Origin of the sequence: Streptomyces sp. SudanB52_2052, assembly GCF_964272415.1 — a bacterium.
In the GTDB taxonomy this organism is placed as follows: domain Bacteria; phylum Actinomycetota; class Actinomycetes; order Streptomycetales; family Streptomycetaceae; genus Streptomyces; species Streptomyces olindensis.
The window spans coordinates 6,369,936-6,481,271 of sequence record NZ_OZ186796.1; the positions used below are offsets into that span (position 1 = coordinate 6,369,936).

The 111,336-nt window shown below is 72.5% G+C and carries 105 protein-coding genes, 1 tRNA gene, 1 other RNA gene and 2 pseudogenes (2 of these 109 running past the window's edge); 49 read left to right on the top strand and 60 right to left on the bottom strand.

The genetic code is table 11. The features are described 5' to 3' along the window. The 5 genes from fabF to fasR all read right to left on the bottom strand — a co-directional run. A protein-coding gene (fabF, locus tag ACSUPV_RS28475; protein WP_031111977.1) for a beta-ketoacyl-ACP synthase II crosses the window boundary here: on the bottom strand, positions 1–912 show its 5' portion. 360 nt of this gene lie to the left of the window's left edge; only the first 912 of its 1,272 coding nucleotides appear in the window; it begins with the start codon at positions 910–912; its stop codon lies beyond the left edge, outside the window. Between the two features lie 86 nt (positions 913–998). Then, complete coding sequence (locus tag ACSUPV_RS28480; protein ID WP_003989952.1) at positions 999–1,247, bottom strand: acyl carrier protein; 249 nt, start codon at positions 1,245–1,247, stop codon at positions 999–1,001. 81 nt (positions 1,248–1,328) lie between these two features. Next, positions 1,329–2,330, bottom strand: coding sequence for a ketoacyl-ACP synthase III (locus tag ACSUPV_RS28485; protein ID WP_031111978.1), 1,002 nt, complete (start codon positions 2,328–2,330; stop codon positions 1,329–1,331). 16 nt (positions 2,331–2,346) lie between these two features. Then, positions 2,347–3,282: an ACP S-malonyltransferase gene (locus ACSUPV_RS28490; RefSeq protein WP_031111979.1), complete on the bottom strand. Its 936-nt coding sequence runs from the start codon at positions 3,280–3,282 to the stop codon at positions 2,347–2,349. An 89-nt stretch (positions 3,283–3,371) separates the two neighbouring features. Further along, positions 3,372–4,577 (bottom strand): fatty acid biosynthesis transcriptional regulator FasR, encoded by a 1,206-nt coding sequence (fasR, locus tag ACSUPV_RS28495; protein WP_037762946.1) that lies wholly within the window; start codon positions 4,575–4,577, stop codon positions 3,372–3,374. 62 nt (positions 4,578–4,639) lie between these two features. Here fasR and ACSUPV_RS28500 point away from each other — a divergent pair, with 62 nt between their 5' ends. Further along, positions 4,640–5,290, top strand: a complete 651-nt coding sequence (locus ACSUPV_RS28500; RefSeq protein ID WP_031111983.1) for a pirin family protein — start codon at positions 4,640–4,642, stop codon at positions 5,288–5,290. A 34-nt stretch (positions 5,291–5,324) separates the two neighbouring features. Here the strand turns inward: ACSUPV_RS28500 and ACSUPV_RS28505 are convergent, their stop codons facing one another. Beyond that, the gene (locus ACSUPV_RS28505) at positions 5,325–6,140 is read right to left on the bottom strand and encodes a serine hydrolase domain-containing protein (RefSeq protein ID WP_037762949.1); all 816 of its coding nucleotides are present in this window, start codon (positions 6,138–6,140) and stop codon (positions 5,325–5,327) included. 18 nt (positions 6,141–6,158) lie between these two features. After that, positions 6,159–6,629 carry a GNAT family N-acetyltransferase gene (locus tag ACSUPV_RS28510; protein WP_436948823.1) on the bottom strand — a complete coding sequence of 157 codons (471 nt, stop codon included), beginning with the start codon at positions 6,627–6,629 and terminating at the stop codon, positions 6,159–6,161. 98 nt (positions 6,630–6,727) lie between these two features. Between ACSUPV_RS28510 and ACSUPV_RS28515 the strand changes: the two genes are divergently transcribed. Together ACSUPV_RS28515 and ACSUPV_RS28520 are read left to right on the top strand one after the other, a co-directional pair. After that, positions 6,728–7,192, top strand: coding sequence for a MerR family transcriptional regulator (locus ACSUPV_RS28515; RefSeq protein ID WP_020271715.1), 465 nt, complete (start codon positions 6,728–6,730; stop codon positions 7,190–7,192). Continuing rightward, the gene (locus ACSUPV_RS28520) at positions 7,189–8,202 is read left to right on the top strand and encodes an aldo/keto reductase (protein ID WP_031111989.1); all 1,014 of its coding nucleotides are present in this window, start codon (positions 7,189–7,191) and stop codon (positions 8,200–8,202) included. Before ACSUPV_RS28515 ends, ACSUPV_RS28520 begins: the two co-directional genes overlap by 4 nt. A 104-nt stretch (positions 8,203–8,306) precedes the next feature. Here ACSUPV_RS28520 and ACSUPV_RS28525 read toward each other — a convergent pair whose 3' ends face one another. The 3 genes from ACSUPV_RS28525 to ACSUPV_RS28535 all read right to left on the bottom strand — a co-directional run bounded on the left by ACSUPV_RS28525 (position 8,307) and on the right by ACSUPV_RS28535 (position 11,199). After that, positions 8,307–9,164 carry a DUF4429 domain-containing protein gene (locus tag ACSUPV_RS28525; protein WP_037762960.1) on the bottom strand — a complete coding sequence of 286 codons (858 nt, stop codon included), beginning with the start codon at positions 9,162–9,164 and terminating at the stop codon, positions 8,307–8,309. A 66-nt stretch (positions 9,165–9,230) separates the two neighbouring features. Beyond that, positions 9,231–10,439 (bottom strand): alpha/beta hydrolase, encoded by a 1,209-nt coding sequence (locus tag ACSUPV_RS28530; RefSeq protein ID WP_436948824.1) that lies wholly within the window; start codon positions 10,437–10,439, stop codon positions 9,231–9,233. A gap of 73 nt (positions 10,440–10,512) precedes the next feature. After that, positions 10,513–11,199 carry a TetR family transcriptional regulator gene (locus ACSUPV_RS28535; protein WP_051648881.1) on the bottom strand — a complete coding sequence of 229 codons (687 nt, stop codon included), beginning with the start codon at positions 11,197–11,199 and terminating at the stop codon, positions 10,513–10,515. 62 nt (positions 11,200–11,261) lie between these two features. Here ACSUPV_RS28535 and ACSUPV_RS28540 point away from each other — a divergent pair, with 62 nt between their 5' ends. Then, complete coding sequence (locus ACSUPV_RS28540) at positions 11,262–12,884, top strand: MFS transporter (protein WP_031111995.1); 1,623 nt, start codon at positions 11,262–11,264, stop codon at positions 12,882–12,884. A gap of 223 nt (positions 12,885–13,107) precedes the next feature. Further along, on the top strand, positions 13,108–13,416 hold the full coding sequence (locus ACSUPV_RS28545) for a hypothetical protein (protein WP_031111997.1): 309 nt from the start codon (positions 13,108–13,110) through the stop codon (positions 13,414–13,416). A gap of 93 nt (positions 13,417–13,509) precedes the next feature. Here the strand turns inward: ACSUPV_RS28545 and ACSUPV_RS28550 are convergent, their stop codons facing one another. Together ACSUPV_RS28550 and aceE are read right to left on the bottom strand one after the other, a co-directional pair. Further along, on the bottom strand, positions 13,510–14,256 hold the full coding sequence (locus tag ACSUPV_RS28550) for a potassium channel family protein (RefSeq protein WP_382615981.1): 747 nt from the start codon (positions 14,254–14,256) through the stop codon (positions 13,510–13,512). Between the two features lie 62 nt (positions 14,257–14,318). Beyond that, the gene (gene aceE / locus ACSUPV_RS28555; RefSeq protein WP_037762969.1) at positions 14,319–17,066 is read right to left on the bottom strand and encodes a pyruvate dehydrogenase (acetyl-transferring), homodimeric type; all 2,748 of its coding nucleotides are present in this window, start codon (positions 17,064–17,066) and stop codon (positions 14,319–14,321) included. A gap of 428 nt (positions 17,067–17,494) precedes the next feature. On the opposite strand from aceE, the gene ACSUPV_RS28560 reads away from it, so the two are divergent. The 6 genes from ACSUPV_RS28560 to ACSUPV_RS28585 all read left to right on the top strand — a co-directional run bounded on the left by ACSUPV_RS28560 (position 17,495) and on the right by ACSUPV_RS28585 (position 22,069). Then, on the top strand, positions 17,495–17,932 hold the full coding sequence (locus tag ACSUPV_RS28560) for a DUF3052 domain-containing protein (RefSeq protein WP_031112004.1): 438 nt from the start codon (positions 17,495–17,497) through the stop codon (positions 17,930–17,932). Between the two features lie 131 nt (positions 17,933–18,063). Further along, positions 18,064–18,522, top strand: coding sequence for a peroxiredoxin (locus tag ACSUPV_RS28565; RefSeq protein WP_031112006.1), 459 nt, complete (start codon positions 18,064–18,066; stop codon positions 18,520–18,522). Positions 18,523–18,669: 147 nt separating this feature from the next. Next, the gene (locus ACSUPV_RS28570) at positions 18,670–19,245 is read left to right on the top strand and encodes a calcium homeostasis/redox stress adaptation protein (RefSeq protein ID WP_031112007.1); all 576 of its coding nucleotides are present in this window, start codon (positions 18,670–18,672) and stop codon (positions 19,243–19,245) included. A 121-nt stretch (positions 19,246–19,366) separates the two neighbouring features. Continuing rightward, positions 19,367–19,942, top strand: coding sequence for a TerD family protein (locus ACSUPV_RS28575; protein WP_031112009.1), 576 nt, complete (start codon positions 19,367–19,369; stop codon positions 19,940–19,942). A 125-nt stretch (positions 19,943–20,067) separates the two neighbouring features. Beyond that, on the top strand, positions 20,068–21,213 hold the full coding sequence (locus tag ACSUPV_RS28580; RefSeq protein ID WP_031112011.1) for a DUF475 domain-containing protein: 1,146 nt from the start codon (positions 20,068–20,070) through the stop codon (positions 21,211–21,213). A gap of 127 nt (positions 21,214–21,340) precedes the next feature. After that, the gene (locus ACSUPV_RS28585; RefSeq protein WP_037762973.1) at positions 21,341–22,069 is read left to right on the top strand and encodes a TerD family protein; all 729 of its coding nucleotides are present in this window, start codon (positions 21,341–21,343) and stop codon (positions 22,067–22,069) included. A gap of 91 nt (positions 22,070–22,160) precedes the next feature. On the opposite strand, the gene ACSUPV_RS28590 is transcribed toward ACSUPV_RS28585, so the two are convergent. After that, the gene (locus tag ACSUPV_RS28590; RefSeq protein WP_031112018.1) at positions 22,161–23,099 is read right to left on the bottom strand and encodes a TerD family protein; all 939 of its coding nucleotides are present in this window, start codon (positions 23,097–23,099) and stop codon (positions 22,161–22,163) included. Between the two features lie 230 nt (positions 23,100–23,329). Between ACSUPV_RS28590 and ACSUPV_RS28595 the strand changes: the two genes are divergently transcribed. The 3 genes from ACSUPV_RS28595 to ACSUPV_RS28605 are packed head-to-tail and all read left to right on the top strand — an operon-like array spanning position 23,330 to position 27,871. Next, the gene (locus ACSUPV_RS28595; RefSeq protein WP_031112019.1) at positions 23,330–24,496 is read left to right on the top strand and encodes an HpcH/HpaI aldolase/citrate lyase family protein; all 1,167 of its coding nucleotides are present in this window, start codon (positions 23,330–23,332) and stop codon (positions 24,494–24,496) included. 43 nt (positions 24,497–24,539) lie between these two features. After that, positions 24,540–27,062, top strand: coding sequence for a phosphoribosyltransferase (locus tag ACSUPV_RS28600; protein WP_436948825.1), 2,523 nt, complete (start codon positions 24,540–24,542; stop codon positions 27,060–27,062). After that, positions 27,062–27,871 (top strand): hypothetical protein, encoded by an 810-nt coding sequence (locus tag ACSUPV_RS28605; RefSeq protein ID WP_031112021.1) that lies wholly within the window; start codon positions 27,062–27,064, stop codon positions 27,869–27,871. The genes ACSUPV_RS28600 and ACSUPV_RS28605 overlap by 1 nt, the downstream gene beginning before the upstream one ends. Here ACSUPV_RS28605 and ACSUPV_RS28610 read toward each other — a convergent pair. The 4 genes from ACSUPV_RS28610 to ACSUPV_RS28625 all read right to left on the bottom strand — a co-directional run bounded on the left by ACSUPV_RS28610 (position 27,792) and on the right by ACSUPV_RS28625 (position 31,325). Continuing rightward, complete coding sequence (locus tag ACSUPV_RS28610; protein WP_037762977.1) at positions 27,792–28,586, bottom strand: DedA family protein; 795 nt, start codon at positions 28,584–28,586, stop codon at positions 27,792–27,794. The two genes, ACSUPV_RS28605 and ACSUPV_RS28610, sit on opposite strands and share 80 nt — an antisense overlap. Positions 28,587–28,667: 81 nt before the next feature. After that, on the bottom strand, positions 28,668–28,889 hold the full coding sequence (locus ACSUPV_RS28615) for an FmdB family zinc ribbon protein (RefSeq protein WP_031112023.1): 222 nt from the start codon (positions 28,887–28,889) through the stop codon (positions 28,668–28,670). 22 nt (positions 28,890–28,911) lie between these two features. Next, positions 28,912–30,315, bottom strand: a complete 1,404-nt coding sequence (locus tag ACSUPV_RS28620; RefSeq protein WP_037762978.1) for a hypothetical protein — start codon at positions 30,313–30,315, stop codon at positions 28,912–28,914. Between the two features lie 74 nt (positions 30,316–30,389). Further along, the gene (locus ACSUPV_RS28625; RefSeq protein ID WP_037762980.1) at positions 30,390–31,325 is read right to left on the bottom strand and encodes a DUF4097 family beta strand repeat-containing protein; all 936 of its coding nucleotides are present in this window, start codon (positions 31,323–31,325) and stop codon (positions 30,390–30,392) included. A gap of 200 nt (positions 31,326–31,525) precedes the next feature. On the opposite strand from ACSUPV_RS28625, the gene ACSUPV_RS28630 reads away from it, so the two are divergent. The 4 genes from ACSUPV_RS28630 to ACSUPV_RS28645 all read left to right on the top strand — a co-directional run bounded on the left by ACSUPV_RS28630 (position 31,526) and on the right by ACSUPV_RS28645 (position 33,614). Beyond that, positions 31,526–31,597 (top strand) — tRNA-Val (locus ACSUPV_RS28630). Positions 31,598–31,712: 115 nt separating this feature from the next. Continuing rightward, entirely contained in the window at positions 31,713–32,282 is a 570-nt protein-coding gene (locus tag ACSUPV_RS28635) for a hypothetical protein (protein ID WP_037762982.1), read from the top strand. Positions 32,283–32,359: 77 nt separating this feature from the next. Beyond that, complete coding sequence (locus tag ACSUPV_RS28640; RefSeq protein WP_436948826.1) at positions 32,360–32,842, top strand: DUF6153 family protein; 483 nt, start codon at positions 32,360–32,362, stop codon at positions 32,840–32,842. A gap of 100 nt (positions 32,843–32,942) precedes the next feature. Continuing rightward, complete coding sequence (locus ACSUPV_RS28645; protein WP_436948827.1) at positions 32,943–33,614, top strand: DUF305 domain-containing protein; 672 nt, start codon at positions 32,943–32,945, stop codon at positions 33,612–33,614. Between the two features lie 19 nt (positions 33,615–33,633). Here ACSUPV_RS28645 and ACSUPV_RS28650 read toward each other — a convergent pair whose 3' ends face one another. The 4 genes and pseudogenes from ACSUPV_RS28650 to ACSUPV_RS28665 form a co-directional block, all read right to left on the bottom strand. After that, positions 33,634–33,987, bottom strand: coding sequence for a hypothetical protein (locus ACSUPV_RS28650; RefSeq protein WP_359788911.1), 354 nt, complete (start codon positions 33,985–33,987; stop codon positions 33,634–33,636). A gap of 96 nt (positions 33,988–34,083) precedes the next feature. After that, positions 34,084–34,602: a hypothetical protein gene (locus ACSUPV_RS28655; protein ID WP_037762988.1), complete on the bottom strand. Its 519-nt coding sequence runs from the start codon at positions 34,600–34,602 to the stop codon at positions 34,084–34,086. Continuing rightward, positions 34,599–36,773: pseudogene (locus ACSUPV_RS28660) on the bottom strand (putative bifunctional diguanylate cyclase/phosphodiesterase); the annotation flags it as partial. The gene ACSUPV_RS28655 and the pseudogene ACSUPV_RS28660, both read right to left, overlap by 4 nt. A 94-nt stretch (positions 36,774–36,867) precedes the next feature. Continuing rightward, entirely contained in the window at positions 36,868–37,791 is a 924-nt protein-coding gene (locus ACSUPV_RS28665) for a ketopantoate reductase family protein (RefSeq protein WP_436948828.1), read from the bottom strand. 102 nt (positions 37,792–37,893) lie between these two features. Here ACSUPV_RS28665 and ACSUPV_RS28670 point away from each other — a divergent pair, with 102 nt between their 5' ends. Beyond that, a complete protein-coding gene (locus tag ACSUPV_RS28670; RefSeq protein ID WP_031112046.1) occupies positions 37,894–38,124 on the top strand; it encodes a DUF2277 domain-containing protein in 231 nt (76 codons plus the stop codon). Positions 38,125–38,133: 9 nt separating this feature from the next. Here the strand turns inward: ACSUPV_RS28670 and ACSUPV_RS28675 are convergent, their stop codons facing one another. Further along, positions 38,134–38,730, bottom strand: a complete 597-nt coding sequence (locus ACSUPV_RS28675; protein WP_037762992.1) for a DedA family protein — start codon at positions 38,728–38,730, stop codon at positions 38,134–38,136. Positions 38,731–38,991: 261 nt separating this feature from the next. Between ACSUPV_RS28675 and ACSUPV_RS28680 the strand changes: the two genes are divergently transcribed. Then, the gene (locus ACSUPV_RS28680) at positions 38,992–39,222 is read left to right on the top strand and encodes a hypothetical protein (RefSeq protein WP_436948829.1); all 231 of its coding nucleotides are present in this window, start codon (positions 38,992–38,994) and stop codon (positions 39,220–39,222) included. Positions 39,223–39,288: 66 nt separating this feature from the next. On the opposite strand, the gene ACSUPV_RS28685 is transcribed toward ACSUPV_RS28680, so the two are convergent. The 4 genes from ACSUPV_RS28685 to ACSUPV_RS28700 all read right to left on the bottom strand — a co-directional run bounded on the left by ACSUPV_RS28685 (position 39,289) and on the right by ACSUPV_RS28700 (position 44,396). Then, on the bottom strand, positions 39,289–39,738 hold the full coding sequence (locus ACSUPV_RS28685; protein ID WP_031112050.1) for a DoxX family protein: 450 nt from the start codon (positions 39,736–39,738) through the stop codon (positions 39,289–39,291). A 77-nt stretch (positions 39,739–39,815) separates the two neighbouring features. Further along, positions 39,816–41,831 (bottom strand): FAD/NAD(P)-binding protein, encoded by a 2,016-nt coding sequence (locus tag ACSUPV_RS28690; protein ID WP_436948830.1) that lies wholly within the window; start codon positions 41,829–41,831, stop codon positions 39,816–39,818. A 202-nt stretch (positions 41,832–42,033) separates the two neighbouring features. Next, positions 42,034–43,671, bottom strand: a complete 1,638-nt coding sequence (locus ACSUPV_RS28695; protein WP_436948831.1) for an alkaline phosphatase D family protein — start codon at positions 43,669–43,671, stop codon at positions 42,034–42,036. Positions 43,672–43,751: 80 nt separating this feature from the next. After that, positions 43,752–44,396 carry an HNH endonuclease family protein gene (locus ACSUPV_RS28700; protein WP_382615997.1) on the bottom strand — a complete coding sequence of 215 codons (645 nt, stop codon included), beginning with the start codon at positions 44,394–44,396 and terminating at the stop codon, positions 43,752–43,754. A gap of 400 nt (positions 44,397–44,796) precedes the next feature. Between ACSUPV_RS28700 and ACSUPV_RS28705 the strand changes: the two genes are divergently transcribed. After that, a complete protein-coding gene (locus tag ACSUPV_RS28705; protein ID WP_031112059.1) occupies positions 44,797–45,378 on the top strand; it encodes a TMEM165/GDT1 family protein in 582 nt (193 codons plus the stop codon). Between the two features lie 175 nt (positions 45,379–45,553). Next, the gene (locus tag ACSUPV_RS28710) at positions 45,554–46,213 is read left to right on the top strand and encodes an HAD-IA family hydrolase (RefSeq protein ID WP_436948832.1); all 660 of its coding nucleotides are present in this window, start codon (positions 45,554–45,556) and stop codon (positions 46,211–46,213) included. A 34-nt stretch (positions 46,214–46,247) separates the two neighbouring features. Here the strand turns inward: ACSUPV_RS28710 and cpt are convergent, their stop codons facing one another. Together cpt and ACSUPV_RS28720 are read right to left on the bottom strand one after the other, a co-directional pair. Then, positions 46,248–46,781 (bottom strand): chloramphenicol phosphotransferase CPT, encoded by a 534-nt coding sequence (cpt, locus tag ACSUPV_RS28715; RefSeq protein WP_037762997.1) that lies wholly within the window; start codon positions 46,779–46,781, stop codon positions 46,248–46,250. Between the two features lie 27 nt (positions 46,782–46,808). After that, positions 46,809–48,017: a peptidoglycan-binding protein gene (locus ACSUPV_RS28720; protein WP_436948833.1), complete on the bottom strand. Its 1,209-nt coding sequence runs from the start codon at positions 48,015–48,017 to the stop codon at positions 46,809–46,811. A gap of 175 nt (positions 48,018–48,192) precedes the next feature. Between ACSUPV_RS28720 and ACSUPV_RS28725 the strand changes: the two genes are divergently transcribed. Beyond that, complete coding sequence (locus tag ACSUPV_RS28725; RefSeq protein ID WP_037763000.1) at positions 48,193–50,244, top strand: MDR family MFS transporter; 2,052 nt, start codon at positions 48,193–48,195, stop codon at positions 50,242–50,244. A 48-nt stretch (positions 50,245–50,292) separates the two neighbouring features. Here the strand turns inward: ACSUPV_RS28725 and ACSUPV_RS28730 are convergent, their stop codons facing one another. Further along, positions 50,293–50,784 (bottom strand): GNAT family N-acetyltransferase, encoded by a 492-nt coding sequence (locus tag ACSUPV_RS28730; RefSeq protein WP_436948834.1) that lies wholly within the window; start codon positions 50,782–50,784, stop codon positions 50,293–50,295. Positions 50,785–50,952: 168 nt separating this feature from the next. Here ACSUPV_RS28730 and ACSUPV_RS28735 point away from each other — a divergent pair, with 168 nt between their 5' ends. Further along, complete coding sequence (locus ACSUPV_RS28735; RefSeq protein WP_031112072.1) at positions 50,953–51,669, top strand: hypothetical protein; 717 nt, start codon at positions 50,953–50,955, stop codon at positions 51,667–51,669. Positions 51,670–51,673: 4 nt separating this feature from the next. Beyond that, entirely contained in the window at positions 51,674–52,177 is a 504-nt protein-coding gene (locus ACSUPV_RS28740; protein ID WP_031112073.1) for a hypothetical protein, read from the top strand. On the opposite strand, the gene ACSUPV_RS28745 is transcribed toward ACSUPV_RS28740, so the two are convergent. Then, positions 52,166–52,603 (bottom strand): DUF1992 domain-containing protein, encoded by a 438-nt coding sequence (locus ACSUPV_RS28745; RefSeq protein ID WP_436948835.1) that lies wholly within the window; start codon positions 52,601–52,603, stop codon positions 52,166–52,168. The two genes, ACSUPV_RS28740 and ACSUPV_RS28745, sit on opposite strands and share 12 nt — an antisense overlap. A 90-nt stretch (positions 52,604–52,693) precedes the next feature. On the opposite strand from ACSUPV_RS28745, the gene ACSUPV_RS28750 reads away from it, so the two are divergent. Continuing rightward, positions 52,694–53,086 (top strand): FHA domain-containing protein, encoded by a 393-nt coding sequence (locus tag ACSUPV_RS28750; protein WP_031112076.1) that lies wholly within the window; start codon positions 52,694–52,696, stop codon positions 53,084–53,086. 24 nt (positions 53,087–53,110) lie between these two features. Here ACSUPV_RS28750 and ACSUPV_RS28755 read toward each other — a convergent pair whose 3' ends face one another. Both ACSUPV_RS28755 and proP read right to left on the bottom strand, forming a co-directional pair. After that, positions 53,111–53,782 carry an O-methyltransferase gene (locus ACSUPV_RS28755; protein ID WP_031112078.1) on the bottom strand — a complete coding sequence of 224 codons (672 nt, stop codon included), beginning with the start codon at positions 53,780–53,782 and terminating at the stop codon, positions 53,111–53,113. An 812-nt stretch (positions 53,783–54,594) separates the two neighbouring features. Then, the gene (proP, locus tag ACSUPV_RS28760) at positions 54,595–55,977 is read right to left on the bottom strand and encodes a glycine betaine/L-proline transporter ProP (RefSeq protein ID WP_382616004.1); all 1,383 of its coding nucleotides are present in this window, start codon (positions 55,975–55,977) and stop codon (positions 54,595–54,597) included. A 341-nt stretch (positions 55,978–56,318) separates the two neighbouring features. On the opposite strand from proP, the gene ACSUPV_RS28765 reads away from it, so the two are divergent. From ACSUPV_RS28765 to ACSUPV_RS28775, 3 genes are all read left to right on the top strand, one after another. Continuing rightward, entirely contained in the window at positions 56,319–58,367 is a 2,049-nt protein-coding gene (locus ACSUPV_RS28765) for a bifunctional glycosyltransferase 87/phosphatase PAP2 family protein (protein WP_436948836.1), read from the top strand. Between the two features lie 227 nt (positions 58,368–58,594). Further along, complete coding sequence (locus tag ACSUPV_RS28770; protein ID WP_436948837.1) at positions 58,595–60,019, top strand: glycosyltransferase family 39 protein; 1,425 nt, start codon at positions 58,595–58,597, stop codon at positions 60,017–60,019. A gap of 203 nt (positions 60,020–60,222) precedes the next feature. Further along, positions 60,223–62,901 carry an MFS transporter gene (locus ACSUPV_RS28775; RefSeq protein ID WP_436949951.1) on the top strand — a complete coding sequence of 893 codons (2,679 nt, stop codon included), beginning with the start codon at positions 60,223–60,225 and terminating at the stop codon, positions 62,899–62,901. 15 nt (positions 62,902–62,916) lie between these two features. Here the strand turns inward: ACSUPV_RS28775 and ACSUPV_RS28780 are convergent, their stop codons facing one another. After that, positions 62,917–64,086, bottom strand: a complete 1,170-nt coding sequence (locus tag ACSUPV_RS28780) for a steroid 3-ketoacyl-CoA thiolase (RefSeq protein ID WP_037763014.1) — start codon at positions 64,084–64,086, stop codon at positions 62,917–62,919. A gap of 217 nt (positions 64,087–64,303) precedes the next feature. Between ACSUPV_RS28780 and ACSUPV_RS28785 the strand changes: the two genes are divergently transcribed. Continuing rightward, complete coding sequence (locus ACSUPV_RS28785; RefSeq protein ID WP_037763016.1) at positions 64,304–65,539, top strand: cytochrome P450; 1,236 nt, start codon at positions 64,304–64,306, stop codon at positions 65,537–65,539. 89 nt (positions 65,540–65,628) lie between these two features. Here ACSUPV_RS28785 and ACSUPV_RS28790 read toward each other — a convergent pair whose 3' ends face one another. The 6 genes from ACSUPV_RS28790 to ACSUPV_RS28815 form a co-directional block, all read right to left on the bottom strand. Continuing rightward, complete coding sequence (locus ACSUPV_RS28790) at positions 65,629–66,045, bottom strand: transglycosylase SLT domain-containing protein (protein ID WP_359788878.1); 417 nt, start codon at positions 66,043–66,045, stop codon at positions 65,629–65,631. Positions 66,046–66,175: 130 nt separating this feature from the next. Continuing rightward, positions 66,176–67,054: an ECF transporter S component gene (locus ACSUPV_RS28795; protein WP_436948838.1), complete on the bottom strand. Its 879-nt coding sequence runs from the start codon at positions 67,052–67,054 to the stop codon at positions 66,176–66,178. Further along, on the bottom strand, positions 67,051–68,706 hold the full coding sequence (locus ACSUPV_RS28800; RefSeq protein ID WP_436948839.1) for an ABC transporter ATP-binding protein: 1,656 nt from the start codon (positions 68,704–68,706) through the stop codon (positions 67,051–67,053). The genes ACSUPV_RS28795 and ACSUPV_RS28800 overlap by 4 nt, the downstream gene beginning before the upstream one ends. Continuing rightward, entirely contained in the window at positions 68,703–69,770 is a 1,068-nt protein-coding gene (locus tag ACSUPV_RS28805; protein WP_436948840.1) for a CbiQ family ECF transporter T component, read from the bottom strand. The genes ACSUPV_RS28800 and ACSUPV_RS28805 overlap by 4 nt, the downstream gene beginning before the upstream one ends. Beyond that, entirely contained in the window at positions 69,763–70,392 is a 630-nt protein-coding gene (locus tag ACSUPV_RS28810; RefSeq protein ID WP_436948841.1) for an SCO2322 family protein, read from the bottom strand. The genes ACSUPV_RS28805 and ACSUPV_RS28810 overlap by 8 nt, the downstream gene beginning before the upstream one ends. Next, positions 70,389–71,603, bottom strand: a complete 1,215-nt coding sequence (locus ACSUPV_RS28815; RefSeq protein ID WP_436948842.1) for a prenyltransferase/squalene oxidase repeat-containing protein — start codon at positions 71,601–71,603, stop codon at positions 70,389–70,391. The genes ACSUPV_RS28810 and ACSUPV_RS28815 overlap by 4 nt, the downstream gene beginning before the upstream one ends. A 337-nt stretch (positions 71,604–71,940) precedes the next feature. On the opposite strand from ACSUPV_RS28815, the gene ACSUPV_RS28820 reads away from it, so the two are divergent. Further along, on the top strand, positions 71,941–72,618 hold the full coding sequence (locus ACSUPV_RS28820; RefSeq protein ID WP_436948843.1) for a phosphotransferase: 678 nt from the start codon (positions 71,941–71,943) through the stop codon (positions 72,616–72,618). Positions 72,619–72,651: 33 nt separating this feature from the next. Further along, complete coding sequence (locus ACSUPV_RS28825; RefSeq protein WP_031112104.1) at positions 72,652–73,467, top strand: SAM-dependent methyltransferase; 816 nt, start codon at positions 72,652–72,654, stop codon at positions 73,465–73,467. 30 nt (positions 73,468–73,497) lie between these two features. Here ACSUPV_RS28825 and ACSUPV_RS28830 read toward each other — a convergent pair whose 3' ends face one another. Together ACSUPV_RS28830 and ACSUPV_RS28835 are read right to left on the bottom strand one after the other, a co-directional pair. Next, positions 73,498–74,334 carry a helix-turn-helix domain-containing protein gene (locus ACSUPV_RS28830; RefSeq protein ID WP_436949952.1) on the bottom strand — a complete coding sequence of 279 codons (837 nt, stop codon included), beginning with the start codon at positions 74,332–74,334 and terminating at the stop codon, positions 73,498–73,500. A gap of 170 nt (positions 74,335–74,504) precedes the next feature. Next, complete coding sequence (locus ACSUPV_RS28835) at positions 74,505–75,533, bottom strand: MBL fold metallo-hydrolase (protein ID WP_359788858.1); 1,029 nt, start codon at positions 75,531–75,533, stop codon at positions 74,505–74,507. A gap of 157 nt (positions 75,534–75,690) precedes the next feature. Here ACSUPV_RS28835 and ACSUPV_RS28840 point away from each other — a divergent pair, with 157 nt between their 5' ends. After that, a complete protein-coding gene (locus tag ACSUPV_RS28840) occupies positions 75,691–77,142 on the top strand; it encodes an aldehyde dehydrogenase (protein ID WP_436948844.1) in 1,452 nt (483 codons plus the stop codon). Positions 77,143–77,144: 2 nt separating this feature from the next. Then, positions 77,145–77,378, top strand: a complete 234-nt coding sequence (locus ACSUPV_RS28845; RefSeq protein ID WP_031112110.1) for a ferredoxin — start codon at positions 77,145–77,147, stop codon at positions 77,376–77,378. A gap of 341 nt (positions 77,379–77,719) precedes the next feature. Here the strand turns inward: ACSUPV_RS28845 and ACSUPV_RS28850 are convergent, their stop codons facing one another. Beyond that, positions 77,720–78,055, bottom strand: coding sequence for a GYD domain-containing protein (locus tag ACSUPV_RS28850; RefSeq protein WP_436948845.1), 336 nt, complete (start codon positions 78,053–78,055; stop codon positions 77,720–77,722). A 396-nt stretch (positions 78,056–78,451) separates the two neighbouring features. Further along, positions 78,452–79,114: a TetR family transcriptional regulator gene (locus tag ACSUPV_RS28855; protein WP_031112112.1), complete on the bottom strand. Its 663-nt coding sequence runs from the start codon at positions 79,112–79,114 to the stop codon at positions 78,452–78,454. 210 nt (positions 79,115–79,324) lie between these two features. On the opposite strand from ACSUPV_RS28855, the gene ACSUPV_RS28860 reads away from it, so the two are divergent. From ACSUPV_RS28860 to ACSUPV_RS28870, 3 genes are read left to right on the top strand one after another with little or no spacing between them, the layout of a single operon-like run. Beyond that, positions 79,325–80,932: a glycosyltransferase family 4 protein gene (locus ACSUPV_RS28860; protein WP_436948846.1), complete on the top strand. Its 1,608-nt coding sequence runs from the start codon at positions 79,325–79,327 to the stop codon at positions 80,930–80,932. Next, the gene (locus ACSUPV_RS28865) at positions 80,926–81,675 is read left to right on the top strand and encodes a class I SAM-dependent methyltransferase (protein ID WP_037763048.1); all 750 of its coding nucleotides are present in this window, start codon (positions 80,926–80,928) and stop codon (positions 81,673–81,675) included. Before ACSUPV_RS28860 ends, ACSUPV_RS28865 begins: the two co-directional genes overlap by 7 nt. Next, positions 81,672–82,742 carry a prenyltransferase/squalene oxidase repeat-containing protein gene (locus ACSUPV_RS28870; RefSeq protein ID WP_436948847.1) on the top strand — a complete coding sequence of 357 codons (1,071 nt, stop codon included), beginning with the start codon at positions 81,672–81,674 and terminating at the stop codon, positions 82,740–82,742. The genes ACSUPV_RS28865 and ACSUPV_RS28870 overlap by 4 nt, the downstream gene beginning before the upstream one ends. 96 nt (positions 82,743–82,838) lie before the next feature. Here the strand turns inward: ACSUPV_RS28870 and ACSUPV_RS28875 are convergent, their stop codons facing one another. The 7 genes from ACSUPV_RS28875 to ACSUPV_RS28905 all read right to left on the bottom strand — a co-directional run bounded on the left by ACSUPV_RS28875 (position 82,839) and on the right by ACSUPV_RS28905 (position 89,312). After that, positions 82,839–83,132 carry a hypothetical protein gene (locus tag ACSUPV_RS28875; RefSeq protein ID WP_031112118.1) on the bottom strand — a complete coding sequence of 98 codons (294 nt, stop codon included), beginning with the start codon at positions 83,130–83,132 and terminating at the stop codon, positions 82,839–82,841. Positions 83,133–83,178: 46 nt separating this feature from the next. Then, a complete protein-coding gene (locus tag ACSUPV_RS28880; RefSeq protein WP_359788848.1) occupies positions 83,179–84,189 on the bottom strand; it encodes an LLM class F420-dependent oxidoreductase in 1,011 nt (336 codons plus the stop codon). 98 nt (positions 84,190–84,287) lie between these two features. Beyond that, positions 84,288–85,103: a DUF5336 domain-containing protein gene (locus ACSUPV_RS28885; protein WP_031112121.1), complete on the bottom strand. Its 816-nt coding sequence runs from the start codon at positions 85,101–85,103 to the stop codon at positions 84,288–84,290. A 158-nt stretch (positions 85,104–85,261) separates the two neighbouring features. Beyond that, positions 85,262–86,212 carry an N-acetylmuramoyl-L-alanine amidase gene (locus tag ACSUPV_RS28890; RefSeq protein WP_436948848.1) on the bottom strand — a complete coding sequence of 317 codons (951 nt, stop codon included), beginning with the start codon at positions 86,210–86,212 and terminating at the stop codon, positions 85,262–85,264. A gap of 225 nt (positions 86,213–86,437) precedes the next feature. Next, positions 86,438–86,725: a hypothetical protein gene (locus ACSUPV_RS28895; RefSeq protein ID WP_037763057.1), complete on the bottom strand. Its 288-nt coding sequence runs from the start codon at positions 86,723–86,725 to the stop codon at positions 86,438–86,440. A 107-nt stretch (positions 86,726–86,832) separates the two neighbouring features. Continuing rightward, positions 86,833–87,483 (bottom strand): class I SAM-dependent methyltransferase, encoded by a 651-nt coding sequence (locus tag ACSUPV_RS28900; RefSeq protein WP_436948849.1) that lies wholly within the window; start codon positions 87,481–87,483, stop codon positions 86,833–86,835. An 89-nt stretch (positions 87,484–87,572) separates the two neighbouring features. Then, entirely contained in the window at positions 87,573–89,312 is a 1,740-nt protein-coding gene (locus ACSUPV_RS28905; protein WP_436948850.1) for an MFS transporter, read from the bottom strand. A 153-nt stretch (positions 89,313–89,465) separates the two neighbouring features. Here ACSUPV_RS28905 and ACSUPV_RS28910 point away from each other — a divergent pair, with 153 nt between their 5' ends. Both ACSUPV_RS28910 and ACSUPV_RS28915 read left to right on the top strand, forming a co-directional pair. Then, the gene (locus ACSUPV_RS28910; protein ID WP_359788837.1) at positions 89,466–90,893 is read left to right on the top strand and encodes an MFS transporter; all 1,428 of its coding nucleotides are present in this window, start codon (positions 89,466–89,468) and stop codon (positions 90,891–90,893) included. A gap of 224 nt (positions 90,894–91,117) precedes the next feature. Further along, entirely contained in the window at positions 91,118–91,867 is a 750-nt protein-coding gene (locus tag ACSUPV_RS28915; protein ID WP_037763061.1) for a class I SAM-dependent methyltransferase, read from the top strand. 3 nt (positions 91,868–91,870) lie between these two features. Here the strand turns inward: ACSUPV_RS28915 and ACSUPV_RS28920 are convergent, their stop codons facing one another. Genes ACSUPV_RS28920 through ACSUPV_RS28930 form a run of 3 tightly spaced genes read right to left on the bottom strand, consistent with a single transcriptional unit; the run spans position 91,871 to position 95,326 of the window. Next, positions 91,871–92,488 carry a response regulator gene (locus tag ACSUPV_RS28920; RefSeq protein ID WP_436948851.1) on the bottom strand — a complete coding sequence of 206 codons (618 nt, stop codon included), beginning with the start codon at positions 92,486–92,488 and terminating at the stop codon, positions 91,871–91,873. Beyond that, on the bottom strand, positions 92,485–93,699 hold the full coding sequence (locus tag ACSUPV_RS28925; protein ID WP_436948852.1) for a hypothetical protein: 1,215 nt from the start codon (positions 93,697–93,699) through the stop codon (positions 92,485–92,487). The genes ACSUPV_RS28920 and ACSUPV_RS28925 overlap by 4 nt, the downstream gene beginning before the upstream one ends. A 34-nt stretch (positions 93,700–93,733) precedes the next feature. After that, the gene (locus ACSUPV_RS28930) at positions 93,734–95,326 is read right to left on the bottom strand and encodes a sensor histidine kinase (protein ID WP_436948853.1); all 1,593 of its coding nucleotides are present in this window, start codon (positions 95,324–95,326) and stop codon (positions 93,734–93,736) included. A gap of 312 nt (positions 95,327–95,638) precedes the next feature. Here ACSUPV_RS28930 and ACSUPV_RS28935 point away from each other — a divergent pair, with 312 nt between their 5' ends. The 3 genes from ACSUPV_RS28935 to ACSUPV_RS28945 are packed head-to-tail and all read left to right on the top strand — an operon-like array spanning position 95,639 to position 98,557. After that, a complete protein-coding gene (locus ACSUPV_RS28935) occupies positions 95,639–96,496 on the top strand; it encodes a MaoC/PaaZ C-terminal domain-containing protein (protein WP_359794591.1) in 858 nt (285 codons plus the stop codon). A gap of 31 nt (positions 96,497–96,527) precedes the next feature. Next, positions 96,528–97,604: a Zn-dependent alcohol dehydrogenase gene (locus tag ACSUPV_RS28940; RefSeq protein WP_037763069.1), complete on the top strand. Its 1,077-nt coding sequence runs from the start codon at positions 96,528–96,530 to the stop codon at positions 97,602–97,604. 11 nt (positions 97,605–97,615) lie between these two features. Further along, positions 97,616–98,557: a 3-oxoacyl-ACP reductase gene (locus ACSUPV_RS28945; RefSeq protein WP_031112138.1), complete on the top strand. Its 942-nt coding sequence runs from the start codon at positions 97,616–97,618 to the stop codon at positions 98,555–98,557. Between the two features lie 94 nt (positions 98,558–98,651). Here ACSUPV_RS28945 and ACSUPV_RS28950 read toward each other — a convergent pair whose 3' ends face one another. Continuing rightward, positions 98,652–98,816, bottom strand: a complete 165-nt coding sequence (locus tag ACSUPV_RS28950; RefSeq protein ID WP_356519550.1) for a hypothetical protein — start codon at positions 98,814–98,816, stop codon at positions 98,652–98,654. Positions 98,817–98,913: 97 nt separating this feature from the next. Then, a complete protein-coding gene (locus ACSUPV_RS28955; RefSeq protein ID WP_037763072.1) occupies positions 98,914–100,149 on the bottom strand; it encodes a hypothetical protein in 1,236 nt (411 codons plus the stop codon). A 199-nt stretch (positions 100,150–100,348) separates the two neighbouring features. Here ACSUPV_RS28955 and ACSUPV_RS28960 point away from each other — a divergent pair, with 199 nt between their 5' ends. The 3 genes from ACSUPV_RS28960 to ACSUPV_RS28970 are packed head-to-tail and all read left to right on the top strand — an operon-like array spanning position 100,349 to position 103,325. Then, positions 100,349–101,188 carry a Nif3-like dinuclear metal center hexameric protein gene (locus ACSUPV_RS28960; RefSeq protein ID WP_037763075.1) on the top strand — a complete coding sequence of 280 codons (840 nt, stop codon included), beginning with the start codon at positions 100,349–100,351 and terminating at the stop codon, positions 101,186–101,188. Further along, positions 101,185–101,928, top strand: coding sequence for a CT398-like coiled coil hairpin domain-containing protein (locus tag ACSUPV_RS28965; RefSeq protein WP_078650870.1), 744 nt, complete (start codon positions 101,185–101,187; stop codon positions 101,926–101,928). The genes ACSUPV_RS28960 and ACSUPV_RS28965 overlap by 4 nt, the downstream gene beginning before the upstream one ends. 20 nt (positions 101,929–101,948) lie before the next feature. Continuing rightward, the gene (locus ACSUPV_RS28970; RefSeq protein ID WP_436948854.1) at positions 101,949–103,325 is read left to right on the top strand and encodes a bifunctional RNase H/acid phosphatase; all 1,377 of its coding nucleotides are present in this window, start codon (positions 101,949–101,951) and stop codon (positions 103,323–103,325) included. Here ACSUPV_RS28970 and eda read toward each other — a convergent pair. From eda to ACSUPV_RS28990, 4 genes are all read right to left on the bottom strand, one after another. Further along, positions 103,300–103,950, bottom strand: coding sequence for a bifunctional 4-hydroxy-2-oxoglutarate aldolase/2-dehydro-3-deoxy-phosphogluconate aldolase (gene eda, locus ACSUPV_RS28975; RefSeq protein WP_436948855.1), 651 nt, complete (start codon positions 103,948–103,950; stop codon positions 103,300–103,302). The two genes, ACSUPV_RS28970 and eda, sit on opposite strands and share 26 nt — an antisense overlap. Before the next feature lie 73 nt (positions 103,951–104,023). Then, positions 104,024–104,806, bottom strand: a complete 783-nt coding sequence (yaaA, locus tag ACSUPV_RS28980; protein WP_436948856.1) for a peroxide stress protein YaaA — start codon at positions 104,804–104,806, stop codon at positions 104,024–104,026. A gap of 42 nt (positions 104,807–104,848) precedes the next feature. Continuing rightward, a complete protein-coding gene (locus tag ACSUPV_RS28985; RefSeq protein WP_436948857.1) occupies positions 104,849–105,421 on the bottom strand; it encodes a hypothetical protein in 573 nt (190 codons plus the stop codon). Further along, complete coding sequence (locus ACSUPV_RS28990; RefSeq protein WP_436948858.1) at positions 105,418–106,173, bottom strand: MerR family transcriptional regulator; 756 nt, start codon at positions 106,171–106,173, stop codon at positions 105,418–105,420. The genes ACSUPV_RS28985 and ACSUPV_RS28990 overlap by 4 nt, the downstream gene beginning before the upstream one ends. Before the next feature lie 163 nt (positions 106,174–106,336). Here ACSUPV_RS28990 and ACSUPV_RS28995 point away from each other — a divergent pair, with 163 nt between their 5' ends. The 4 genes and pseudogenes from ACSUPV_RS28995 to rnpB all read left to right on the top strand — a co-directional run bounded on the left by ACSUPV_RS28995 (position 106,337) and on the right by rnpB (position 109,086). Next, positions 106,337–106,915 (top strand): Uma2 family endonuclease, encoded by a 579-nt coding sequence (locus tag ACSUPV_RS28995; protein ID WP_436948859.1) that lies wholly within the window; start codon positions 106,337–106,339, stop codon positions 106,913–106,915. A 23-nt stretch (positions 106,916–106,938) separates the two neighbouring features. Beyond that, the gene (locus ACSUPV_RS29000) at positions 106,939–107,766 is read left to right on the top strand and encodes an AraC family transcriptional regulator (RefSeq protein ID WP_436948860.1); all 828 of its coding nucleotides are present in this window, start codon (positions 106,939–106,941) and stop codon (positions 107,764–107,766) included. 52 nt (positions 107,767–107,818) lie between these two features. Further along, positions 107,819–108,565: pseudogene (locus ACSUPV_RS29005) on the top strand (DMT family transporter); the annotation flags it as partial. 115 nt (positions 108,566–108,680) lie between these two features. After that, positions 108,681–109,086: RNase P RNA component class A (rnpB, locus tag ACSUPV_RS29010), an RNA gene on the top strand. 20 nt (positions 109,087–109,106) lie between these two features. Here the strand turns inward: rnpB and ACSUPV_RS29015 are convergent. Continuing rightward, positions 109,107–111,336: the 3' portion of a SpoIIE family protein phosphatase gene (locus ACSUPV_RS29015; protein ID WP_436949953.1), read on the bottom strand. 224 nt of this gene lie beyond the right edge of the window; the window shows 2,230 of its 2,454 coding nt (coding positions 225–2,454); its start codon lies beyond the right edge, outside the window; the stop codon is at positions 109,107–109,109.

A 111,336-nucleotide genomic window follows, 5' to 3' on the forward strand; every position in this document is an offset into this window, starting at 1 on the left:
GATCTCCGCAGGGTCGAGGTCGGTGCGCTCCAGCAGGTTCTGCAGGGCGTGCGAGATGCCCCGCCCCTCCGGCTCCGGCTGCACGATGTCGTGGCTGTCGGCGGAGATGCCCTGCCCGACCGCCTCCGCGTACACCCGGGCCCCGCGCTTCGCGGCGTGCTCGGCGGACTCCAGGACGACGACACCGGCGCCCTCACCGAGGACGAAGCCGTCGCGGGCGACGTCGTAGGGACGCGACGCGCCCTGCGGGTCGTCGTTGTTCTTGGACATCGCCATCATGTTGCCGAACGCGGCGATGGGCAGCGGGTGGATCGCCGCCTCCGTGCCACCCGCGACGACGACGTCGGCGCGGCCGGTGCGGATCATCTCGATGGCGTAGCCGATGGCCTCGGCGCCCGACGCGCAGGCGGAGACCGGCGTGTGCACGCCCGCCCGGGCGCCCACGGCCAACCCCACGTTGGCCGAGGGGCCGTTGGGCATCAGCATGGGAACGGTGTGCGGGGAGACGCGGCGGACGCCCTTCTCCTTCAGCACGTCGTACTGGTCGAGCAGCGTCGTCACGCCGCCGATGCCGGAGGCGATGACCGCGCCCAGCCGGTCGGGGTCGACGTTCGGGTCCTCGCCGGCCTTCGCCTCGAAACCGGCGTCGGCCCAGGCCTCCTTGGCCGCGACCAGCGCGAACTGGGCCGAGCGGTCCAGTCGGCGGGCCTGCGGCCGCGGGATGACCTCGGTCGGCTCCACGGCGACCGGGGCCGCGATCTTGACGGCCTGCTCGGCCGCCCAGTCCTGCTCCAGGGGCTTGACGCCGGAACGTCCGGCGACCAGGCCCTCCCAGGTAGAGGCTGCGTCGCCACCCAGCGGTGTGGTTGCGCCGATACCGGTGACGACCACGGTGCGATTGGTCGAGCTCACGGGAATTCTTTCTCCAACGGATCCGAGGATTAAGCGGCGCCACCGCCGGGTGGCGGGGCAGTCAGCCCAGGGGCCTGATCGGTCGATCAGCCCTGGTGCTTCAGGATGTAGTCGGTCGCGTCGCCGACGGTCTTGAGGTTCTTGACGTCCTCGTCCGGGATCTTGACGTCGAAGCGCTCTTCGGCGGCGACGACGACCTCGACCATGGACAGCGAGTCGACGTCCAGGTCGTCGGTGAAGGACTTGTCCAGCTGGACGTCCTCAACCGGGATGCCGGCGATCTCGTTCACGATCTCGGCGAGACCGGCGACGATCTCTTCCTGAGTGGCGGCCATGTCGGCGCTCCTTCGTAGATATTCAGAGGGTGTGGCAGGTGGTTCTTCCCGTCCCGGACCGCATGATCCGGCACGGAGTGCCTAGGGGAGGGTAACGACAGTCGCGGCGTAGACGAGACCCGCCCCGAAGCCGATGACGAGCGCGGTGTCGCCGCTCTTCGCCTCGCCGGTCGCCAGGAGCCGCTCCATCGCGAGCGGGATCGAGGCGGCCGAGGTGTTGCCGGTGGTGCGGATGTCACGCGCGACCGTGACGTGCTCCGGCAGTTTCAGCGTCTTCACCATCGAGTCGATGATCCGCACGTTGGCCTGGTGCGGGATGAAGACGTCCAGGTCGTCCGCGGTGATCCCGGCCGCGTCCAGCGCCTGCTGGGCGACCTTCGCCATCTCGAACACGGCCCAGCGGAACACCGCCTGGCCTTCCTGGGTGATCGCGGGGAACTTCTCGACCGTCCCGTCGCGGTAGTCCGTCCACGGCACGGTCTGCTTGATGGTGTCGGACTTGTCGCCCTCGGAGCCCCACACGGTCGGGCCGATCGCGGGCTCCTGGGACGGGCCGACCACGACCGCGCCGGCGCCGTCGCCGAACAGGAAGGCCGTCGCCCGGTCCTCCAGGTCGGTCAGGTCGCTCAGCCGCTCGACGCCGATGACCAGGACGTACTCCGCGGAGCCCTCGACGATCATGCCCTTGGCGAGGGTCAGTCCGTAGCCGAAGCCCGCGCAGCCCGCCGAGATGTCGAAGGCGGCGGCCTTGTCGGTGCCCAGCTTGTCGGCGATCTCGGTGGCGACGGCCGGCGTCTGCTTGAAGTGCGAGACGGTGGAGACGATCACGCCGCCGATCTGCTCGACGGAGATGCCCGCGTCCGCGATGGCCTTGCCGGAGGCCTCCAGCGACATCGCGGCGACGGTCTCCTCGTCGGAGGCCCAGTGCCGCGTCTCGATGCCGGAGCGCGAGCGGATCCACTCGTCGGAGGAGTCGATCGTCTCCAGGATCACCTCGTTCGGCACGACCCGGGTCGGCCGGTAACCGCCGACACCGAGGATCCGCGCGTACGGGGCGCCCTTGCCGGGCTTGATCTTCGCCATGCTCTCGGGCTCCTTGTCAGGCACTGTGCTCGGCGATGAGCTCGCGAGCCGCGTCGAGGTCGGCGGGGGACTTCAGGGCCAGCGTCTTCACCCCGGGCAGGGCCCGCTTGGCGAGACCGGTGAGGGTGCCGCCGGGGCACACCTCGATCAGGGCCGTGACCCCGAGCTCCTTGAAGGTCTCCATGCACAGGTCCCAGCGGACCGGGTTGGCGACCTGGCCGACCAGGCGCTCCAGCACCTCGCCGCCGGCGGCGACGGCCTGCCCGTCCTTGTTGGAGACGTAGGTGACCTTCGGGTCACTCGTTCCCCGGGCGTCGGCGGCGGCCTTCGCCAGCGTCTCGACCGCGGGGGCCATATGGTGCGTGTGGAACGCGCCGGCGACCTTCAGCGCGACGACCTTGCGCACGCCCTCGGGCTTGTCCGCCTCCAGCGCGGCGAGCTGCTCCTTGGTGCCGGCCGCGACGATCTGGCCCGCGCCGTTGATGTTCGCCGGGGTCAGGCCCAGCTTCTCCAGGTGAGGAACCGTCACGGCGGGGTCGCCGCCCAGCAGCGCCGCCATCCCCGTCTCGGTGACGGCGGCGGCCTCGGCCATGGCGCGCCCACGGGCGCGGACCAGCCGCAGGGCCTCCTCGTGCGGGAGTACCCCGGCGAGCGAGGCGGCGGTGAACTCGCCGACGCTGTGACCGGCGATGGCGCCGACCTTCCGCGGGAGGTCGGCCGGGTCCTCGAACAGCAGGGCCGCGGACGCCAGTCCGGCCGCGACGAGCAGCGGCTGCGCCACCGCGGTGTCGCGGATCTCCTCCGCGTCGGCCTCGGTGCCGTAACGGATCAGGTCGATGCCCGCGGCGTCGGACCATGCCTCGAGGGCACCGCGAACACCGGGGAAGTCGAGCCATTCAGTCAGGAAGCCGGGCGTCTGGGCGCCCTGGCCGGGAGCGACGAGTACGAGCACTCTCACACTCTCTCTTGGGGACGGGCACGGCCGCCCGTGGGGACAGGGACGAAGAACACGAGGGGGTTTTGTCGAGCCCCGACAAAACCTTAGGGCTGGAGATCTCCATCGACCAGACGCCCCAGGATCAGCGCGATCCGCAGCGTGAAGGCAGAGCGTACATCGGAGGGTGACCATCCGGTGACGTCAGTCACACGTCGAAGCCGGTAGCGGACGGTGTTGGGATGCACGAACAGCATCCGGGCGGCGCCCTCGAGACTGCTCGCCTGTTCGAGGTAGACGCTGAGGGTCTCCAGGAGCGCGGCCCCGGCCTCCTCCAGCGGTCTGTAGATCTCCTCCACCAGCTGCTCACGGGCCGAGGGGTCACCGGCGATCGCCCGCTCCGGAAGCAGGTCGTCCGCCAGGACCGGGCGCGGGGCGTCCTGCCAGGCGGAACACGCCTTCAGCCCCGCCGCGGCGGCCTGCGCGGACCGGGTCGCGGCCTGCAGGTCGGGCACCACCGGGCCCGCCACGACCGGCCCGGCGGCGAACGGGCCGATCAGCGACTTGGCGACGGCCAGCGGGTTGTCGCTGCCGCCGGCGATCACCACCAGCCGGTCGCCGAGCACCCCGGTCAGCACCTGGAGCTTGGCGTGTCGGGCGGCGCGCCTTATGGCCTCGACGGTCAGCTCGCTGTCCCCGTCGGGCGCCGTCCCGAGCACCACGCACACGTGCTCGGGCGAGTTCCAGCCGAGGGCGGCGGCCCGGGACACGGCGCCCTCGTCGGCTTCACCGCTGAGCACGGCGTTCACCACCAGGGACTCCAGCCGGGCGTCCCAGGCACCGCGTGCCTCGGCGGCCTGCGCGTACACCTGGGCGGTGGCGAAGGCGATCTCCCGGGCGTACACCAGCAGCGCCTCGCGCAGCACGCTCTCGTCGCCGGGGGCCGCGACCTCGTCGATCGCGGACTCCATCACCTCGATGGTGGTGCGCACCATCTCCACGGTCTGCCGCAGCGTGATCGCCCGGGTCAGCTCGCGCGGCGCGGTGCCGAACACGTCGGTGGAGATGGCCTGCGGGGCGTCCGGATGCCGGAACCACTCGGTGAACGCGGCGATGCCCGCCTGTGCGACCAGACCGATCCAGGAACGGTTCTCCGGGGGCATGGCCCGGTACCAGGGCAGCGTCTCGTCCATCCGCGCGATGGCCTGCGCGGCGAGCGAGCCGGACGACTTCTCCAGTCGCTTCAGCGTCGCGGCATGCGGGTGGACGGCACGGGCTGCGGCTGCGTTCTTACCGGTTTCGGGTTCGGGCACGGGGACAAGACTGCCTTATCCGGACGGGAAGGTGCGTCGCCGGGTCTACGGTGGACCTCGTGATGGACATTCGGCGCGCTGACGAGCGCTACCAGGGCGGGGACCCGGCGGCCGGAATCGAGAGCCGGCACGCCTTCTCCTTCGGGTCCCACTACGACCCGGACAACCTCCGCTTCGGCGCGGTGCTCGCGTGCAACGAGGAGCGGCTGGCCCCGGGGGCCGGGTTCGACGAGCATCCGCACAGCCACACCGAGATCGTGACGTGGGTGGTGGAGGGCGAGCTGACGCACCGGGACTCCACCGGGCACGAGTCGGTCGTCCGCCACGGCGACGTGCAGCGCCTCAGCTCGGCGGGCGGGGTGCGGCACGTGGAGCGCAACGACGGCCCGGAGCCCCTGACGTTCATCCAGATGTGGCTGGCCCCGCTGCGGCCCGGCGGCGACCCGTTCTACGAGGTGGTCCACGGCATCGCCGACTCGACGCCGTACGCCGTCCCGGAGGCCGGCGCGATGCTGCACGTGCGGCGGCTGGGCGCGGGGGAGCGGACGGCGGTGCCGGACGCGGCGTACGCGTATGTGCACGTCGTACGCGGTGGCGTACGCCTGGACGGCGAGGAGTTGGGCGCCGGTGACGCGGCCCGGATCGCCGATGCCAAGGGCCTGGAGGCGGAGGCCGTGACGGAGGCCGAGCTCCTCGTCTGGGAGATGGCCTAGAGCGCCGCGCCATCTCCAGAGCCCCGCGCGGCCTCTAGAGCTCCGCGAGCACCGCGTCCGTGAACGGCGGCCACGCCTCGATCGCCCACGGCCCGAACGCCCGGTCCGTCAGCGCCACGCACGCCGCCCCCGCGTCGGGGTCGACCCACAGGAACGTACCGGACTGCCCGAAATGCCCGAACGTGCGCGGGGAGGACGAAGCGCCCGTCCAGTGCGGGGACTTGGAGTCGCGGATCTCGAAGCCGAGCCCCCAGTCGTTGGGGTTCTGGTGGCCGTACCCCGGCAGGACGCCCTTCGTACCCGGGTAGTGCACGCTCATCGCCTCGGCGACCGTACGGGGATCCAGCAGCCGCGGCGCCTGCACCTCGGCCGCGAAGCGCAGCAGGTCCTCGACCGTGGACACCCCGTCCTTGGCCGGGGAGCCCTCCAGCGCCGTCGAGGTCATGCCCAGCGGCTCCAGCACGGCCTGCCGCAGGTACTCGGCGAACGGGATGTCGGTCGCCTTCTCGACGTGGTCGCCGAGCTGCTCGAAGCCCGCGTTGGAGTACAGCCGCCGCTCCCCGGGCGGGGCCGTGACCTTGTGCTCGTCGAAGGCGAGGCCCGAGGTGTGCGCGAGCAGGTGCCGGACGGTCGACCCGGCCGGACCGGCGGGCTCGTCGAACTCGATCGCCCCCTCCTCGTACGCGACGAGCACCGCGTACGCGGCCAGCGGCTTGGTCACCGACGCGAGCGGGAACCGCTGCCCGGCCGGACCGTGGGTGCCCAGGACGGTGCCGTCCGCCCGTACGACACCCGCCGCGGCGGTGGGAACCGGCCAGTTCTCGATCAACGCGAGGCTCTTCAACGACATGCGTTCGAGCCTATGCGTTCAGAGCGTGAGCTCCAGCAAGGGGTCGGGCTTGGGCCGGAACCCGAGGGAGACGTACAGCGGCTCGGCCTCCGCCGAGGCGGTGAGCTGCACCCGCCGGGCGTCGCGCTCCCGGAACCACTCCAGCAGCCTGGTCATGCACGCGCGCGCGTACCCGCGGCGCCGCGCGTCCGGGTCGGTGGCCACGCTGAAGACGAAGCCCACCCGGCCCTGCGGATCGCCCGCCTTGCCGATGCGGTAGTCGATCGTCCCGGCCACCAGCGAGGCCAGCGCACCCGGCCGCTCCGGGTGGTCGACGACGAACGCCACGAAGTCCCCGGCGGGTTCGCCGAGTTTGTGTCTCAGCGTGGGGAGGGACTCCCCGTGCCAGTCGACGGTGGGGTCGGTGGCGAACATCGCGTCGATCATGACTTGGCGCAGGCGCAGGACTTCCTCGGCGTCCTCGGGCACGGCACGGCGTACAGCACTCATGACTCCGTACGCTAACCAGCCGGATCAAGGAGCGTCCTGCCGATTTCTTACCTCCCGCGCTTGCTTGGAGTGCACTCCAAGGTTCTAGCGTGGGGGCCATGACGGTGATGGAGACCACGGGGACCAGGACCGACACCTGCGCCGGACCGCCGCAGCAGAACCGGCGCCCGGACGGCGAGGACCGCTACACGATCAGCGAGGTCGTCGCCCTGACCGGCCTGACGGCACACACCCTGCGCTGGTACGAGCGCATCGGCCTGATGCCGCACATCGACCGGTCCCACACCGGCCAGCGCCGCTACACCAACCGCGACCTCGACTGGCTCGACCTCGTCGGCAAGCTCCGCCTGACGGGCATGCCGGTCGCCGACATGGTGCGGTACGCGGAACTGGTGCGCGAGGGCGACCACACCTACGGCGAGCGCTTCGAGCTGCTGAAGACGACCCGCGAGGACGTCCTGGCCAGGATCGACGAACTCCGGGGCACGCTCGCCGTGCTCGACCGGAAGATCAGTTTCTACGCGGACGCCGGGCGTGCCCTGGCGTCGGAGAGGTCCCGATGACGGACGGCAGGATCACGACGGCCAGGCTCGGCGACAACGGCCCCGAGGTGGGCGTCCAGGGCCTCGGCTGCATGGGCATGAGCTTCGCCTACGGCCCTGCGGACGCGGACGCGTCCCGGGCCACCCTGGAAAGGGCCCTCGAACTGGGCGTCACCCTCTACGACACGGCCGACGCCTACGGTGCCGGCGAGAACGAGCGGTTCCTGTCACCGTTCTTCAAGGCCCACCGCGACGAGGTCGTCATCGCGACCAAGTTCGCCCTGTCGATCCCCGCGGACGACCCGACGCGCCGTGTCATCCGCAACGACCCGCCCTACATCCGCCAGGCCGTCGAGGCGAGCCTGAAGCGCCTGGACGTCGACGCCATCGACCTCTACTACATGCACCGGCGCGATGTGAACGTGCCGATCGAGGAGAGCGTCGGCACCATGGCCGACCTGGTCCGCGAGGGCAAGGTCAAGCACCTCGGCCTGAGCGAGGTCACGGCCGACGAACTGCGCGCCGCGCACGCCGTGCACCCCATCGCCGCGGTGCAGTCGGAGTGGTCGCTGTTCAGCCGCGACATCGAGACGCACGTCGTCCCCGCGGCCCGCGACCTCGGTGTGGCCCTCGTCCCGTACTCCCCGCTCGGCCGGGGCTTCCTCACCGGCTCGTTCGCCCGTGCGGAGGAGTTGTCGTCGGACGACTTCCGCCGCCAGCAGCCCCGCTTCACGGGCGACAACGCGACGGCCAACGCGACCCTGCTGGAACTGATCCGCACGGTGGCCAAGGCCCACGACGCCTCCCTCGGCCAGATCGCCCTGGCCTGGGTCCAGCAGCAGGCCACGATCCGCGACCTCCCGGTCATCCCGATCCCCGGCACCCGCAAGCCCTCCAGGGCGGAGGAGAACACGGCGGCGACCAGGATCATCCTGACGGACGAGCAACTGGACCTGCTGGACGGCATAGCGGCCCAGGTGGCGGGCAACCGCTACGCGGACATGACCTTTACTTCTGCCGGACGGGAGTAAAAGGTATTCAGGGGCGCGGGGCTGTGCCGATGTGCGGCTCCGCCGCGTGTGCGCGACCGGCCACACTCGACCCGAACTGGCCGGCGCGCAGCACCCCGCAGACGCTAGAGCTCAGCCAACAACTCGGCCTTCTTGACCGAGAATTCCTCATCGGTCACCAGCCCGGCCTGATGCAACTCCCCAAGATGCCGAATCCGCTCGGCGATGTCCGCAGGATCACGGCGCGGCGCAGCCGCGGGAACGGCGGCCACCGGACTGGACGTCCGCACCGCGGCCAGCACCGCCGCCGCGAACGGCAGTGACTCGTGCACGGGCCCGTACCCCAACCCGAACACCACCGCCGCGGGATCCTGGTCGGCCTGCACGGCAGCCGTCCCCACATCCCGCCGCAGCAACCGCAGATGCCCCTCGAAGACCTCCGGCGACCGCCACTCCACCCCGTTGAGTTCCCCGACGGAGAAGTTCTGGTCGCCGGCCTTCCACTTCGCCGACGACGCCCCCGTCCAGAACCACCGGAAGCTCACGGTCCGCCCGTCGAAGGTGGCCTTCCCGTCGTACGCCTTGAACGACAGCGGCCCCTTCGGCGGCTCCACGAGGAAACGGTCCGCCGGCCCGGACTCCGTCAGCAGCCCGCGCAGCTCGTCGGCGTAGTACTCCGCGAGCACCTCCCGCTCGGCGGGCAGCACCAGCCGGTAGGGGTCGCCGCTCTCCTTCAGCTGCCCGGCGGCCGCCTCCATCAGCGGATCCGCACCGGGCCGTGGTTCGACGCGCAGCACGACCGTGCCGCGCTTCCCGCGCGTCAGGGTCACACCGGCGATCGCCTCCAGGGGCACACGGCGTTCCCCGAGCGCCTGGAAGAGCTTGGGTGTTCGAATCCCCCGTTCGTAACGGATGAGCACGGAGTCGGACTCGAACTCCCAGGCGGCATGAAATCCGGCCAGTACGTCACCCATGCGGCTCATCGTATGCGGCACGCGCCCCTCCGTCCCCCTCCCGAGCAGACCGCAGTTTCTTCGTCTCTACGCGCGTCAGGCCGCCGCCGTGCCGGACAAACCGGTACGGCAGACGCCGTCTTCGTGCGCGCAGTGCACCGAGCGGTATGCGCCAACGCCGATCTCTGCGAAATTCATCAGACTTGCCGTGCCGGGCTCGAAGTAGCCGGCGTGTCCCTTCGCGCCCTGCGCCGACAGCACCCGCGCCCCGAACCCGGCGGACACCGGATCCGCTCCGTGGCCCAGTCCGCCGACCTCCAGGTACGGCACGTCCTGGATCCAGTCGTCGGCGTCCCGCATCGCCCACACCCGGGCGCTGGTGTGCAGCTGGGCGGCCTTCTCCACACGCATGCCGGGGCTGCCGGCCACCGCGATGTCGGAGACCCGGCCGGGCAGCGAGTGCGCGGCGACCCCGCACACCACCGAGCCGTAGCTGTGGCAGAACAGCGACACCGGCGCGCCGCCGGGCAGCGCCCGCACCAGTGCGTTCAGCCGCATGGCGCCCTCCTCGGCGCGCATCGCCGTCGCCGAGTCGATGCCGAGGCCGCTGGGTGCCGTGTAGTCGGCCCAGGCGATCACGGCCGTCCGGGTCGAGGGGCTCGCCTGCCGCTCTGCCGCGTACAGCGACTCGGCCATGCCCGCAGGCGCCGAGTACTTGCGGTGGGTGCGCTGGAAGGTGAGCAGATCCGTGTCCACACCCGGGACGACGACCGAGACGCGGTCCGCCGCGCCCAGGTCGCCGAAGACCTCCGCCACCCGGCCCGAGCCCTCGGGATCGAAGGCGAGGATGTGGCGCCCCTTCTCCATCAGGTCCTCGAAGCGGTGCAGCCTGCGACCGGCCTCGTGCTGTCCGGCCGGGGTGAGGCGCTGGTCGTGCATCCGCTCCCGCTCGACCTCACGCGCCTTGGCGAGCGCGATGCGGTTGGCGCGGTAGCGCAGCTCGACGGGGGCGCCGTTCATGTTTCCGACGGCGAGCGGATACGTGCGGACCAGGCTCGCGCGGTCCCGCTCGGTGAGCGAGGCGAAGAAGCGGGCCAGCTTCGTCGGCTCCGACTGCGGGTCCGGCAGCCGGTGCCCGGCGATCCGGCCGTCCTCCCAGGCGGAGAGCGAGGCCTGGAGCGGCGAGGCGCCCCGCTGGTTGCGCAGCGCCGTCCAGCCGGTCGTCGCCAGCATCACGAAGACGACGGCCAGAGCGAGCAGTGCGCGCCAGACGTTCAGTTGCGGGGTGGTGTCGAAGGAAGTCACTGAAAGGACACACTAGGAGAACGAGAGGGTCTCGCGTTAACCAAGTGACCGGGATCACGTTTCGGTGAAGGTGCTAGGGGGACTGCCCCGCACGCCAGTTCCCCGCCAGCGCGGGACCCACCTGATCGAGGTAGGTGGCGGTGAGTTCGCGCATGCCCTCGATGGTGAGGTCGTCCCCCGCGGACCACAGCCGCTCGGTGACGCGGATCACCCCTCCGAAGAGGGCGACGACGATCCTCGGCCGGGGATCCGCGTCCACGTCGAGCCCCTCGCGCTCGGCGATGATGCCCGCGAGCTGTTCCTCCAGCTCCGCCGCCCGCCGCAGATGGGCGGCGAGCAGCGCGGGCGTCGACTCGATCACCCGGTAGACGCGCAGGTGCAGCTCGATCGGCACGTGCTCCTCGACGGCCTCGTTGATCGTGTCCCAGCTCTCCAGGACGGCCCGGCGCAGTGCCTCCAACGGGGCCTCGTGGGGCGGGCGGGCCCGTACGGCGTCGACGACGAGCGCCTCCGCGAGCCGCGGCACGAAGAACGCCGTCTCCTCCTTGCCGGCGAAGTAGCGGAAGAAGGTGCGCTGCGAGACGTCGACGGCGGCGGCGATGTCGTCGACCGTCGTCTCCTCGTACCCGCGCGTGGCGAACAGCTCCAGGGCGGCCCGCAGCAGCGCGTCCCGGGTGCGCCGCTTCTTGCGCTCGCGCAGGTTCACATCGTGCCTCTCGTCGGAACTGTTCTCCCAGTTCAGGCTATAGGGGGATGTCATGTCAGTTACCGACTAGTGAATTGGTTTGTCAATTGTCAGTGGCTGTCATTAGCCTCGAACGCATGACTAGTCAGACCACCATCGACACGACGGGGTCGGGGGGCATACCGGCGTCGCCGTCGGACGCGACGCCGGGCAAGGGGCTGCGAGGGCACCCCTGGCTCACCCTCATCACCGTCGCTGTGGGGGTCATGATGGTGGCCCTCGACGGCACCATCGTGGCCATTGCCAACCCGGCCATCCAGAAGGACCTCGGCGCCACGTTCGCCGAAGTCCAGTGGATCACCAACGGATACTTCCTCGCCCTCGCGGTCTCCCTGATCACCGCGGGCAAGCTCGGCGACCGCTTCGGTCACCGGCAGACCTTCCTCATCGGCGTCGTCGGCTTCGCGGCGGCCTCGGGCGCCATCGGGCTGTCCGACAGCATCGCGTTCGTCGTCGTCTTCCGCGTCCTGCAGGGCCTGTTCGGCGCGCTGCTGATGCCGGCCGCGCTCGGCCTGCTGCGGGCCACCTTCCCGGCCGAGAAGCTGAACATGGCGATCGGCATCTGGGGCATGGTCATCGGCGCCTCCACCGCCGGCGGCCCGATCCTCGGCGGCGTGCTCGTCGAGCACGTCAACTGGCAGTCGGTGTTCTTCATCAACGTGCCGGTCGGTGTCCTCGCCGTCGTCCTCGGCGTCTGGATCCTGCTCGACCACCGCGCCGAGAACGCCCCGCGCTCCTTCGACATCCTGGGCATCGCCCTGCTGTCGACCTCCGTGTTCTGCCTGGTGTGGGCGCTCATCAAGGCCCCGCCGTCCGAGTGGGGCTGGGGCGACGCGAAGACGCTCGGCTTCCTCGGCGCCTCCGTGCTGGGCTTCGCGCTCTTCGCCTTCTGGGAGACGAAGGTCAAGGAACCGCTGATCCCGCTCGCGCTGTTCCGCTCCGTGGCGCTGTCCGCGGGTGTCGTGCTGATGGTCCTGATGGCCATCGCGTTCATGGGCGGCCTGTTCTTCGTGACGTTCTACCTGCAGAACGTGCACGGCATGAGCCCGATCGACGCGGGCCTGCACCTGCTGCCGCTCACCGGCATGATGATCGTCGGCTCGCCGCTCGCCGGCGCGATGATCACCAAGTTCGGTCCCCGGGTCCCGCTCGCGGGCGGTATGGGGCTGACCGCGATCGCCATGTACGGGATGTCGACGCTGGAGACGGACACCGGCAGCGGCGTCATGTCGCTCTGGTTCGCCCTGCTCGGTCTCGGCCTCGCGCCGGTCATGGTCGGCGCGACCGAGGTCATCGTCGGCAACGCGCCGATGGAGCTGTCGGGTGTCGCGGGTGGCCTCCAGCAGGCCGCCATGCAGATCGGCGGCAGCCTCGGCACGGCCGTGCTGGGCGCGGTGATGGCGTCCAAGGTCAACAGCGACCTCGCGGGCAACTGGGCGAAGGCCGGGCTGCCGCCGCTGACGCCGGAGCAGGAGCACCAGGCGTCCGAGGCGGTCCAGGTCGGCGTCCCGCCGGTGGCGCCGGGCACGCCGGACGCCATCGCCGCGAAGATCACGGGTGTCGCGCACGACACGTTCATCTCCGGCATGAGCGCGGCGTCGCTCGTCGCCGCGGGTGTCGCCGTGGTGGCGGTGCTGGTGGCGTTCCTGACGAAGCGCGGCGAGAACGCGGGCGCGGGCGCGGGCGCCGCGCACATCTGACGGGCATTCGCCTATCAGGGTGAACAGCCCCGTCGAACTCTCCCCTCCGGCGGCCGCGCAGGTCACAGTGGGTCAAGTCCTCCGCAGGGCATGGAGGAAGGACGCTGCGGCGCGCTGCTGGAGGGGGGCAGCGCGCAGGCAGTGGGATTGAAGTGCGTCAGGGGGGTACTCGCCGTCACGTACCCGAACCGAACCCCAACCGACTGAGGGTTTACGGGAGTTGATGATGGCGAGCTTCGGACACGGTACGCGCAGGCACCCCCGCTCACGTGGCCGGACGTGGTCACGGACCGGGCCGGATCGCGCGACGCTCGGAATCATCGGAGTCATCTGCGCGGTTGCCGGATTCTTCGTGCTGGGGATCATCCTCGGCCCCGTGGCGATCGTCTGCGGCTGGCTCGCCATGGGCCGCACGTGGGCGGGCTCCCGCCCCGTCACGGCCGTGGTCGCCCTGGTCCTGGGTGCCATCGACACGCTCCTGGCGGTCATCTGGCTGTCCGGAGCGGCCACGCCGGGCATGGGCATGTTCTGATCCGGGTGGTGCGAGGGAAGGGCCCCGGCGACCGCGCCGAGGCCCTCCTTCCCGTCATTTCACCGACGCCCCGTCATCTCACCGACGTCCCCGTCATTTCGCCGACGTCCCCTTCAGCGCCGCCAGTTCGTCCCGCAGCGCCCGCACCTCCTCCGTCAGTTCCCGTATCGCCTCCGTCTGGCGCCGCTCCTCCACGTCGTCCTTGTCGAACCGCGCGATGAACCACGCCGCGATGTTCGCCGTCACCACACCGAGCAGGGCGATCCCGGACAGCATCAGCCCGACCGCGAGTATCCGTCCGAGCCCCGTGGTCGGTGCCATATCCCCGTACCCCACGGTGGTCATCGTGGTGAACGCCCACCAGACCGCGTCCCCGAGCGTCTGGATGGAAGCTCCGGGCTTGCCCCTTTCCACCTCCAGCACGGCCAGCGCACCGAAGACGAGCAGTCCCAGGCACGACCCCGCGACATACGTGGTGACCCGTACCTGTGATGCCATCCGTGCGCGCTGGCCGGCGAGGAACAGCATCGACACCAGCTTCAGTAGCCGCAGCGGCTGCGCCAGGGGCAGCACCACGGCCAGCAGCGCCAGTGGATTGCCGCGTACGAACCGCAGCCGGTCCTCGGCCAGCCACAGGCGGACCAGGTAGTCGACGGCGAAAGCGGCCCACACCGCCCAGTTGGTGACGTGGCACGCGGTGAGCACGTCTTCCGAAGCATCCGGAGCCACGATCGGAAAAGCGTAGGCGATCGCGAAGAGCACGGCCAGCGCCAGCAGCGGACCTTGCGTGCGCTGCTCCCAACGGGCCAGAGCGGTCGGTGCGGTCATCGGGAGCGTCATGGAGAGCATGCTAGGAAACGCGGGGGCGGCACCGGCCGGGCTGCCGCCCCCCGACACACGTCCTACGCGTCGCCGCCCGCGGCCCCCGGGTCCGCCGCCGACACGTCGAGCAGCTGGTACCGGTCGATGGCCTGCTTGAGCACCGACCGGTCGACCTTGCCCTCACGGGCCAGCTCGGTGAGGACCGCGACCACGATCGACTGGGCGTCGATGTGGAAGAAGCGGCGCGCCGCACCCCGGGTGTCGGCGAAGCCGAAGCCGTCCGCGCCGAGCGACTGGTACGTCTGCGGCACCCAGCGCGCGATCTGGTCCGGAACCGAGCGCATCCAGTCGGACACGGCCACGACCGGCCCCTGCGCGTCCGCCAGCTTCCGCGTCACGTACGGCACCCGCTGCTCCTCCTCCGGGTGCAGCAGGTTGTGCTCCTCGCAGTCCACGGCCTCGCGCCGCAGCTCGTTCCAGGAGGTCGCCGACCAGACGTCCGCCTTGACGTTCCAGTCGTCGGCCAGGATCTTCTGCGCCTCGATCGCCCAGGGGAGCGCGACTCCGGAGGCCAGGATCTGCGCCGGGGTCTGCCCGGCCGTGCCCTCGCTGAAGCGGTACAGGCCCTTGAGGATGCCCTCGACGTCCACGTTCTCCGGCTCGGCCGGGTGCTGGATGGGCTCGTTGTAGACGGTCAGGTAGTAGAAGACGTCCTCGCCGTGCGGGTGCTCGGGCGAGCTGCCGTACATCCTCCGGAGCCCGTCCTTGACGATGTGCGCGATCTCGAAGCCGAACGCCGGGTCGTACGCCACGCAGCCCGGGTTCGTCGAGGCCAGCAGCTGCGAGTGGCCGTCCGCGTGCTGCAGGCCCTCACCGGTCAGGGTCGTGCGGCCGGCGGTCGCGCCCAGGACGAAACCGCGCGCCAGCTGGTCGGCCATCTGCCAGAACTGGTCGCCGGTGCGCTGGAAGCCGAACATCGAGTAGAAGACGTAGACCGGGATCAGCGGCTCGCCGTGCGTGGCGTAGGCCGAGCCGGCGGCGATGAGCGAGGCCGTGCAGCCCGCCTCCGAGATGCCGTCGTGCAGCATCTGGCCGTTCGGCGCCTCCTTGTAGGCGAGCAGCAGATCACGGTCGACCGACTCGTACTGCTGGCCGAGCGGGTTGTAGATCTTCGCGCTCGGGAAGAAGGAGTCCATGCCGAACGTGCGGTACTCGTCCGGCGCGATCAGCACGAACCGCTTGCCGATCTCCTTGTCCCGCATGAGGTCCTTGAGGAGCCGGACGAACGCCATCGTCGTCGCGATGGACTGCTGTCCCGAGCCCTTCTTCACGGTCGCGTACGTCTTGTCCTCGGGCTGCGGCAGCGGCTCGGAGCGGACGACGCGCGTGGGTACGTAACCGCCGAGGCCCTTGCGGCGGTCGTGCATGTACTGGATCTCCTCCGAGTCCCGGCCCGGGTGGTAGTACGGCGGCACGCCGGACTCCAGCTCCTTGTCCGGGATCGGCAGGTGCAGCCGGTCGCGGAAGCGCTTGAGGTCGTCGACCGTCAGCTTCTTCATCTGGTGCGTGGCGTTGCGGCCCTCGAAGTTCGGGCCCAGCGTCCAGCCCTTGATCGTCTTCGCCAGGATGACCGTCGGCTGGCCCTTGTGCTCCACGGCGGCCTTGTACGCCGCGAAGATCTTCCGGTGGTCGTGGCCGCCGCGGCCCAGGTGCAGGATCTGGTCGTCGGTCATGTTCTCGACCATGGCGCGCAGCCGGTGGTCGTCGCCGAAGAAGTGGTCGCGGATGTACGCGCCGGTCTCCGTGGCGTACGTCTGGAACTGCCCGTCCGGCGTGGTGTTCATCTTGTTGACCAGCACGCCGTCGCGGTCCTGGGCGAGCAGCGGGTCCCAGGTGCGGTCCCAGACCAGCTTGATCACGTTCCAGCCGGCGCCGCGGAAGATCGACTCCAGCTCCTGGATGATCTTCCCGTTGCCGCGCACCGGGCCGTCGAGGCGCTGCAGGTTGCAGTTGACGACGAACGTGAGGTTGTCCAGGCCCTCGCGGGCGGCGATGGACAGCTGGCCCAGCGACTCCGGCTCGTCCATCTCGCCGTCACCCAGGAACGCCCAGACGTGCGACTTGGAGGTGTCGGCGATCCCGCGCGCCTCCATGTAGCGGTTCATGCGCGCCTGGTAGATCGCGCCGATCGGGCCGAGGCCCATCGACACCGTCGGGAACTCCCAGAAGTCCGGCATCGACCGCGGGTGCGGGTACGACGACAGCGCGTACGGCGCCTTGGACTTCTCCTGGCGGAAGCCGTCCAGGTGCTGCTCGCTGAGCCGGTCCAGCAGGAACGCGCGGGCGTAGATGCCGGGGGAGGCGTGGCCCTGGAAGAAGACCTGGTCGCCGCCGTCGCCCTCGTCCTTGCCGCGGAAGAAGTGGTTGAAGCCCACGTCATAGAGCGAGGCGGAGGAGGCGAACGTGGCGATGTGGCCGCCGACGCCGATGCCGGGGCGCTGGGCGCGGGAGACCATCACGGCCGCGTTCCAGCGGGTCGCGTTGAGGATCTTGCGCTCGATCTCCTCGTTGCCCGGGAAGAACGGCTCGCTCTTGGTGGGGATGGTGTTCACGTAGTCCGTGCTGCGCATCTCCGGCACGGCCACGCGCTTCTCGCGGGCCCGCTCGATCAGCCGCAGCATCAGGTAGCGGGCGCGTTCCCGGCCGCGCTCGTCGACGGCGGCGTCGAGGGAGTCGAGCCACTCCTGCGTCTCTTCGGGATCGAAGTCAGGAACCTGACTCGGAAGGCCGCCAATGATGATCGGGTTGCGATCGGATGCGGAAGCCACGCTGTTCCTTACCTGTCAGAGGGCCGTGCGAGGGCCGCTGTTTCGCTGTCGTCGCTGGGCGTCGTCGCTGGGGCTGCGCCGTTCCCCATGGTCCACCTCGGGGCCGTGAAACGTCATCTCTACCGAGCGGTAACCCGGGGATGAGATCGACTCCGTGCCGGCTCCGTGACGTATGGGGCGAATACCTTCGAGTCTCGTACCCGCAGACGATTCCCAAACGCGCAAACAGGGCAGAAAGGTGTGGTGTACGTCACCTCGGGCCATGATGGTGTGCCTGGAGTTGCGGTGACACGGCCAGGATCGTCACCGTTTCGGCGGTCTGAACGGCCGGGTACTTGCGCGATCCGTCCCGCCCGTGTGGACTACGGCCAATGCTTCGCGCACGCGCGTGGCTGAGTTATTCCCAAGACATGATCAGGAGGCAACCCGTGAGCGCGACCGCGGACCACGCGGAGGAGCGGACGAACCCTGCCGCCAGGCTGGGGTTCCAGCCCGGGCAGGTGGTCCAGGAGCTCGGCTACGACGACGACGTGGATCAGGAACTCCGCGAAGCCATCGAGGGCGTCATCGAGGGCGACCTGGTGGACGAGGACTACGACGACGTGGCCGACGCCGTTGTGCTGTGGTTCCGTGACGACGACGGCGACCTGACGGATGCGCTGGTGGATGCCACCACGTACATCGAAGAGGGCGGCCCCATCCTGCTCCTGACGCCGAAGACCGGCCGTTCGGGGTACGTGGAGCCGAGCGACATCTCGGAAGCCGCCACCACGGCGGGTCTGACGGCGTCCAAGAGCGTCAGCGTCGGCAAGGACTGGAGCGGCAGCCGGCTGGCGACGCCGAAGGCGGCGAAGTCCAAGCGGTAGTCATACGTGAAGTCCCAGCGTTAGTCGTACGTACGGGGCGGGCCGGCACCGTCGGCCCGCCCACCGGTCCGCGCCGGTCGCTGCGTAGGGTGGTCCCACCCCAGAAGCCTCAGGAAGGGACACCCACGACGATGGCGATCCAGGTCGGCGAGAAGGCCCCCGACTTCGAGCTCAAGGACAACCACGGCCGGTCCGTCCGGCTGTCCGACTTCCGCGGTTCCAAGAACGTCGTCCTGCTCTTCTACCCCTTCGCCTTCACCGGCGTGTGCACCGGCGAGCTGTGCGAGCTGCGCGACAACCTGCCGCAGTTCTCCGACCGCGACACCCAGCTGCTCGCCGTCTCCAACGACTCCATCCACACCCTGCGCGTCTTCGCCGAGCAGGAGGGCCTCGAATACCCCCTGCTGTCGGACTTCTGGCCGCACGGCAACGTCTCGCGGGCCTACGGCGTCTTCGACGAGGACAAGGGCTGCGCCGTGCGCGGCACCTTCGTCATCGACAAGGAGGGCGTCGTGCGGTGGACCGTCGTCAACGGCCTGCCGGACGCCCGCGACCTCAACGACTACGTGAAGGCGCTCGACTCCCTGTGACGCCGGTCGGGCGGCATGCGCTCGACACCCGCTGAAATGTCGGCTTCAGGGCCTGCGAGGGGCGGGAACCCGTCACTAGGATCGACTCGTTGATCCGACATCCGAGCACAACGGGGCATCCCGCCCCTGGACACCAATGGAGGACTCGTGGGAGTCAGCCTCAGCAAGGGCGGCAACGTATCGCTGACCAAGGAGGCGCCGGGCCTGACCGCGGTCATCGTCGGTCTGGGGTGGGACGTCCGCACCACGACCGGCACCGACTTCGACCTGGACGCCAGCGCGCTGCTGCTGAACAACTCCGGCAAGGTCGCCAGCGACCAGCACTTCATCTTCTTCAACAACCTCAAGAGCCCGGACGGCTCCGTCGAGCACACCGGCGACAACCTCACCGGTGAGGGCGAGGGCGACGACGAGCAGATCAAGGTCGACCTCGCCGGCGTCCCGGCCGACGTCGAGAAGATCGTCTTCCCGGTCTCGATCTACGACGCCGAGACTCGCCAGCAGTCCTTCGGCCAGGTGCGCAACGCGTTCATCCGCGTCGTGAACCAGGCCGGCGGCGCCGAGATCGCCCGGTACGACCTGAGCGAGGACGCCTCCACCGAGACCGCCATGGTCTTCGGTGAGCTCTACCGGCACGGCGCGGAGTGGAAGTTCCGCGCCATCGGCCAGGGCTACGCCTCGGGCCTGCGCGGCATCGCGCAGGACTTCGGCGTGAACGTCTGAGCCACCCGCAGGGCCCTGGCGACGGGGCCCGAAGGCCTTCCTGTCCGGCGCCGCACGGTTTACGTGCGGCGCCGGACGTGCAAGACCACCTCAGTAGGACCACCCGGGGAGGGACATCAGCATGGGCGTCACACTTGCCAAAGGGGGCAATGTCTCCCTGTCCAAGGCCGCACCCAACCTCACGCAGGTGATGGTCGGGCTCGGCTGGGACGCGCGCTCCACCACCGGAGCGCCCTTCGACCTGGACGCCAGCGCGCTGATGTGCAGCGGCGGACGCGTGCTCGGGGACGAGTGGTTCGTCTTCTACAACCAGCTCAAGAGCCCGGACGGCTCGGTCGAGCACACCGGTGACAACCTCACCGGCGAGGGCGACGGCGACGACGAGTCGCTGCTGATCGACCTCTCCAAGGTGCCGCCCCACTGCGACAAGATCGTCTTTCCCGTCTCCATCCACCTGGCCGACGAGCGCGGCCAGACCTTCGGCCAGGTCAGCAACGCCTTCATCCGTGTGGTGAACCAGGCCGACGGCCAGGAGCTGGCCCGCTACGACCTCAGCGAGGACGCCTCCACGGAGACCGCGATGATCTTCGGCGAGGTCTATCGCTACCAGGGCGAATGGAAGTTCAGGGCCGTCGGGCAGGGGTACGCGTCGGGTCTGCGCGGCATCGCCATGGACTTCGGAGTCAACGTCTCATAACGCGATATGAGCAAAAAGCGGGGCCTCGTGGGGTGCGAAGGGGGTCCGACTAGACTTCGGCTTCAAAGTTTCGTAAAGCCGGGTACGGCGCGGGGGAGCCCCGTACACACACGATTGGGTAGCCAGTGGTTCTGAAAACCTTCGGGTGGTCGTTCGCGGTCACCGCGCTCGGCCTGGTCGCAGCGGTGCTCTACGGAGGGTGGGCCGCCTTCGGGCTCGTAGCGATCCTGTCCGTCCTCGAGATCTCGCTGTCCTTCGACAACGCGGTGGTCAACGCCGGGATCCTGAAGAAGATGAATGCCTTCTGGCAGAAGATCTTCCTCACGATCGGCATTCTCATCGCCGTCTTCGGTATGCGACTGGTCTTCCCCGTCGTGATCGTCGCGCTCAGCGCCCAGCTGGGCCCGATCGAGGCCGTCGACCTCGCGCTCACCGACAAGGACCAGTACCAGCAGTACGTCACGGACGCCCACCCGTCGATCGCCGCCTTCGGTGGCATGTTCCTGCTGATGATCTTCCTGGACTTCATCTTCGAGGACCGGGACATCAAGTGGCTCGGCTGGCTGGAGCGCCCCCTGGCCAAGCTCGGCAAGGTCGACATGCTGTCGGTCTGCATCGCCCTGATCGTCCTGCTGATCTCCGCGATCACCTTCGGCGCCAACGCCCACCAGCACGGCGGCACCCACGCCGACAAGGCGGAGACCGTCCTGCTCTCCGGCATCGCCGGCCTGATCACCTACATGATCGTCGGCGGCCTCTCCGGCTACTTCGAGGACAAGCTCGAAGAGGAGGAGGAGCGCGAGCACGAGGCCGAGGAGAAGGCCGCGCGCGAGGGCAAGCCCAAGTCGGCGGTCCTGTTGGCCGGCAAGGCCGCGTTCTTCATGTTCCTCTACCTCGAGGTCCTGGACGCGTCCTTCTCGTTCGACGGCGTGATCGGCGCCTTCGCCATCACCAACGACATCGTCCTGATGGCCCTCGGCCTCGGCATCGGCGCCATGTACGTCCGATCGCTGACCGTCTACCTGGTCCGCGAGGGCACCCTCGACGACTACGTCTACCTGGAGCACGGCGCGCACTACGCCATCGGCGCCCTCGCCATGGTCCTGCTCGTCACCATCCAGTACGAGATCAACGAGTTCATCACCGGCTCCATCGGCGTCCTCCTGATCGGTGCCTCCTTCTGGTCCTCCGTGCGCCGCAACCGCGCCATCGCGGCGGCCGAGGGAAAAGCCGGCTCGGACGAGAAGACTGAAATCTCCTCCGGGGTGTGACACCCCTCCGGGAGAGGAACGCTCTGTGCGGGGCGGCCACCGAGGACTCCTCGGGGCCGCCCCGTCGGTCGTCAAGGACCGTGGGCACGGCGGTGACCTGCGGTCCGCAAGAGAACCTGGGGGCGGAATGGGCCTGTTCGACGGATTCCGGCGCGGCGATGTGCAGTTCGACTCGGGCAACGCGAACACCAACGCGATCGAGCTGACCAAGCGGCGCGCGCAGATATCCCTCACCAAGCAGGACGCGGCCAACGGCCACCTGCGGGTCAACCTGAGCTGGCGCATGCGCACGTCCGACATCGGCGGCTCGCAGCGCGAGAGCCTGCTGCGGCACCCCTTCAGGGCGCTCAAGCCGCCGGAGGTCATCGGCCACAGCCAGAGCGTGGTCAACGTCGACCTCGACCTGGGCTGCCTGTACGAACTCCAGGACGGCACCAAGGGCGTCGTCCAGCCCCTCGGCGGCTACTTCGGAGACGTCAACGGCCCGCCGTACGTCAAGCTCAGCGGCGACGACCGCTTCGGCTCCGGGTCCGGCGAGACGATGTACATCAACCTGGACCACCGCGACAGCATCAAGCGGCTCCTGGTCTTCGTCTACATCTACGACCAGACACCCGCCTTCGACCGGGCCCACGCCATCGTCACGCTCTACCCGAGCAACGGCCCCCGCATCGAGATCCACCTCGACGAACGCCAGCCGCAGGCCCGCTCCTGCGCCGTCGTCATGATCGAGAAGGTGAAGAACGAGATCATCGTGCGCCGCGAGGCGAAGTTCGTCTACGGCTTCCAGGCGGAGCTGGACCGGCTGTACGGGTGGGGGCTGCAGTGGGGCCGGGGCTACAAGACGAAGGTCTAGGGCCCGTCGATGGTCCAGGGCCCGTCGAGCACGTGATCCACACGCCGGGCCCTGGCTCCGCCGGCCGGGCCGGGCCCCCGCGGGCCCGGGTCTAGCGTCCGATGAACTGCGGGCCCTGCGGGGGCAGGCGGAAGTCCGGGTCGGGGGCCGCGGTGACCGGCCCCGGGTAGCCGTAGCCCGTCTGCGCCCCCGCGACGCCCGCCGTGGCCGGTGCCTGGGGGTAGCCGTGGCCGGGCCCGCTCGTGGGCTGCGGATAGCCGTACGCGGGCTGGGTCGTCGCGGGCTGCTGGGGCGGATACCCGTAGGCCGGCTGCGCGGGCACCGCGGTCGGCTGCTCCGGCGGCAGCGGCCGGGACACCTCGGGGGAGTGCTGGACCGTGGCGGGGGGCTGCTGAGCGGGGCCGGTGGTCGTCGGCTGCGCGGGCGGAGGCACGGCCGTGGTCGGGGGCGTGGGAACCGTCGTCGTCGGCTCCTCCGCCGCCGCCTCCGACTCGTCCACCGAGATGCCGTAGTCGGTCGCGAGCCCCTTCAGCCCGTTCTCGTAGCCCTCGCCCAGCGCGCGGAACTTCCAGCCCTCGCCGCGCCGGTACAGCTCGCCGCAGATCAGCGCGGTCTCCTGGCCCGTCTCCGGCTTGACGTCGAAGTACGCCAGCGCCTCCGCCCCGGTGTCCGCCGCGTCGTACAGCAGGATGCGCAGGGCCTGTACGCGGTCGAACGTGACGCCGTCCGCCGAGGCGACGAGCAGAATCCGGCCGACCTCCGTCTCGACACCGGTGAGATCTGTCTGGATCGTGTCGGTCAGGCCCTCGGCGACCCGCTTCTTGCCGAGCCGCCACACCTTCCCGGAGGGGTGCCGGGGCTGGTTGTAGAAGACGAAGTCCTCGTCGGAGCGCACACGACCGTCGGGGCCGAGGAGCAGCGCGGAGGCGTCGACGTCCGGAACCCCCTGCCCGGGTGTCCAGCGCAGCACGGCGCGCACCGTGGTGGCTTCCAGCGGGACGTTCGACCCCTTCAGCATCGCGTGCGTCATGCGGTCATCCTGCCTTCTCGGTCCTGCTCACGACAACGCGGGGGGCCGCGCCGCCACGAGCGGCGCCGAGGGCGGACGGCGACTACCGTCGTCATGGCCGGGCCCGGCTCTGCTTGCCCGCGTTACCTGAAATTCATGCCTGACGGGAACCTTTGACATGGACTTCTACGTACTATTACCGGCCAGCTTTCGACGATTCGCAGGTCGCGCAACCACCACGGGGGAGTTCCATGCGTCATTTCGGGCACATCGCCCCTGAGGTGCGGAAGCGTCTCTTCCACCGCGAGCCCTGCGTGTTCACCGCGGACTCCCCGGCCCGGCTGCTCTCGGCCGCCCTGGGCGCCACGCTCTACAGCCCGGCCACCCGGCCGCGCCTCGCCGACGACGTCGTCAAGCAGGGCGGACGCGGCGTGGTCTCCATGGTGCTGTGCCTGGAGGACTCGATCGACGACGCGGACGTCGGCCCCGGTGAGGAGAACCTCGTCCGCCAGTTCGGCGCCCTCGCCGACCTCCCGGACGCGGACCTGCCGCTGCTGTTCATCCGGGTCCGCGTCCCCGAGCAGATCCCCGACCTGGTGCGACGCCTCGGCCCCGCCGTCCGCCTGCTGTCCGGATTCGTGCTGCCCAAGTTCACCGAGGAACGCGGCATCCCCTTCCTGGAGGCCCTGGCGACCGCCGAGGCCGAAAGCGGCCGTCGCCTTTTCGCCATGCCGGTGCTGGAGTCGCCGGAGCTGCTCTACCGGGAGACCCGCGTGGAGACCCTGGAGGGCATCTTCCGCGCGATCGACAAGTACCGCGACCGCGTCCTCGCCCTGCGCCTCGGCGTGACGGACTTCTGCTCCTCCTACGGGCTGCGCAGAGGCCCTGACATGACCGCCTACGACGTCCAGATCGTCGCCTCCGTGATCGCCGACGTGGTGAACATGCTGGGCCGCGCCGACGGCACCGGCTTCACCGTGACCGGGCCGGTGTGGGAGTACTTCCGGGTCCAGGAGCGCATGTTCAAGCCGATGCTGCGGCAGAGCCCCTTCCTGGAGGTGCAGGCCGCGGACCTGCGCGAGAAGCTGATTGAGCACGCCATGGACGGCCTGCTGAGGGAGATCTCCCTGGACCACGCCAACGGCCTGCTGGGCAAGACCTGCATCCATCCCTCGCACGTGCTGCCGGTCCACGCCCTGTCGGTCGTCAGCCACGAGGAGTTCTCGGACGCCCAGGACATCGTGCGCCCCGAGCGCGGCGGCGGCGGTGTCCTGAGGTCCGCCTACACGAACAAGATGAACGAGGTGAAGCCGCATCGGGCCTGGGCCGAGCGGACCCTGCTGCGAGCCGAGGTTTTCGGCGTGGCGAACGAGGACATCGGCTTCGTGGAACTGCTCGCGGCGGGGCTGCCGAGCTGAGTCCTCGAGTCAGGTACACCGGTGAACGCGACGCAGGGAATCCATGGAGAAGGCAGTGAACGAGGGGCCGCACCACGAGGTGCGCGACGGCGTCTGGTCGGGCAGCTGGGTCGCCGAGCGGCTCGGCGTCGGGCTCGCCGGTGACGACCGGCTGACCGACCTGCTGGGACTGGCGCTGCGCCGCAACCCCAAGCGGGCGCATCTGCTGGTGTCGAATGTGCTGGGCAAGCACGTGCCGCAGTCGCCGTCGGTGGTGTACGGCCACGGGGTCGAGCTCGGCCGCCGGGTCCGTGACCTGCTGGGCGAGGAGGAGGCACGCGCCGCGGTCGTCCTCGGCTACGCGGAGACCGCGACCGGCCTCGGCCACTCCGTCGCCGACGGCCTCGGCCTCGCGCCCTGCCTGCACTCCACCCGCCGCCCGGTCGCCGGCCTCGCCCCCGCGGGCGGCTTCGAGGAGTCCCACTCGCACGCGACCTCGCACCTGCTCCTGCCGGAGGACCCCGCGCTGCTCGCCGGTGACGGACCGCTGGTCCTCGTCGACGACGAGTTCTCCACGGGGAACACGGTGCTGAACACCATCCGGGACCTGCACGCGCGGTACCCGCGGCGGCGGTACGTCGTGGTGGCGCTGGTGGACATGCGGTCGGCGGCGGATGCCGGTCGGTTGGAGGAGTTCGCCCGTGAGATCGGCGCGCGGGTGGATCTCGTGGCGGCGGCTTCGGGGACGGTGCTGCTGCCCGAGGGGGTGCTGGAGAAGGGGCAGGAGCTGGTGGCGCGCCACGAGGCCGACAGCGCCCTTCCAGGGGCGCGGGGAACTGCGCGATCAGCCCCCACCGGCCCGCACCCGGACGACGACGGCACCCGCCCCCGGCTCACCCGCATAGACCTGCACTGGCCCCGCGACCTGCCGGACGGCGGACGGCACGGCTTCACCCCCGCCCACCGGGAGCGGATGGAGGCCGCCCTGCCCGGCATGGCGGCCCGGATCGCCGCGGCACTGCCCGCCGACGCCCGCCGCGTGCTCGTGCTCGGCTTCGAGGAGCTGATGTACGCCCCGCTGCGGCTCGCCGAGGCCCTGGAGCGGACCACGGACGCCGAGGTGCGCTACTCCACCACCACCCGATCGCCCGTCCTCGCCGTCGACGACCCCGGCTACGCGATACGCACCCGCCTGGTCTTCCCCGCCCACGACGACCCCGCCGACGGCCCCGGAGAGCGGTACGCCTACAACGTCGCCGGCGCCGGCTTCGACGCCGTCGTCGCCGTCGTCGACTCGGTGGGCGACACCCCCCGGCTGCACGCGCCCGACGGCCTGCTGGCGCGGCTCGCCGCACACACGCCGCGGGTCCTCCTCGTCGTCGTACCGTCGTACGTCCCCGAGCCCCGGCCCGCCCCCGAAAGGCCCTCCATGCTGCCCGAGCCCCTCCGCGGCCCCGCCTTCTCCTCGTACGCGCCCGAGGAGGTCGGCTGGCTGCTCCAGGACCTCTCGGACGTGACGCTGGAGGCGCCGACCGAGGAGCGCGAGGAGGCCATCCAGAGCGGCGGCGCGCACTACGCGGAGTCGCTGCCCGTGGAGTACCAGCCGAGCGAGCAGTACCAGGAGCTGTTCCACGCCGCGCTGGAGACCTCGGCGGCCCGCATCGCCCGGGCGGTCGGCGTCGTCACGGAGACCGTCCTCGCGGAGCGGTCCCCCCGACCCGTCCTGGTCTCCCTGGCCCGCGCCGGCACCCCGGTCGGCATCCTGATGCGCCGCTGGGCCCAGCACCGGCACGTCCTCGACCTGCCGCACTACGCCGTGTCGATCGTCCGCGGCCGCGGCATCGACGCCAACGCCCTGCGCTGGCTCGCCGCACACCACGACCCCCGGGACGTCGTCTTCGTCGACGGCTGGACCGGCAAGGGCGCCATCACCCGCGAACTCGCCCAGGCCCTCACGGAGTTCGAGGAGTCCGACGGCATCACCGGCTTCGACCCGGAGATCGCCGTCCTGGCCGACCCCGGCTCCTGCGTGCGCACCTACGGCACCCGCGAGGACTTCCTCATCCCCTCCGCCTGCCTCAACTCGACCGTGTCCGGCCTGATCTCGCGGACGGTGCTGCGCGCGGACCTGGTCGGCCCGCACGACTTCCACGGCGCGAAGTTCTACCGCGAACTCGCCGGCACCGACGTGTCGGTGACCTTCCTGGACGCCGTCTCCGCCCGTTTCCCGGAGGTCGCGGACGCCGCCTGCGCCCAGGCCAAGGACCTGCTCGCCGCCGACCGCTCGCCCACCTGGGAGGGCTGGGCCGCCGTCGAACGCATCAGTGAGGAGTACGGCATCCACGACGTCAACCTCGTCAAGCCCGGCGTCGGCGAGACCACCCGGGTCATGCTGCGCCGCGTGCCGTGGAAGGTCCTGGCACGCGCCGGGGCGGGCAGCGACCTCGACCACGTCCGCCTGCTGGCCGAGCAGCGCGGCGTGCCCGTCGAGGAGGTGGCCGACCTGCCCTACACCTGCGTCGGCCTGATCCACCCCAAGTACACCCGGGGCGCGACCGGCGCCGACGGCAAGGCGGTGACGGTCTGATGCCCGTACTCGTCGCGAGCGACCTGGACCGCACCCTGATCTACTCCTCTGCGGCCCTGGCGCTGACCATGCCCGACGCGCGGGCGCCCCGGCTGCTGTGCGTGGAGGTGCACGAGAGCAGGCCGCTGTCGTACATGACGGAGACGGCGGCCCAGCTCCTCACCGACCTGGGCGACGCGGCCGTGTTCGTGCCGACGACGACCCGGACCCGCAAGCAGTACCAGCGCATCAACCTGCCGGGCCCGGAGCCGACGTACGCGATCTGCGCCAACGGCGGGCACCTCATGGTGGACGGCGTCTCCGACCCGGACTGGCACGCGCGGGTGACCGCGCGGCTGGCCGACCAGTGCGCACCCCTGGCCGAGGTGCAGGAACACCTGCTGCGGGCCGCCGACCCGGTGTGGGTGCGCAAGCACCGCACCGCCGACGACCTCTTCGCCTACCTCGTCGTCGAGCGCGAACTGCTGCACGAGGACTGGGTGAAGGAACTCGCGGTGTGGGCGGAGAACCGCGGCTGGACGGTGTCCCTCCAGGGCCGCAAGATCTACGCCGTGCCCAAGCCGCTCACCAAGAGCGCGGCGATGCGCGAGGTGGCCCGGCGGACCGGGGCCGATCTCACGCTCGCCGCGGGTGACTCCCTGCTCGACACCGACCTGCTCCTCGCGGCGGACCAGGGCTGGCGGCCCGGCCACGGGGAGCTGGCCGACACCGGCTTCACGGCTCCCTCGATCAGAGTGCTTCCCGACCGGGGTGTCCTCGCCGGGGAGCGGATCCTGCGGGAGTTTCTGAGGGCAGTACAGGGCGCCTGAGAACTCGGGTGTCCTGGTCGTCGTGCGGGTGCGGCGCCGTCGTGGCCGTTCGCGTCTCGCGGCGGAGCCGCACATCGGCACCGCCCGGCGCTCCTTCAGGGCGTCGCCGCAGCAGCCGTATCGCGATGAACGCCACCACTGCCAGTGCCGCCACGGCCAGGACCACCTTGGAGTAGGTGGAGACGATGTCGGACACCGTGTGCCAGTTCGCGCCGAGGAAGTAGCCCGCGAGCACGAACACCGTGTTCCAGATCGCGCTGCCCAGCGTGGTCAGGCCCAGGAACACCGGCAGGCGCATGCGCTCCACGCCCGCCGGCACGGAGATCAGACTGCGGAAGATCGGGATCATCCGCCCGAAGAACACGGCCTTGGTGCCGTGCTTGAGGAACCACGCCTCGGTCTTCTCGATGTCCGAGACCTTCACCAGCGGAAGCCGGGCCGCGACGGCCACCGTCCGGTCACGGCCGAGCAGCGCCCCGACCCCGTACAGCGCCAGCGCGCCGATCACGGAGCCGGCCGTCGTCCACAGCAGGACGGCGAGCAGGCTCATCCGCCCGCTGCTCGCGGCGAACCCGGCCAGCGGCAGGATCACCTCGCTGGGCAGGGGCGGGAACAGGTTCTCCAGGGCGATGGCGAGACCGGCACCCGGCGCGCCCAGCGCGTCCATGAGGTCGTTGACCCACTGCGGTCCGGCGTCCGCGGCGATGGCTGTCATGCCGCCACGCTAGGAAACCGGACCTGAAGGGATCCTGAGGAACTGACGGGATCCCGAACTGAAGGGATCCCGAGGAGAGCGTCAGCCGCAGCAGCCGCCACCGCAGCAGCCGCCGCCTCCGCCACCCGCGCGGGGCGCCGGGGCCGGGGCGGAGGCCGAGCCTCCCACCGCGACCGTGGAGAGGAGCTTCACCGTGTCGTCGTGGCCCGAGGGGCAGGCCGCGGGAGCGGAGGACTCCGCCATGGGACGGCTCAGTTCGAAGGTGTCGCCGCAGGTACGGCAGCGGTACTCGTAGCGAGGCATGCGCACAGGTTAACCGGCACGGTCAGTGGCCCGCCGCTCCCCGTTCCTCGCGGATCAGGGCGACCACGTGCGCCACGGACCGGCGTACCGCTTCCGTCTCCGTGAGGAAGTGCCAGTAGTCGGGGTGGCGGCCCTCAAGCGTGGCGATAGCCCGTTCCAGGCGCGCCACGCCGTCGTCCAGGGGCCGGGCGTGACGCGGGTCGGGGGTGTTGCGGCCGGCCATGGCGAGGCGCTGGGCGTCGCGGATGGCGAAGCGGGTGCGGTCGATCTCCTGCTGGGGGTCCTTCTGCACGGCGTTCAGGCGGTGCAGTCGGTCGCCGGCGGCCGAAACGGCCTCGTCGGTGGTGTTCAGCAGGGCCCGCACGGTCGACAGCAGGGCCGTCGCGTCGGCCCAGCGCTGCTCGTCACGGGCGGTGCGGGCCTCCGCCAGCTTCACCTCGGCCTGGCGGACGTTCTCGGCGGCGACCTCGGGGACTCTCTGCAGGTCCTGCCAGCAGGCGGCGGTGAAGCGGCGGCGCAGTTCGCTCAGGATCGGCGGGACCTGCTCGGAGCGGGTGGTGAGGGCCTGGGCGCGGGTGCGCAGGGAGACGAGCCGATGGTCGATCTCGGCGGCCCGGTCGGGCAGCCGCTCGGCCTCCACGCGGACCGCCTCGGCCTCCCGCGTGACCCGCTCGGCGCGCTCCAGGGTCTGGGGCACGCCGTGCTGCCCGGCGCCCTGGTTCAGCTTGGTGAGCTCCGGGGAGAGGGCGGCGAGCCGGGCGGCGAGGTCGTCCGCCTTCAGGCCCGAGGCGCGCACGGCGTCGAGGGCGTTGGAGGCGGCCAGCAGGCCCTGCCGGGCGCGCTCGACGGCGGGGGCGAGGCGGGCCAGCTGGGTCTCGGCCTTGCCGAGCAGCGGGCCGAGGCCGTCGGCGAACCGGTCCAGCTCCTGCTTGACCCGGCCGAGTTCCTCCTTGGCGGCGGTCAGCTCGGTGCGGGCGCGAGAGGCGGCCGAGGCCTCCAGGTCGTCGCGGTCGAGGTCGTGGGCGTCGACGGCGCTGATGTACCGGCTGCTGGCCTCGTCGATGCGGCGGCCGAGGGCGTCGAAGTCGGTGACGGCGCGCCGGGCGGCGGGCGAATCGTCGACGGCGGTGATCGTCTCGATCGAGATGCGCAGGTCGCGCTGGGCGGTGTCGAGCTCGTAGAAGGCGGCCGCGGCGGCGTCCTTCGCGGCCTGCGCCTCGGCCCGCTGGCCCTCGGCCCGGCCGCCGAACCAGCGCCGGGTGCCGCCGCCCGCGAAGGCGGCGGGCAGCGCCAGCGCGGCCAGCAGGGGCAGCACCGTCAGGGCGAGCGTGTCCCGGAGCGGGCCGGGGGTGCGGGGGAGGCGGCGGCGCGGACGATGTGCGCGCGGCACCGACGGCGAGTTCGGCTGCGCTGGTGTCGCCGTCACATCCCTCTCCCGTGCTGTGGTCCACCCTGCCCGGTGTCATTCTCCCACCGGTAGAGGACGAACACACGGGCCGATCAGTTCGCGGTTCGGACCGTCACTTTGCCGTCGCCGGTCCGGGCGGACACCACGTGCGGGCTGGTCTCGTCGCGGGGCACGGACACGTCCACGCCGCCGTCACCGGTCTCGGTGGTCACCCGGTAGGCGGCGCGGGGCACGGCGATGGTCACGGAACCGTCGCCGCTGCGGGACTCGACCCGGTCCGGTACGGCGCCGAGTTCGAGGCGGACCGAGCCGTCACCGGTGTGGGTGCGGACGTCACGGGAGGAGACGTCCGCCCGGATGGAACCGTCGCCGGTGCGCATCCGGAGCGGGCCGGTGGCGTCGCTGACGCGGATGGACCCGTCGTCGGTGCGCATCTCCAGGCGGCCGGTGGCGTCGCTGACGCGGATGGACCCGTCGCCGGTACGCAGCTCCAGGGGACCGGTGGTGTCGGTGACGCGGACGGAGCCGTCGCCCGTGCGGATGCTCAGCGGGTCCCGGAAGCCCCGGGCGCGCACACTCCCGTCGCCGTCCTCGACCTTCACGGTGACGCCGCGGGGCACCTCGATGCGGTGCTTGGCCGAGCAGTCGGCGACGACGCCGGAGCACTTCAGCCGCAGCACGAGCCGGTCGTCCCGCATGGACCAGGTGACCTCGGGGTCCTTGCCGATGACGACCGACCCCTGGAACCACCGGGTCACGTCGATCCTGCCCGCCGGGTTGTCGTCGGCGGCGACGATCTCCAGGGCCGAGTCGTCGGAGTCCACGGTGAGCGTGCGGCCCTGCAGCTCGAAGGACCGGCGGTCCGGGTCCGTGTCGTCCCCGGCGGACGCCCCGCAGGCACTCAGCCCGGCGACGAGCACCACGACGGCACCGGCGACGGCGACCGCACGGGCGGGGAGGGAGCGGGTGGTGCCGGTAGTGCCGGTAGTGCCGGTGGTGGTGGCAGTGGTGCGAGTGGTGCGGGCCATGACGATCTCCCCCTGGACGGACGACGGGCGCTCTCGGGCGCTCTACGACCGTATGGATCCAGGCCCCCAGGAGGGATCCGGGCCACTCCCGGATCAACGGTGGGGTTAACCCCCGGCACGGCCCCCGATACGGGTTTGCGGGACCGCGCCCCGGGCAATGTAGGCTGTCGACTCGTCCTGGGCGCGTGGCCCGGGAGCCCGGGTGCGTAGCTCAGGGGTAGAGCGCCTGCCTTACAAGCAGGATGTCGGCGGTTCGAAACCGTCCGCGCCCACCGGATCCGTCAGCAGGTCAGAGGCCCTCCATACGTTCTTTGGAGGGCCTTTCACGCGTGCGCTCGCGCGGCCTGTATCTGGACAAACGTTCCCCATGGGTGGAACGTGAGCCTTATGCCGACATTCAGGACCTCATGGGCGATCGTCGATGAGCTGCAGGATGCCCACCTGATACGCACGCGCTGGACGCCCGTTTCAGGCGGCATCCGCACAGATCAACTGATCGTCGCCGGTCACATCCATCCCGACCTGCTGAGGGATCTGGACGAGTACTTCCGGCACCTGTCCGGCACGGACGCGTTCGAGCTGCACCCGGAGCTGGCGGCCGCCGAACCGGAGTTCCGCACCCAGTACGAACTCGTGGATCCCGCCCTGCTGCCGCTCCGCACCTTCGGCACCAGGGTCAGCCGGGACCGTAAGCACTACACCTTCTGCGTCCGCCGGGACATGATGTCCGAGGCCCTGGTCCGCGAGATCAACACGGACTTCCTGCCGTCGCAGGAGGGCGCGCTGCGCACCAAGGGCAGCGTTCCCCAGTCCGACGGCGTGGTTGATCTCCAGGCGGTCGGCCAAGGCTCTGCTCCGGGTCTCACGATGCACTCCACAGGGACGCACTCCACATGGCGGCCGGAAGACCTCGCGACCGTGTCCGTGGAGTCGCCGCCCCGCCGCGCCGCGGCGTGATCCGGCGGCCGGGGCACATCAAGGTCCAGTGGATTCCATGACCCCCGGGCCGACATCGGCCCGCGGCGTTCTCTACGATGTGCGGCGTGAACAGCCCCCGACAGCGCGCCCCGCGATTCGCCGTACGGCGATGGCGTGCGCTGTGTGTGCTGGGGCTGTTGGTGGGGCTGCTGGGGATGCACGGGCTGGCGCCCGGTGGTGGTCTACCCGGGCAGGCGCACGCGCAGCCGATGCATGCGCAGCCGATGCATGCGCAGCCGATGCATGCGCAGCCGATGCATGCGCAGCCTTCGCACGCGGCCCAGACCCACGAAGGCACCTCCGCCGCACATCAGCCGCAGGCCACGCCCTACGGGCAATGCGGTCACGGGCACGTCCAGCACGCCGACGCGACCTGTGCGTCGGGGGCTGTCAGCGGTGGGCCCGTGCTGCCCCTGCTCGTCGCCGACCCGGTCCCCGTTTCCGTACGGGAGGACGCCGTACGGGCGCACGCGGTCGCCGATCCGGACGGTGCGCGCGCCCCGCCGTCGCTCTCCGAACTCCAGCTTCTGCGGATATAGGACACCCTCACGCCCCGCGCCGGCTCACATGCCCGGGGCGATGCGTCGCCGTGTCCTGAATTCGTTCCAGAAGCAAGCCGAAGCAAGCAGGAGTTCACGCATGACCAGCATCCGTACCCTGACGCGCCGGGCCGCCCTCGTGGTGGTGGCGGGCGTCGCCGTGACCGCCCTCGCCGCCTGCGGCGGCGACGGCAACGACAACGGCAGCGGGCACCAGGGGCACGCCTCCTCGTCCGCCGGTGCCGACACCGGGAGCGGCACCGCGACCGAGCCCACGGCCGGACAGCACAACGCACAGGACGTCTCCTTCGCGCAGGGCATGATCCCGCACCACCGGCAGGCCCTGGAGATGGCGCGACTGGCCGACGGCCGGGCCTCCTCCGGCGCGGTGAAGGACCTCGCGGCGCGGATCGAGAAGGCGCAGGACCCGGAGATCAAGACCATGACCGGCTGGCTGAAGGCCTGGGGCGAGGACGTCCCCGAGCCCGGCGCCGGAATGGACCACTCCGCCGCGGGCCACTCCGGCATGCCGGGGATGATGAGCGACGACGACATGGCCGAGCTGGAGAAGTCCTCGGGCAAGGCCTTCGACGCGAAGTTCCTGGCGTTGATGGTCGAGCACCACGAGGGAGCCGTGGAGATGGCCACCGTCGAGAAGAGCAAGGGCCGTTACGGCCCCGCCAAGGCCATGGCCGACGACATCGTCACCGCGCAGAACGCCGAGATCAGCGAGATGAACAAGCTCCTCGGCAAGGGCGGTGGCGCCGGCTGACGTCCGGGCCGCCGAGCCGCTACGAGGCTCCGTCGGTCTCCTCCGGCGGATCCTCGTGCGCGTGCTTCAGCGCCGAGCGGGCCACCACCCGCTCGGGGCCGCTGAGTTCGGACCAGTAGCGGTGGGTGCTGACGAACACCGCGAGCTCGTGTTCGCGCCGCCGGAGCTTCTCGACCTCCGCCTGCTCGTCGGCCGTCCAGCCGGGGGAGGCGGGGCGTTCCACCTTGCGCCAGCCGTTGTCGTCGCTGAAGCCGTCCAGCGGCTCCACCGACCACGGGAGTCGTTTCAGCAGGGCCGACAGCTCGGCCCGGACCTGATGGAGTTCCTCCTGACCGGCGAGGAGGTCACTCGGAAAGTCATAGGTCGTAGCCACGACCCAATGATACGCCTGTTCGAATTGAGTGGACGAGTGTCTTCCCGTGGTTCATGCGAACAGGTGACCGGCTACTCCGGGGGCTTGCCGCACTCGTCACGGAACGGCCGGAGGCTGCGCCTGGCCGGCGGCGTTCGTCGCACCCCGGGCGTTTCGGGCCACTGCCTTCATGTCCTCCCTGTCGCTGCGCCGCAGCACGTAGAGCTTGCCCATGGCGATCAGGCTGGGACCGCACAGCATGATCGCCAGCCACCACACGTCCCTGGCGACGTAGATGCCGGCGCCGAGCATGACGACGCTGATCACGGCGCCCACGTACAGGCCCGTCATCCAGAGCGCGTGCTGACGCTTCTCTCGCGCCAGCCGCACTTCGCGCTCCGCGGCCGCCCTGGCGTTCTCGTCCTTGCGCGCGGCCGCCTCCCGCTGCATGTCCAGCTGCCTGAGCCGGATCTGGTGGTCCCGCTTCAACTGTGGTTCCAGGGCCGCCAACGCAACCTTGAGCTGCTCCGGTCCGCCGAGGGCGGCACCCCACTTCATGGCGATCTCCAGACCCACCGAGACGACGAGGTCGTCCGGCGGGAGGGGCGGGGCGCCGCTGCTTTCTTCCACGCTCACTGCCGCGCGCCTCCATCACCGCTTCCTGCCGGGTCGTACTCGAGTGCCGTCGGTTCGGGAGGCGGCCCCAGAATCGCGAAGAGCCGGGCGAGGGCGTACTCGAGTTCACCCGCCGCTCTGGCTACCGCGTCGGCCTCGTCCTGGCTGTGCCGCGCGTACTCGCGCAGCAACTCCGCCGTCGCGAGCCCCGGTCCGGCGAAGGTGTCGCCGTCTGATGCTGTGCCCCGTACGTCGCTGCCCTCGAAGCCGGCGCCGGGCCGCCTGTGCGGCACCGGATAGCGGCCGGCGGCGAGCGCCCGGCGCAGCCGGTACTCGTCGAGCGGCCCGGAGAACGCCATGCCCTGCCCGTGGGTGCAGCCCATCGCGTGCAGGGCGACGACCTGCTCGGGCAGGTCCACGCCTTCGGCCACGGACTGCAGCCCGAGGTCGCCGGCGATGCGCAGCAGCCCACTGGTGATCTTGTGCAGGCGCGCGGACTCGACGACGCCCTCGACCAGGCCGCGGTCGAGCTTCAGGACGTCGACGGGGAGGCGCCTGAGGGTCGTGATCGCCGCCGGGCCGCTGCCGAACCCGTCGACCGTGATCCGGACACCGATCCGCCTGAGGGCGCCCAGACGACGTTCCAGTTCGTCCAAGGAGACTGCCGCATCGGCGTCGAACAGCTCGATGATCAGCAACCCGGAGGGCAGCCCGTGCCGGGTGAGCAGCGCCTCGATCGAGCCGAGGGGCTTCGACGGGTCCAGGAGCCGGCGGGCACTGATGCGGATGGCCACCGGCACCGCGTGGCCCGCCGCATACCGTTCTGCGGCCTGTTCGACGGCCTCCTCGATCACCCACCGGTCCAACTCGGCGGTCTCGTCGCTGCCTTCGGCCGCGCGCTGGATCTCCGCCGGGGTGAAGAGCACCCCTTGCGAGGAGCGCCAGCGCACGTGAGCGGCCACCGCTGTGATCCGGCCGTCCTCCAGGGACACCACGGGCTGGTGGAGCAGGGCGAACTCGCCGTCGTGGAGCGCGGCGCGCAGCCGTGTGGCCCGCTCGGCCTTGCGGACGGCGTCCTGCTGTATCTGCGGCTTGCGCAGCTCGACGCGGCCCTTGCCGCCGGCCTTGGCCCGGTGCATCGCCAGGTCCGCGTTGCGCAGCAGTTCGCCCGCGCCGAGGCCGGGCTCGGCGAAGGCCACGCCGATGGAGGCGTTGACGCGGACATCGTTGCCGTCGATGAGGTAGGGCTGGGAGAGCGTCGTCCTGAGGCGGTCGGCGAAGTCGATGATGTGCTGCGCCCGGGCGTCACGGTCGTGGGTGTTGTCCCCGACGATCAGGGCGGCGAACTCGTCCCCGCCGAGCCGTGCGGCGGTGTCGCCCTGGCGGACGGAGTCCTGCAGTCTGCGGGCGGCCTGGACGAGCAGTTCGTCCCCGGCCTGGTGCCCGATGGTGTCGTTGACGGCTTTGAAGCCGTCGAGGTCGATGAAGAGCACGGCCGTGTTCCGCAGGGCCACGCCCCGGTCGGAGGCGCGGCGGCCCGACAGCGCGTGCTGGACGCGCTTGGTGAACAGGGCGCGGTTGGGCAGGTCGGTGAGCGGGTCGTGCTCCGCGTTGTGCTGCAACTGGGCCTGGAGCCGGACCCGTTCGGTGACGTCCCTGCTGTTGAAGATGAGGCCGCCGTGGTGCCGTTTGACGATCGACTCGACATGGATCCAGGTTCCGTCGCCCGAGCGGAAGCGGCACTCGATGCGCGTGGTGGGCTCCTCGCCCGGGTCGGCGGCGAGGAAACGCCGCACCTCGTGCACGACGCTGCCCAGGTCCTCCGGGTGGATGAGACCGGCCAGTTCCGTCCCCACCAGATCCTCCGCCGGGCGGCCGTAGACACCCTCGGCGGCCGGGGAGACGTACCTCAGGATGCCGCTGGGGGCGACGAGCATGATGACGTCGCTCGAGTCCTGCACCAGGGAACGGAAGTAGTTTTCCTTCTGGGACAGTTCCCGGACGAGTTCCAGGTTGTCGAACAGCGCGAAGGCCTTCTGCACGACGAGAACGAGCACGACCGTGCCGGCCGTGACGAGCATGACGGCTTCGACGCCACGGCCGCTGAGCGCGGCATAGGAGAGACCGAGCATCCAGGCGGCCGTCGCAATGACGAGTGCGCGGAGCGCCGAGCCGGTGCGCGTCGGAGCCGCCCTGCGTAATGACGACAAGAACTTGCGCATGCCCGTCCCCCTTCGCGCCGCCTGCACACTATCGAGACTCCGGCAGCACTGTCAGTAAGACAAGCTAACTGCTCGTGATCGTGTCGACCGCTCCCTCGTCGGGGGTCAGTTCGCCCACCACCCGTTCCGTCACCGGAGCCGGTATGCCGTGGCGGTCGGCGGCGCGGAGCAACGCACCGCCGATGGCGTCCAGTTCGAGGGGCCGGCCCGCCTCGGCGTCGCGCTGCATCGAGGACTTCATCGACGGCGGGAAGGTGTCGTAGCGGGCGAGGGCCTGGGCCGGGTCCGCCGGGCCGCCGCACGCGCGGCTGATCGCGGCCGTCTCCTCGACCAGCGCGGTGAGTTCGTCGCGGTGGCGGGTGCGGACCTCGCCGAGAGGGACGCCGTGGCGGGTGGTCAGCAGGGCCATCGGGGCGAGGAACGACATCTTCGCCCACAGGGCCGCCGTCTCGTCCGCCAGGACCCGGGTGGCCGGGCCGGCGGCGTTGAAGGTCTCCGCCAGGGCGTCGAGGCGGGCCCGGGGGACGCCCGTGCCGGTCAGGTCGATCTCCGCGAAGGGACTGCCGTGTTCGATGACGCCGGGGGCGATCCGGGTCGACTCCACGCGGATGACGGCGGGGGCGACGCGGTCGGCCCGGTAGCGGGCGCGCAGGGCCGCCGGGTGTTCGACGCCGTTCAGGAACGGCACGAGGAGGCCGTCGGACAGCGCGGACGCGGGGACGCGCGCCAGGGCGGCGTCGAGGGTGGTGTGCTTGACGGCGATCAGGCAGGCGTCGACCGGTTCGCGCAGCCGGGTGTCGGCCTCCACGCGGGCCGTGAAGTCGCCGAAGCGGCCGCTGCGGACCTGGATGCCGTCGGTGCGCAGGGCGTCGGCCGTCGTCTCGCCGGCCAGGCAGATCACGCGGTGGCCGGCGCGGGAGAGCAGGGCGGCGAGCAGGCCGCCCACGCCGCCCGGGCCCAGGGCGGCCACGGTGATGTCGTTGCCCATGTCGGGTTCCTCTCGTCGGTCGGCCCCGGGATGGTGGCCGCCTCTCCGTGATCATGACAGGAGTCGCTGTCCTACGGGAGCCGAACGGGCGAGACTGGGGGCATGTGCCGGAGTATCAAGACCCTGCGTCCGCCCGTGCTGCCCGAAGAGGCCACGGCGGAGGACATTCGGGCTGCCGCGTTGCAGTACGTGCGGAAGGTCTCGGGTTTCCGGGCCCCCGCCGCTCACAACCAGGAGGTGTTCGACCGCGCGGTGGAGGCCGTCGCGCAGGCCACGGCCGAGCTGCTGGACGGCCTGGAGGTACGAGGGGCCGGTACGCGCCGGGCGGGCTGAGCGGGCCCGCTACGAGGCCCGAGGCTCCCTGCGCATCAGGTACGCCGCCCCCGCCCCCGCCGCGAACAGCGCCCCCACCGACACCGCCGTCGCCAGCCAGCTCGCGCCCAGCCAGTGCGCGCCGAAGTAGCCCAGGGCGACGCTGTACACCGCCCAGGTGAGGCCGGCCAGGGCCGACCAGGGGAGGAAGTCGCGGGCGCGGCGGTGGGCGGCGCCCGCGCCGAGGGAGACGACGGAGCGGCCCGCGGGGGCGAAGCGGGCGAGGACGACGAGCGCGCCGCCGCCCCGCGCGAGCGCCGCGCCGAGACGTTCCTGCGCGGTGGTCAGGCGCCGGGACCGGGAGATCGCCCGGTCCAGCCGGTCCCCGCCGCGCCAGGCGAGGCGGTAGGCGACCAGGTCACCCAGGACGGAGGCGGTGGCTGCGCACAGGGTCAGGGCCAGGATGTCGGGCACGTCGGTCGCCGAGCCCGCGGCCGCCGCCGTGGCCGCCGTGATCACCAGGACGCCGCTGGGCAGCACCGGCAGGAACACGTCGAGCAGGACGGACAGGGCCACCACCGCGTAGATCCATGGGCTGCCGATCAGCGACCCCACCTGCTCCAGCACCGCAACTCCCCGTGACTCCCCCGTGGGCCAGACCGTGCCGCGATGTCGCGGGGGGAGCGGCAGGAGTGGCCATGACAGCCATACAGCGTACGCCCGGGGTGTGACGGGCGGTTCACGGGGGGCTCGTACGTTCGGTACGGAGTGTTTCACCTCGTCTCGGCTCGTCCGGGTTGTCACCCGGCTGCCGTGTTCCGGGGAGCGGTCGGTGCGGGCGTCCCGTAGCGCACGGCGCGCGGCGGCGCGACGACCGTCCGGCTGCGCGTGACCGGCATGAAGCCCGGGCACGCCTACGGCGTCCACGTCCACCGCGAGCCCTGCGGTGCCGATCCCGAGGCCGCCGGAGGGCACTACCAGCACCGGCCCTCGGGCGATCCGCACCACGTCGGTCCGCACAACGAGGTCTGGCTCTCCTTCACCGCGGACCGGCAGGGCGCGGGCGCCCGGGTGGCCCGCTTCACGGTGCCGTTCGGCTGGGTGGCGGCGAGCGGGTAGCGGAAACGCCGAACGGCGCCTCCCGTCCGGGAGAGGCGCCGTTCTCCGTCGAAAGGGCCGGGCGGCTCAGGCCGTCACCGGTGTCCGGGCGGACCGCTGCCCCTGCGTCGACGTGCGCTTCGCCAGCAGCCGGTCCAGGCCGAAGGCGCCGGAGCCCGTGAAGATCAGCAGGAACATGGCCCAGCAGTACATGGCCGCGCCCTCACCGCTGTTCTCGATGGGCCACAGGGCCTGCGGCTGGTGGACCTTGAAGTACGCGTACGCCATGGCGCCGGAGGAGATGAAGGCCGCGATGCGCGTGCCGAGGCCCAGCAGGACCAGGGTGCCGCCGACGAGCTCGATGACGGCCGCGTACCAGTTCGGCCAGGCACCGGTGGAGGCGGTGCCGCCCTTGCCGTCCACACCTCCGAGGACGCCGAAGAGCGCGACGGCGCCGTGGCAGGCGAACAGCAGGCCGATGACGATCCGGAACAGCCCGAGGGCGTACGGCTGCGCGCCGTTGAGGCGTGCGGTCATGGGGGGTCTCCTTCGGTTGGCCGGCCGAGCGGGGCCGGTCGGGGACAGAACCGACGAGTAACCCACGTTAGGTGCGCCTAATTGATGCTTGCAAGTTCAACATTTGGCCACGGCTTTACCTCTGGCTGGGATCCGATTCCGGCCCCAGTCGCACGTAGGGCGGCTCTCGCCACCGCGTCCGCGTCCGAAAGGGTGACCGAATCCACACCTGGACGCGCTCCCGCCGCGGTCACCCAGTGGACGCCTTCTGTCGGCACTCCGAACGCGAACCGCCTTGTGTGTGCAACTCCTTGACGGTCAATCAGATGATACGGGCGCCGGGTCACATCCAACCCGCCTGTTTCGTAACCGTCCACGGTGTGCGGGCGGCACTGCCCGCTCCGCAGCAGCCCGGCGAGCAGCTCGTCGGCCGTGCGGCGCAGGTCGGGTTCGGGCAGTCGGGCCTCTATGAGGGTTCTCACACGGACGGCCGAGCCCGGCACGTCGGGTGAGTACGCCGTCCAGGCCCCGTCCTCGTCCGCCACCCGCAACCGCGGCCCGAGCACCGTCACCACACCCGCCTCCACCAGCGCCGCGAGCTCCTCCGTGCGGCGCCGGGGCGGGCCGATGGAGAGGAACGCGTTGAGCGGGGTGTACCAGCGGTCCAGGTGGTCCCGGCGGGAGTGGCCGGCGAGCCCGCCGTGGTCGACGATCAGCCGCAGTTCGTTGCGCAGGTCGCGCAGCACGTCGAGGGCCGCCTTCAGCGGACCGTCCACATTGCCCAGGGCGGCCTGTGCGGCGTCCCGCCGCAGGTACGCCAGCAACCAGTCGCGCCACTCGCCCGGGTGCGCGAAGTCCTCTCCGGCGTACGGCCGCAGGACCCGCTCCCAGGACCAGCGGCCGGTGCCGGGCACACCGAACTCGTCCAGCAGCAGCGCCTCTCGGGGATCGCCGTGCGGGACGGCCAGGAAGCGGTCGGCGAACTCCCGGTCCCGCCCGCCCCGTCCCGTGCCGGACGCGGAGGTCCCCGGCCGCCGCAGCAGCGCGCAGTAGTAGACCGTCTCCACCTCCTTCGCCACCAGCGGCCATATCTTCGCCCGGAAGTCCGGCGCCTCCCCGGAGTCCGCGCGCTTGCGGAAGCCCGCGATCACCTCCGGTGTGAGGACCAGCGGGACGTGCCGGCCGTACGGCCCCTTCGCGTTGTCGCCGCGCGCCTGGTACGGCACGCCGCGCCGGGAACCGGCGTAGAGCCGTGGCTCGCGGCCGGAGGGGAGATAGCGCAGCCCCCGGTCGTCGCGGACGAAACGGCCGCCGCGGCCGGTCGTCAGCAGGGCCGTGTGGTCGAAGAAGTTGAGACCGAGGCCGCGCAGCAGGACCGGTTCGCCCGGGGGTACGGCGGACAGGTCGACGTCGGCCGGGTTGGCGGGCGGTACGTGGCGCAGGCCGTGCCGGGTGGCGTGGGTCGCGAGGCGCCGCTGGACCGGATCGGCGGTCACCGGCAGATGGCCCTGGGCCAGGATCACCGCGGACAGGCCGGTCAGCGTGCGGCCGTCGTCGAGGGTGAGGGCCTGGTGGCCGCCGGGCATGTCCCGCAGCCCGGTGGCACGCGCCCGGTGCGTCTCCACGCGCACGGCCGCCGGTGCCTCCCGTACGACCTCGGCGAACACCCACTCCAGGTAACGGCCGTAGTCGGCCCGGGTCGGGTACTCGTCCGGGCCCAGCGCGCCGCGCGCCCACTCGTACAGGCTCGGGCCCGGGCGGATCGGGCCCGAGCAGTCCACGCTGTCGTCGGTGAACAGGGTCACCTGGCAGGCGACGGTGTTCATCAGCAGTTCGGACGACTGGGCGGTACGCCAGACCCGGCCCGGCCCGGGCGGATCCGGGTCGACGACGTGCACCGTCAGCCGGGCACCGGGCGGGAGGAGTTCCGGGGCGGAGGCGCACAGGCGTTCCAGGACGCTGGTGCCGCGGGGCCCGGCCCCGACCAGGGCGAGGGAGAGCGACCCCGGTTGACGGGGCGGTGTGGATTCCTCTGCCGGTGCGGATGCCGCTGCCGGTGCGGATTCCTCGGTCGACGCAGACAAGGGTGGAACTCCAGGGCGTGGGGGGCGCATGGGTCGGAGGTCCGCCGGTGGGGAAGCGGACGGTCCGCCTCATCATGCCGTCGCCGGGAGCGGGAGTCGGGGCCCGCGGGGAAGGATTGACACTCGCTGTGGCATGCGTCACTAGCATCACGGGTCACAGCGGCAACAAACGGGCGGTACGGGTGGGTTACGGGGCAAGCTGCGGGTGCGTTAGGGGCAAGCTGCGGGTGGGTTACGGGGCAAGCTCGGAGTCCATGAGCGTCGTCAGCCGCGGCCCCGTCCCCTGCCGCGCCTTCGCCTGTTCCAGCCGCAGCCGGGCCGAACGGCCGCGCAGGGTCAGGGTCATGAGCTGGTTGCCGAACCAGGGGCCGCCCGTCTTGCGCCAGCCGACCGGCGGACGGGAGAGGCGGCCGTGCCGGGCGAGACAGCGGCCGAAGCCGCGCGCCACCGCGCTCCAGCCGACCCGGAAGGCCAGCCGGATCGACAGGGGCACGGAGTTGTGCACGGGGGAGCAGACGAGCTGCAGCACCCGGGCGTCGGGGCCCGAGCCCGCCCAGGAGGGCTCGGCGACATAGGCGTGGTGCACGTCCCCGGACAGCACGCACACCGTCGCCGGGGCGTCCCTCCCGGAGCCGGCCTCGGCGATCAGCTCCGCCAGCCCGGCGAAGGACTCGGGGAACGCCGACCAGTGCTCCAGGTCGGCGGCGCGCCGCACCTTCTCGCTCAACCGCGCCCAGCGCTCGCCCCGTTCGCCGCGGCACAGCGCCGCGTTCCACCCCTCGGCGTCGTGCACCAGGTGCGGCAGCAGCCAGGGCAGCGAGGTGCCGAGGAGGAGGTGGTCGTACGTCTCGGGGGTGTCCAGCACCTGCTCGCGCAGCCAGGCGTCCTCGCCCGGGTCGAGCATCGAGCGGGCCTTCTCGTCCAGGACGCGGGCCGCCCGGCTGTCCACCATCACCAGCCGGACGCGGCCGAAGTCGCGCCGGTAGCTCCAGCGGGCCGTGGCCGGGTCGGCGTCGGCCCGGGCGGCGAAGGTGCGCAGCACGTCGGTGCCGTCGGGGAGCTCGCGGACCCGCTCGTAGACCGGGTCGGCCGCCAGTTCCTCCAGGGAGAGGTTCCCGAGGTGCTGGTGGACCCAGTACGACATCAGGCCGCTCAGCAGCCGCTCCCGCCACCAGTCGGTGGCCCGCATGTCGGCGAGCCAGGCGGCGGAGGTGTTCCAGTCGTCGATGACGTCGTGGTCGTCGAAGATCATGAAACTGGGCACGGTGGACAGCAGCCAGCGGATGCGCGGGTCGAGCCACGACTCGTAGTAGAGGTGGGTGTACTCCTCGTAGTCCGCCACCCCGTTGCCCGGCGGCTCTCCCAGGTCGCGGCGGGCCGCCAGCCAGCGCTGGGTGGTGTCGGAGGTCTCGTCGGCGTACACCTGGTCGCCGAGCAGCAGCAGGACGTGCGGCCGCTCGCCCTCGGGGTCGGCCGCGAGCCGGGTGGCCAGCGCGTCCAGGGCGTCCGGGCCGACGGGGTCGTGCCCGCCCGCCGGCGGGGCGGCCCAGCGGCAGGAGCCGAAGGCGACCCGCAGGGCCCCCTCCGGGCCCGGCGCGTGGATCGCCGAGGGCGGGAAGGGGGATTCGGGCGGCGGCCACACCCGGGTGTCGTCGAGGAAGACCTCGTACGTCGTGGTCGTCCCGGCCGTGAGGCCGGTCACCGGGACGAGCGCGTAGTGGTGGCCCGCCACCTGGAAGGTCCGGGCCGTGCCGCCCGCGCCGTCGGCGCAGCGCACCTCGGCGGCGCACGGACGGCTCGTCTCGACCCAGACGGTCGCGGACGAGCCGTCGGTGTACCTCAGCAGTGGTCCGAGGCGCAGTCCGGCCATGGCGATCCCCTCTCCGTCGCCCCGTACGGTACGGAACGACGGAGGTCAGCGGGGAGGTTCCGACACGAAAACAGCGCGTGTCAGCAGCTCGCCAGGTGGTTCTGCAGCGCGGACTTCTCGGCCGGGTCGACCGAGAGGTCGTAGTAGTACTTCACCTGGACCCAGGCGCGGACGTACGTGCAGCGGTACGCCGTCCGGGAGGGCATCCAGGTGGCCGGGTCCTGGTCGCCCTTGGCCTGGTTGACGTTGTCGGTGACCGCGATGAGCTGCGGGCGGGTCAGGTCGTTGGCGAAGGACTGCCGGCGGGAGGTGGTCCAGCTGTCGGCGCCGGAGTCCCAGGCCTCGGCCAGCGGGACGAGGTGGTCGATGTCGACGTCGGAGGCGGCGGACCAGGTGGCGCCGTCGTAGGGCGAGTACCAGCTGCCGCTGGTGGCGGCGCAGGAGGAGTCCTGGACGACGTTGGTGCCGTCGCGCTTGAGGACGACCTCGCGGGTGTTGCAGGTGCCGGACTGGGTGATCCAGTGCGGGAAGAGGTCGCGGTTGTAGCCGGTGCGGTCCTCGGTGGCCACGGTGAGCGTGGCGAGGTAGGAGCGGGCGGTCGCGCCGCTGACCGGGGTGGGGAGGGCGGCGGAGGCGGTGGGGGCGCTGAAGAGGGCCACGGAGGATATGAGCGCGGTGGCGGCCGCGGCCACACCGAGCCGTCGACGCGCGTAGAACCTGGGCATGCGAACTCCCTGGGGAGAAGGGGGCGTTGGCGAGCGAGCGAAGGGAATGCTCGCGGTGCCGTGTTGCGCACAGGTGTGCGCCCGGTGAGAAGTTAATGACGCGTTCATGACATGACAAGGTGCGGGCGGAAACTTTTCACGCCCGGGGCGTCGCGTACCATGGACGGCGCAGAAGGGGAGTAGCTCTTCGCCGGATCGTCGACATACTGCTCAGCCCGCCTGAGCCGGCGCCCGGAGGCAGGTCCTTTCCCGGACCCGCCAGCGAGACCTTCGGCAAGCAGTGCACGCCCGTGCCGTACGGCACGGGTGCCGAGTGTGCTGCCGTGCCGAGGTGTCGCGTCGAAAGTTTTCGACAGGCTCAGCACTCTCGGTGGGGCAGCCCCGACCGATTGAGGAACCCTTGATCAGCCTGACCGTGACGGCCGTCGTCTTCGGCGTCGTCTTCCTCGCCGAACTGCCCGACAAGACCGCCCTGGCCGGCCTCGTTCTCGGCACCCGCTACCGCGCCTCCTACGTCTTCGCCGGTGTCGCCGCCGCCTTCGCGCTGCACGTCGCGCTCGCCGTCGCGGCCGGCAGCGTGCTGACGCTGCTGCCGCAGCAGATCGTGCACGCGCTGACCGGCGTGCTCTTCCTCGGCGGGGCCGCGATGCTGCTGCTGAAGAAGGGCGAGGACGAGGGGGAGGTCCGCAAGCCGGAGAACCAGTCCTTCTGGAAGGTCTCGGGCGCGGGCTTCATGCTCATCCTGGTCGCCGAGTTCGGCGACCTCACCCAGATCATGACCGCGAACCTGGCCGCCCGCTACGACGACCCCCTCTCCGTCGGCCTCGGCGCGGTGCTCGCGCTGTGGGCGGTGGCCGGGCTCGGCATCGTCGGCGGAAAGGCGCTGATGAAGAAGGTGCCGCTGCGGCTGATCACGCAGATCGCGGCGCTGCTGATGCTCGGGCTCGGGGTGTGGAGCCTGTGGGAGGCCGTGACCGGGTGAGCTGAACAGTGGATGAACGTCCGCAGGGGGCCCCTGGCGCGAACCCGGACTTGTTTTGTACCGTGGGGGAACAAAGTGGCCTCCGCCCGTTTTCCCTGACCGGCGGGCGGGGCCGCCTTGTCCCTCCGGGGGCCGTCTCGTGCCCCTCCCCGCGCCCTGAGCCTTGGAGCTGCCGATGACGGCCACCGCCGTGCTCACCGCCCGCGCCCTCCTGCTGGACATGGACGGCACCCTCGTCAACTCCGACGCCTCGGTCGAACGCGTCTGGCGGCGCTGGGCCGCGCGGCACGGACTCGACGGGGACGAGGTCATGAAGGTCGTCCACGGGCGGCAGGGCTATGCGTCGATGGCGCTGCTGCTGCCCGACCGGCCCATGGAGCAGAACCACGCCGACAACGCCCGGATGCTCGCCGAGGAGACGGCCGACACCGACGGTGTCGTCGCGATCCCCGGGGCGCCGGAGTTCCTGGCCTCGCTGCGGGGGCTGCCGCACGCCCTCGTGACCTCCGCCGACGTGCCGCTCTCGACGGCCCGGATGGCGGCCGCCGGGCTGGAGCTGCCCGAGGTGCGGGTGACCGCGGAATCCGTCGGGGCGAGCAAGCCCGACCCGGAGGGCTTCCTGAAGGGCGCCGCCGAGCTGGGGGTCGCCCCCGCGGACTGTGTGGTGTTCGAGGACTCCGGCGCCGGGATAGCCGCGGGGCGGGCCGCCGGGATGACGGTGGTCGGGGTCGGGCCCCGAGCCGCGGTCCACGAGCCGGACGTGGTGGTCGAGGACCTCACGAAGGTCCGGGTGGAGGCGGTCGGGGACGGGACGATCCGTCTCCACGTCGGTTGAGGAACGGGCAGGTCGATTGAGGAGCCGGCCCCGGTCAGTCGACGCGGGCGGCGATGGCGCGCGCGCAGTCCAGGGACTCGGAGTGCGTCGTGTCCACCTCCACGTCGTAGCCCACGCCCTCGTGGACGAGCTGCGCCTGTGACGCGGCCATGCCCCGGACCCGGTCTCCCCGGGCGATCTCACGCCCCGCGGCGACCGCGCCGTCGCACCTGACGCCGACCCACAGCACGGCGAGCCCGGCCAGGGCCCGCTGCCACCGCTGCCGGGACGCCGGTCCGCCGAGGAAGACGTCGTCGACGATGACCCTGGCGCCGGCGCGGGCCATCGCGGCGATGCCCTCCGTCCAGGCCGCGTCCAGGGCGCTGAACTCCGGCCCCACGCTCACTCCGCCGTCCGCCTCGAACGTGATCCCCGCGTCCGAGCCCTGCAACTTCGCGGGCAGCGCGTCGACGAAGTCGTCCACGCCGAAGGCCAGCCACGGATCGGGCAGGATCTCCTGGAGGCACCGCACGATCCCGGACTTGCCCGAGCTCGATCCGCCGTTGAGCACGATCACTTGAGTGGTCACGGCGTCACAGTAGGGCGGACGGGCCGGTCACGGCTTCCGAGTTTCCGACTCCAGCCTCTCCCGGGTCTCCCGGTCGTAGACGCCGAGGTCGTCGGTCTGGACGCCGCGTGACCACTGGTACGTGCGGACCGCTTCCTCCAGACGGTCGTCGAAGGAGCCGTCGGCGTCCTCGTCGTAGAGGTACACCTGCCGCAGGCGCAGCTGGAGTTCGGCGACCTGCGGGCCCCGGTCGCCGCGGCGCAGGACGGCGGGGCCGTCGTTCTGGCGGTCGTCCGGGGACGTCTGCCCGGGGGCGGTCGCCGAGGCGGACGGCTGCGGTGTGGCGGGGCCGGTCGACCGGGACGGGCTCGGCGAGGCGCTCGGCGTGGACGGCGAGGCGGAGGGCGACGGGCTCTCCGTGCGCGACGGCGACGGGGGCGGTGCGGCCGGGGCGGGCGGCGGGGTCGACGCGCTCGCCTCCGGCGGCGTGGACACCGCGCTGCTCGACGGGGCGTCCGGCACGCTCGCCCGGATGTCGTCCGGCAGCGCGGTGTCCCGGGACGGGCTCTCGTAGGAGAACAGCCCGCTCGCGTACCCCGCCGCCGTGACGACCGCCACGCAGGCCCCGACGGCGGCGAGGAGAACCGCACGGCGCCGCCGGCCGGGCCTCGGCCCGGCCTCACCCGGTTCCTCCGTACGCGGATCCGGTCCCCCGCCGTCGAACAGCCGCAGATCCGTGACGCTGGGCTCGGACACGCCGGGCGCCTGGAGCGCCGGAATCACCGGGGTGGCCGGGGTGGCCGGGGTGGCCGGGGTGGTCGGCAGGACGGTCGTCGCGTCCGGGTCCACCGGGTGCAGGGGCATGGTGGCGTCGGCGGGGGAGGGGGGCGGCTGCTCGGCGGTTCCGGGGGGCGGTGCTTCCGCAGGCGCCGTGTGGGGGTTGCGCGGGGCGCCCTCCGCTGTCCGCGGGGGCGTGGTCCCTTTCGGCTCTGACCGTGATTGCGCGCCGGGCTCGGTGCGGGAGGCGTCCGGGTCCGGACGGGAGTCCCGTGTCCCCGTCCCGGAGGGCGCCGCGGCGTCGATCTCCACGTACGGGCGGATCCGCAGCGGGTCGAAGTCCTCCGCTGCCGCCGCCTCCGCCGTGCGGGCGTCGCGCAGGGCCTCGGCGGCGCGGTGGGTGCAGGCGCAGGAGGGCGTGCTGTCCGGGCGTCTGGGCGCGCCGCACTCCGGGCACGGGTGACCGTTCGGCGGTTCCACGCGTTCCTCCCTCCCCTCGCGTACTCCCCCTCGCGAACTCCAAAGATTATCCAGATCTCCTCCACAGCGCGTTCGACGAGCCTTCGGAACCACCGCTTCCAAAAGGGCCCGGCGGGCCATAACGGGTCACAGCGGTCACGATGGAAAATGTCACAGGGGAGCCTCAGGAGGTCGCATGGCCGGTGACGCACAGGCCGCGAGCACGACGTCCCAGGGCGTCGCCGCCCAGGAGCAGGTGCCCGGGAACGTGCTGGTCTCGATCGGCGCGCTGCTCCTCGGCATGCTGCTCGCGGCCCTCGACCAGACCATCGTGTCGACCGCGCTGCCCACCATCGTCAGCGACCTCGGCGGCATGGATCACCTGTCCTGGGTGGTCACCGCCTACCTCCTGGCGGCGACCGCCGCGACCCCGCTGTGGGGCAAGCTCGGCGACCAGTACGGACGCAAGAGGCTGTTCCAGACCGCCATCGTGATCTTCCTGGTCGGATCCGCGCTGTGCGGCGCGGCGCAGGACATGACCCAGCTGATCGCCTTCCGGGCGGTGCAGGGGCTCGGCGGCGGCGGGCTGATGGTGCTGTCCATGGCGATCGTCGGCGACCTGGTGCCGCCTCGCGAACGCGGCCGCTACCAGGGGCTGTTCGGTGCCGTCTTCGGCGCCACGAGTGTGCTCGGGCCGCTGCTCGGCGGGCTGTTCACCCAGCATGTGAGCTGGCGCTGGGTGTTCTACGTCAACCTGCCGGTCGGGATCGTCGCGCTCGCCGTGATCGCCACCGTCCTGCGCCTCCCGCGCAAGGGACAGCGGCACGTCATCGACTATCCCGGCACGTTCCTCATCGCCGCCGTCGCCACCTGCCTGGTGCTGGTCGCCTCGCTCGGCGGGACGACCTGGGGCTGGGGCTCTCCGCAGATCATCGGGCTCGCCGTCCTGGGCGTCGTCCTCGCCGCCGTCTTCGTCGCCGTCGAGCGGCGGGCCGCCGAGCCCGTGCTGCCCCTGAAGCTGTTCCGCGTGCGCACCTTCACCCTGGCCGCGGTGATCAGTTTCGTCGTCGGCTTCGCCATGTTCGGCGCGATGACCTACCTGCCGACCTTCCTCCAGGTCGTGCAGGGCGTCAGCCCGACCATGTCCGGCGTGCACATGCTGCCCATGGTGCTGGGCCTGCTACTGGCCTCGACGGCCTCCGGGCAGATCGTCAGCCGCACCGGCCGCTGGAAGGTCTTCCCGATCGCCGGCACGGGCGTCACCACGCTCGGGCTGCTCCTCCTGCACCAGCTCGACGAGCACAGCTCCACCGCCGAGCTGAGCGGCTTCTTCTTCGTCTTCGGACTCGGCCTCGGCCTGGTGATGCAGGTCCTCGTGCTCATCGTGCAGAACGCGGTCCCGTACGCGGACCTGGGTGTCGCCACCTCCGGCGCGACCTTCTTCCGCTCCATCGGCGCCTCGTTCGGCGTCGCCGTCTTCGGCACGGTCTTCGCGAACCGGCTCGGTGACCAGCTCACGGACGCCTTCCGCGGTGCCCCGCTGCCGCCCGGCGTCTCCGTGGCCGCGCTGGAGGCCGACCCGCGCGGCATCGCCGCCCTGCCGCCCGACCTGCGCCCGCCGGCCCTGCACGCCTACGCCGTGTCCATCACGGACGTCTTCCTGTACGCCGCCCCCGTCGCGCTGCTCGGGTTCGTCCTGGCCTGGTTCCTGAGGGAGGACCGGCTGCGCGGCTCGGTCACCGCGCCCGACGGCACGCAGACCCTGGCCAGCAATCCCGTCGAGCGGTCCTCGTACGACGAGGTGTGCCGCGCCCTGTCGGTGCTCGGCACCCGCGCGGGCCGGCGCGAGATCTACCGGAAGATCACCGCCCGGGCGGGCTACGACCTGCTCCCCGCGGCGAGCTGGCTGCTGCTGCGGATCCGCCGGTACGGCTCGGTGGAGCCGGGCGTGCTGGCCGACCGCCTGCCCGTGCCGCTGACCGTGATCATGGAGGCCGCCCGGCAGGTCGAGGAGCGGCGGCTCGCCGTGCGCGTGGGCCTCGACCTGGTCCTGACCGACCGGGGACGCGAGGTCGCCGAGCGGCTGGCGCGGGCCCGCGAGGAGTCCCTCGCCGAGCTGCTCGGCGACTGGTGGGGCCCGGACCGGCCGACCGACCTGGTGCGGCTCGTGCGGGAGCTGAACGGCGAGCTGTGCGGGTCGCGGCGCGAGCGGCCGTACGAGGCGCGGCCGGCGGGCCGGGCGGTCTGAGTTCGGTCGAGACGCTCGCCGGAGTCCAGTAGAGACGCTTGCCGGAGCTCAGTCGAGACGCTTGCTGAACCAGTGCTCGGCGTACGGGTCGTCGTTGTGCGGCTCGGTCTCCCGGTAACCGAGCCGGGCGTACAGGGCACGGGCCTCGACGAGGTCGCCGCGGGTGTCGAGGATCATCCGGTCGGCACCGAGCGCGCGGGCGGCGTCCTCGGCGGCCCGGACGAGCAGCGCGGCACCGCCCTTGCCGCGCACCGGCTCGCGCAGGAACACCCGGGTGAGTTCGGCGGTCGTGCCGTCCAGCAGCCGTACGCCCGCCGAGCCGGCCGGCTCGCCGCCGTACCGGGCGACCAGCAACCGCCCGCGCGGCGGCGCGAGGTCCGCGCCCCGGTAGGCGGCGATCTCCCGCTCCAGCTCGTCCGGGTCGGTCCGGCGCCCCTCGTGCAGCAGGTACCAGCGGTCGCTGACCTCGGTGTAGTACGCCCGCCACAGGGCGACGGCGACGGGGGAGTCGTACGGTTCCGGGGCCATGGTCCAGGTCATGACCGGCATTCTCGGCAGGTGCCGTGCCCGGCTCGCAACCGGATATCCCGGGGGCGCGTGCGACCGGGGCCGGGCCCGCGCGCCGTTTGGCGGCCTGCTTCCGGGCTACCCGACCGGCGAACCGGCTCGCGAGGAGAGCCGGTTGGGCCGAGAACCCGGAAGGCATTCATGTCCACTGGCCTGATCATTGCTCTGATCGTGATCGCGGCGGTCGTCGTCATCATCGCGGCCGCCATGACCCTGCGCGCCCGAGGGGCTCGGCGCGGCCCGAGCCTGAAGCGGCGCTTCGGACCCGAGTACGACCTGGCCGTCGCCCGGCACGACGGCGACACCAAGGCCGCCGAGCGCGAACTCGCCGAACGCGTGGAGCGCCACGGCGACCTGCGCGAACGAGCGCTGGAGCCGGCGCAGCGCGAGCAGTACGAGGCGCGCTGGACGGCCGCCCAGGAGCGGTTCGTCGACTCGCCGCGGGAGGCGGTCGCCGAGGCGGACCGGCTGCTCGCCGAGCTGGCCGGCGCCCGGGGCTTCCCGGACGGCGGGCAGTACGAGGAGCAGCTCGCGGCGCTGTCCGTGCACCACGCCCACCACGTGGACGGCTACCGGCGCGTGCACCGGGCGGCGCACCTGCGCCCGGAGGACGCCCGGGACGGCGGCACCGGTACGGAAGACATGCGCGAGGCCATGGTGGCGGCCCGCGCCCTGTTCGAGGAGCTGGTGCGACCGGCCCGCCACGACGGCGGCGGCCATGTCGCCGGCCCGCACCTGGGCGGACGCCACGAGGGCGGACGGCACAAGGCCGGGCTGAACGGCGGCCGCAAGGCCCCGGCCACCCGCGGCGGGCACATGCCGTGGGCGATGCACCGACGTCAGGCGAAGGAGAGTTGAGGCGATGACCGACATGACCCGGCCGCCGGGCGACGACGCGCCGAACGCCCCCGACGCCCGCGGTGAGACCGCCCTGGGCACCGGCCACGGCACGGACCGCGCCACCGGCGCCCGCACGCCCTCTGTCGCCAAGGAGGACCGGCTCGCCACGGCCGGCACCCCTCCCACAGGCGACCGCACCGGCCCGCGTGAGGCGGGCACCCGCGAGGGCGCCCGCTCGCACCTCCTGCCCCACGACGAGTCCGACAAGCTCGGCTCGCAGCTGCAGCACGCGGTCGCCGGGTTCGTCGACGGGCCCCGGGCCGCCGTCGAGGAGGCCGACCACGTGCTGGAGGAGATCGCGGCCCGCTTCACCGAGGCCGTGACGCAGCGCCGCCGCACCCTACGGCACTCCTGGCAGTCGGTCGAGGGCGGCGAGGGCAAGCCCGTGTCGTCCGCCGACACCGAGCAGCTGCGGCTGGCCCTGAAGGACTACCGCGAACTCGCGGAACGGCTGCTACACGTGTGACCCGGGTGAAGCGCCCGGTTCCTGATCCGCCCGGCGCTCCCGCCACCGCCGTACGACGTCCTCGACGTCGTACGGCTTCTTGCCCAGCGGGGGGCCGGGCGGCGGTTTGAACATCATCGCGCGGATCTTGTCGTTGATCTCCCCGATGATCTTCCGGACGATCCGCTCCGAGGGGGCCGCGAGGGCTGCCGTCAGCGCGTCCTCGGCCTCCTTGCGCAGCGCCAGCGCCGGCGGGAGCACCGAGAAGCCCCCGCGGGCCATCTTCCGCTTCACCCACCACAGTTCGTCGTACGTGCTCTCGACGTCGGGCGGGAGCGGGCGGCCCGCCCCGGGCAACCGTTCGAACTCTCCGCGCGCCTCCGCGTCACGGATCTGCTTGTCGACCCAGGACTCGAAGTCCACGCCGGGTGGCTTTCGCTCGGTCATGAGGCCATTGTGCCGGACACCGCGCAGCCGGGCGTTCTATCATGCGGCGGGCTTGCAGGCCCGTTCAGGGACGTCTCAGGAGGAGCGCACGTGCTCGAACTCACCATGGCCGCCGTGTCCGCGGCGGAGGAGGGTGCCACGGCCGGCATGCTCATGGCCGACGCGCCCAGCGAGCCGGGTGCCGTGCTGCGGGTGGGCCGCGACAAGTCGGTGTGCCGGCTCAGCACGCCGGACGACTGGCTGTTCGTCTCCCGCGTGCACCTGGAGTTCCTCTGCGGGCCCGACGGGACCTGGCAGCTCACCTGGCTGCGCGGCTCCCAGCCCGACCCGTCCTCCGAAGTCCGCCTGACGGTCGGGGAGTACGCCCAGCCCCTCGCCTACGGCGGTACCGTCCCGCTGCCCAGGGGCGGCAGCGGCGAGATCATCGTCCAGGACCGCACCGCCCCGCGCAGCGTCAACGTGGGCTTCTACCACGAGGTGTGACCGCCGGCTCCGGGCGGCCGGGCGTCATGCCAGCACCCGCGCGAGCGCGAACCCGTCGTACCCCTTCGTGCCGACCGTCTGGATCGCCGTCCCGCTCAACCTCGGGTGGCTGCCGATCAGTTCGATCGCGGCGCGGGTGCCCACCACGTCCGGGGCGGTGCTGTCCGCGTCGGTCACCCGGCCGCCGCGGACCACGTTGTCGAGGACGATCAGGCTGCCCGTGCTGGTCAGCTTGACGGCCCAGTCCACGTAGTGCGGGTTGTTCGCCTTGTCGGCGTCGATGAAGACCAGGTCGAACGGGGGCGGGTTCTCGTCGGCCAGCTTGGGCAGCGACTCCAGGGCCGGGCCCACCCGCACCTCGACGAGCTTGTCGAGGCCGGCCCGGGCGATGTTGCGGACGGCGACCTCGGCGTGCTTGGGGTCGTACTCCAGGGAGATCAGCCGCCCGTCGGCGGGCAGGGCACGGCCCAGCCAGATGGTGCTGTACCCGCCGAGCGTGCCGATCTCCAGGATGTGGCGGGCGCCCTGGATCTGGGCCAGGAGCTGGAGGAGCTTGCCCTGGTTCGCCGCGACGTTGATGTGCGGGAGCCCGGCGGCGTCGCTGTCGCGCAGGGCCGCCGCCAAGGCTTCGTCGTCCGGGGCGAGGTGGGCGGTGAAGTAGGCGTCGACCTCGTCCCAGACGTGCGACTCGCTCATGCGGCTGCCTTTCTGTGCCGAGCCAGGGATGCTAACCAGCAGGCCAACGAGCGCGGGCGGGCCAGGGTTCCGCACGGCGACCGGGAGACGGCCGGAAGACGGCCGGAAGACCGCCTTCCGCCCGGCGCCCACCGTCGGGACCGCCGGTCGGGACCGCCGGTCGGGACCGCCGGTCGGGACCGCCGGTCGGGACCTCCCGTCGGCACCTCTCGGTCGGCGCCTCCCGTCGGGACCTGCCCCGGCACCTCCCGGCGGGCACCTTCCGGTCACGCCGGACGTGCGGAGCGGGTCCGTGGGTGCGGTGCTCGGCCTCCGCCCGACCCGTCGGCCGGGCGGGCAGGGCCGCAGCGGCCGCCTGCGGCCGGGGGCGCATCCGCTCCCGCGGGCCGCTTCCCGGTCCACCGGCCGGAAGTCGTCGCCGCCTTGCGTCCGGCGCCCACCGTCGGGACCTCCCGTCGGGACCTCCGTTCGGGACCTGTCCCGGCACCTTCCGGTCGGCGCCTTCCGGTCACGCCGGACGTGCGGAGCGGGTCCGTGGGCGCGGTGCTCGGCCTCCGTCCCACCGGCCGGCCGGGCGGGCAGGGCCGCAGCGGCCACCTGCGGTCGGGGGCGCAAGCGGCCCCGCGGGCCGCTTCCCGGTGCGCGGGCCGGAAGTCGTCCCCGGTCGGCCGCGGGGGCTTGGGCGGTGTCCGCAGAGTCGCGTCGTTCGCCCGGAGGGCGGGCACTGCGGCGTCATGGGGTCCCCCTGCCCGAGCGAGGCCGAGAGCTTGGGCGAGCGTGTCAGGCGTGACTTCGCGGAAACCCCTGGGGGCTCACTGCTCCCGCGCCGCCACCGAAGGGGCCGAGCCGGGCAGTGGGCGTCCCGCCGACTCCGCCATGCGCCACACCGCGAAACCGCCGATCACGGCCGCGGCCATCATGTAGTACGCGGGCATCATCATGTTCCCCGTCGCGCCGATCAGGGCCGTGACCACCAGCGGGGTCGTGCCGCCGAAGAGGGACACGGACACGTTGAAGCCGATGGACAGCGAGCCGTAGCGGACGCGCGTCGGGAACAGCGCCGGGAGCGCCGAGGGCATCGCCGCCGTGAAGCAGACCAGCAGCAGCCCGAGCGCGCCCATGCCGAGCGCGACCGCGAGCAGGCTGCCCTCGCGGATCAGCAGCAGGGCGGGGACGGACAGCAGCAGGAAGCCCGCGCAGCCGGTGGCGATCACCGGGCGGCGGCCGACCCGGTCGGTCAGCGCGCCGACGAACGGCTGGGCGATCATCATCACGGCCATCACACCGAGGACGACGAGCAGACCGTGCGTCTCGTCGTAGTGCAGCTCGCTGGTCAGGTAGCTCGGCATGTACGACAGCAGCATGTAGTCCGTGACGTTGAAGACCAGCACCAGGCCCACGCAGAGCAGCAGCGCCCGCCACTGCCCGGTGATCATCTCGCGTAGCGGCACCTTGGGCCGGTCCTTCTCGGCCTTGGCGACCTCGGCGGCGAACGCCGGAGTCTCCTCCAGACGCATGCGCAGGTAGAGGCCGATGATGCCCATCGGTCCGGCGATCAGGAACGGGATGCGCCAGCCCCAGGAGGTGAGGTCGTCGGCGGAGAGCAGGGCGGTCATCAGCGTGACCAGGCCCGCGCCGCCGATGTAGCCGGCCAGCGTGCCGAACTCCAGCCAGCTGCCGAGGAAGCCGCGCCGCTTGTCGGGCGCGTACTCGGCGATGAAGGTCGAGGCACCGGCGTACTCGCCGCCGGTGGAGAAGCCCTGCACGAGGCGGGCCGCGAGGAGCAGGATCGGCGCGCCGACACCGATCGTCGCGTACGACGGGATCAGGCCGATCGCGAAGGTGCCCGCGGCCATCATGATCATGGTGAGGGCGAGGACCTTCTGACGGCCGACGCGGTCGCCGAGCGGGCCGAAGACCATGCCGCCCAGGGGGCGGACCAGGAAGGCCGCGGCGAAGGCGCCGAACGTGGACAGCAGCTGCGCGGTGGGATTGCCCGACGGGAAGAAGACCTTGCCCAGCGTGACCGCGATGTAGCTGTAGACACCGAAGTCGAACCACTCCATGGCGTTGCCGAGCGCGGCCGCCTTCACGGCGCGCTTGACGAGCGCGGGGTCGGTGACGGTGGTGTCCGGGGCCTTCGCTGCGCGGCTCTTCATGACGGACGGGGGAGCGACGACTGAGGCAGTCGACAAGACTTGCTCGCCTACCTTTCGACGGGGACAGGGACGCGGTCCCGCGCGGCGGCGCTGTCGTACGGGCCGAAAAAGCGACGATAGGAGGATATGGGCCCCTTACGGGCGGTATGCCTTTCGTTGCACAGGGCACGTAAATCGCGGCTGTGCTGGGACTTCTGCCCGATCGCACACAGTTCCCACGAGATCTTGATGTGATCCTTCTCGCGTCGACGAGAGGCGACCACGCGCCCCGCGCACTATCGTCATCCGGACAAAAGGCGGACGGACGTCAGGTGAACCGGGGGTAGCCCGCGTCTTCCTCGCCGGAGGCGACCAATGGGGCGGGAGGCCGACGGGGTGTGACGAACGCGGATCACGGGGGACGAGCGGCGGAAGCATTCGGAGCGACGGCCGTCGGCGGGGCCCAGGCACGCCTGCGCGTGGCCCGCCTCGGCCTCTGGCTGATCGCGGCCCTGCTCGCGGCACGACAAGTGGCCGTCGTCCTCGGCACTCCCCGCGGCGAGCGCCTGACGGACCTGGAGACCTGGCTCGGGCCCGACGGCGTCCTGCACGTGACCGGCTCCCTGTACGACTCGACCCGCTTCACCGGCACCCCCTTCGGCGGCCTCGTCCTCAAACCCCTCACCCGTTCGGCCGAACAGGCCCTCGGCTGGGGCTGGACCTTCGGCACGCTGCTGCTGGTCGTGGCCCTCGGACTGATCGCCGCCCGCGCCCTGCCCCCGCCGGTCAGCCGCCGCACCGCCCTGCTGGCCGCCCCGGTCGCCATCAGCCTGCTGATGCTGTCCCTGCCCGTCCGCAACACCCTGTGGCTGGGCCAGACCAGCGTCATCCCGGTCCTGCTCGTCCTGCTGGGCTGCTTCGTCGCCCACGGCCAGCGGACCAGCGGCCTGCTCATCGGCGTCGCGGCCGCGCTCCAGCCCACCCTGCTGCTCTTCACGCCCCTGCTGTGGTTCACCGGCCGCAGACGCGCCGCGCTCTCCACCGGCGTCACCTTCGCCGCCTGCACCGGGCTCGCCTGGGCGGCGATGCCGCACGACTCCTACCGCTACTGGGTCCACCACATGGCGGGCGTCGGCCTCGGCGGCCGGGCCGACGACCTCGCCAACCAGTCCCTGCACGGCGCCCTGCTCCGGCTCGGCCTGAACGGCCCCCTGGAGGTCGCCCTCTTCCTGTCGCTCGGCGTGGCAGTCGCCGTCCTCGCCCTGCGCCGCGCCGTCCGCTGCTTCCGCGACGGCCAGCTGCTGCTCGCCGTCGCGATCATCGGCTGCGCCGCGATCGTCGTCTCGCCCACGGCCTGGCAGCACCAGCTGCTGTGGGTGCTGCTCGCGGTCGTGGGCCGGGCCGGCCGGCGCGCCTCCGACCGGTACGTGTGGCCGGTCGCCGTCGTCCTGGTCATGACCCTGCCCGCCAGGATGCTGCTGCCCGACATGGACTCGCTGGACCCGCTGCGCACCAACCTCGTCCTGGTGGCCGCCCTCGCCGCCGCCACGGCCGTGCCGTTCCTGTCCCGCACCTCGCCGTACTACCAGCGGCCGATCCCGACCGAGTACGCCCCCGCCGCCCCGGCCCGCTTCCGGCACGTACCGCTCGTGCCCTTCCTGCGCCGGGTCCTCACGCGGCCCAACCTCCTCCTGGAACTCCTCCTCATCCGGGTCACCTATGCCGCCTACTCCCAGGTCCGGCTCGCCGCCACCGGCGGCAGCAACTCGGCCGGGCGCGCCGAGGCCGAGGAGCACGGCATGCAGGTCCTCGACCTGGAACGGGCCCTGCGCATCGACATCGAGCACTGGGCCAACCACACCGTCGTGAAGATCGACTGGCTGCGGGACTTCTTCGACTTCTACTACACGTCGTTCCACTTCGCGGTCCCGCTGACCGTCCTCGCCGTCCTGTACTGGCGCCGCCCGGCCGAGTACCGCTGGGCCCGCTCCGCCCTCGGCTTCGCCACCCTGCTGGCCCTGGTCGGCTTCTGGCTCTACCCGCTGGCCCCGCCCCGCCTGATGCCGACGCTCGGCTTCATCGACACCGTGCACGGCGTCCAGGACTTCTCCCAGCCCGACTACGGCACGCTCACGGCCCTCACCAACCAGTACGCGGCCATGCCGTCCCTGCACTTCGGGTGGTCGCTGTGGTGCGGCGTCGTGATCGCCGTGCTGGCGCCCCGGTGGTGGATGAAGGCGCTGGGGCTGCTGCACCCGCTGTTCACGGCGTCGGCGATCGTCGCGACCGCGAACCACTGGGTGCTCGACGCGGCCGGGGGAGCGGTGGTGGTCGGTGTGGGCTTCGCGCTGACGTACGTGCTCTCGGGGCCCAGGGTCGCGACCGCCGCCGCCGAGCGGAACCAACCGGAGGTGCCTTCGAGCAGCAGATCGACGAGTTCCCTCTGAACGGCGGCCCCGACGAGAGCGCCGAATGACCGGAAAAGGACGGCGCGTTGACGTCCGCAGGCATCCCCGCGAGGGCGGTGTGCGTCTCACGAACGGGATCACGCACACCCACGCCCGCGGAGGAAGCCATCACTCAGCACCTGGACGCCACGGGCACGATCCCGGGCGCGCGCCGCCCCGGTCCGCCGACGTCCCGGCCCCCGCGGGCGGGCCGCTGGAGACGGGCGGTGCCGGTCGCCGTCCCGGCCCTGGCCGCGCTCGCCCTCGGCCTGTGGGGGATCGAGCGGCAGGACAGCATGTGGCGCGACGAGTCCGTCACCTACCAGGTCGCCCACCGTTCGCCGGGTGAACTGTGGGAGCTGCTGGGCCACATCGACGCCGTGCACGGTCTGTACTACCTCCTCATGCACGCGGTGTTCGCCGTGTGGGACGGCGGGCTGACGGCCCTCAGACTGCCCTCCGTCCTGGCCACTGCCCTGGCCGCCGCCGGGGTCGCGGCGATCGGCGCCCGGCTGGCCGGGCACCGGGCCGGCCTGCTCGCCGGGCTCGTCTTCGCGCTGCTGCCGATCACCCAGCAGTACGCGCAGGAGGGCCGGTCCTACGCCCTGGTCACGGCGGGCGTCACCTGGGCGACGTACTTCTTCCTGCGAGCCACCGCCGACTCCCGCGCCCGCTGGTGGACGGCGTACGCCCTCATCCTCCACCTCGCCTCCTGGCTGCACGAGTTCGCCGCGCTGGCGCTGCTCGCCCACGGGCTGACCCTGTGGCTCTCGCGCCCGGCGCGCGGTGTCGTACGGCGGTGGGCGATCGCGGCGGCCGGGGTGGGGGTGGGGCTGCTGCCCCTCGCGGTGGTCAGCGCGGGCCAGGCGGAGGCCCAACTGGGCTGGCTCGGACGGCCGAGCGCGAGTGCGTGGCTGCTGTTCGCGGGCCTCTCGGCCGGGACGGTGCTGCTGTGCCGGCTCCTCGTCCGCACGGGCGCCCCCGGGGCCGTCGCCCTGACCCGTCTCGCCCTGCCGCTGCTGATCGCCCCGGCCGGCCTGCTGATGACGATCTCGCTCGTCAAGCCGTGGTACGTCGACCGGTACGTGCTGTACGGCGTGACGGGCCTGGCCCTGCCGGCCGGGGCCGCGCTGTCCTGGGCGATCGGGCAGCGGCACCGGCTCGCCCCTGCGGCCCGGGTGCTGACGGCCTGTCTGGCGGCCGGTACGGCGGTCGCGGTGCTGCTGCCGTGGTCGCTGATGGTGCGCTCACCCGAGAGCCGCAAGGACGACGTCGTCGCGGTCGCCCGCGCGGTCGATCGCCAGGCACACCCGGGCGACGCCGTCCTGTTCATGCCCGCCCGGCGCCGCGAATGGCTGCTGTCCTTCCCCGAGATCCACGACCGGCTCGACGACCTGGCCCTCGCCGCGTCCCCGACCGCCTCCCGCACGCTGCACGGCACCGAACGCGATGCCGCCGCGATCCGCCGCCACATCCTGGCGGCCGACCGCGTCATCGCCCTCACCGATCCGCCCGGGCAGCCGCTCGACCCCTTCCCGCAGGAGGAGATCAAGCGCCGGACGCTGAGGACCCACTTCGAGGTGTGCGAACGCACCCGGGTCCAGGGCGCCCAGATCATCGTCTACGCCCGCCCCGGCCGCTGCACGCCGTAACCGCACCGGTGGTGTCGGAAAACCGGCGGGAGCGCCCTTGCGATGTCGGATATCCGGGCCCGCCCGGTCCGTGGCTGGATCCCGGGCGGTCCTGGCTGAAAGGTGAGCCTCGCTGTCCACCCGGAAGATCCGACATGGAGGGTTCTGTGAACGAGGCAACGACGGCCGACGGACCACGGCGGAGTCCGACGGCCACACTCCTGATGGCCTGCATCGGGGTGTTCGTCGCCTACCTGCCGGTCACCACCGTCTCCGTCAGTCTCCCCGCGATCCAGCGGGACCTGCACGCGTCGACCGCCCAACTGTCCTGGGTCTCGGACGCGTTCGTCCTGCCGATGGCAGCGCTCATCCTCACCGCCGGTGTCGTCGGAGACGTGCACGGCCGCAAGAAGGTCTTCCAGGCCGGCCTGCTGTTCTCGGCCGCCGGGGCCGTCGTCGCCCTGAGCGCGCAGTCGGTGCAGGTGCTGTGGGCCGGGCAGGCACTGGCCGGGACGGGCGCGGCGGCGCTGCTGCCCACGACCCTGGCGCTGATCAGCCACGCCGTGCCGAACCCGCACGAGCGCGCCAAGTTCGTCGGCCTGTGGGCCGCCGCCCTGTCGCTGGCGCTGGCCGTCGGCCCTCTGATGGCCGGGGTGATCCTGCAGCACGCCGCCTGGCACTGGATCTACGTGCCCGCCATACCCGTGGCCCTGCTGACGATGGCCGCCGCCGTGCCGCTGGTCGCCGACTCGCGCGCCCCCGGCTCACGCAAGCTCGACTGGCCGGGCCAGCTCACCGCCGCGCTCACCATCACCTCGCTCGTCTACGGCGTCATCGAGGGCGGGGCGCAGTCCTTCACCGAGCCCCGGGTCGTGGTGGCGCTCGCCCTCGCCGCCGTCGGTGCCGTCGCCTTCGTCGTGGCCGAACGCCGCAGCGCCAGCCCCATGCTGGACCTCACGCTGTTCCGCAGCCCCGCGTTCAGCGCGACCACGCTGATCGCGATGATCAGCTTCCTGGGCCTGATCGGCTTCTTCTTCGTCCTCAGCCTCTACTTCGGCATGGTGCAGCGGCTCGACACCCTCGACGCGGCGTACCGCATGCTCATGGTGACGGCGGTGAGCCTGCTCGTCGGAGTCGTCGTCGGGCCGCTGATGCGGCACATCCCGGCCCGTGCCCTGATCACCACCGGTCTGCTCGCCACCACGGGCGCCCTGCTGTCCCTGACCGCGCTCGACGCGCACACCGCGTTCGGGCCGCTGGCCTGGCGGCTGGTGCTGCTCGGCCTCGGCATGGGCCTGGTCATCACGCCCATGACCGCCACGGCGGTCGCGTCCGTGCCGCACCACCTGGCCGGGATGGCCGCCGCGGGCAACAACGCCTTCCGGCAGGTCGGCGGCGCCCTCGGCCCGGCCGTCCTGGGCACGCTGCTGACGACCAGGGCCACGGACGCCCTGCCCGGGCACCTCGCCGACGCGGGGGTGGGCGGGGCGACCGCCCACCAGGTCACCGCGGCCGTCGACACCGCCGGGCTGGGCGCCGTCGCCGGGATGAACCTGGGCGCCGACACCGGCCGCGCGCTGGGCGCCCTGTCCGAGTCCTTCCTCGACGGCCTCCGGCTCTGCCTGCTCGTCGCCGCGTCCCTGGCCCTGCTCGCCGCGCTGGTCGGGGCGGTGCTGCTGCGCAAGCCGAAGCCGAAGGAGACACCCGGGCCTGAGGTCGCGGGGCCGGGGGGCGCCGCCGAGCTTGCTGCCGTGGGGTCGGCTGCCGTGCCTGCCGTCGGGGGGTCGGCTGCCGGGTCTGTGGCCGTGGGGTCTGCTGACGGTCATGCCGTCGCGGGGCTGGCTGCTGAGCTTGCTGCTACGGGGTCGGCTGCCGGTTCTGCTGCCGCCGCGCCTGCCGTCGGGGCGTCGGCTGCCGGGTCTGTGGCCGTGGGGTCTGCTGACGGTCATGCCGTCGCGGGGCCGGCTGCTGAGCTTGCTGCTGCGGGGTCGGCTGCCGGTTCTGCTGCCGTCGCGCCTGCCGTCGGGGCATCCGCTGCCGGGCCTGTTGCCGCGGGGTCCGCCGCCGAATCCGTTGCCGCCGGGTCCGCCGCCGACTCGGCTGCCGTGGGGTCCGTCGCCGAGCCTGCCGCCGCGCGTGGCCCGGCCGTCGTCGGTCGGGTGAGTGACGCCGCCGGGCGGGCCATGGCGGGTGCCACGATCACGCTGATCTCCGTGGCCGGGCGGCAGGTCGGCCGGGCCGTGGCGCACGACGCGGGCCGGTACCGGCTGGCCGCGCCCGCGGCGGGCACCTACCTCCTGATCGCGGCGGCGGACGGCCATCAGCCCCAGGCGTCGACGCTCACGCTCGGCGAGGAGTCCCTGCCCCACGACGTGGTCCTGGCCGGCGGCAGCGGCCTGAGCGGGACGGTGGCCACGGCCGAGGACCGGCTGCCGGTGGCCGGCGCGACGGTCGTGGTGACGGACGCGCGCGGAGACGTCGCCGCCACCGGCACCACCGACGCCTCCGGCACGTTCGGCTTCGGCACCCTGCCCGACGGCGACCTCACGATCGCCGTCAACGCCGCCGGGTACCGGCCCGCCGCGCTCCCCGTCCAGCTGCCCGGCACCCCGGTCACCGGTCTGGAGGTGCTGCTGCGCCCCGGGGCGCGCGTGCAGGGCGTCGTACGGTCGGGGGCCGGCCGCGACCCGGTCGCCGACGCGCGGGTCACCCTCGTCGACGCCGCCGGGAACGTCGTGGGCACCGCCATCACCGGCACGGACGGCGCCTACGCGTTCACCGACCTGGACGCGGGGGACTACTCCCTGATCGCCAGCGGCTACGCGCCCGTCGCCACGACGGTCACCGTGGACGGGCGCGCCCCGAGCGACGTCCATCCGCGACTGGCCCACCAGGACGCGTGAGCCGGCCCGCCCCCGCTACAGCCGCTGAATGATGGTGCCGGTGGCCAGCCCGCCACCGGCGCACATCGTGATCAGGGCGAACTCCTTGTCCGCGCGCTCCAGTTCGTGCAGGGCCGTCGTGATGAGCCGGGCCCCGGTGGCCCCCACCGGGTGCCCGAGCGCGATCGCCCCGCCGTTGACGTTCACCTTGTCCAGGTCCTGCTGGAAGACCCGCGCCCAGCTCAGGACGACGGACGCGAACGCCTCGTTGATCTCGACGAGGTCGATGTCCCCCAGGGACATCCCGGCCTTGCCCAGCACGGCCCTGGTCGCGTCGATCGGGCCGTCCAGGTGGAAGTGGGGGTCGGAGCCCACGAGCGCCTGAGCCACGATCCGGGCCCGGGGTCGCAGCTTCAGCGCCCGGGCCATCCGCTTCGACGCCCACATGATCGCCGCGGCCCCGTCGGATATCTGGGACGAGTTGCCGGCCGTGTGCACCGCCGTCGGCATGATCGGCTTCAGGGAGGCGAGCGCCTCCGCGGACGTGTCGCGCAGGCCCTCGTCCTTGTCGACCAGGCGCCACATGCCCTGCCCGGCGTGCTGCTCCTCCTCGGTCGTCGGCACCTGGACCGCGAACGTCTCCCGTTTGAACCGTTCCTCCGCCCAGGCGTGCGCGGCCCGCTCCTGGGAGGCGAGGCCCAGCGCGTCGACGTCCTCCCGGGTCAGTCCGCGGTGCCGGGCGATGCGCTCGGCCGCCTCGAACTGGTTCGGCAGGTCCACGTTCCACTCGTCGGGGAACGGCTTCCCGGGACCGTGCTTCGAACCCGATCCCAGCGGCACCCGCGACATCGACTCCACCCCGCACGAGATGCCGACGTCGATCACGCCCGTGGCGACCATGTTGGCCACCAGGTGCGAGGCCTGCTGGGAGGACCCGCACTGCGCGTCGACCGTCGTCGCGGCCGTCTCGTAGGGCAGCCCCATGGTCAGCCAGGCCGTGCGCGCGGGGTTCATGGACTGCTCGCCCGCGTGCGTGACCGTGCCGCCGACGATCTGCTCGACGCAGTCGGCCGGGATGCCGGTGCGGCCCAGCAGCTCGCGGTAGGTCTCGCCCAGGAGGTAGGCGGGGTGCAGGTGGGCGAGCGCGCCGCCGCGCTTGCCGATGGGGGTGCGTACGGCTTCGACGATCACGGGTTCGGCAGCCATGGGTGCGGGTCCTCTCCGGGAGGCTCAGCGGAACTAGTACGCGTTCTAGTTCTGTCAGCAGTGTGCTGACGGCCGCTCGATGACCGCAAGGGTCGTGCGGGCAATTGGAGGGCCCATGCCTCTTGCTACTTGTAGAACCCGTTACTACCGTCACCGCAACTCCGCACAGCTGATGGGCCGTCAGAATCAGAGTCGGTACGAGTGGTGGGAGCCGCCCATGCCCTGTCCCGCGCTGCCCGACGGGTTCGACTTCACCGACCCGGACCTGCTGCACCACCGCGTGCCCCTGCCGGAGTTCGCCGAGCTGCGCCGCGCCGAACCGGTCTGCTGGGTGCCGCAGCCGGCCGGTCTCGCCGGCTTCGACGACGCGGGCTACTGGGCCGTCACCCGGCACGCCGACGTCAAACACGTCTCCACGCACCCGGAGTTGTTCTCGTCGTACCTCAACACGGCGATCATCCGCTTCAACGAGCACATCCGGCGCGACGCCATCGACGCGCAGCGGCTGATCCTGCTGAACATGGACCCGCCGGAGCACACCCGGGTCCGGCAGATCGTGCAGCGCGGGTTCACACCCCGGGCGATCCGCGCGCTGGAGGGGCGGCTGCGGGCCCGCGCCCACGCCATCGTCGAGCACGCCCGCGCCCGCACCGGCCCGTTCGACTTCGTCACCCAGGTCGCCTGCGAACTGCCCCTGCAGGCCATCGCCGAACTGATCGGCGTCCCCCAGGAGGACCGGGACAAGATCTTCGACTGGTCCAACAAGATGATCGCGTACGACGACCCCGAGTACGCCATCACCGAGGAGGTCGGCGCCGAGTCGGCCACCGAGATCATCGCCTACGCGATGAACATGGCCGCCGACCGCAAGCAGTGCCCCGCCCACGACATCGTCACGCAACTGGTCGCGGCGGAGGACGAGGGCAACCTCGGCTCCGACGAGTTCGGCTTCTTCGTGCTGATGCTGGCCGTCGCGGGCAACGAGACCACCCGCAACGCCATCACGCACGGCATGCACGCCTTCCTCACCCACCCCGACCAGTGGGAGCTGTACAAGAGGGAGCGCCCGGCGACGGCGGCGGAGGAGATCGTGCGCTGGGCGACCCCGGTTGCCGCCTTCCAGCGCACCGCCACCCAGGACACCGAACTGGGCGGCAAGCGGATCCGCAAGGGCGACCGCGTCGGCCTCTTCTACGCCTCCGCCAACCACGACCCCGAGGTCTTCGACGACCCGGACAGCTTCGACGTGACCCGCGACCCCAACCCGCACCTCGGTTTCGGCGGGGGCGGCCCCCACTTCTGCCTCGGCAAGTCCCTGGCCGTGCTGGAGATCGACCTCATCTTCAACGCCATCGCCGACGCCATGCCCGGGCTGAAGCTGGCCGGGGACCCGCGGCGGCTGCGGTCGGCGTGGATCAACGGGGTGAAGGAGCTGCCGGTCAGCACGGGCTGAGCCCCGCGGGGCAGGGCGAAGGCGACGGCCCCGGGGATCAGGGGGCCGCCGCCTTCGGTCTGTGGGCGGGACCGGCTCAGTGGCAGTGGTCAGTACCAGTGGTTGGTCTGCCAGAAGTCCCAGGCGCCGCAGGCGCTGCCGTAGCGGTCCTTCATGTAGTCGAGGCCCCACTCGATCTGGGTGGCCGCGTTGGTCTCCCAGTCGGAGCCGGCCGAGGCCATCTTGGAGCCCGGCAGGGCCTGGACTAGGCCGTAGGCGCCGCTGGAGGAGTTCCGCGCGTTCACGTCCCAGTGGCTCTCCTGCTCCACGATCTTCGAGAAGCACTGGTACTGGGCGTCGTCGCCGATCATCTTCTTCGCCACCGCCTGCGCCGAGGAGGCCTCCGTCGGCGCGGCCTGCGCGGGACCGGCGGCGATCAGGGTGCCGCAGGTGGCCGCGGTCAGAGCGGCGGCGGCGAGGGCCTTCTTCGGGGTGGCGGCGCGGCGGAGAACGGAAGCGGCGGGCACAGGCGACCTTTCGTCGGTGGGTGGGGCGGTCGTCCAGAGAAACAGGCCCGCCGGATGCCCGCAATGAACCCTTTTACTAGGTATGGCCGCACCTGTGCCCAGGCTCCGCCCCCATGACCGGGGCCGCTCCCTACGGCCCCGCTTCGTACGTGACGGGGCTCATGTGGGGGGCTTCACTCGCGCGACCCCGATCGGGCGTGTCGAACGTGACCGGCGTCTCGAAGGCCGCCCGGCGCGTGGCCCGGCGCAGCGCCCGCAGGACCGCCGGCCCGAGGGTGAGGGTCAGGACGACCGTGACGACCGCCCGGCCCAGGTCCCAGCCGAGCGAGGTGGCCAGGCAGTACGCGAGGAAACGGGCCAGGTTCGTGGCGACCGGCGCGTGCGGGTCGAAGGCGACGTTCGAGGCGAGGGCGCTCATGAAGGGCCAGCCGGCCAGGTTCATGATCGTGCCGTAGGCGAAGGCGGCGAGGAAGCCGTAGGCCGCGAGCAGCGCGAGCTCCGCCCGGCCGCGCAGCCGGTCCGGGCCGGGCAGCAGGCCCGCGCCCATCGCGAACCAGCCCATCGCCAGCATCTGGAACGGCAGCCACGGCCCGACCCCGCCCGTGAGCAGCGCGGACGCGAACATCGTCACCGAGCCCAGGACGAATCCGAAGCCGGGGCCGAGGACCCGGCCGCTCAGCACCATCAGGAAGAACATCGGCTCGATACCGGCGGTACCGGCGCCGATCGGCCGCAGGGCGGCTCCCGTGGCGGCCAGCACGCCGAGCATCGCGACCGCCTTCGGGCCCAGCCCGGACTCCGAGATCGCTGCGGCCACGACCGCCACGAGCAGCACCAGCAGACCCGCGAAGAGCCACGGAGCGTCCTGCGCGTGCGCGCTGAGCCGCGAGGTGGGCGGCGCGAGGAAGGGCCAGCCGAAGCCGGCGACCCCGACCGCGCTGACCAGGGCCAGGGCGGCGAGGGAGCGGGGGCCGAGCCGGACGGCCCGCGCCTGCCGTTGCGTGCTCATGAGGCGGCCTCGGGAGGGAGGGCGGCGCGGACCTGGGAGACCGTGAGCCACTGCTGCGGGGCCAGGATCTTGGTGACCTGCGGGGCGAAGGACGGGGAGGAGACCACGACGTCCGCCGTCGGCCCGTCGGCGATCACCTCGCCGTCGGCGAGCAGGACCACCCGGTGCGCGATCTCGGCCGCCAGCTCCACGTCGTGCGTGGCCAGCACGATGGCGTGCCCCTCGGCGGCCAGGCCGCGCAGCACCGCGACCAGGCGGGCCTTCGCCGCGTAGTCCAGGCCCCGGGTCGGCTCGTCCAGCAGGAGCAGCGGGGGCCGGGCCGTCAGCACGACGGCCAGGGCCAGCGCGAGCCGCTGCCCCTCCGAGAGGTCCCGGGGGTGGGTGTCGTCGGTGACGCCCGGGAGCAGCTCCGTGACCAGGGCCCGGCAGGTGCCGGGGGACGCGCCCGCGTCCTTGTCGGCCGCCGCGCACTCGGCGGCGACGGTGTCGGCGTAGAGCAGGTCGCGGGGTTCCTGCGGGACCAGGCCGACCTTGCGGACGAGGTCCCTCGGGGCGGTGCGGTGGGGGACGGCTTCGCCGAGGCGGACGGTTCCCGAGCTGGGCTTCACGAGACCCACCAGGGAGTTCAGCAGGGTGGACTTTCCGGCGCCGTTGCGGCCCATCAGGGCGACGGTCTCGCCGGGGGTGATGGTGAGGTCGATGGTGCGGAGGGCCTGGATGCGGGCGCGGGTGACCGAGAGGGAGTGGAGTGCGCCTACCGGGGTGGGGGGTTCGGAGGGTGCGCGGGTGCGGCGTGTTTGTGGTTGATCGCGCAGTTCCCCGCGCCCCTTGAGGGCGTTTTCCAGCTGTTGCTTCAAATCCCCTGCCCGGCGCCTCGCGTCGCGGACCGTCATCGGTAGCGGTGTCCAGCCCGCCAGGCGGCCCAGCGCCACCACCGGCGGGTACACCGGTGACACGGCCATCACCTCGGCCGGAGAGCCCAGTACGGGGGCGGCGCCCGGGCTCGGCAGCAGGACGACCTGGTCGGCGTACTGGATGACGCGTTCCAGGCGGTGTTCGGCCATGAGGACCGTCGTGCCGAGGTCGTGCACGAGGCGCTGGAGGACCGCCAGGACCTCCTCGGCCGCCGCCGGGTCGAGTGCGGAGGTCGGCTCGTCCAGGACGAGGACGCTCGGGTGCGCGGTGAGGACCGAGCCGATCGCGACGCGCTGCTGCTGGCCGCCGGAGAGCGTGGCGATCGGCCGGTCGCGCAGGGCGGCGAGGCCGAGCAGGTCGAGGGTCTCCTCGACGCGGCGGCGCATCACCTCCGGGGCGAGGCCCAGCGACTCCATGCCGTAGGCGAGTTCGTCCTCCACGGTGTCGGTGACGAAGTGGGAGAGCGGGTCCTGGCCGACCGTGCCCACGACGTCGGCGAGTTCGCGGGGTTTGTGGGTGCGCGTGTCGCGGCCGGCGACCGTGACCCGGCCGCGCAGCGTGCCGCCGGTGAAGTGCGGGACGAGACCGCTGACCGCGCCCAGGACCGTCGACTTGCCGACCCCGGACGGGCCCGCGAGGAGGACGAGTTCGCCCTCGGGGACCTCGAAGTCGACGCCCCGGACGGTCGGTTCGGCGGCACCGTCGTACGTCACGGAGACATCCTGGAAGCGGATCACGACGGCTCCTTGGGGTCGGGGGCGACGAACGCGGGCAGCAGGCCGAGGAGTACGGCCGCGGCCGGCCAGAGGGGGAGAGCGGGGGCGACCAGCGGGACCACGCCCGGGTGCAGGGCGGCGGGATCGCGGACGGAGGCGAGGGTGAGCAGGGCCGCGACCGTCACGCCCGAGGCGACGACCAGCCAGGCGCGCAGGTCCCAGCGGTCCGGGCGGTAGCGGGTGCGCAGCGAGCGGCGGCCGCCGAGCTTGAGGCCCGCGAGGGCGGCGGTGACACCGACCAGCAGCACGGGCACGCCGTAGCTGCCGCCCTCGGCCGTGAGGAGCCCGTACGTTCCCGCGCATACGCCGAGCAGGCCGCCGAGGGTGAGCGCGGCGGTGGTCCGGCGCACCGCGGCGGGCACCTGGGCCGTGCGGCCGTATCCGCGGGCGTCCATCGCGGCGGCGAGGGAGACCGAGCGCTCCAAGGCGCCCTCCAGAACCGGCAGTCCCACCTGCAGCAGGCCCCGGACGCCCTTGTCGGGACGGCCGCGCAGGCGGCGGGCGGCGCGCAGCCGCTGGACGTCGGCGATGAGGTGCGGCGCGAAGGTGAGGGCCACGACCACCGCGACGCCCGTCTCGTAGAGCGCGCCCGGGAGGGACTTGAGCAGGCGGGAGGGGTTCGCGAGGGCGTTCGCGGCGCCGACGCAGATGAGCAGCGTGGCCAGTTTCAGGCCGTCGTAGAGGGCGAAGGTCAGGGCCTCCGCGGTGACCTCGCCGCCGAGGCGGATGCCCTGCGCCCAGGCGGGCAGGGCGGCTTCGGGGAGGGTGAACAGGATGCGCGTGCCCGGGATGGGGGAGCCGAGGAGTGTCGCGAAGAGCAGACGGATCAGCAGCACGGCGAGGGCGAGTTTGACGAAGGCGCCGTAGGAGCGGGACCAGGGGGTGTCGGGGCGGCGGGTGGCCACGACGTACGCGGAGACGGCGACGAGGAGGGCGAGGAGGAGGGGGTTGGTGGTGCGGGTGGCCGCGGTGCCGAGGCAGAGGGCCCACAGCCACCAGGCGCCGGGGTGGAGCGACCTACCCACGCCGGCGTACCTGCCAGAGCGCCGCTCCGCCCAGCAGCACCACCACCGCGATGCCCGCCACCAGACCGAGGGACGGGCCGTCGTCCGGCCGGTCGGCCTGCTCCGCCGTCGGGTTCCGCTTCTTCGCCACCGGCTCGCCGCAGCCCTGCTCGGGGTAGCCCGAGATCGCGCACAGCAGGGCGTTCGTGTCGTAGCGCAGCGGCTTGGCCACCGCGGCCAGGGCCTGTGCCGTGGTCGCGTCGGGGGAGACCCGGGCGCAGGCCCTTCGCGCGGAGGGCGGGGTCTCGCCCTCGGGGGCGTCCGCGGGGGTGCCGAAGTCGAGGAGCAGGGCGACGCGCTTGCTGCCGTCCCGGGCGGGCGTCCCCGCGCAGATCGACGCGAAGTCGGCCCGGCCGCGCGGCCGGGCCGCGTCCGAGGAGTCCTCGCTCACCGCGAACCGGAAGCCCTGGACGTCACCGTCCGACGGGCGGGTCGTGGACGGGCCCTGGGTGGCGTAGACCCAGCGGTCGCCGTCGCGCTCCCAGAACGACCAGTACCGGTAACCGGCGGCCTGGGCCGCCTGACCCGCTCCCGCGACGAGCAGCAGCGAGGCCAGCAGGAGGAGAACGGCCCGGCGGATCACGGCTGCTGCTTCCGGCGGCCGGTGAACAGGAACCCGATGCCGATCCCGGCGACGAGGCAGACGCCGACGTACCACCAGACGCCGAACACGGAGTTCGACTCCGAGTCCTTCCCGCCCTTGTCGGCGGCGGCGTTCGTCGGCTCGGCGGACTGCGGGGCCGGGCCCGTCGCGTTCAGCTGCTTCACCAGGTCCGCGCCGCCGAAGTCGCGCGGGTCCGTGCCCGTCGCGTGCGCGGCGAAGACGAGCTGGGCGTAGGCGGCGGGACCGTTCTGGGCGGCCCAGGTCGCGGCGTTCTCCTCCAGCCAGCGCAGGGACTTCTCCGCCTGCCCGGTGTCGCCGCGAGCGGCGAGCGCGACGACCGCGTCGGCCGTGTTGCCGTAGTCGGGCTGGGGCTCGGCACCGGCCAGGGCGGACATCAGGTGGTCGTCGTCCTTGCCGAGGGCGGACGTGAGGTACGCGGCCCCGTTCGCCGCCGCCTGCTCCGGCGTACGCGGCTGTGCGCAGGCCGCGTCGGACTTCTCGCCCGGCTTCACCACCATGCCCTTGCCCAGCGCGCCCAGCACCCCCGCCGCCGTGGCGTCCGCGTTGGCGGTCAGCTTCCCCTTCTTGTCCGGCTGGAACGCGAACGCGCCGTCGCCGTCCCCGCCGCACGGCAGCGCGAGCTTCAGCAGCGCGTCGTAGGGCGACTTGCCGCCCTTCTCGACCTGGTCCGGCTTCTCGCCCACGGCCGTGAGCGCGCCGATGACGACCGACGTCGAGTTGGTGTCGCTGGCACCGCCCGCCGAGTAACCCCAGCCGCCGTCCCCGTTCTGGACGGACTTCAGCCAGCCGACGGCCTTGGCCGTGACGTCGTCGTGGCCACCGAGCGCGGCCAGCGCCTGCACGGCGGCGGACGTCGCGTTGGTGTCGAGCATCGTCCTGGCGTCGCACGCCGTCGTCGGGTCGGGGCGGTACGCGGCGAATCCGCCGTCCGCGCACTGCTGCCGCACCAGCCACTCCACCGACTTCGCCGCCGGCTTCACCCCGACCGTGTCCTGCGCGAGCAGCGCGAGCGACTGGCGCCAGACGCCGTCGTACTTCGGGTCCTTGTCGCCGTACAGGGCGGAGGGGAACGCCTGGGACGGCGAGGGGGACGGGGCGGCGGTGGCCGGCGCGGCGGCGCCGATCACGGCGACGGCGGCCAGGACCGCGGCGCTGCGGCGGACGTTCATGATCGGCGGGTGCCTCTCCCTGTGGGGGAGCCGGGCAGCACGGGACACCCCGGCGGCTCGGCTCCGTATACCTCGACGGTGCCGTGCACCGGCGGGCTGCCGGGCACGTGAGCCGGTCACGAACCGTACGGGGCGATCCGGCTCACCGCCGTGGGCGGCGGTTCACGATAGGGGTCTCCCCTGTTCGAGCGAAGTCGAGAACTTGGGGAAGGGGCAGCGCCGGAATTGCACCGGCTTCCCCCCGTACGGTGTGATGACGACCCGCTTACTGTACCCGCACGTAGGAAGCGGCCCGAGGGCCCCGGGCGGGCCGCCCGGAGCCGGGTAGCGTCGTCCCATGCCGACCCCACCGCCCGGCAGGCTGCTCGGCTCGGGCCGCCGCGCCGACGTCTACGAGATCGACGAGGCGTGGGTGCTGCGCCGCGAGCGGGAGGGTGGTGGTGACGCGGCGGCCGAGGGCGCCGTGATGGCGCATGTGCACGCCCACGGCTACCCGGTCCCCCGGGTCCGCCCGTCCGGTTCGCGCACCGACCTGGTGATGGAGCGGCTCTCCGGCCCGACCATGCTCCAGGCGTACCTCGCGGGCACCCTGGACGTGACGGAGGCGGGCTCGACCCTCGCCCGGCTGCTGCGCGAGCTGCACGCCGTCCCCGCGCTGCGCTCCACCGACCCGGCCGTCCGTGTCCTCCACCTGGACCTCCACCCGGAGAACGTGATCCTCACGCCCGACGGCCCCCGCGTCATCGACTGGTCCGACGCGGCGGAGGGCGACCCGGGCCTGGACTGGGCGGCGTCCGCGGTGATCCTCGCGCAGGCCGCCGTCGCCGGGGACGCGCTCTCCGCGCCCGCCCGCGCCATGCTGACCGCCCTGCTGGCCGACCCGTCCCCGCTCACCCGGCCGGCCCTCGACGAAGCCCTGCGCCGCCGTGCCGCCAACCCCACCATGGACGAGAGGGAAGTCGAACTGCTGGGAACCGCCGGGGAGTTGATCCTCTCCACAGCGCGGACAAGCTAACGTTGGCCTTCCCGACCACACGCAGGAGCGTCCATGACCGACCAGGCGGAGAACCCCGGGCAGGAGCCCTTCCCCAAGATCGACACCTCGGTGCCGCACTCGGCCCGGATCTGGAACTACTGGCTGGGCGGGAAGGACAACTACGAGGTCGACCGGGTGGCCGGTGACGCCTTCCGCGAGATCTTCCCCGGCATCGAGACCGGCGCCCGCGCCGCCCGCTACTTCCTCGCCCGCGCCGTCCGCCACCTGGCCGCCGAGGAGGGCATCCGCCAGTTCCTGGACATCGGCACCGGCCTGCCCAACGTGGACAACACCCACCAGATCGCCCAGCGCGTGGCCCCGGAGAGCCGGATCGTCTACGTCGACAACGACCCGCTGGTGCTGGCCCACGCCCGCGCACTGCTCACCAGCACCCCTCAGGGCGTCACCAACTACGTCGACGCCGATCTGCGCGAGCCGAGCACGATCATCCGGGAAGCCGGCAAGACGCTGGACTTCGACCGGCCCGTCGCCCTCATGCTGATGGGCATCCTCGGCCACATCGAGGACCACGACGAGGCGCGCTCCATCGTGCGGGAGCTGGTGGACGCCCTGCCCTCCGGCAGCTACCTCGTGCAGTACGACTCCACCGACACCAGCGAGGACTACGTCAGGGCCATCCGGCAGTACAACGAGGGCGGTTCGATCCCGTACATCCTGCGCAGCCCCGAGCAGATCGCGCGCTACTTCGACGGTCTGGAGCTGCTCGAACCGGGTGTGACGTCGTGCTCCCGCTGGCGGCCCGACGCGGAGGCGCTGGGCCTGCCCGCGGAGGTGCACCAGTACGGCGGTGTCGCCCGCAAGGGCTGAGCAGTCAGGTCCCGTCGTCAGGTCTGGCCGTCAGGTCTCCTGGAGGAGGCGGTGCAGGATGGTCGGAGTCTCGTCCGGTGACTCGGCTTCGACCACCAGCCGGTTCATGGCGTCCCAGTAGCGCTCGATCTCGGCAGGCCGGTCGGGGTAGAGGGCGGTGGTGAGCTTCTCGAGGTAGACCACGTCCGGCAACTGCCCGCCCGGCAGCCGCAGGATGGTGACCGGGCCGCCCTCCGCGGCGTGCCCGCCGGCGTGGAACGGCAGGATCTGCACCGTGACCTGCGGCAGCCGGCACATCTCGATGAGATGCCGGAGCTGGGCGCGCATCACCCGGATGCCGCCGACCGGGCGGCGCAGCGCCGCCTCGTCCAGCACCGCCCAGAGCTGGGTCGCCGGCTGCCGGTGCAGGATCCGCTGCCGGGTCATCCGCAGCGCGAGACGGCGGTCGATCTCCTCGGCGCCGGCGTCCGGGTGGGCCAGCCGGATGGCGGCGCGCGCGTAGTCGGCGGTCTGCAGCAGCCCGGGAACGCGCTGGACCTGGTAGCAGCGGATGAGGCTCGCCGCCTGTTCCGCCCCGAGGTAGCTCTGCATCCAGGTGGGCACCACGTCGCTGTAGTACCGCCACCAGGCGGGGGTGTTGGCCTGCTCGGCCAGTGCCAGCAGCGTGGCGCGTTCGGCCTCGTCCGTGACGCCGTAGAGCGTCAGCAGGTCGGCGACGTCCCGCAGTTTGAAGCCGTGGCGCCCGGCCTCCAGTCGGCTGATCTTGGAGGAGGAGGCGCGGATGACGTGCCCCGCGTCCGCGCGGGAGATGCCCCGCTCCTGCCGCAGCCCGCGCAGCCGTGCGCCCAGCGCCAGCCGCGGCACCATGGGTCCCGCCGACCGGCCGTCCAGGGCTCCGCTGCCGGTCGATGGATGTGCGGCCTTGTCGGTGCCCATGGGTATGTCTCCCGGTGCGAGCGGTGCGTCCGACCATCCTAGAGGGCGCCGGTCGACGTCAAGGGCCTTGTGCCGCAGGCAAGTTCACCTGTGCTACCGCCTCACCGCACCGCCACGTACGTGACCGGCTCGCTCCCCGGCACCGCCTCCGCCCGGCCCAGCTTCACCAGGCGGCGCAGATGGGCCTCGGCCTCCGAGACGGCGATGTTCCGCGAGCCGTAGGGGATCTGGTCCCAGGGACGGTTCCACTCCATGCGCTCGGCGAGCTGCCAGGGCGTGAGCGGCTCGGCGAGGAGGGCCAGCAGGGCGCTGAGGCGGTCCTCGTGGTGGGTGAGCAGCTCGCGCACACGGGCGGCCGCGTCGGGGAACGGGTGCTGGTGGGCCGGGAGCACCTCGGCCGGGGCGAGACGGCCCACGCGTTCCAGGGAGTCCAGGTAGTCGCCCAGGGGGTCGGTCACCGTGGTGTCGTCCGGGTCCTCGTACAGGCCGATGTGCGGGGTGATCCCGGGCAGCAGGTGGTCGCCGGAGAACAGGCGGCCGTGGCCCGGGAGGCGGGCCGGGTGGCTCTCCTCCAGGTGGAGGCAGACGTGGCCGGGCGTGTGGCCCGGGGTCCAGATCGCGCGGACGCGGCGGCCGGGCAGGTCGAGGAGTTCGCCCGGGGCGATGTCCCGGTCCGGCAGGGCGGGGGAGAGGCCGGGCAGGGCGCGGGGCCGGGCCGCGCGCAGCGGGGCGATGTGCTCCTCGGGCGCACCGGCGGCGGTGAGCTTGGCCACCATGTACGAGAACCAGCGCTCGGGACGGGCTTCCCTGGTCCGCCGTACGACCGCGGTGTCCGCCGCGTGCATCGCGATCCAGGCGCCCGAGGCCTCCCGGACCCGGCCGGACAGGCCGTGGTGGTCCGGGTGGTGGTGGGTGACGACCACGCCGTGGATCTCGGTGACCGAGGTGCCGCAGGCCGTGAGGCCCTCCGTGAGGGTGTCCCAGGACTCGGGGTCGTCCCAGCCGGTGTCGATGAGCACCGGGCCGCGGTCGGTGTCGACGACGTACACCAGCGTGTGGCCGAGGGGGTTGTCCGGGATGGGGACCCGGAGGGAGCGGACGCCGCCGCGGTGGTCGGTCACCTGTGTCATGGGCTCCCCTGTCCGCCGGCTCCCGTCACTATAACTAGAACCGGTTCCAATGGGAGTCGTCCCGTGCCGCCCGGTCCGTGGACTCCTCGGGGCGGGGCTGGTATCAGTGGCATATCTGATGGATCGTCAGAGATGCGCTCCGGGGAGGCAGTCGGCCATGACCGAGCTCGTGGAACACGGACAGCTGTTCATCGGCGGGGAGTTGACCGACCCCCAGGGCCGGGACGTCATCGAGGTGGTCTCGCCGCACACGGAGGAGGTCATCGGGCGCGTCCCGCACGCCTCCCGGGCGGACGTGGACCGGGCCGTGGCGGTGGCCCGCCGGGCCTTCGACGAGGGGCCCTGGCCGCGCATGAGCCTCGACGAGCGGATCGAGGTCGTGGGCCGGATCAAGGACGGCATCACCGCCCGCCACGACGAGATCGCCCGCGTGATCTCCTCCCAGAACGGCTCGCCGTACTCCTGGAGCGTCCTCGCCCAGGCGCTCGGCGCGGTGATGGTGTGGGACTCGGCGATCACCGTCGCGCGGAACTTCACCTACGAGGAGCGGCGCGAGGGCGTGCTCGGCAGGATCCTCGTGCGGCGCGAGCCGGTCGGGGTCGTCGCGGCCGTCGTCCCCTGGAACGTCCCGCAGTTCACCGCCGCCGCCAAACTCGCTCCGGCCCTGCTCGCCGGCTGCACGGTCGTGCTCAAGCCCTCGCCCGAATCGCCGCTCGACGCGTACCTGCTCGGCGAGATCACCCGCGAGGCCGGGCTGCCGGAGGGCGTGCTGTCGATCCTGCCCGCCGACCGGGAGGTCAGCGAGTACCTGGTCGGGCACCCCGGGATCGACAAGGTGTCCTTCACCGGGTCCGTCGCCGCCGGCAAGCGCGTGATGGAGGTCGCGGCCCGCAACCTCACGCGCGTGACGCTCGAACTGGGCGGCAAGTCCGCGGCCGTCGTCCTGCCCGACGCGGACGTCGAGACGGCCGTGGCGGGCATCGCCCCCGCGGCCTGGATGAACAACGGCCAGGCCTGCGTCGCCCAGACCCGCATCCTCCTGCCCCGCTCCCGCTACGACGAGTTCGCCGACGCCCTCGCCGCGGCGGCGGGCGCCCTGACGGTCGGCGACCCGCTGGACCCGGCGACGCAGGTGGGCCCGCTGGTGGCCCGGCGGCAGCAGCAGCGCAACCTGGACTACATCCGCATCGGGCAGGAGGAGGGCGCCAAGATCCTCACCGGTGGCGGACGCCCGGCCGGCCTGGACCACGGCTGGTACGTCGAGCCGACCCTCTTCGGCGACGTCGACAACTCCATGCGCATCGCCCGCGAGGAGATTTTCGGCCCCGTCATCTGCCTGCTGCCCTACGACGACGAGTCCGACGCCGTGAAGATCGCCAACGACTCCGACTACGGGCTGAGCGGCAGCGTGTGGACGGCGGACGTCGAGCACGGCATCGACATCGCGCGGCGGGTCCGCACCGGCACCTACTCCGTCAACACCTTCAGCCTGGACATGCTCGGCCCCTTCGGCGGCTACAAGAACTCGGGCCTGGGGCGGGAGTTCGGCCCCGAAGGGTACGGCGAGTACCTGGAGCACAAGATGATCCACCTGCCGGCGGACGCGTGACGATGGGCGACCACTGGCACGTCGAGGTCGACCGCTCCCTGTGCATCGGCTCCGCCCAGTGCGTCCACCACGCACCGGACGCCTTCCGCCTGGACACCGCCCGCCAGTCCCATCCGCTCGCCCCGGACACGGACGCGAACGAGCGGGTGCTGGAGGCGGCGGAGAGCTGCCCGGTGGAGGCGATCGTGATCACACTCGGGGACGGCGGGGAGGCGGTGTTCCCTCCGGAGGAGTAACCGCCCGGCACCCGGGCCCGGCCGACCGCTGTCCGGCACACGGGCCTGGCCGGCCGCTGTACGGCACCCGGGCTCGGTGCCCGCTGTCCGGGGCAGCGCCCCGCTGGCTCGTGGGGGTGCTGGTGCCGGCCGCCCGGGGCATCGCCTCACTGGCTCGTGGGGGTGCTGGTGCTCGCGGCCCGGGCATCGCCCCACTGGGCTCCCGGGCCTGTTGCCTGCCGCCCGGGGCGTAGCGCTGCTGGGTCGTGGGGTCGGGTGCTTGCCGTCCGGGGCGTGGCCCTGCGACTCACGGGGCCCGGCGCCCGCCGCCCGGGGCGCCGCCCCACCGCCTCGCCGGGCCGTCAGGCGCCGGGTGCGCGGTAGTCCACCCGTTGTCGGACGGCCTCGTCGATCTCCTCGGCCGACAGCAGCACGACCGTGCTCGTGCGGACTCCGCCGGCCGCCGAGACGACCATGCCCAGGGCCGCGGCGGAGGTGTTGCCCGGCAGCTCCGCCGTGACGTAGACGTCGTCGTCGCCGAAGGCCCAGTACATCGTCTCCACCCGGCCCCCAGGCCGTCGACCATGCGCCCGACGACCTCGCGCCGCGCGCTCGCGCCTTCCTTGAGCAGACCCTTGAGCCCGTCCGGGGTCAGCTTCACCTTGAAGAGGTACTTCGGCATCGGGGCCACCTTTCACTTCCGCCCGAGGAGTCGCTTCGACTCCCTCATGTTCCTTCCGTTGCGGGCTGTCGTCGCGGCGAGAAAGCGAACAAGGAGGCTATATGGGTCATCAGGGAGATTCAGTAAAAAATTCCGCCCAGGGTCTTCTCTCCGCGGACAGAAGTCCTAACCTGGAAACAGGCCTACGGGACGAGTGAGGGAGTCCGACCGGAGTAGCCGACGTTGGCCGGAAGCCTCGGCTTCCGCTGATGCCGACTGCGACGGTAGGGCTGAGAGGCCGGAAGGTCGCACGGCCGCAAGGCCGGTGACCGGAAGGCGACCCCCAACACCTGATCCGGACCATGCCGGCGAAGGGAACCCGTCTCGTAGGTCCCTTGCGTGCGTCCGGGGGTTGTTTCCGTGCGTCCCCGGGTCACTTCCGCGCGTCGGGGGCCGTCAGGTCGATCAGTCGGCACACCGTCTCGATGTCGATCTTCACCTGGGCGATCGAGGCCCGGCCCGAGAGCCAGGTGATCAGCGCCGAGTGCCAGGTGTGCTCGATGACCCGGACCGCCGACAGCTGCTCCGGGGTCGGGTTCTCCTGGCCCATCGCGTCCAGGATGATCGCCGTGGTCTGCCGGGAGACCTGGTCGACCTCCGGACTCACGCTGCGGTCGGCGAAGGTGAGCGCGCGGACCATCGCGTCGGCCAGGTGCGGCTCGCGCTGCAGGGCGCGGAAGGCCCGCATCAGCGTCTCCGCGACCCGCTCGGCCGCCGTCTCGCCCTGCGGGGGCTTCTTCCGCAGCGTGCCGTGCATGTGCTCCAACTGGTCCTGCATCGTGGCGACCAGCAGATGGATCTTGGAGGGGAAGTAGCGGTACAGCGTGCCGAGCGCCACCTGCGAGGACTCCGCGACCTCGCGCATCTGTACGGCGTCGAAACCGCCGCGGCTGGCCAGCTGCGCACTCGCGTGCAGGATGCGGCGACGCCGGGCCTCCTGCCGCTCCGTGAGGGGAGCGGAGGCGGGGGCTGCGGCTCTGGCTTCCACCTTGGCCACCTTGTTCACCTTGGCGTTCACCTTGGCTTCCGCGGGCATGTGACGTCCCGTTCCGTGACCGTCCGTGAGGACGAGTGATCACACAGCATGGCACGGCACCGGCCGTGGCGTGAATCACCTGATCCACTGGTCACAGCGCCCCTACCTGCCGGTAGATTCGGAGCCTCCGAACGATCAAGTCTGAAACTTGTTCTAGATTAGCGTCCCGGCGTAATCTCGCGGGACAGTGCAGGGAGAAGGGGGCCCAGAGTGACCGCTGAGGCCAGGGAGGCCGGGGCCCCGGAGGACCCGGCTGCCGACGGCTTGCGACCGCTCCGCATCGCGCTCCTCACCTATAAAGGGAACCCGTTCTGCGGCGGACAGGGCGTCTACGTCCGGCACCTCTCCCGCGAACTGGCCCGCCTCGGCCACCGCGTCGAGGTCATCGGCGCCCAGCCCTACCCCGTCCTCGACGAGGGCTACGACGGACTGAGCCTGACCGAGCTGCCCAGCCTCGACCTGTACCGCCAGCCGGATCCTTTCCGCACACCGGGGCGCGACGAGTACCGCGACTGGATCGACGCGCTGGAAGTCGCGACGATGTGGACCGGCGGCTTCCCCGAACCGCTGACCTTCTCGCTGCGCGCCCGCCGCCATCTGCGCGCCCGGCGCGGCGAGTTCGACGTCGTGCACGACAACCAGACCCTCGGCTACGGCCTGCTGGGCGACGTCGGCGCGCCCCTGGTGACCACCGTCCACCACCCCATCACCGTCGACCGGCAGCTGGAGCTGGACGCCGCGGACGGCTGGCAGCGGCGCTACTCGGTGCGCCGCTGGTACGCCTTCACGCGCATGCAGAAGCGCGTCGCCCGCCGCCTGCCCTCCGTCCTCACCGTCTCCGGCACCTCCCGCCAGGAGATCGTCGACCACCTCGGCGTCCGCCCGGACCGCATCCACGTGGTCCACATCGGCGCCGACACCGACCTGTTCGCACCGGACCCCTCGGTGCCGGTCGTACCGGGCCGGATCGTGACGACGTCCAGCGCCGACGTGCCGCTGAAGGGCCTGGTCCACCTCGTCGAGGCCCTCGCCAAGGTGCGCACCGAGCACCCCGGCGCCCACCTCGTCGTGGTCGGCAAGCGCCCCGCCGAGGGGCCGGTCGCCCAGGCGATGGAGCGCTACGGCCTCGATGGCGCCGTCGAGTTCGTCAAGGGCATCTCCGACGCCGAACTCGTCGACCTGGTCCGCTCGGCGCAGGTCGCCTGCGTGCCGTCGCTCTACGAGGGCTTCTCCCTGCCGGCCGCCGAGGCCATGGCGACGGGGACGCCGCTGCTCGCCACGACCGGGGGCGCGATCCCCGAGGTCGCCGGGAAGGACGGCGAGACGTGCCTCGCGGTGCCGCCGGGCGACTCCGAGGCACTGGCGGCGGGGCTGGGCCGCCTGCTGGGCGACCCGGAGCTGCGCGCGCGGCTCGGGGCGGCCGGGCGGGAGCGGGTGCTGCGGCACTTCACGTGGGCGAGGGCCGCGGAGGGGACGGTGGCCCGGTACCGCGAGGCCATCGAGCGGGCCGGGGGCGGCGACGGCGTCACGGGCCGTTCGGCGACCTCGACTTCCGGCCGTTCCACGACCTCGACCTCCGGACGTGCCACCGCCCCGACTGCCGGCCGTTCCACGGCGCCGACCTCCGGCCGTCCCGCGGCGAGCACCGAGGGCTCAGCCCCGCCGGCTTCCGGCCGCTCCGCGCAGGCCGGTCCCGGGTCGGCCACGGGTGCTGGTGCGGCGGCCGCGGGTGCCGGGGCGGCGGCCCCGGCCGGTGCCCTGTCCGCCGCCCCCACAGATGTAGAAGGCGTCAACTCCGAAAGCAGGGCCACGTGCTGACCGTCGACTTCTCCCGGTTCCCGCTCGCCCCGGGCGACCGTGTCCTGGACCTCGGCTGCGGTGCCGGCCGGCACGCGTTCGAGTGCTACCGGCGCGGCGCGCAGGTCGTGGCGCTGGACCAGAACACCGACGAGATCCGCGAGGTCGCGAAGTGGTTCGCGGCGATGAAGGAGGCCGGGGAGGCCCCCGAGGGCGCCACCGCCACGGCCATGGAGGGCGACGCCCTCGCGCTGCCCTTCCCCGACGAGTCCTTCGACGTCGTCATCATCTCCGAGGTGATGGAGCACATCCCCGACGACAAGGGCGTCCTCGCCGAGATGGTCCGGGTGCTGAAGCCGGGCGGACGGATCGCCGTCACCGTGCCGCGCTACGGCCCCGAGAAGGTCTGCTGGGCCCTGTCCGACGCCTACCACGAGGTCGAGGGCGGCCACATCCGCATCTACAAGGCCGACGAACTGCTGCGGAAGATCCGCGAAGCCGGCCTGGAGCCCTACGGCACGCATCACGCGCACGCGCTGCACTCGCCCTACTGGTGGCTGAAGTGCGCGTTCGGCGTCGACAACGACAAGGCCCTGCCGGTGCGCGCGTACCACAAGCTGCTCGTCTGGGACATCATGAAGAAGCCGCTGGCCACCCGGGTCGCCGAACAGGCGCTGAACCCGCTGATCGGCAAGAGCTTCGTGGCGTACGCGACCAAGCCGCACCTGCCGCGTCTGACCGACACCGGGGCGGACGCCCAGTGACGACTCCCCGGACGGAACACCTGGTCCTGCCCGGGGTGCTCACCGCCGGGCAGGCCGCCGAAACCGTCGCCGGCATCCTCGCCGTGCAGCGCGAGGACGGCGCCATCCCGTGGTTCCGGGGGCACCACCTCGACCCGTGGGACCACGTCGAGGCGGCGATGGCCCTCGACACGGCCGGCGAGCACGAGGCCGCGGAGCGGGCCTACCGGTGGCTGGCCCGGCATCAGAACGAGGACGGCTCCTGGTACGCGGCCTACACCGACGGGGAGTTCGACGCCGTCACCGACCGCGGCCGGGAGACCAACTTCGTCGCCTACATAGCCGTCGGCGTCTGGCACCACTACCTCTCCACCGGCGACGACACGTTCCTGGACCGGATGTGGCCGACGGTGTACGCGGCGGTGGAGTTCGTGCTCCGCCTGCAGCAGCCGGGCGGGCAGATCGGCTGGCGCCGCGACGACGACGGCACACAGACCGCCGACGCCCTGCTGACGGGGTGCTCCTCCATCCACCACGCGCTGCGGTGCGCGCTGGCGATCGCCGAGCAGCGGGAGGAGCCGCAGCCCGACTGGGAGCTGGCGGCGGGAGCCCTGCGGCACGCCATACGCCACCACCCGGAGCGGTTCCTCGACAAGAACCGTTACTCGATGGACTGGTACTACCCGGTGCTGGGCGGCGCGTTGACGGGCGCCGAGGCCAAGTCCCGTATCGAGGAAGGGTGGGACCGGTTCGTCGTACCCGGGCTGGGCGTGCGGTGCGTGGTGCCCAATCCGTGGGTCACGGGCGGGGAGTCGGCCGAACTCGCCCTGGCGCTGTGGGTGATGGGGGAGTCCGACCGCGCGCTGGAGGTCCTGCAGTCGATCCAGCACCTGCGGGACCCGGAGAGCGGGCTGTACTGGACCGGATACGTCTTCGACGACGACGCGATCTGGCCGCAGGAGCTGACGACGTGGACGGCCGGGTCGCTGCTGCTCGCCGTCGCCGCGCTCGGCGGCCACGAGGCGACCTGCGCGGTGTTCGGCGGCGAGCAGTTGCCCATGGGGCTCGAAGCGGAGTGCTGCGCCTAGGAGCCCGGGGTTTGGCGTCGGGTCGCGGGCGCGGGGCGTCTGCTGCTGATCGCGCAGTTCCCCGCGCCCCTGAAGGACGCGCCTCTTGAGGTGTTCTCAGTGCCGGTGTACGCGATTGGCGATCGCGTGGCCCACGAACAGGTACACCACCGCCGCCAGGCCGTACCCGGCCACGACCCTGGCCCAGGCCTCGTCGAAGGTGAAGAGGTCGTGCGACCAGCCGGCCAGCCAGCGGGCCGCGTCATGGATGAACTGGACGAAGTCGTTCGCCCGGTTCGCGTCCAGCAGGTACATCAGAATCCACAGGCCCAGGATGAGGGCCATGATGTCGGCGACGACCGCGATGATCGTGCCGGCCTGATTCGCGCCGTTGCGATATCGAGGGGACATGCCCTTCGGGTTGCCCTTGAAGTCTGGATGAAACCCGGGGAATCGCTCAGGAGTTCAACTCGGCGAGGACCCGCAGCGTTTCCCGGTCCGGTGCCAGGGCCAGCAGGTCCGTCACCGGGCCCTTGCGCCACAGTTCCAGGCGTTCGGCGATGCGTTCGCGGGGGCCGACCAGGGAGATCTCGTCGGCGAAGGCGTCCGGGACGGCGAGGACGGCCTCCTCGCGGCGGCCGTCCAGGAACAGCCGCTGGATGCGGCGGGCCTCCTCCTCGTAGCCCATGCGCGCCATGAGGTCGGCGTGGAAGTTGCGGGCCGCGTGTCCCATGCCGCCGATGTAGAAGCCGAGCATGGCCTTGACCGGCAGGAGGCCTTCCGCCACGTCGGCGCAGACCCGTACCTGGGCCAGGGGTGCGACGAGGAAGCCCTCGGGGAGTTCCCGCAGGGCCGGGCCGTAGACCTCCGGGCGGGTCGGTGACCAGTACAGCGGCAGCCAGCCGTCGGCGATCCGGGTCGTCTGGGCGACGTTCTTCGGGCCCTCCGCCCCGAGCAGGACCGGCAGGTCCGGGCGCAGGGGGTGGGTGATGGGCTTGAGGGCCTTGCCCAGGCCGGTGGCGTCCGGGCCCCGGTAGGGGTGGGCGTGGAAGCGCCCGGCCGACGCAACCGGTGCCTCGCGGCGGAGCACCTGCCGTACGACGTCGACGTATTCGCGGGTGGCGGTGAGCGGCGAGTCCGGGAACGGGCGGCCGTACCACCCCTCGACCACCTGCGGACCGGAGAGCCCCAGGCCCAGCATCAGACGGCCGCCGGAGAGGTGGTCCAGGGTCAGCGCGTGCATCGCGGTCGTGGTCGGCGGGCGGGCCGCCATCTGCGCGACCGCCGTGCCCAGGCGGATCCGTGAGGTGTGCGCCGCGATCCAGGCCAGCGGGGTGAAGGCGTCCGAGCCCCAGGACTCGGCCGTCCAGACGGAGTCGTAGCCGAGCCGTTCCGCCTCCCGTGCGAGCGGCACGTGGTCGGGGGAGGGGCCGCGGCCCCAGTAGCCGAGCGCGAGACCGAGCCGCATGGCTGCCTCCTGACGGTGTGTCAGCTGACGGGGGCGACGACTGTACGGCAACGGCCCCCCGCCCGGAAGGGCGAGGGGCCGTGCGAGGGGCCGTGGGCTCAGCCGCGCTGGATGCCCGACGTGTCCTGCAGGACACCGCGGCGGCCGTCCTGCGTCTGGGCGACCAGGGCCTGGCCGCGCTGCTCGACGGCCAGGTACCAGGTGCCCGGCGCGAGTTCGGCGATCGGCGTCGGCGAACCGTCCTCCGCGAACAGCGGCCGCGGCACCGGCACCGCGAACCAGAACGGCGAGAAGTCCCCGGCCGGCGGCTGCGGCTGGGCCTGCGCCTGCTGCGGCTGACCACCGTAGGGCTGCCCGGGCTGCGGGTGGCCGTAGCCGCCGGGCTGCTGGGCGCCCGGGTAGCCGTAACCGCCCTGCGGCTGAGCGCCGTAGGGCTGGGGAGCGGCCGGGCGGGGGGCCGGGATGAGGGCGCCCTTGAGGGCGGGGACGAGGGGGGTGGCGAGCGCGGCGGCGGCCATGAGCAGCGTGGCGACGAGGGCGAGGATCAGTCCGGTGCCGGCGCTGGGGCCGTCGGAGGAGCTGCCGACGTTGTCGACGGCGCCGCCCGGGTCGAAGACGTTGCCGAGGGCGCTCCACGCGGCGAAGACCGTGAAGGCGGCGCCGAACTGACCGAGGTCCAGCCCCGCGACCTTGGGCGGCTGGGGCAGGCCCCGGGAGACGACGACGAGCGCGGCCCCGATGATTCCCGCCAGTACGACACCGAGCACCACCGGCCCGCTTCCCCAGAGGCTCGGGAGTTCGATGCTGTCGGGCGCACCATCGATCGAATAGATGTCGAGGAACGACGCGATGAACAGCAACACCGCTGCTCCGATCACCACGCCGTCGCCTCGAGTGAGGGAGCGGATATTCACTTCAGGTCCTTCGTAGGTCGTCTCATCGTCGGTGGAGGCGTCGCTGTCACCCTGTCGCCGTCTGGCCCCTGTGTGAAGCGCGGGGGTGGCCCCTCATCGTAAGGAGGACACTATCGTCCGCCCGATCAGGGTGTCCGCCGGGACCAGCCCGCCGAGAGCTACCCACGCAGGAAACTCACGATTCCCTCAGAGATCCCTTGCGCCGCTTTCTGCCGCCACGCGCCACTGGTCAGCAGCGCCGCGTCCTTGCTATCGCGCATGTTGCCGCACTCGATGAACACCTTGGGAACCGTTGACAGATTGAGACCGCCCAGGTCCTTACGCGTGACGAGGCCGCTGCCGTCGCCGATGTAGTTGGAGGGCGCGCTGCCGGTGACGGCCACGAAGCGGCCCGCGACGCGTTCGCCGAGGTCGCGTGAAGGGCCGACGATCGCACGGGTGTCGGCGGCGCCCGCGTGCACCGCGCCGGGCAGGATGACGTGGAAGCCGCGGTTGCCGGCGCCCGAGCCGTCCGCGTGGACCGAGACCACGGCGTCCGCCTTCGCCGCGTTGCCGATCCGGGCCCGCTCGTCCACGCACGGGCCGTACGGCAGGTCGTCGTCCTGCGTCAGCCTGACCGTGGCGCCCTGCTCTTCGAGGAGCGTGCGCATCCGGCGCGCCACGTCCAGGGTGAACTTCGCCTCCGTGTACCCGTCGTTGGTGGAGGTGCCTGTGGTGTCGCACTCCTTCCAGTTCGTCCCGATGTTCACCCTGCGGTTGATCTCGGTCGTGTGCTGGAAGTTGCTCGGGTTGTGCCCGGGGTCGATGACGACGACCTTGCCCTTGAGCGGGCCGGAGGCGGCGGGCGCGGACGTGGCGGGCGCGTCCGAGGAGGACGGGGAGGCGCCCGGCTCCTTGGCGTCGTCGGAGGGCGTGCTCGACGCGGCGGGCGGGGAGGACCGTACGGTCGCCTCGCCCGAGCCGCCTCCGTCCCCCGAGCCGCCCACCGTCTCGTACACCAGCCAGCCGAGCAGCGCCCCCGGCACCAGCGCGGCGAGCGCGACGGTCAGGGGGCCGCGGCGGGAGCGGCGGGGCTGGGGAGGTTCGAAGTCCGGGCCTACGTACGACACGCCTGCCACCCTAACGGCCGCGCCCGGGGCGAAGCGGGCCCAGGACGGCCCGAACGGGTGGCGGTCGCCTCTCGTTGCCACCATCGCCTCCGTGCCGGCAGGGCCGAAGCGGGCCGTTGCACGGCCCCGACCGGCGGCGGCTGCCCGGCGTTGCCGTCGTCACTCCCGTGCCGGCCGGGACCGGAGCGGGCCGTCGCACGTCCCGACCGGTGGCGGCTACCGCGGCTACCCGGCGTTGCCGTCGTCGCCCCCGTGCCGTACGGCCTCCTTCACCCGCGCCTCGATCTCCTGGCGGGGCGTCTCCTCCTGCTTCGCGTACGCGGTGACCGCCGCCTGGACGTCCCGGGCGAGGTCGCGCCAGGCGCGCCAGGCGGTCTCCCAGGTGGTGGTCTGCTGGTCGCTCCACTTGGTCTGGGTGGGCGGGCCGTACGCGTCCTGCAGCTCACGCACGCGGGCGTACGCCTCGTCCGCCGCGCGCTGCTTCTCGACGAGCTCTGCGAAGGTGTGTGCCACGCGCCCGGATCCTTGGGCAGCGGCGGTCACCCGCCGACGCGCCACGCCGCCCGTGGGCCGACCGGGAAGGGGTGCGGAGGGTGCGGTTCACCCGCCCAGCCGTTCCCCTAGACACCCGGCCCGGTGCGCCGCAGGACCCGCAGGGAGTCCTGCGCGGAGACCTCCGTGAACGCGCCGGAGGCGAGGGCCCGGAGGTAGACGCGGTAGGGGGCCTGGCCGGTGAACTCGTCCTGCGGGTCGGGGAAGACGTCGTGGATGACGAGCAGGCCGCCCTCGGCGACGTGCGGGGCCCAGCCCTCGTAGTCGGCGGTGGCGTGCTCGTCGGTGTGGCCGCCGTCGATGAAGACGAAGCCGAGCGGTGTGCGCCAGAACGCGGCGATCTGCGGGGAGCGGCCGACCAGGGCCACCACGTGCTCCTCCAGCCCGGCCCGGTGCAGGGTGCGGCGGAACGTGGGCAGCGTGTCCATCAGGCCGAGCTCGGGGTCGACCGTCTCCGGGTCGTGGTACTCCCAGCCGGGCTGCTGCTCCTCGCTGCCGCGGTGGTGGTCGACGGTGAGGGCGCTGACCCCGGCCTCCTGGGCGGCGTCGGCGAGCAGGATCGTGGACCGGCCGCAGTACGTGCCGACCTCCAGCAGGGGCAGCCCCAGCCGGCCGGCCTCCACCGCCGCCGCGTACAGGGCGAGCCCCTCGGCCACGGGCATGAACCCCTTCGCGGCCTCGAACGCGGCCAGGATCTCGGGCTTCGGGGCCGCGGGCATGGGGTTCCTCTCGGTCGTACGACGGTCCGGGCGCCCATCGTGCCGTACCCCCTGCCGGGGGACGACAGGGGGTACGGGTGAGGAGGGGGTCAGGCGGAGACCGTTTCGCCCGGCAGTGACAGGTCCAGGTCGACGGGCCGGTCGTCGCCCGCGTGGGTCGCGGACGAGGCGAGCGGTTCGTGGCCCGACGCCCGGACCGCCACGACGTAGGAGCCCTGGGCGGGGACGGTGAGCGCGTAGCCGCCGTCCTCGGCGGAGAGCGTCGCTCCGGCCTGGCGGCCCCGGCGGTCGATCAGGGTGACCCTGGCCCGGGCGACCGGGGCGCCGTCGGCGGCCAGTACGCGGCCCCGGAAGCCGCGCAGGACCTGCTCGGCGCACCCCAGCGCCGCGTCCTCCTCGCTGCCGGCGCGCAACTGCGGCTTCTCCGAGGGCCGCCGGCCCGGCAGGAACAGTGCCAGCACCAGACCCACGGCCACCGCCGCCGTCGCGATCAGGAAGGAGACGCGGAAGCCGTGCATGGTCGGGATCTCGACGCCGCCGACGGTGTGCGCGGTGTTGGCCAGCACCATGCCGATGACCGCGCTCGACACCGACGTGCCGATGGACCGCATCAGCGTGTTGAGGCCGTTGGCGGCGCCGGTCTCCGACGCCGGGACCGCGCCGACGATCAGCGCGGGCAGCGAGGAGTAGGCGAGGCCGATGCCCGCGCCCAGCAGGACCGAGATGACCAGGCTCTGCCAGGCGGCGCTCATCAGGCCGAGGCCGGCGCCGTAGCCGATCGCGATGATCAGCAGGCCGAGGATCAGGGTGACCTTGGGGCCGTACTTCGCGGACAGGCGGGCGTAGACGGGCGCCGTGAACATCATCGTCAGGCCGAGCGGCGCCACGAGCAGGCCCGCGACGACCATCGACTGGCCGAGGCCGTAGCCGGTGGACGTCGGCAGCTGGAGCAGCTGGGGCAGGACCAGGGAGACGACGTAGAAGGAGACGCCGACCATGATCGAGGCGAGGTTGGTGAAGAGCACGGCCGGACGGGCCGTGGTGCGCAGGTCGACCAGCGGGGCCTTGACGCGCAGTTCCATCACGCCCCACAGCACGAGCACGACCGCCGACGCGGCGAACAGGCCGAGCGTGATGCCGGACGCCCAGCCCCAGTCGCTGCCCTTGGTGATCGGCAGCAGGAACAGCACGAGGCCGGCGGAGAGGCCGAGCGCGCCGGGCAGGTCGAAGGAGCCCTCGGCGCGCATCGGGGACTCCGGCACGACGAGGAGGGTGAGGACGATCGCGAGCGCGCCGAGGCCGGCGGCGCCGTAGAAGAGGGCGTGCCAGTCGCTGTGCTGGGCGACCAGCGCGGCGGCGGGCAGGGCGAGGCCGCCGCCGACGCCTATGGAGGAGCTCATCAGGGCCATCGCAGAGCCGAGCTTCTCGCGGGGCAGCATGTCGCGCATCAGGCCGATGCCGAGCGGGATCGCGCCCATCGCGAAGCCCTGGAGCGTACGGCCGGTGATCATGAGCAGCAGATCGCTGGTGAGCGCGCTGACGAGTGCGCCCACCACCATCACCGACAGGCTCAGGATCAGCATGCGGCGCTTGCCGTAGAGGTCGCCGAGGCGGCCCATGATCGGGGTGGCCACCGCACCCGAGAGGAGGGTCGAGGTGAGGACCCAGGTGGCGTTGCTGGGGGCGGTGTCCAGCAGTTGCGGCAGATCCTTGATGACCGGGACGAGCAGGGTCTGCATCACCGCGACAACGATGCCCGCGAAGGCGAGCACCGGGACCACGGCCCCGCTCGCTCTGCCGGCGGGACGGTCTGTCGTCGTCTGCGTCATGGAGTGGGGCCTCCGAGCCGGGGGGTTCGGGCGTGCATGGGTACGTGGAGTGTGAACCTTGTATGCGCAGGCAACTATTCCGTTGCTTTGGCACTCTAACGAAATCTTGACCTTCTCTTGGGACAGCGCGGAGCGGTTGAGAGCATGACATCCATGGTCGAAGCCCCCGAGATGACCCGTACGCCCCGCCGCACCTCACCCCCCACCTGGCTCGTCGTCGCGCTCACCTGCGCCGGGCAGTTCCTCGTCGTCCTGGACGTCTCCGTCGTCAACGTGGCACTGCCGTCGATGCGCACCGGGCTCGACCTGAGCGAGCAGGGCCTGCAGTGGGTGGTGAACGCCTACGCGATCGCCTTCGCCGGGTTCATGCTGCTCGGCGGGCGCGCCGGGGACCTCTACGGCCGCAAGCGGATGTTCCTCGTCGGGCTCGGCCTGTTCACGCTGGCCTCGCTGGCCGGCGGGCTGGCCCGGGCCGAGTGGCAACTGCTCCTCGCACGGGCCGTGCAGGGGCTCGGCGCGGCCGTGCTGGCGCCCTCGACGCTGACGATCCTCACTGCCTCCGTGCCCGAGGGCGCGGCGCGGGCCCGGGCCATAGGGACCTGGACGGCGGTCGGGGCCGGCGGCGGCGCGGCGGGCGGGCTGGTCGGCGGGCTGCTGGTGGAGACGCTGTCCTGGCGGTGGGTGCTGCTGATCAACGTGCCCGTGGGTGCCGTGGTGCTGTGCGCGGCCGCCCGGTTCCTCGCCGAGGGCCGGGAGAGGGACGGGCGGCGGCTCGACCTGCCCGGCGCGCTGCTCGTCACGGCCGGGCTCGGCGCGCTGGCCTACGGCATCTCCCGGACGGAGGCGGCGGGTTGGACGGCACCGGCCGCGCTGCTGCCGCTGCTCGCCGGTCTGCTGCTGATCGGGCTGTTCCTCGCGGTGGAGGCCCGCGCGGCGAGCCCGCTGATGCCGCTCGGGCTGCTGCGCCTGCGCGCGGTCTCCTCGGCGAACGTGGCGATGTTCCTGTGCGGCTCCGCGATGTTCTGCATGTGGTTCTTCATGACCCTCTACGCGCAGAACGTCCTCGGCTACACCCCGTGGGAGGCCGGCCTCGCCCTGGCCCCGAGCTCCCTCGCCGTCATCATCGGCTCCAAGCTCGCGCCCCGGCTCATGCGGGGGGCCGGACCGCGCACCGTGGCGGTGCTGGGGACGCTGGTCGCCGTGGCGGGCTTCGCCTGGCAGTCGACGATGACCGCGGACGGCTCCTACGCGACGGCCATCCTGTTCCCCGGCATCCTGATGATGCTCGGCGCGGGCCTCGCGGCGACACCGCTCGCCTCCCTCGCCACGTCCGGCGCACCCCCGGCAGAGGCCGGGCTGGTGTCCGGCCTCGTCAACACCTCCCGCACGATGGGCGGTTCCCTGGGCCTGGCGGTCCTGTCCACCCTGGCGGCGGCCCGGTCGGCGGGGAGCACGACGCCGCAGGCGCTGACGGAGGGCTACGCGTCGGCGTTCCGGGTGGGCACCGGGGTGCTGGTGGCGGGGGCGCTGCTGATGTGGGTCTGGCTGCCCCGGAAGGCGGGGGAGCGGCAGGACCCCTGACCCGGGAAAAGAGCGCCTGTCGCGTGACCCGGAACAGCCCCGTAACGGCCTCTGGACGGCGTGCCAGGGGCATTTCGGCGCGGGGGCGGTGTGGTCCCGGGGCCGGTGGCGCCTCCGCTGCGCGGCGGGCCGTCAGGCGCCTCCCGTCCATGCCGGAGCACCCCTTCTGACCTGGCCTTTCGACCCTTCTGGGCCTACCGTTGGCGGTCGCGGAAGGGGGCCGGATGGACCGGAACATACGCACTGTCGACGACGTACTCGCCCTGCTCGACGGGCTGTTCGCACCCGAGGCCGACCGGTGGTCGCAGCGGGGAGCCGGATGGTGGGACGCCTTCTACGCCGACCGCTCCCGGCCGGTGCCGTTCTTCGTGGCGAAGCCGGACGAGAACCTGGTGCGTCTGGTGGAGAGCGGGCCGGCCGGCGGGCGGCGTGCGCTCGACCTGGGGTGCGGCCCGGGCCGCAACGCGCTGTACCTGGCGGCGCGCGGCTTCGAGGTCGACGCGGTCGACCTGTCTTCGACGGCCGTCGCCTGGGCCCGGGACCGGGCCCGGGAAACGGGGGTGAAGGGCGTGCGGTTCCACTGCGGGGACGCCTTCGCGCTCGCCGGCACGGACCTCACCGGGCCGTACGACCTCGTGTACGACTCCGGCTGCTTCCACCACCTGCCGCCGCACCGGCGGGTCAGCTACCTGGCGATGCTGGAGCGACTGCTGGCCCCCGGGGGCCTGTTCGGCCTGACGTGTTTCGCGGCCGGGGACGGCGGGATGGGGTCGGAGCTGTCCGACGCCGACTTCTACCGCGAGGGGGCGGGGCTGCGCGGCGGGCTGGCCTACACGCCCGAGGCGCTGCGGGAGATCTTCTCCGGGCTGACCGAGGTGGAACTGCGGCGGATGCGGGACGAGCCGGAGGAGTCGGAGTGCTTCGGCGAGCCCTTCCTGTGGGCGGCGTCGTTCCGGCGGGGGGAGAACCCGTAGGGCTCACAGCCAGCCCTGGCGGCGGGCCTCGCGGAGGGCCTCCATGCGGTTGCGGGTGCCGGTCTTGCCGATGGCGGCGGAGAGGTAGTTGCGGACCGTGGACTCCGAGAGGTGGAGCCGGGCGGCGATGTCGGCGACGGTCGCCCCGTCCGCTGACGCCTTGAGGGCGTCGCTCTCGCGGGCGGTGAGGGGACTGGGGCCGGCGCTGAGCGCGGCGGCGGCCAGGGCGGGGTCGACGACGGTCTCGCCGGCCAGGACGCGGCGGATGGCGGCGGCGAGCTCCTCGACGGGCCCGTCCTTCACCAGGAAGCCGGTGGCCCCCGCCTCCATCGCCCGGCGCAGGTAGCCGGGGCGGCCGAACGTCGTGAGGATCAGCACCCGGCACTCGGGCAGCCGGGCGCGCAGCTCGACGGCGGCGTCCAGGCCGCTGCGGCCCGGGAGTTCGATGTCGAGCAGGGCGACGTTCGGGCGGTGGGCGAGCGCCGCGTCCAGGATGGCGTCCCCGGCCGCCACCTGGGCGACGACCTCGATGTCGTCCTCCATGCCGAGCAGCAGCGCGAGCGCACCGCGCATCATGCCCTGGTCCTCGGCGAGCAGCACCCGCACGGGTCTGTCGGTCACGGGGCCAGGCCAGGTCGGGGGATACCGAGCAGCGAGGCCAGCGTCTCGGTGAAGGCCGTCGCCGAGTGGTCGGCGTGCTCCTGGATGCGCGCGGCGACGGCGTCGGCCCCGCCGCCCTCCACGAGCCGCGCGAGCCGGTCGATGTCCTGGCCGTGCCCCTCCCGGGTGGACAGGTAGAAGTCCGTCGCGTCGTAGGCCATGTGGAAGACGTGCTTCTTCACATCGCTCAGCGTCAGGTAGTCGTCGTGCGTCTTCGGCGTCGGCTCGGGCGCGCCGACGCACACCGCCGGGGTGCCGGCGCCCCACGCGTTGACCGCCAGGTGGTAGGTGTCGGTGATGACGAGCCGGTAGCGGGGGAGGACCCCCACCAGGTCGCCGATCGTGTGCTCCCCCGGGCGCTGCGGGATGTGGCCGACCGCGGCCGGGACGTCCCGGTCGAACCAGGGCAGCCACTCCAGCGGGGCGCCTAGACGGTCGGACAGGCCCTGGCAGAAGGCCGGCAGCCAGCCGGGGATCGGCGTGCGGGCACCGAGGAACACGCCGATCGCACCGCCCTCGGGGACCGACCGGGACCACGGTGTGGTCGGGAGGTGGTCGAGGTCGCCCGGGCGGGAGAGCAGGGCCGCGTCGGAGCCGAAGTGGTCGGTCGTACGGTCCTTGCGGAGGTGGGCGATCTTGGCCGCCGAGAGCGGGTCCCGCACCCAGATCCGGTGCCCGCGCGTCACCAGGCGGGTGAACAGCGGCCCGTACTCCTTGTCCTCGTAGTCGGACTGCGTGTTGTGCAGGATGGTCCCGCCGTAGCTGAGGGTCCGGGCGAGGAGGTCGTCCGGCTGGTCCGCCAGCAGCATGGTCCGGTGCAGCAGGGCCCGGGCGGCGTCCCGGTCGGCGGCGAAGCCGAAGTCGAGCAGGCGGTTCGTCGCGTCCTGCTCCAGGTAGTGCCGGGTGTGCAGGAAGTCGCCCCAGAAGACGACCGCGTCGTGGTCGCGGAGGTCGTCGAGGTGCTCGGTCAGCGGCAGGAACCGGAACGGGAGGTCGGTGCCGCGCGCGCACGCCCGCAGGGGCACGGTCTCCGGCGTGTGCAGCGTGTACCAGGTGGCGTCGAGCCCGCCGCCCGTACGCCGCCGCAGGGACTCGAACGCCAAGTCGACGGTGAGCATGCCGGTGTTGCGGTACCCGATGTTCGGCGCGGTGATGACGGCGACGCGTGCCATGTGCTCCATTTCCCCTAGCGGTCGTCGGCTTCGCCTAGGGCCGCTCGCCCTGACCGGTGTCGGCGCCGCCGACGGGTGACGCGGACCGTCGGCCAACGTACACGCCGGTGCCGTCGTGCGGACGTTCCACCCCCTCCGGCCGGTCATCGGCCGCGTCCAGGGGGAGTTCGGCCGTCACCGCGAAACCGCGCCCGGCCCGCGGGCCCGCCGTCAGCGAGCCGCCCGCCGCCGCGAGGCGCTCCGTCAGGCCGGTCAGCCCCGTACCACCGGCGACCGCCCCGGCCCCGCCTCCGACACCCGCTCCCCCTCCGGCGACCGCCCCGCCTCCGACACCCGCTCCCCCTCCGGCGACCGCCCCGCCTCCGACACCCGCTCCCCCTCCGGCGACCGCCCCGCCTCCGGCGACCGCCCCGCCTCCGGCGAGCGCCCCGCCTCCGACGAGCGCCCCGCCTCCGGCGAGCGCCCCGCCTCCGACGAGCGCCCCGCCTCCGGCGACCGCCCCGCCTCCGGCGACCGCTCCGCCTCCGACGAGCGCCCCGCCTCCGGCGACCGCCCCGCCTCCGGCGACCGCCCCGCCTCCGGCGACCGCCCCGGCCCCGGCGACCGCCCCGCCCCCGTCGTCGGCCACCGTCAGCCGCACCCGCTCCCCGGCGCCCGACAGCGTGATCTCGCAGCGCTGCGCTCCGCTGTGCCGGACCACGTTGGTGACCGCCTCCCGCACCACCCACCCCAGCAGCGCCTCGCTCTGCGGCCCGGGCGGGGGGTCGCAGCGGCTGACCACGAGCGTGATGCCCGCCGCCGTCAGCACCGAGCGCGCCCGGTCGAGTTCGGCGGCGAGGCTGCCCTGCCGGTAGCCGGTCACCGCCTCCCGGATCTCCGTCAGGGCCTGGCGGCCCACGGCCTCGATGTCCGTGATCTGGGCGAGCGCGCCGTCCAGGTCGCGGGCGGCCAGCCGGCGGGCCGCCTCCGACTTCACGACGATCACCGACATCGTGTGACCGAGCAGATCGTGCAGGTCGCGGGAGAACCGCAGCCGTTCCTTCTCGACCGCCCGGCGGGCCAGCGCCTCCCGCGCGGCGCGCAACTCGCGCACCGCCTCGGAGAGGCGCATGATCGCGGCCGTCACCATCGTCGAGATCCACGTGGCGTACGCGATGTCGAGGCCGCCCCAGCCGTCGTGGAAGCAGGCCACCGCACCCGCCAGCACCGCCACCGCCGTACCGGCGGGCCGCAGGTGGGGCAGGTGCAGGGCCGCTCCCGTCGCGAGCCCCAGCAGGGGGAAGAACAGCAGCCAGTTGTCGCCGTAGCCGGCGGCGAGCGAGCACGTCACGGCCGTCAGCAGAGCGAGTGCCACCCGGGTGGAGCGGGCCTCGCGCTTGTCCTTGTGGAACGAGCGCACCGCCACGTAGATGTACAGCGAGTTGAACGCCAGCAGGCCCAGGCCGCCGATCCACGGGTTCGGCGTGCGGCCCTGGACGAGGTTGGAGCACGCGCCCAACCCCAGCAGCAGCCACGGCAGCAGGGTGACGCCGCTGGGCGGCGGGCCGGGGTGCTCACCCGCCAGCCGGCCCCGGGCGGCCGACCGTATCGCCTCGACGCGGCACCGGACCTCGTGTCTCCAGGACATGTCCCGCCTCCGATCAGAGGTTCGCCGCGCCGCGGCGGTACGACAGCACAGCGTACGAACCAGTTCATGGCAGCGACGCTACGGACCGGCCGGGGCCGTCCGGCAGAGGCGCTTGTACGGAATCCGGCAGGACACATGTCATCGCCCGATCGATCTGACGTGTCGTCAGGAGCCTTCACAACTGCGGGGGGCTGGGCTATACAGAGGGCGCGGGACTGGAACGCGTTCCAGTTCGGTCCCAGACGGGCCTCGGTGCGGCCGACGGTGCGGACGACCGTACCGAGGTCTTCCCTCACGGCGATCAGGAGCCCCATGCCCATCGACGCAGCCAAGGCGCTCGCCGCCGAACCCCGGACCGGCGAGATCTCCTGGGACCACAAGGACGTGCAGCTCTACCACCTCGGCATCGGCGCCGGAACTCCCGCCACCGACCCCGACGAGCTGCGCTACACCCTGGAGTCCCGGCTGCACGTCCTGCCGAGCTTCGCCACCGTCGCGGGCGCCGGGAAGCCCGGGGTGACCGGCGGGCTGTCCATGCCCGGCATCGACGTCGACCTCGCCCGGGTCCTGCACGGCGGACAGAGCCTCGAGATCCACCGCCCCCTCCCGGCCGAGGGCCGCGCCACCGCCACCGGGCGCATCGCCGCCGTGTACGACAAGGGCAAGGCGGCCGTCCTCGTCATGCGCACCGACGTGGCCGACGCCGACGGGCCGCTGTGGACCAGCGACGCGCAGATCTACGTGCGGGGAGAGGGCGGCTGGGGCGGCGACCGGGGGCCGTCCGGCCGGCTCGACCCGCCCGCCGGCGACCCGGACCGGACCGTCGAGCGGCCCGTCCGCGAAAACCAGGCCCTGCTCTACCGCCTCTCCGGCGACTGGAACCCGCTGCACGCCGACCCGGAGTTCGCCAAGCTCGCCGGCTTCGAACGGCCCATCCTGCACGGCCTGTGCACCTACGGCATGACCCTCAAGGCGGTCGTCGACACGCTGCTCGGCGGGGACGTGACCCGGGTGCGCTCGTACGCCACGCGGTTCGCCGGGGTGGTGTACCCGGGGGAGACGCTGCGCGTGCGCATGTGGCGGCTCGACGGCGAGGTCCGGGTGGCCGTGAGCGCCGTGGAGCGGCAGGACACGCCCGTCCTCGCCGACACCGTCGTCCGACACACCTGAGTCCCGCACGCCGTACGAGGGGAGCCGCACCATGCGCGCAGCCGTACTGCACGAGATCGGCCAGGACAAACTGGAGGTCCTCGACGACGTCGAGGCGGTGGGGTTCGGACCCGGCAGGGTGCGCATCCGGGTGCGCGCCACGGGGCTGTGCCACTCGGACCTCTCCGCGATGAGCGGGGTGCTGCCGCAGCCCGCGCCGTTCGTGCCCGGGCACGAGGGGGCGGGAGAGATCCTGGAGGTCGGCGAGGGCGTGGGCCACCTGAAGGCCGGCGACCGGGTCATCGTCTGCTGGCTGCCCGCCTGCGGCGCCTGCCCCGCCTGCCGGCGCGGCCAGACCGAGCTGTGCCTCGCCGGGTTCATGAACGCGGGCACCCCCAACTTCAAGCGCCCCGGCGGTGACGTCTTCGGTTTCGCCGGCACCGGCACCTTCGCCGAGGAGGTCGTCGTCGACGCCGGCTGCGCGGTGCCCATACCCGACGACGTGCCCTTCGACATCGCCGCCCTCATCGGCTGCGGCGTGACGACCGGACTGGGTGCCGCGCTCAACACGGCCGACCTGGAAGCCGGTTCGTCGGTGGCGGTCATCGGCTGCGGCGGCGTCGGCATCTCCGTGATCCAGGGCGCCCGACTCCGCGGCGCCGCCGAGATCGTCGCCGTGGACCCGGTGGTCTCGCGCCGGGAGGCGGCCCTCCGCTTCGGCGCCACCCGGGCCGTCTCCCCCGACGAACTGCCCGACGCCAAACAGCAGATCACCGGCGGCGAGGGCTTCGACCACGTCTTCGAGGTCGTCGGCAGGTCGGCCACGGCACGCACCGCCTACGACACCACCCGGCGCGGCGGCACCCTCGTCGTGGTCGGCGCCGGGGCCATGGACGACTTCCTCCAGCTCAACATGTTCGAGCTGTTCTTCGACGAGAAGCGGATCCTGCCGTCCATGTACGGCGGCGGTGACGTCCTGCGCTCCTACGAACGCACCATCGCCCTGTGGCGCGCGGGCCGCGTCGACCTGGCGGGCCTGATCACCCACCGGGTCCCGTTCACCGAGGTCAACGAGGCCCTGGACCAGATGCGGACCGGGACCGCCCTGCGCACCTGCATCGAGATGTGAGGACCCACGCCATGCCGTTGCCGCTCCAGGGACTGTCCGCGATCGTCACGGGCGCGGGCCGCGGGATCGGCCGGGCCGAGGCGCTGGAACTCGCCCGGCTCGGCGCCGCCGTGGTCGTCAACGACTACGGGCGGCCGGGCCGGGACGGCACGGGCGAGACCTCCGCCGGCCCGGCCGATCAGGTCGCCGCCGAGATCCGGGACTCGGGCGGTACCGCCCTCGCGCACACCGGCGACGTCTCCGACTTCCAGCAGGCGCGTGAACTCGTCGAGCTGGCCGTCACCGAGTTCGGCAGGCTCGACGTCCTCGTCAACAACGCGGGCATCCTGCGCGACCGCATGGTGTTCTCGATGGCCGAGGAGGAGTGGGACGCCGTGCTCCGCGTGCATCTCAAGGGGCACTTCAACACCACCCGGTTCGCCGCCGCCCACTGGCGGGAGCGGTCCAAGCGGGCCGGGGAACCGGTGTACGGGCGGATCATCAACACCTCCTCGGAGGCGTTCCTCGCCGGTTCGGCCGGACAGCCCAACTACGCCGCCGCCAAGGGCGGGATCGTCGGCCTCACCACCTCCACCGCCCTCGCCCTCGGCAAGTACGGCGTCACGGCCAACGCCATCTGCCCCCGCGCCCGCACCCGGATGACCGAGGACGTCTTCGCGGGCGTCGAGCAGCCCTCCACAGGCGGCCTCGACCCGCTCGCCCCCGAGCACGTCGCCCCGCTGGTCGGCTATCTGGCCTCGCCCGCCGCGGCCCGGGTGACCGGGCAGCTCCTCGTGGTGCACGGCGGCATGGTGGCCGTCGTCGAACGGCCGCGCGTCGCCGCCAAGTTCGACAGCGAACAGGACACCTTCACCTACGACGAGCTGGACGCGGCCCTCGGGCCGTACTACGCGGACCGGCCGACGGGGGAGACGTTCGCGGCGGCGGAGGTGCTGGGGCTGAAACGCGGGTGAGGGACAGGGAACGGCCCCTCCCGCCGTGACAGGGAACGGCCCCTCCCGCCGTGCGGCGGGAGGGGCCGTTCGCGCGTCGGTGACTGGCGTGCCGTCAGGCCGCAGTCACGGCTTGCTCGGTCTCCGCCACCGGCTTGCGGTGGCGTCCGCGCGGAGCCGTCTCGCTGTCTTGCGTGGAGACCTCGCCACGGTGCCGGCCGTGGCCGGCGGAGATCTCCTGGACGTCATTGCGCGGCTGGTTCGTGCTGGCGTCGCTCATCGGATGGAATTCACCCCGTCAACATGATCTTTTTTACAGCCGGGTGAGTCTAACCGGCACCCCGCACCCCGGATCCAGGCGGCCACGCCAACCGGCACTAGTTCGTTACAGGGCGTCCCAACGGCGCCTGCTGCAACGGCACCGGGCGCTGCGCCGAGGGGGCCGGGGACGGCCCGGGACCGGCGGATGAGGAGGGCTGCGGCAGGTGCCCGCGGTGTTCCGGATCCAGGGGCGCCGGTTCCGGCGGGAGCTCCGGGGGAGCCGTCTCCTCAGGCTGTGCGCCGGGCTCCGGCTCCGGCTCCGGCGGCACGGCCGCGGGCGGACTGACCTGGGCCACCCCGCACGGCACGTCCCGCGTCACGAACGGCAGGCGCAGCACGCCGTCCGCCGTCCACAGGCCGCTGCCCGCCAACCACCCCTCCGGCGCCGGGAGATGATGCACCCGCCGCTCAGCGGGCCGCCACACGCCGATCCAGCTGCCCGCCGGCCCGTCGACCCGCAGCGCCACCGCACAGCTCTCCGGCGTCAGCATCTGCCCCGGCTGGATCGCGAACGGCGTGACCGAGCAGTCCCGCAGCCGCAGGCACTGCGGGAACCGCACCGGCAGCGTGCTGCCCAGGACCCCCCAGCCCAGCCGGGCCCGCCCGGGCGAGGGCGCGTCCGAGCGGACGATGAGCAGCCCGCTGTCGTGGTCGGCGAGCAGCAGCCGGTCGTCGCTGTCGGCGGCGATCTGCAGCAGCGGCGACACCTCCCCGCCGCGCTCAAGGTCCACCACCACCGCCTTGGTGCGACCGCCGGTCTCCCGGTCCAGGGCCAGCAGCCGCGCCGTACGGTCCAACCAGACACCGCCCGAGCAGCGGCCCGGCAGCTCGGCCAGCCGCTCGGGCCCGAAGGCGCCGCCCGCCACCAGCCACACCGACGTCGAGCGCGGCCCGACGGCCAGGGCGTACGCCTTCTCGCCGCCGGGCACCGGCGGCAGCAGCCGCAGCCGGGCGGAGTCGTCCGGGCACTCGACCGCGCCCAGCGGCAGCTCACCGGTGCCGGGCCCGGTCGGGTACAGCAGGGAGAAGGCGTGCCGCCGGGCCACCAGCCGGTGGATGAGGACCCGCCCGTCCCCCATCGGCTGCACCTCGGTGCCGGGCTCCTCCGGCTGGTTGCGGGGCAGCGGCACCGCGTAGGGCTCCGGGCCGTCGAGGGTCCAGCGCTCCGGGAACCAGGAGTCGCCGGCCGAGGCGAGGCGCGCGGCGTAGGCACCGTCCACGGTGAGCGTGCAGCCCGCCGGCGCCGCCCCGTCCTCGTGTCCCGCCGAAGGCTCGATCGCACAGGCTGTCATCGTTCGGTCACCTCCAGTGACGAAGGTAGTTTTCGCACGAACGGGCGGGGAATTCCCTGGCGCCCCACTTCACACATAAGGGTGTTCCAGGAACGATTCGCCTGAGGGGAAGGGGGCGATTGTGCTGAGCGGGGCGGGGGGTGCGGGGAGCGGGCGGTGGCGGTTCAACGCCACAGATCAGGCGGGTAGCCTTGCACCCGTGCCCCGTCTGTCTGAAGTCATCGCCGCGCTGGAGAACCTGTGGCCCGCCGAGCGGGCCGAGTCCTGGGACGCGGTCGGCACCGTCGTGGGCGACCCGGACCAGGAGGTCACGCGCGTGCTGTTCGCCGTCGACCCGGTCCAGGAGATCGTCGACGAGGCCGTGAAACTGGGCGCCGACCTGCTCGTCACCCACCACCCGCTCTACCTGCGCGGCACGACGACCGTCGCGGCGACGCACTTCAAGGGCCGCGTCGTCCACACCCTCATCAAGCACGACATCGCGCTGCACGTCGCCCACACCAACGCCGACACCGCCGACCCGGGTGTCTCCGACGCCCTCGCGGGCGCCCTGGACCTCAGGGTCACCGGGCCGCTCGTGCCGGACCCCGCCGATCCCGAGGGCCGCCGGGGCCTGGGCCGCGTCTGCGCCGTGGACCACCCGCTGACCGTCCGCGAGTTCGCCGCCCGGGCCGCCGAGCGCCTGCCCGCCACCGCGCAGGGCATCCGCGTCGCCGGCGACCCCGAGGCGCTGGTGCGCACGGTCGCCGTCAGCGGCGGCTCCGGCGACAGCCTCTTCGACCACGTCCGCGCGGCGGGCGTCGACGCCTTCCTCACCGCGGACCTGCGCCACCACCCGGTGTCCGAGGCCCGCGCCCACAGTCCCCTCGCGCTGCTCGACGCGGCGCACTGGGCCACCGAGTGGCCCTGGTGCGAGCTGGCCGCGAGCCAGCTCGACGAGATCTCCGACCGGCACGGATGGGACCTGCGCGTCCACGTCTCGCAGACGGTCACCGACCCCTGGACCAGCCACTCACCGTCACCTGGAGCCCCCAACTGAACGCCGCGCCCGCCGACCAGATCCGACTCCTCGACGTCCAGGCCCTCGACGTCCGCCTCCAGCAGCTCGCGCACAAGCGGAAGTCGCTGCCCGAGCACGCCGAGATCGAATCGCTGACCAAGGACCACGTCCAGCTGCGCGACCTGCTCGTGGCCGCGCAGACCGAGGAGAGCGACACCGCCCGCGAGCAGACCAAGGCCGAGCAGGACGTGGACCAGGTGCGCCAGCGCGCCACCCGCGACCAGCAGCGCCTGGACTCCGGCGCCGTCACCTCCCCCAAGGACCTGGAGAACCTCCAGCGCGAGATCGCCTCCCTCGCCAAGCGGCAGGGCGATCTGGAGGACGTGGTGCTGGAGGTCATGGAGCGCCGGGAGTCCGCACAGGAACGGGTGGCGGAGCTGACCGAACGCGTCGCCTCCGTCCAGTCGAAGATCGACGACGCGGCCGCGCGCCGCGACGCGGCCCTCGAGGAGATCGACGGCGAGGTCGCCACGGTCACCAAGGAACGCGAGGTCATCGCCGGGTCCGTCCCCGCCGACCTGCTCAAGCTCTACGACCGGCTGCGCGAGCAGCAGGGCGGCATCGGCGCGGCGAAGCTGTACGCGCGCAGCTGCCAGGGCTGCCGGCAGGAGCTCGCCATCACGGAGCTGAACGAGATCCGCAAGGCGGCGCCCGACACGGTCATCCGCTGCGAGAACTGCCGCCGCATCCTGGTGCGCACGTCCGAGTCCGGTCTCTAGGCCTCCAGGGAGCCGTTGCGGTGCGGGAGTTCATCGTCGAGGCGGACGGCGGGTCGCGGGGCAACCCGGGGCCCGCGGGCTACGGTGCCGTGGTGAGCGACGCGGCGACGGGTCAGACGCTGCGGGAGACCGCCGAGTACATCGGCGTCGCCACGAACAACGTCGCCGAGTACCGCGGCCTCCTGGCCGGCCTGCACGCCGCCCACGCGCTGGATCCGGACGCGACGGTCCACGTCCGGATGGACTCCAAGCTGGTCATCGAGCAGATGTCGGGCCGCTGGAAGATCAAGCACCCCGACATGAAGCCCCTGGCGGCGGACGCGGCCCGGGTCTTCCCGCCCGGGCGCGTCACCTACGAGTGGATCCCCCGCGCCCAGAACAAGCACGCGGACCGCCTGGCCAACGAGGCGATGGACGCCGGGGCCAAGGGGGAGCAGTGGTCGGAGGCGGCGTCGACGGCCGAACTGGACGCGGCGGCCGGGGCTGCCGGGGGCGGCGGCGTGGCCGTGCCTGCCGGGGGCGGCGGCGGGGCCGTGCCTGCCGGGGCTGAGAGTCGCACGGACAAGGCCGCACCTGCCGGGGTTGCCGGGGGCGGCGGCGGGACCGCGCCTGCCGGGGCTGAGACTCGAATGGACAAGGCCGCACCTGCCGGGGCTGCCGGGGGCGGCGGCGGGGCCGCACCCGCCGAGGCTGACACCCGCGCGGACAAGGCCGCCGCCGACACCCGCGCCGCCAAAGCCGTCGCAGCCCCCGGCTGGGCCCCCGCCGACATGGGCGCCCCCGCCACCTTCGTCCTGCTCCGGCACGGTGAGACCCCCCTCACCCCGCAGAAGCGGTTCTCCGGCAGCGGCGGCACCGACCCGTCCCTCTCCGACGCCGGACGGGAGCAGGCCGAGCGGGCGGCCGAGCTGCTGGCCCGGCGGGGGACCATCCAGGCCGTCGTGTCGTCGCCCCTCACCCGGACCCGGGAGACGGCCGGTGTCGTCGCGGCCCGGCTCGGGCTCGACGTGGAGATCGAGGACGGGCTCCGCGAGACCGACTTCGGCGCCTGGGAGGGGCTCACCTTCGCCGAGGTACGCGAACGCCACCCGGACGACCTGAACGCCTGGCTGGCCTCCCCGGACGCCGAACCCACCGGCGGCGGCGAGAGCTTCGCGGCGACCGCCACCAGGATCGCCGCCACCCGCGACAAGCTGATCGCGGCGTACGCGGGCCGCACGGTCCTGCTCGTCACGCACGTGACCCCGATCAAGACGCTCGTCCGGCTCGCCCTCGGCGCCCCGCCGGAGTCCCTGTTCCGCATGGAACTGTCGGCCGCGTCCCTGTCGGTCGTCGCGTACTACGCGGACGGCAACGCCAGCGTCCGCCTCCTCAACGACACGTCCCACCTGCGCTGAGCGCCGCCGCCGCACGGGCCAGCGCCTCGACGCGCCCCCAGTCGCGGCCCGCCACCGCGTCCTGCGGCAGCATCCAGCTCCCACCCACACAGCCGACGTTGGGCAGCGCCAGATAGTCCGGGGCGGAGGCCGGGCCGATCCCGCCCGTGGGGCAGAACCGCGCCTGCGGGAGCGGCCCCGACAGCGACTTCAGATACGCCGTGCCGCCCGCGGCCTCGGCCGGGAAGAACTTCATCTCCCGCACCCCGCGCTCCAGCAGCGCCACGACCTCGGACGCCGTCGACACCCCCGGCAGGAACGGCACGCCCGACGCCTGCATCGCCTTCACCAGGGCGTCCGTCCAGCCGGGACTGACCAGGAACCGGGCGCCCGCGGCCACCGCGTCCGTCACCTGCCCGGGGCTGATCACCGTCCCGGCACCGACCACCGCCTCCGGCACCCGCCCGGCGATCTCCCGGATCGCCTCCAGCGCCGCGGGCGTCCGCAACGTCACCTCGATCGCGGGCAGCCCGCCCCCGACCAGCGCCCGAGCCAGCGGTACGGCGTCACCGGCCTCCTCGATGACGACGACGGGGACGACGGGCGCGAGATCCAGCACGGAGGCGGGCAGGGGAGAGGAGGCCATGGCCTCATAGTGCCGCTCGCCGAGCACCCTGCGCAAAGGTCATTGCGCTAGGCGCAACGCATGCTGGTAGGTGCTAATGAACCTCGTCCACCAGCACGTCCAGCGACCACGCCTGCCCCGCCTTCGCGGGCGCCGCCGCCTCCACGACGTACCCGAGGTCCCGGAGCGCCTCCACCAGCTCGGCCGGCGACCCCGGGACCGCCCCGGCGGACAGCAGGCTGCGCACGATCCGCCCCTTCGTCGCCTTGTTGAAGTGGCTGACCACCTTCCGGGTCGGCGCGTGCAGCACCCGCACGGTCGCCGTCCGCCCGGCCACCTCGCCCTTCGGCTTCCAGGCGGCGGCGTACGCGGCCGACCGCAGGTCCAGCACCAGCCCGTCCCCGGCCGCCTCGGGAAGCACCGACGCCATCGGCGTACGCCAGTGCGCGCCCAGAGCACCCAGACCCGGTAGCTTCACCCCCATCGAGCACCGGTAGGACGGGATCCGGTCCGTCACCCGGACCGCCCCCCACAGCCCGGAGAACACCAGTAGCGACCGCGCGGCACGCCGCTTGGCGGCCGGGTCGAGGCTCGCCAGGCCGAGCGCGTCGTACAGCACGCCGGTGTAGATCTCCCCGGCCGGACGCGCCCCCGCCGTCCGCAGCTCCGCGTTCTTCACGACCTCGCCCCGCAGCCCCTCGCTCAGCCCGAGCACCTCGCGCGCCTTGTCCTCGTCACCGGAGCACAGCTCGACCAGCTCGGTGAGGACGGCCTCCCGGGCCTCGGCGAGCCCCGGCAGGGACAGCGACTCCGGCTTCAGCGGCGCACCACGACCGGACGATGCCTTTCCTTCGGACGGCGGCAGCAGGACAAGCACGCGTACTCCTTCGATCGAACTCCGCCGACAGCGTACGGGGCCTCAGACACGCGCCCGTCCGAGGGCGCGGACCAGCCCGTCGGCGTCGTCGGCGTGGAAGCGGACGACCCGTACCCGGCGGCGCCGGCCGAGGAAGGTGACGTGGGTGACCGGCTCGATCAGTTCGAGCGTGACGGTGGTCCGGGAACCGACCTCGACGTCCAGCTCGCCGTCGGCCCGCCCGGGCGTCATCCGCAGCTCGCGCCGTACCGAGGCGATCCGCTCCAGCGGCACGCGCAGATCGACGTGCACGTACCGCCGGATCCGCAGCGAGCCCTGCTCCAGCACGTGCGGGCGGACGACGGACGAGGCGTGCAGCCCGACGACGACCACGACGCCGTACACGTCGAGGAAGAGGAACACCGCGTGCACGGTCGGGAAGTCCCGCAGCAGCACCGACATCGCCACCGTCTCGACCACGCACACGAACGCGAACCCGGCCATCACCGCGCCCTGCCCGCGCGCGTACCCGAAGGCCCGGCCGCCCTTCGTGCCGTGCGTACGCCGCGCCACCCACAGCAGAAGACTCACCAGCACCCGCACCTCGTGCCGGACCAGCAGCCGCGTGACCCTCATCGCCGCTCCTCGCCGAGGATCCGCAGCGTACGGCGCATCGCCTCCGCCTGCGCCGGGGCCAGGTCGGCGTAGAACGCGCGCAGGACGTTGTCGTCGTGGTCGAGCTCCCCGACCTCCGGGAACAGCCCCGGCGGAATGCAGTCGGCGAGTGCCCGGGCCGCCCCCTCGACCCGAGGGTCGTCCGGTGCGGCGTCGACGAGCGCGTCGAGCAGCGCGTACGCCGCACCGGCCCGCGCCACGGCCCCCGGACTGCCCAGCGCCTCTCCGATCGACGACACCATCCGCTCCCGGGCCTCGGGAGGCATGGAAGTCTCCAGCAAGGCGATGATCTCGCGGTCCTTGGCCGCCATGGGGCTGTCCGTGAGATGCGCGGTCCCGGCGAACAACGCGGCCAGCTCGGGCGACACGGGCCCCTCCGCCGGCAGCCCGCCCTCGGCCTCCAGCAGCGCCCGCAGCCGCGCGCGCCGCTCCCGGATCGCCTCCTCCTGCCGCGCCAGGTCCTCGTCCAGCTCGGTCAGCACCTCGACGAGGTCCTTCCCGGCGTCGTCCGCGAGCACGTCCCGCACCTCGGCGAGCCCCAGCCCCAGCTCCGTCAACCGCCGGATCCGCGCCAGCGCGACCGCGTGCCGCAGCCCGTACTCCCGATACCCGTTGGCCCGCCGCTCCGGCTCGTCCAGCAGCCCCAGCTGGTGGTAATGCCGCACGGCCCGCGTGGTGACGCCGACGACGCCGGCCAGTTCTCCGATCCGCATGCCACCAGTGAAGACGTTGACGTTGCGGCAGGGTCAAGCACGCGGCTCGGTGTCTGACGGCGGCGTTGATCGTGTGCCACGATCGAGGCAACGGATCCCGATTCCACCGGCAGGTGATCAGCCGATGTCCCAGTCTGACGAGCGACCGACGGAGGGGCGTGACATGACCGCCATGGCCCACGAGCCGCTCTCGCAGGAAGACGTCCTGCTGGAGGGCTTTCTCGCCCTGGACACCCCGGAGGGTTTCCGGGCCGAGCTGATCGAGGGGGAGATCGTTGTGACGCCGCCGCCGGACGGGGATCACGAGGACTACATCGGGCTGATCGTGAACCAGGTGATCAGGCGTTCCCGAACCGAGATGCAGTTCTCGGGGAACAAGGGCCTCAAGCTGCGCCGCGGAGGCGCGTGTCCGAAGGACCATGTGATCCCGGACGGCACGTTCGCTCCGATGGACCTGCGTTTGTACCGCGGGGCCGACTCCTGGATGCCCTGTGACGGCGTCGCCATGGTGATGGAGGTGACCTCGACCAAGCCGCAGGCGGACCGCGAGGCCAAGCGCCGCTGCTACGCCCGGGCCGGGATCCCTCTCTACCTACTCGTCGACCGGGAGACGGCTCAGGTCACGGTGTTCAGCGAGCCGAAGGACGACGACTACCGCGAGCACTGCGCCCGCCCGTTCGGCAAGCCGGTCACTCTTCCGGAGCCGTTCGCCTTCGACCTGGACACCGCGGACCTCATCTGATCCCCTGGGCGCGGGGGTGCGTCATGGGGATACGAGAACAGGCCAGCTGGGCCAGAGCACGTCTGGGCCGCGGCGGCCCGCCCCTGGACCTCCTCACCGCCCACTTCGATCAGCACACCTACGCCCCCCACGCCCACGACGAGTTCACGGTCGGCGTCACCGTCGGCGGGTCGGAGGTCATCGCCTACCGGGGCGGGCACATCCACTCGTACCCCGGCTCGATCGTCGTCCTGGAGCCGGGCGAGATGCACACCGGCGGCCCGGCCGCCACCGACGGCTACGCCTACCAGGCCCTTTACGCCGAACAGGCCCTGCTCACCGACGGCACCCTCGGTGGCCTCCCGCACTTCCGCGACCCCGTCCTGCACGACCCGGAACTCGCCGCCGCCCTGCGCGCCGCCCACACCGACATCAGCGCCCGCCCCGACCCGCTGGAGGCCGAGTCCCGGCTGCCCTGGCTGCTCACGGCCCTGGCCCGCCGTCACTCCACGGCCCGGGCGAGTGACGACAGAGTGCCCGGCGCGGACCACATCGCCAGGACCGTCCGCGACCGCCTCGCGGACGAGATGCTGGACCCGCCCTCCCTGACCGACCTCGCCACCGACCTGGGCCTGTCCCGGTACCAGCTCCTGCGCGCCTTCCGCACCACCACCGGCGTGCCGCCGTACGCCTGGCTCGCCCAGCACCGCGTGTCCCGGGCCCGCCGCCTCCTGGAAACCGGCCTGCGCCCCGCCGAGGTCGCCGGCCTCGTCGGCTTCGCCGACCAGGCGCACCTCACCCGCTGGTTCCGCCGCGTGCTGGGCGTGACCCCGGCGGCGTACCGCAACAGCGTTCAAGACACGACGGGCTGAGACGGCCGAGACTCGGCGCATGACTGCACGCGGCTGGTTCCTGTTCTCCCTGATGGGAGTCGTCTGGGGCGTCCCCTATCTGCTGATCAAGGTGGCGGTGGACGAACTGTCCCCGTCGGCGGTGGTGTTCGCGCGCTGCGCCCTCGGCGCCGCCCTCCTCCTCCCCTTCGCCCTGCGCCAACCGGGCCTGGTACCCACCGTGCGGACGCACTGGAAGCCGATGCTGGCCTTCGCCGTGATCGAGATCGTCGGCCCCTGGTACACCCTGACCGACGCCGAACGCCACCTCTCCAGCTCCACCGCGGGCCTGCTGATCGCGGGCGTACCCATCGTCGGCGTCCTCCTCGCCCGCTTCTTCGGCGCGGCCGAGTCGCTGGGCACCCGCCGCATCACCGGCCTCGGGCTGGGCCTCGCCGGTGTGGGCGTCCTCACCGTCCCGCACCTGACCGGCGGCGACGCCTTCTCGCTGGCGGAGGTCCTGCTGACGGTCGTCGGCTACGCCACGGCCCCCCTGATCGCCGCCCGCCACCTCAAGGACGTCCCGACGCTGCACCTCATCACGCCCTGCCTGGCGCTGTCGGCCCTGCTCTACGCCCCCGCGGCCGTCGCCTCCCGCCCCGCGACGCTCCCCTCGCCCGAGACCCTCACCGCCCTCGCGGCCCTCGGCGTCGTCTGCACGGCCATCGCCTTCGTGGCCTTCCTGGAACTGATCAAGGAGGCCGGCCCGGCCCGCGCGTCGGTCATCACCTACGTCAACCCGGCCGTCGCGGTGGCGGCGGGCGCCGTCTTCCTCGACGAGCACCTGGCCCCCACGGTGCTGGCCGCGTTCGCCCTGATCCTGGCCGGGTCGGTCCTGGCCACGGCGGCGGCGCCGGGGCCCACGCCACGCCGGGTACCATGGTCGACACGGCAGACGAGCCGGGCGGACGGCCGCGTGGAGTCCCCCTGACGGGGAACTTCCCGAGGAACGTCCGGGCTCCACAGGGCAGGGTGGTGGCTAACAGCCACCCGGGGTGACCCGCGGGACAGTGCCACAGAAAGCAAACCGCCCGGCGCTCAGGCGCCGGGTAAGGGTGAAACGGTGGTGTAAGAGACCACCAGTGCCTGGGGTGACCCAGGCAGCTAGGTAAACCCCACCCGGAGCAAGGTCAAGAGGAAACACCCCGGTGTTTCTGCGCGGACGTTCGAGGGCTGCCCGCCCGAGTCCGCGGGTAGACCGCACGAGGCCGGCGGCAACGCCGGTCCTAGATGGATGGCCGTCGCCCGGGGCTCCGCGAGGAACCCCGGGAACAGAACCCGGCGTACAGCCCGACTCGTCTGCCGCTCCGCGTGCTGGGATCTCAGGGCGGCGCGGCCCCCGGGAGGGGCTGTGCGCACCAGATCGTCTTGCCGTTGGTGGTGTGCCGGGTGCCCCAGCCCTGGGTGAGCTGGGCGACGAGCAACAGGCCCCGGCCGCCCTCGTCGAAGGCGCGGGCCCGGCGCAGGTGCGGAGCGGTGTTGCTGGCGTCGGTGACCTCGCAGATCAGGGAGCTGTCGCGGATCAGCCGCAGTCTGATCGGTGGTTCGCCGTATCTGATGGCGTTGGTGACCAGTTCGCTGACGACCAGCTCGGTGACGAAGGACGCCTCCTCCAGGCCCCAGGCGTCCACCTGGTCGAGGGCGAACTTCCTGGCGCGCGGCACCTGCGCGGTGTCGGGCTCGACGTACCAGTCGGCGACGTGGTGGGGATCCAGCGCGTGCGTGCGAGCGAGCAGCAGGGCGGCGTCGTCGGTGCGGCGCTCGGGGAGCATGGCGTCCGTCACCGTGTCGCACAGGGCCTCCAGCGAGGGGGCCGAGTGGTTCAGTACCTGTTGCAGCGCGGCGATCCGCTCGTCGATGTCGTACTCGCGGTCCTCCAGCAGCCCGTCGGTGAAGAGGGCGAGCAGGCTGCCCTCCGGGAGTTCCGACTCGGTGGCCTCGAACGGCAGCCCGCCGATGCCGAGCGGCGGTCCGGGTTGTGTGGTCACCGGGGCCCTGGTGCCGTCCGGGTGGATGATCAGCGGCAGGGGGTGGCCCGCGCTCGCCAGCGTGAAGCGCCGGGAGACCGGGTCGTAGACGGTGTAGAGGCAGGTGGCCCCGGACTCACCGGTCGGCTGGAAGTGGCCGGTGGGCTGGAGGTCGCTGGCGAGGTGGAGGACCAGGTCGTCCAGGTGGGTCAGCAGCTCGTCCGGCGGCAGGTCGACGTCGGCGAGGGTGCGGACCGCCGTGCGCAGCCGGCCCATGCTCGCCGAGGCGTGCAGGCCGTGGCCGACGACATCGCCGACGACCAGGGCGACCCGGGCGCCGGACAGCGGAATGACGTCGAACCAGTCACCGCCCACTTCCGCGCCGGTCCCGCCGGGCAGGTAGCGGGACGCCACCTCGACCGCCTCCTGGTTCGGCAGCCCCTGCGGCAGCAGGCTGCGTTGCAGGGTCAGTGCGGTCGTGCGCTCGCGCGAGTACCGGCGGGCGTTGTCGATGGCGACGGCCGCCTTGGCGGTCAGCTCCTCGGCGAGGATCAGGTCGTCGGCGGTGAAGGCCTCCGGCCGTTCCAGGCGGGAGAAGGTGACCACGCCGAGCAGCGCGCCGCGGGCCCGGAGCGGCACGGTGATCCGGCCGGTCAGTCCTTCCGCGGCGAGGGACCCGTCGATCAACGGGTTGCCGGGCGGCCAGTGGGCCGGGTCGGCGGCGAGGCCCGGGCCGAAGGCCCACTCGCCGCCCTGGCCGGGTCCGGCGGCGAGCTCGACCGTGGACCTGCCGGTGGTCATGCAGCGGGCGGCGACGGAACCGGGAGTGTGGCTGACGTGTGGGGTGGCCCCGGGGGCCGGGTCGGTGTCCTCCTTCGCGCTGTGCTGGGCGGCACGGCTGAGCGTGATCGTCTCGCCGGGGGCGAACGCGGACGCGGAGGGCGGTTCCTCTCCGCGCAGCACCTCGTCGAAGAGATCCACGCTGACGAGGTCGGCGAAACCCGGCACCGGAGTGCCGGCCAGTTCGTGCGCGGTACCGATCACGTCGAGTGTCCGGCCGATGCCGCCGCTCGCCTGGTTGAGGATGAGCAGGCGCTGCCGGGCCCAGTACTCGGCGCTCATGTCGAATCCCCAGTTGGCGATCGCGCGGACCCTGCCCTCGCCGTCCCGTACGGGCCAGATGCTGGTGGCCCAGGCGTTGGCGTAGTCGCTGCCGCGGGGACGGAAGACGGTGATGAGACGCGCGGGCTCGCCCGTCCGCGCCACCTCGGCGAGCTTGTCGGTGTAGGGCTTGTCGTCCCGCTCGGGGAACAGCGTGCGGTCGAATTCGGGGAGCACCTCGCGGTACTTCCTGCCGAGCACCTGTTCCTCGGAGTGCGCTATCACCCGGCCCGAGCTGGCGTTGATCCACTGGAACCGCAGCTCAGGGTCGTAGACGCCCAGCGCGAAGGGGCACTGCTCGAAGGCCCGGTCGGCGATCACGGGGCGGCGTCCCCAGCGCTGCACGGTCACCACGTGACCCAGTGCCCGCCCGTCGGGGCCCGTCAGCGGGTGAGCCGCCACCACGGCGTCCACCGTGGAACCG

Excerpts from the sequence above, each read along its gene's own strand:
- ACSUPV_RS28480 (WP_003989952.1), bottom strand. The coding sequence starts at position 1,247 with ATGGCCGCCACTCAGGAAGAGATCGTCGCCGGTCTCGCCGAGATCGTG.
- ACSUPV_RS28485 (WP_031111978.1), bottom strand. The coding sequence starts at position 2,330 with ATGGCGAAGATCAAGCCCGGCAAGGGCGCCCCGTACGCGCGGATCCTC.
- ACSUPV_RS28500 (WP_031111983.1), top strand. The coding sequence starts at position 4,640 with ATGGACATTCGGCGCGCTGACGAGCGCTACCAGGGCGGGGACCCGGCG.
- ACSUPV_RS28505 (WP_037762949.1), bottom strand. The coding sequence starts at position 6,140 with ATGTCGTTGAAGAGCCTCGCGTTGATCGAGAACTGGCCGGTTCCCACC.
- ACSUPV_RS28510 (WP_436948823.1), bottom strand. The coding sequence starts at position 6,629 with ATGAGTGCTGTACGCCGTGCCGTGCCCGAGGACGCCGAGGAAGTCCTG.
- ACSUPV_RS28515 (WP_020271715.1), top strand. The coding sequence starts at position 6,728 with ATGACGGTGATGGAGACCACGGGGACCAGGACCGACACCTGCGCCGGA.
- ACSUPV_RS28520 (WP_031111989.1), top strand. The coding sequence starts at position 7,189 with ATGACGGACGGCAGGATCACGACGGCCAGGCTCGGCGACAACGGCCCC.
- ACSUPV_RS28525 (WP_037762960.1), bottom strand. The coding sequence starts at position 9,164 with ATGAGCCGCATGGGTGACGTACTGGCCGGATTTCATGCCGCCTGGGAG.
- ACSUPV_RS28535 (WP_051648881.1), bottom strand. The coding sequence starts at position 11,199 with ATGACATCCCCCTATAGCCTGAACTGGGAGAACAGTTCCGACGAGAGG.
- ACSUPV_RS28540 (WP_031111995.1), top strand. The coding sequence starts at position 11,262 with ATGACTAGTCAGACCACCATCGACACGACGGGGTCGGGGGGCATACCG.
- ACSUPV_RS28545 (WP_031111997.1), top strand. The coding sequence starts at position 13,108 with ATGATGGCGAGCTTCGGACACGGTACGCGCAGGCACCCCCGCTCACGT.
- ACSUPV_RS28550 (WP_382615981.1), bottom strand. The coding sequence starts at position 14,256 with ATGACGCTCCCGATGACCGCACCGACCGCTCTGGCCCGTTGGGAGCAG.
- ACSUPV_RS28565 (WP_031112006.1), top strand. The coding sequence starts at position 18,064 with ATGGCGATCCAGGTCGGCGAGAAGGCCCCCGACTTCGAGCTCAAGGAC.
- ACSUPV_RS28575 (WP_031112009.1), top strand. The coding sequence starts at position 19,367 with ATGGGCGTCACACTTGCCAAAGGGGGCAATGTCTCCCTGTCCAAGGCC.
- ACSUPV_RS28585 (WP_037762973.1), top strand. The coding sequence starts at position 21,341 with ATGGGCCTGTTCGACGGATTCCGGCGCGGCGATGTGCAGTTCGACTCG.
- ACSUPV_RS28590 (WP_031112018.1), bottom strand. The coding sequence starts at position 23,099 with ATGACGCACGCGATGCTGAAGGGGTCGAACGTCCCGCTGGAAGCCACC.
- ACSUPV_RS28595 (WP_031112019.1), top strand. The coding sequence starts at position 23,330 with ATGCGTCATTTCGGGCACATCGCCCCTGAGGTGCGGAAGCGTCTCTTC.
- ACSUPV_RS28600 (WP_436948825.1), top strand. The coding sequence starts at position 24,540 with ATGGAGAAGGCAGTGAACGAGGGGCCGCACCACGAGGTGCGCGACGGC.
- ACSUPV_RS28605 (WP_031112021.1), top strand. The coding sequence starts at position 27,062 with ATGCCCGTACTCGTCGCGAGCGACCTGGACCGCACCCTGATCTACTCC.
- ACSUPV_RS28610 (WP_037762977.1), bottom strand. The coding sequence starts at position 28,586 with ATGACAGCCATCGCCGCGGACGCCGGACCGCAGTGGGTCAACGACCTC.
- ACSUPV_RS28615 (WP_031112023.1), bottom strand. The coding sequence starts at position 28,889 with ATGCCTCGCTACGAGTACCGCTGCCGTACCTGCGGCGACACCTTCGAA.
- ACSUPV_RS28625 (WP_037762980.1), bottom strand. The coding sequence starts at position 31,325 with ATGGCCCGCACCACTCGCACCACTGCCACCACCACCGGCACTACCGGC.
- ACSUPV_RS28635 (WP_037762982.1), top strand. The coding sequence starts at position 31,713 with ATGCCGACATTCAGGACCTCATGGGCGATCGTCGATGAGCTGCAGGAT.
- ACSUPV_RS28640 (WP_436948826.1), top strand. The coding sequence starts at position 32,360 with ATGTGCGGCGTGAACAGCCCCCGACAGCGCGCCCCGCGATTCGCCGTA.
- ACSUPV_RS28645 (WP_436948827.1), top strand. The coding sequence starts at position 32,943 with ATGACCAGCATCCGTACCCTGACGCGCCGGGCCGCCCTCGTGGTGGTG.
- ACSUPV_RS28665 (WP_436948828.1), bottom strand. The coding sequence starts at position 37,791 with ATGGGCAACGACATCACCGTGGCCGCCCTGGGCCCGGGCGGCGTGGGC.
- ACSUPV_RS28670 (WP_031112046.1), top strand. The coding sequence starts at position 37,894 with ATGTGCCGGAGTATCAAGACCCTGCGTCCGCCCGTGCTGCCCGAAGAG.
- ACSUPV_RS28685 (WP_031112050.1), bottom strand. The coding sequence starts at position 39,738 with ATGACCGCACGCCTCAACGGCGCGCAGCCGTACGCCCTCGGGCTGTTC.
- ACSUPV_RS28690 (WP_436948830.1), bottom strand. The coding sequence starts at position 41,831 with ATGCGCCCCCCACGCCCTGGAGTTCCACCCTTGTCTGCGTCGACCGAG.
- ACSUPV_RS28695 (WP_436948831.1), bottom strand. The coding sequence starts at position 43,671 with ATGGCCGGACTGCGCCTCGGACCACTGCTGAGGTACACCGACGGCTCG.
- ACSUPV_RS28700 (WP_382615997.1), bottom strand. The coding sequence starts at position 44,396 with ATGCCCAGGTTCTACGCGCGTCGACGGCTCGGTGTGGCCGCGGCCGCC.
- ACSUPV_RS28710 (WP_436948832.1), top strand. The coding sequence starts at position 45,554 with ATGACGGCCACCGCCGTGCTCACCGCCCGCGCCCTCCTGCTGGACATG.
- ACSUPV_RS28725 (WP_037763000.1), top strand. The coding sequence starts at position 48,193 with ATGGCCGGTGACGCACAGGCCGCGAGCACGACGTCCCAGGGCGTCGCC.
- ACSUPV_RS28730 (WP_436948834.1), bottom strand. The coding sequence starts at position 50,784 with ATGACCTGGACCATGGCCCCGGAACCGTACGACTCCCCCGTCGCCGTC.
- ACSUPV_RS28735 (WP_031112072.1), top strand. The coding sequence starts at position 50,953 with ATGTCCACTGGCCTGATCATTGCTCTGATCGTGATCGCGGCGGTCGTC.
- ACSUPV_RS28740 (WP_031112073.1), top strand. The coding sequence starts at position 51,674 with ATGACCGACATGACCCGGCCGCCGGGCGACGACGCGCCGAACGCCCCC.
- ACSUPV_RS28745 (WP_436948835.1), bottom strand. The coding sequence starts at position 52,603 with ATGACCGAGCGAAAGCCACCCGGCGTGGACTTCGAGTCCTGGGTCGAC.
- ACSUPV_RS28755 (WP_031112078.1), bottom strand. The coding sequence starts at position 53,782 with ATGAGCGAGTCGCACGTCTGGGACGAGGTCGACGCCTACTTCACCGCC.
- ACSUPV_RS28775 (WP_436949951.1), top strand. The coding sequence starts at position 60,223 with ATGGCCTGCATCGGGGTGTTCGTCGCCTACCTGCCGGTCACCACCGTC.
- ACSUPV_RS28780 (WP_037763014.1), bottom strand. The coding sequence starts at position 64,086 with ATGGCTGCCGAACCCGTGATCGTCGAAGCCGTACGCACCCCCATCGGC.
- ACSUPV_RS28785 (WP_037763016.1), top strand. The coding sequence starts at position 64,304 with ATGCCCTGTCCCGCGCTGCCCGACGGGTTCGACTTCACCGACCCGGAC.
- ACSUPV_RS28795 (WP_436948838.1), bottom strand. The coding sequence starts at position 67,054 with ATGAGCACGCAACGGCAGGCGCGGGCCGTCCGGCTCGGCCCCCGCTCC.
- ACSUPV_RS28815 (WP_436948842.1), bottom strand. The coding sequence starts at position 71,603 with ATGAACGTCCGCCGCAGCGCCGCGGTCCTGGCCGCCGTCGCCGTGATC.
- ACSUPV_RS28820 (WP_436948843.1), top strand. The coding sequence starts at position 71,941 with ATGCCGACCCCACCGCCCGGCAGGCTGCTCGGCTCGGGCCGCCGCGCC.
- ACSUPV_RS28825 (WP_031112104.1), top strand. The coding sequence starts at position 72,652 with ATGACCGACCAGGCGGAGAACCCCGGGCAGGAGCCCTTCCCCAAGATC.
- ACSUPV_RS28830 (WP_436949952.1), bottom strand. The coding sequence starts at position 74,334 with ATGGTGCCGCGGCTGGCGCTGGGCGCACGGCTGCGCGGGCTGCGGCAG.
- ACSUPV_RS28835 (WP_359788858.1), bottom strand. The coding sequence starts at position 75,533 with ATGACACAGGTGACCGACCACCGCGGCGGCGTCCGCTCCCTCCGGGTC.
- ACSUPV_RS28840 (WP_436948844.1), top strand. The coding sequence starts at position 75,691 with ATGACCGAGCTCGTGGAACACGGACAGCTGTTCATCGGCGGGGAGTTG.
- ACSUPV_RS28845 (WP_031112110.1), top strand. The coding sequence starts at position 77,145 with ATGGGCGACCACTGGCACGTCGAGGTCGACCGCTCCCTGTGCATCGGC.
- ACSUPV_RS28855 (WP_031112112.1), bottom strand. The coding sequence starts at position 79,114 with ATGCCCGCGGAAGCCAAGGTGAACGCCAAGGTGAACAAGGTGGCCAAG.
- ACSUPV_RS28875 (WP_031112118.1), bottom strand. The coding sequence starts at position 83,132 with ATGTCCCCTCGATATCGCAACGGCGCGAATCAGGCCGGCACGATCATC.
- ACSUPV_RS28880 (WP_359788848.1), bottom strand. The coding sequence starts at position 84,189 with ATGCGGCTCGGTCTCGCGCTCGGCTACTGGGGCCGCGGCCCCTCCCCC.
- ACSUPV_RS28900 (WP_436948849.1), bottom strand. The coding sequence starts at position 87,483 with ATGCCCGCGGCCCCGAAGCCCGAGATCCTGGCCGCGTTCGAGGCCGCG.
- ACSUPV_RS28905 (WP_436948850.1), bottom strand. The coding sequence starts at position 89,312 with ATGACGCAGACGACGACAGACCGTCCCGCCGGCAGAGCGAGCGGGGCC.
- ACSUPV_RS28910 (WP_359788837.1), top strand. The coding sequence starts at position 89,466 with ATGGTCGAAGCCCCCGAGATGACCCGTACGCCCCGCCGCACCTCACCC.
- ACSUPV_RS28915 (WP_037763061.1), top strand. The coding sequence starts at position 91,118 with ATGGACCGGAACATACGCACTGTCGACGACGTACTCGCCCTGCTCGAC.
- ACSUPV_RS28925 (WP_436948852.1), bottom strand. The coding sequence starts at position 93,699 with ATGGCACGCGTCGCCGTCATCACCGCGCCGAACATCGGGTACCGCAAC.
- ACSUPV_RS28930 (WP_436948853.1), bottom strand. The coding sequence starts at position 95,326 with ATGTCCTGGAGACACGAGGTCCGGTGCCGCGTCGAGGCGATACGGTCG.
- ACSUPV_RS28935 (WP_359794591.1), top strand. The coding sequence starts at position 95,639 with ATGCCCATCGACGCAGCCAAGGCGCTCGCCGCCGAACCCCGGACCGGC.
- ACSUPV_RS28940 (WP_037763069.1), top strand. The coding sequence starts at position 96,528 with ATGCGCGCAGCCGTACTGCACGAGATCGGCCAGGACAAACTGGAGGTC.
- ACSUPV_RS28945 (WP_031112138.1), top strand. The coding sequence starts at position 97,616 with ATGCCGTTGCCGCTCCAGGGACTGTCCGCGATCGTCACGGGCGCGGGC.
- ACSUPV_RS28950 (WP_356519550.1), bottom strand. The coding sequence starts at position 98,816 with ATGAGCGACGCCAGCACGAACCAGCCGCGCAATGACGTCCAGGAGATC.
- ACSUPV_RS28955 (WP_037763072.1), bottom strand. The coding sequence starts at position 100,149 with ATGACAGCCTGTGCGATCGAGCCTTCGGCGGGACACGAGGACGGGGCG.
- eda (WP_436948855.1), bottom strand. The coding sequence starts at position 103,950 with ATGGCCTCCTCTCCCCTGCCCGCCTCCGTGCTGGATCTCGCGCCCGTC.
- ACSUPV_RS28985 (WP_436948857.1), bottom strand. The coding sequence starts at position 105,421 with ATGAGGGTCACGCGGCTGCTGGTCCGGCACGAGGTGCGGGTGCTGGTG.
- ACSUPV_RS28990 (WP_436948858.1), bottom strand. The coding sequence starts at position 106,173 with ATGCGGATCGGAGAACTGGCCGGCGTCGTCGGCGTCACCACGCGGGCC.
- ACSUPV_RS28995 (WP_436948859.1), top strand. The coding sequence starts at position 106,337 with ATGACCGCCATGGCCCACGAGCCGCTCTCGCAGGAAGACGTCCTGCTG.
- ACSUPV_RS29000 (WP_436948860.1), top strand. The coding sequence starts at position 106,939 with ATGGGGATACGAGAACAGGCCAGCTGGGCCAGAGCACGTCTGGGCCGC.